This window comes from Actinomadura sp. 3N508 (assembly GCF_044326375.1).
Taxonomy (GTDB): Bacteria; Actinomycetota; Actinomycetes; order Streptosporangiales; family Streptosporangiaceae; genus Spirillospora.
This window is the reverse complement of sequence record NZ_JBIRAX010000004.1, coordinates 115,344-229,932: the sequence shown is the minus strand read 5'-3', so window position 1 is coordinate 229,932 and position 114,589 is coordinate 115,344. Positions and strand designations below refer to the sequence as shown.

Below are 114,589 nucleotides of genomic sequence, written 5' to 3'. Positions count from 1 at the left end.
GGCGCTGTCGGCGCGGTCGCGGGGCTGGACGCCGGGCGAGGTCTCGGTGATGCTGCTGCGCGCCGTCGGCCTCCCGGACGGCCACTGGTCCCCGTTCTCACTGGAGCTGGCCCTGACCGCCGCCGAGCGGCTCGGTCCCGATCAGCGGCGCGAGATCGCGCCCTGGCTGCGCCGCGCCGACCGCGAGTTCGGGCGCACGAGCGGTCCGATCGCGGACCGCAGGGGGATCGCGAGACGCCTGTCGGCAATGCTCACCGAGTTGGAGGAGACGCACGTGCCCAACAACCTGATCCCCGAGCGCGGCGCCTGGGCCGCGCCGCTGCGCGAGCGTGCGAGCGCGGAGCCGGAGCCCGAGCCGACGGCCGAGTTCGCGCGGTTCATCCGGCATCTGGCACGGCTCTCGTCACCGCGTCCCTCGCAGAAGTGGAGCCGCGATTGCGTCGCGTTCGCGGACGCGGTGTCCATGCGCGGCACCGTGGCCGCGTGCCTGCGCGCGCTGGTCGAGGGCGAGCCCCAGTGCAGCAGGACCGACGGCCCGCACACCGACTGGCTCTCCGGGTACGAGTACCACCACCACTACCTGGTCCATCAGAACCACGGGGACTTCGTGCGCGGGGTCGTCTGGGCGGCGGCCCTGACCGGCGGGCCGGAGATGATCCCGCTCCTCGGCGGGCTGGCGCTGCGCGCGGGGACGCGCACCGGCGACCTCTACGAGGACGTGAAGCTCGCGGGGGCGGCGATCAACGCGCTCGGCGCCGCCGACGACCCGGCCGCGCTGGAGTCGCTGTGGCGGCTCCAGGCGAAGATCAAGGACCGGGCGCTGCGGAAGCAGGTCGACGCCGCGCTCCGCACGGCCGCCGGACGGCAGGGCATCACGGCGGCGCAGCTCGTCGAGCGCAGCGTCCCGTCCCACGGGCTGTGGCCGGACGGCTCGCTCGAACGCGTGCTCGGCGAGCACACGGTGCGGGTGGCGATCGAGGACGCGGCGACCGTCCGGCTCACGTTCACCGGCCCGAACGGCAGGGCGGCCAAGACGGCCCCGGCCGCCGTCAAGGACGGCTTCGCCGACGAGCTGAAGGAGCTGAAGGCCCTGGCCAAGGAGGTGCGCGGCACGCTGTCGACCGAGCGGGCGCGCATCGAGGCGCTGATGTCGGACGACCGCGTCTGGCCCTACGGCGAATGGTGCGAGCACTACCGCGACCACCCGATCACCGGCGTCCTCGTCCGCGGCCTCATCTGGGAGTTCCAGGGCGAGGACGGCGCCTGGCACGCCGCCATGACCCCACCGGACGAGACCCCGGCGCAGGTGCGGCTCTGGCACCCCATCAGGGCGGCGGCAGACGGCGTCCTCGCCTGGCGGGAACGGATCGTCGAGGGGCAGGTCCGGCAGCCGTTCAAGCAGGCTTTCCGCGAGATCTACCTGCTCACCCCGGCCGAGGAGGAGACCGGGACGTACTCCAACCGGTTCGCCGCGCACATCGTCCGCTACCGGCGCCTGTACGCGCTGTTCAAGGAGCGCGGCTGGCGGGCCAACTTCCTCGGCCGCTACGACGGCGGCTACAACGGCGAGGCGTATCGCGAATTCGGCGGCGGCGAATGGCGCGCGTGCTTCTACCACGAACCGGTGGAGGACGACGGCGACTGGGCACCGGAGTACGCGTCCACCGACCAGGTCAGGTTCGAGCGCCGGCAGGGCCGCCGGTGGGCGCAGGTGCCGCTCGCCGACGTCCCGCCGCTGGTGTTCAGCGAGGCGATGCGCGACGTCGACCTGTTCGTCGGCGTGACCTCGATCGCCGCCGACGCCGAGTGGACCGACCGCGGCGAGGACCGGTTCGCCGAGTACTGGCGCGCGACGACGTTCGGGGAGCTGACCGCGAGCGCCGAGGTCCGCCGCGCGGCGCTGGAGCGCATCCTGCCCCGCACGAAGATCGCCGCCCGCTGCTCGCTCGACGGCCGCTACCTGGTCGTCAAGGGCGAGCTGCGCACGTACAAGATCCACCTAGGCTCATCGAACATCCTGATGGAGCCCGACGACTCCTACCTGTGCATCGTCCAAGCCAGAGGCAAGACGATTAGCACGCCATACCTCCCCTTCGAGGACGAGCGGCTCTCCCTCATCATCAGCAAGGCGTTCCTCCTCGCCGCCGACCACAAGATCACGGACGGGACGATCCTGCACCAGATCACGCGGGGAGCCTGATGAACCTCGCCGCCCGCCTCCTGCGCGCCCTCACCGATCCCGCGCCGGAGGACGCGGAGTTCTACCCGTCGCTCCACGACCTCGCCCGGCTCTCCGACGAGGACCTCGGCACCCTCGCGCCCGCCGCCTACGCCGCCTCGGACCCCCGCACGTACGGCCTCCGGTTCGCGGTCGAGGACGAGTGCAAGGAGCGGCAGCCGCGCTACACCCCGGACGCCTGCCGGCGCATGTTCGACGCGCTCGTCGCCGGGCTGGAAAAGCGCGAGTGGGCCGACCTGACCCTCGGCGCGAGCTCGCTGGTCCGCTGCCCGGGCTCATGGCCCGATGTCGCCGCCCAGGCCCGCACCCTGGTCACGTTCCTCCTGGCCGACGACCGCACCGACCACCCCTTCGCGCTGCTGGCCATCGCCGGTCTCGCGGGCGACGACCTTGCCGATGCCGTCGCGGAACGGCTCCGCCGCGACGAGTCCGGCCCGATAAGGCTGGAGGAGATCGGCACCCTGACCGGCCTCACCACCCTGGAACGGATGCTGTTCACCGAGCTGGACCACAGCCTCACGCAGCCGCCCCAGCTCCCGGACCTCTGGGACCGCATCTCCGAGCTGACCCCCTACGCCCGGTTGGCCCGCCGCGCCTTGGAGAGCGCCGCCGCCCGGGCCCGCGCGATCCAGGCCGGCGAGATCCCCTACCGGGCGGACGGCGCCTTCACCAGCGGCGAGGTCGAGGCGCTCGGCCGCGCCGCACGCCTCGCGCTGCACCGGGACGAACCCTGGCTGCCCGCGCTCTTCGAGACGCTCCTCCCCGACATCGCGGTCGCGCCGACGCAGGCGAAGACACTGCCGTCGCAGGCGCTGCTGTACGAGATCGCGCGGGCCGCGCAGGACTTCCCGACCCCCGAGCTGGTCACCACGCTAAGGACCGTCCGCCGTACGGTGCGGCACGCGGGCGTGCCGAAGCAGCTCGACAAGATGCTCAAGAAGATCGACATGGCCCTCGCCGAGCGGACCGACGTCGCGCTCCGCCTCCCCGGCCTGGGCTTCGGCCCCGACGGCACGCTCCGCCGCACCCTCGGCGACCACACCGCCGTCGTCACCGTCGCCGACAAGGCCGAGTTGACGTTCGAGAAGGACTGCAAGGCGTTGAAGAGCGTCCCGGCGGCCGTCCGCCGCGACCACAAGGATGAGCTCAAGGAGCTGCGCGAGCTCGTCAAACGCGTCGACGCACAGATCGCCACGCTCGCCCGCGCGCTGGAGGGCGGCTACACCGCCGACGCGGCGCACCCGTTCGGCCGGTGGCGGGACACGCTCGTGAACCACCCCATCGCGGGCCCGGCCGTCCGCCGCCTGATCTGGGAGGTCGAGGTGGCGCCCGGCGAATGGCGATCAGTCCTGCCCGAAGTCGGGCTCCCGGACGCCGTCGCCGACGACGCGCCCGTCCGCCTCTGGCACCCGCTCAGATCCGATCCCGACACGGTCCGCGCCTGGCGCGACCTGCTCGTCGACCGCCGGATCCGGCAGCCGTTCAAGCAGGCGTTCCGCGAGATCTACCTCCTCACCCCGGCCGAGCGGGAGACCGCGGCGTACTCCACCCGCTTCGCCGCGCACCTCGTCCACTACCGGCGGCTGTTCGCGCTGTTCCGCGCCCGCGGCTGGACGAGCCGCCTGCTCGGCCCCTGGGACGGCGGCGACACGGACGAGGCGACGCGGACGCTCGCCGCGGGCGAATGGCAGATCCGCTTCTTCCACGTCCTCGCAGACTGGGAGGGCGAGGAGCCGATCGCCGGGACCGACCGCGTCCGGTTCGCCCGCCGCGTCGGCGGCGCCTGGCGGGACGCGCCGCTCGCCGACGTCCCGCCGCTGGTGTTCAGCGAGGCGATGCGCGACGTCGACCTGTTCATCGCCGTCACCTCGATCGCCACCGACGACATGTGGGAGGACGGCGAGGCGCACGCCTACTGGGTCCGCGAATGGTACGCCGACCTCGGCGAATCGACCGAGACCCGCAAGGACGCCCTCGCCCGCGTCCTGCCCCGGACGAAGATCGCCGACCGTTGCACGATCGACGGCCGCTACCTGACCGTCAGGGGCCGGCTCCGCACCTACAAGATCCACCTGCGCTCGGCCAACGTCGTCATGGAGCCGGACGACGCGTTCCTCTGCATCGTCGCCGAGCGCCGCAAGGCCGCTCCCGGCCGGGTGTTCCTGCCGTTCGAGGAGGAGCTGCTGTCGCTGATCCTCAGCAAGGCGTTCCTGCTCGCCGCCGACGACGAGATCACCGACGAGTCCATCCTGCCGCAGATCAAGCGAGGTGCCTGATGCCCGCCGTGACGTTCCGGGACGAGACCGCGACGGGCAGGCCCGTCGCTGAGTTCCACCTGGCGGACCTACCGGAGAAGATGACCGTGCGGGAGCTGATCAGGCTCCGGGTCCGTGAGGAGGTCGCCCGGCACAACGCCCGCCCCTCCGACCGGTTCCACGGCCTCGTCCGCCCGGACGGCGCCGAGGCCGAGCTGAACGGCTACCGGCTCCGCGAGCCCCGCCGCATCGACTGGGAGCGCCAGGCGGACATCGCCGAACGCGCCTTCCAGGCCAACGGCTTCTTCGTCCTGGCAGGCGACCGCCAGGTCGAAGACCTCGACGAGGAGGTGGACCTCACCACCGACCCCGACCTCGTCTTCATCAAACTCGTGCCCCTCGCGGGCGGCTAGCCGATCAGGCCGAACTCGTGGGCGCGCAGACCTGCCTGGAAGCGGGAGTCGGCGTCCAGCAGGACGAGGATCTCCGCGACGCGGCGGCGGTAGGTGCGCAGGGACATCTCGAGACGGCGGGCGGCGGCCTCGTCCTTCAGGCCGTCGGCGAGGAGGCGCAGGATGCGGACGCTCTCCTGCGACAGCGCGGGCGGGCGGTCGCGGCGGTAGTCGTCCAGGTCGGTCGCCTTGGCCCAGGTCGCCTCGAACAGCGAGACGACGCCCCGGACAACGCTCGGCGACCGCACCACCGTGTACTCGCGCACGCCGCCCTCCGGCGGGCCCGCGAGGATCGCGACCCGCCGGTCCACGATGATCGTCTCGTGGGGGAGGGCCGTCGTGCAGATCCGGACCCGGGCGCCCGCGTTGCTGATCTGTACGAGGTGCCGTTCGGACTCCTCGTCCGCGAGCGCCGCCGGGTTGTGCAGCTTGTAGGTGACGGGCGCCGGCTTGGTCCTGTACCGCTCGGCGACCATCCGCTCCCGGTATCCGGGCATCGCCCAGGTCTTCAGGTCGGTCGCGGCGCAGGCGAACTCCGAGCACCCGAGGAACAGCCGCCCGGCGCGCTCTGCCAGTTCCGCCTCGCCGCGCAGCACGACGTTCCGGTCCACATCCACGCTCATCGCAGTTCAGTCTGCCACCCGGCTGGCAGCAACCTGCCAGCCGCTCGCCCCGGCCGGGGGCCCGCAGCACAGTGGGACGCATGACGACACATTTCGATCTCGGTGGTGAGCTGCGGGTCGCGCGGATGGGCTTCGGCGCGATGCGGCTGCCGCAGAGCCGCATCGACGGGCCCGCGAACGACCGCGAGGCCGGGCTGAAGATCCTCCGGAGGGCCGTCGAGCTCGGCGTGAACCACATCGACACCGCCGCCTTCTACTACGCCCGGGGCGGGCCCGCCGCGAACGAGATGATCCGCGCGGCGCTCTCCCCCTACCCGGAGGGGCTGGTCATCGCGACGAAGGTCGGGCCGTACCGGGGGCCGGACGACCGGCTGCCGACCGGGCAGATCCCCGCGTCCGGGCTGCGCGCCGAGGTGGAGCGGAACCTGCGCGAGCTGGGTCGCGACCACCTCGACCTCGTCTACCTGCGTCCCGGCGGGCTGGACACCCCCACGGACGAGCCGATCGGGGAGCGCTTCGCGGTCCTGGCCGCGCTCCGGGACGAGGGCCTCGTCCGGCACCTCGGGCTCAGCCATGTCGGCGCGGCGCAGCTCGCCGAGGCGCGGGAGATCGCGCCGGTCGCGGCGGTCCAGAACCGGTTCGACGTCACGAGGCCACAGGACGCCGACCTCCTCGCCGCCTGCGAGCGCGACGGGATCGCGTACGCGCCGTACTTCCCGCTCGGCGGGTTCGGGATCCCCGACGACGAGCGGGTCGCCGCGATCGCCGCGCGGCACGGCGCGACCGTCCCGCAGGTGCTGCTGGCGGGGCTGCTCGCGCTCTCGCCGGTGATGCTCGCGATCCCCGGCACGGGGTCCCCGGACCACCTGGAGGAGAACCTGGCCGCCGCCGGCGTCGTCCTCACGCCGGACGATCTCGCTCTGCTGCGCGGCTAGCCGCGTTCGTCGCCGATTGTCGTCTCCACCGCTTACGCTGAAACGCACTTACGGTCAGGGGGAGCGGGATGTCGGCGACGCGGCTGCTGGTGCTCGGCGGCGTGCGGCGGTTCGGGCGGGCGCACGGGTACGAGGTCCGCCGCGAGCTGATCTCGTGGGGCTCGGACGAGTGGGCACACGTGAACCCCGGTTCGATCTACCACGCGCTGCGGCAGCTCGCCAAGGAGGGCATGCTCCGCGCGCACGAGGTGGAGGAGAGCGACGCCGGGCCGCCGCACACCGACTACGAGATCACCGACGCGGGCCGCGCCGAGTTCCTGCGGATGCTGCGCCGCGCCCTCGCCACCGTCGACGTCCGGCATCCCGAGATGCTGACCGCCGGCCTCGGGTTTCTTACCGAGCTGCCGCGCGCCGAGGCCGTCCGGCTGCTGCGCGAGCGGCTGGACGGCCTGGCGGGCTGGCGGTCGTCCGTGGCCCCGCACCTGGACGTGCAGGACCCGGACGACCACCTCCGCGAACTCCTCGGCTGGTGGGTGCACTCCGCCGACTCCGCCGCCGACTGGACGCGGCGGCTGATCGGCCGGCTGGAGTCCGGCGCCTACGTCATGGCCGACGACCGCGGCTCCCCGGCGTCCGGGTCGTCCCCGGCGGGGCCGCCTCCGGCGGGGGCGTCACCGGCCGGGTCGACCGGGTCGTCGGGCGCGCCCGTCAGCCTCCAGCCGCCGCGGCGGCGCAGGACGAGCACGAAGTAGACGGCCGACACCACGATCACCGACACGGTCACGATCAGGCTCGGCCGCCCGATCTCCGGGTCCTTGGCGCTCTGGTAGATCACGTAGCAGAGCGCGGCGAGCGCGGCGACGGGCGCGACCGGGAACCACGGCATCTTGTATCCGGCGTGCGCGGTGGTCCCGTTCCGGCGGCCGACGATCACCGCCAGGCACAGCGCCCCGTACACCGCGACGAGGGACGTCCCGGTGACGACGAGGAGGAACTTCTCGTCCAGGAAGCACGCGGCGGCGCTGAGCACCCCGGCCACGATCGTCGCGATCCACGGGGTGCCGAAGCGCGGGTGGACGGCCGACAGCGCGCCGTCGATCTTCGGCGTCCAGGTGCGGTCCCGTCCCGAGCTGAAGATCAGCCGGGCCGTGAGTAGCATGATGGCGATCACCGCGTTGAAGATGGCGAGCGCGATGGCCAGGCTGATCACCGTGTTGACGGTGTCGCCGGCCCGCTCGGTGATGAAGTACTCCATCATGTTCTCCGAGCCCAGCAGGCGCTCGATGTCGGGCGAGCCGAGCAGGACGGCCGTCACGGGGATGATCTCGGCCGCCACCGTGATGCCGAGGGCCCACAGCACGGTCCGGGCCACCGCCCGGTGCGCGTCGTGGGTCTCCTCGCCGAAGTAGACCGCCGAGCCGTACCCGTTGTAAGCGAAGATCGCGACGGCGGTGGCCGCCGCGATCAGACCCGCGGACGCGGCGGTGAGGCCCCCGCCGTCTCCCGCCACGACCGGGTCCGCGAGCAGGTCGGTGAACGGCCGCTCGACGTTCAGGAAGCCCAGCCCGGCCAGCACGAGCAGCGCGATCATCTCGATCGCCAGGAAGATCCCGGTGACCACCGCGTTGACCTTGATGTCGAAGATCGCGATGACGGTCGCGATGGCGACCGTGATCGCCGCGATGATCGGGCCGTTGAGGCCGTCGATCAGGACCCCGAGGTAGGTGCCGACGCCGAGCGCGATCACCGCGAGGATCAGCAGCTGGGTGATCAGGATCAGGCCGAGCACGATGAACCCGGCCGGGCGGCCGAGGGTGCGGCCGACGATCGCGTACTCGCCGCCGGTCAGCGGGTACGCCGACGCCAGCTCGGCGTACACGAACGCCATGAAGATCCCGACGACGCCCGCGGCGGCGAAGCTCAGGAACGCACCGGTGCCCGCCTGCGAGAGCACGCCCGGCGCGATGATGAACACCGACGACGCGGGCGTGATCGCCGACAGGACGATGAGCAGGGCACCGATCGTCTTCAGCCCGCGGTGCAGGGCGGGCGGTCGGTCGGCGGACTGTGGTCTGACGTCTGGAGCGGCCATGACGGACACCTCCCGGACAGAAATTCGTTGAGTGAGTATCAAAGAACCCGCCCGTGTCAGGTCAAGGACCTGGCGTGTTACAACTTGGTTTCGGCTTCACCTGCGATGACTCTGACTTGCATTGTCTGAACGCTCTTCGGAGAATGTCGGCATGGCACGCCCCAGCAAGGCCCACGAGCGGCGCCTGGACCTCGTGGCCGCCGCCCGCCGCGCGGTCCTCGGCCGCGGCATGCTCGACCTCCGGCTGCGCGATGTGGCCGAGGAGGCGGAGATGTCGCCCGGTTCCGTCCTGTACTACTTCCCGACGCTCACCGACCTGCTGCGGGAGGTGCAGCGCGAGGCCGTCGAGCGGTTCTGCGCGGCCCGCGAGGAGGCCGTCCGGGACGAGCCGGACCCGCGCCGCCGGCTCATCGCGATGATCCGCAGCGGCCTGCCGTCCGGGCCGGGCGACGAGCTGTGCGTGCTCCTGTACGAGCTCGGCGCCGTCGCCCGCCGCGACGCCTCGTACGCCGCCGAGCACATCCGGCTGTACGAGCGGCAGGTCGGCATCTACGCCGGGATCCTGGAGGCGGGCGCCGCCACCGGCGCGTTCGCCCTGACCCGCGACGCCGGGACCATCGCGCGCAACCTCGTCGCGCTGGAGGACGGCTACGGGCTGCACATCACCATGGCCGTGCCCACCCTCGACGTCGCGCGGGCCGAGAGCCTCCTGCTCGCCGCCGCGTCCGACGCCACCGGCCGCGACCTCGGCGCCCCCGGGTCCGGCGATCAGGAAGGAGACCGATGACCCGAGCCCGCTCGTTCGGCCTGCCGCTGCCCGGCACCCCGGGACCGAACAATGCGATCACCGACGTCCCCGGGGTGGCGGTCGGCTACACCACGCTGATCTCCGGGGAAGGCCCGCTCCGGCGCGGCGAGGGCCCGGTCCGCACCGGCGTGACCGCGCTGCTGCCGCGCGGCCGGGACGGCTTCCTCGACCCGTGCGCCGCCGGGATCTACTCGCTGAACGGCAACGGCGAGATGACCGGGTCGCACTGGATCGCCGAGACCGGCGCGCTGACCCTGCCCGTCATGATCACCAACACGCACGCGGTCGGCGCCGCGCATCGCGGCGCGATCGACTGGGCGCTGCGCGAGCGGCCCGGGTTCCAGGAGTGGATGCTGCCCGTCGTCGCCGAGACCTGGGACGGCTACCTCAACGACATCGGCGGCGACCACGTCCGGCCCGAGCACGCCGTCGCCGCGATCGACGCGGCGTCCGGCGGCCCGATCGAGGAGGGCTCCGTCGGCGGCGGGACGGGCATGAACTGCTACGCGTTCAAGGGCGGCAGCGGCACGGCCTCACGGGTCGTGGCGCACGGCGCCGACTCCTACACGGTCGGCGCGTTCGTCCAGGCCAACTTCGGCGGGCGCCGCCAGCTCACCGTCTGCGGCGTGCCGGTCGGCGCCGACCTCGCCGGCGACAACCCGATCGAGGACGACGACTGGCTCGCGCCGCCCGGCTCCGGCTCCGTCATCGTCGTCATCGGGACGGACGCGCCGCTGCTCCCCGGCCAGTGCACCGCCCTCGCCCGCCGCGTGCCGCTGGGCCTCGCCCGGACGGGCGCGTACGGGGCGCACGGGTCCGGCGACATCTTCCTCGCCTTCTCCACCGCCAACGCGGGCGCGATGAGCATCGGCTTCCCGCACGGCGAGCCCGGCTACGAGACGCTGCGGTACGTCCCGTGGAACCTGATCGACCCGTTCTACGAGGCGGTCGTGGAGACGGTCGAGGAGGCCGTGCTGAACGTGCTGCTCGCCGGCCGCACCATGATCGGCCGGGACGGCCACCGTTCCCCGGCCCTCCCGCACGACCGGCTGAGGGAGCTGCTCACCGCCCGCGGCGTTCTCTAGGACGCGAGGCTCAGGTGTCGGTGAACGTCTGCGGGACGATCACGTGCAGGGCGTTGCCGCGCAGCCGGATCGACACCGGGGTGCGGCCGCGGATCTCGCCGTCGACGTCCACCGGCATCGGCGGGTCGGTCTCGATCTCCACCTGCGCGGTGGTGAGGAACGCGTCCTCGTCGAGGGTCCGCCACGGGCCGGTGAGGATGTGCCGGGCCGTCGCCGACGCCAGCCGCAGCCGCCGCTCGTCGCCGAGCCGGTAGACGGCGAGGAGCCGGTCGTCGGGGCTGGCGTCGCGGGCGATGCGCTGCCCGCTCTGGTGCGCGCCGTTCGCGACGTTCAGCTGGTGCGTGGCCAGCTCGTGGGTCTTCCCGTCGATGGTGATCCGGGCGGTGAACGCCTCGTGCCGCGGCAGCAGCCGGGCCGCCGTCAGCGCGTAGGCGGGCCGGCCCACGAACCGCTTCAGCGCGTGCGGGACGCTCTGCGCCACCTGGACCGACAGGCCGAGGCTCACCATGTTCGCGAAGATGTGCTCGCGGTCGCCCGCCGGGCCCTCGCCCTGCGGGTCACCCGTGCTCTCGAACCAGCCGACATCGACGTCCGCGACCTTCCCGCCGGCGGGCCGGCCGACGGCGAGGGTCCGGACCGCGCCGGGCAGGTCCATCGGCAGTTCCAGGCTGCGCGCGAAGTTGTTGGTGGTGCCGAGCGGCAGCACGCCGAGCGCGATGTCGCGGTGCGCCAGATGCCCGACCGCCTCGGCGATCGTGCCGTCCCCGCCGCCGACGATCACGAGATCGGGCTCCAGCGCCAGGACGTCGGCGAACAGCTCCCGCAGGCGGGACGGGTCGGTCACCGGGAACACGTGGACGATGTCGATGCCCGCCTCGCGCAGCATCCGGCGGGCCCGGCCGTAGAGCAGGCGGCCCCGCCGCGACCGGGAGTTGATCACCAGCGCGGCGCGCCCACCGCCCGCGATGGCCGCCTCAAGCTCCGCCTTGCTCCGCATCTCGACGCTCCGCACCCTTCTTCCGCGTCCCCCACCGGGGAGAATCCGGACCCGGTCTCCGGCCCGAAGCTTTATAAACCCATTATCCGCCGTTGAAACATGCCCCTGACTGGGAACCCTTACATGCAAGGCACATCTGAATGACCAGGGCGAAATCACATGGGACTGCGCGGCTTGGCGGGCACGGGATTCATCGTCGGCATCGCCGGGTTGACGGCGACCATCGCGGCGGGCGGCTCGCCGGGCAGGGCGGGCGGTCCGGCGGGCCGTACCGCGCGGCAGGCGGCGCCCGCCGACGACGGCGCCGCCGTGATCGGCGAGCGCCGACCGTGCGACCGGGTGCTCGACCTGGACATCCGCTCGCCCGTCCTCGACGGCGTCGGCCGCGCCCGGCTGCTGCTGCCGCGCCGCTGGTCGCGGGACGCGTCCCGGCGGTGGCCCGTCCTGTGGCTGCTGCACGGCGCCGGAGCAGGCGCGGAGGGCCATACCGCCTGGACCGACCACACCGATGTCGAGGAGCTCACCGAAGACGCCGACGTCATCGTCGTCATGCCCGACGGCGGCCCCTGCGGCAATTACACCGACTGGTGGAATCGCGGCGGCGGGGGAGCGCCGAAGTGGGAGACGTTCCATCTGGCGGAACTGCGGCAGATCCTCGAACGCGGATACCGCGCCGGGCCGGACCGCGCCGTCGCCGGGAACGCGATGGGCGGTCTCGGCGCGCTGTCGTACGCGGCCCGGCACCGCGGGCTGTTCCGCGCGGCGGCCTCGTTCAGCGGGCCACTGCACACCCTGTACCGCGATCCGGCCGGGCTGGACGTCGCCGACCTCGTCGAGCTGGGCGTCGCGATCGGCGCCCCGTCCCTCGCCTGGACCGACGTGTGGGGCGACCCGGACGAGCAGCGCGTCGTCTGGCGGCAGCACAACCCCTACGACCTGGCCGACCGGCTCGCCGGCGTCCGGCTGCACATCAGCGCCGGCGACGGCGCCCCCGGCCCCTACGACCACCGCCCCGGCGACCCCGGACCGGACGCGGCCGAGCCGCGCGACGCGGTCGAGACGCTCGCGCACACCGTCTCGCAGGAGTTCGCCGGGAAGCTCCGCAAGCTCGGCATCCCGGTCTCGGCGCACTTCTACCGCGGCACCCATACCTGGCCGTACTGGCGCCGCGAGCTCCGCGCGACCCTGCCCACGTTGCTGGCCGAGATCACCTGACGCCCGGCTAGGGTCGGGGACGTGACCGAACCTCGTTCCGACCAGGACGTCCCGGCGTTCTGGCGGGCCCTCGGGCTGCCCGGCATCATCGACGTCCACGTCCATTTCATGCCGCAGCGGCTGATGAGCGCCGTCTGGAGCTACTTCGACGAGGCCGGGCCGCTGATCGGTACCGAATGGCCCATCCGGTACCGCGACTCCGAGGAGGAGCGGCTGGCGTTCCTGCGCGGCCTCGGCGTCCGCGCGTTCACCTCGCTGGTGTACCCGCACCGTCCCGGGATGGCGGAGTCGCTGAACGGATGGGCCGCCGGGTTCGCGGCGCGCGTCCCCGAATGCGTCCAGACGGCCACGTTCTTCCCCGAGCCCGGCGTCGAAGACTACGTGCGCCGGGCCCTCGACGACGGCGCCCGCATCTTCAAGGTCCACCTCCAGGTCGGCGGGTTCGACCCGCGCGCCAAGGAGCTCGACCCGGTGTGGGGGATGCTCGCCGACGCGGGCGTGCCCGGGCTCGTCCACGCCGGTTCGGGGCCCGTCGCCAACGGCTACACCGGGCCCGGGCCGTTCGGCGAGGTCCTCGCCCGGCACCCGCGCCTCACCGCCGTCATCGCGCACCTCGGCGCGCCGGAATTCGAGGGCTTCGCGGCCCTCGCCGACCGGTACGACCGCGTCCACCTCGACACGACGATGATCTTCACGCGGTTCGCCGCGCTGGCCCCGTACCCGGACGCGCTGCTGCCCCGCCTGCGCGACCTCGGTCTCGCCGGACGCGTCCTGTTCGGCACCGACTTCCCCAACATCCCCTACGCGTACGCGCACCAGCTGGAGTCGCTCGCCGCGCTCGGTCTCGGCGACGACTGGCTGCGCGCCGTCTGCTGGCACGGCCCCGCCGCGTTCCTCGGCCGCGCCGACCGGTGATCAGTGCTCGCAGGGCGCGCCGCCGGCGTGCTCGTGCGGCTCGCCGGGGTCCACGACGTGGCGGGGGCCGTGCGGGTCGTCGCAGTGGCCGTGCCCGCCGCCGGACGGGTCGGCCACATGGTCGACCTCCAGCGTCGAATGCGTGATCCCGTAGGCGTCGCGGAGGAGTTCTTGCAGGTCGCGCCGGACGGCGTGGCAGTCGCCCTTGGTGTCGACGAGCACGTGCGCCGACAGCGCCGGGTAGCCGGAGCTGACCTCCCACACGTGCAGGTCGTGCACCTCCTCCACGCAGGGCCGCGCGGCGAGCCGGGTGCCGAGCTCGGACGGGTCGAGCCCGGCGGGCGCGGCCTCCATCAGCACGCGGCCCGCGTCCCGCAGCAGCCCGTACCCGGCCTTCAGCATCAGCGCCGCGACGACCAGCGAGGCGATCGCGTCCGCGCGGTCGAAGCCGGTCGTCCACACGACGAGCCCGGCGACCGCGGTGGAGATGAACGCGAACAGGTCGTTGAGGATGTGCTGGAACGCGCCCTCGACGTTCAGGCTGCGCCGGTCGGCGCGGCTGATCAGCAGGGTGGCGGCGACGTTGACGGCGATGCCGGCCAGGGCCGTCCAGAACACGAACTGGCCCGCGACGTCGTGCGGCTCGACGAGCCGCCGGATGCCCTCGTACAGGAAGTAGACGGTGAGCAGGATCAGCGTCAGCCCGTTCAGCTGCGCGGAGAGGATCTCGGCGCGGCGCAGCCCGTAGGTGAAGCCGCCCCGCGGCGGGCGCGCGGCGATCCGCATCGCGACCAGCGCCAGCGCGATCGCGAACGCGTCGGTCATCATGTGCGCGGCGTCGGTGATCAGCGCCAGCGAACTGGCGATCACGCCGATCGCGACCTCGCCCGCCATGTAGACGACGATCAGCGCCAGCGCGCCGCCGAGCAGCCGCCGGTCGGCGTTCGCGGAAACACCGTGCCCGTGCCCGTGGCCATGCCCATGACCATGGCCGTGTTTCTGCTTCGCCGGTCCGGCCGCCCTGCTGCCGATCATGATGGTTCGCTCTGCGCGCCGTGCCCGATGTGGGCGAGGGCGAGGTCGAGCAGCATCCGGACGTGCGAGTCGTCCAGCCGGTAGTAGGCCATCCGCCCGGACCGCCGGGCGCGGACGACGCGGTTGGCGCGCAGCAGCCGCAGCGCGTGCGAGACCGCCGACTCCGAATGCCCGCAGGACGCGGCGATGTCGCAGACGCACATCTCGCCGCCCTCCAGCAGCGCGATGATCACTCGCAGCCGTCCGGGGTCGGACAGCAGCCCGAAGACCTGCGCCAGCTCGTTGATCGTCTCCGTGCCCGGCAGGGCGGCGGTGACGTCGGCGACCTTCGCGGCGTCGACCACGCGGACGGCGCAGGACTCGGCCCCGGAGCCGGGGACGGCGATCGGCGGAGCGACCTCTGACGGGCTGCTCATATGAGCAGACTACACCCGATCATGAGACCGCCGGCTCCGGCTCCGGCCCCCGCGACGGCGGCAGCGAGATCGGGCCCTGCGGCCCGGCGGGCGGCGCCATCCCGCCCGTGCCGCCGCCCTCCGGCGGCGTGCCGGGACCGGGGTCGCCGCCGGTGCCCGGGTCACCAGGCGTGATCCCCGGCGAGGGGGTCTCGCCGGTGCCGGGCGACTCCGTCCCGGTCGGCTCGACGCCGGGCGATTCGGTGCCCGGCGACTCGATACCGGGCGAGTCCAGCCCGGAGTCGGACGGTGCCGGCGAATCGCTCGCCGGGACCTCGGTCTCCGTGGACGGCAGCGCGATCGGCGGCCCGTCCGCCTCGCCCTCGGTGGCGCGGGGCCGCTGGAAGCCCATCGTGCCCTCCGGGTCGACGAGGACGAAGGTGACGATCGTCCCCTTCCGGGAATCCCGCGGCCGGATGTCGGTCACATTCCGCTTCTCGAATCCCGGCCAGGACCGGCCAGTGTAGGACGCGTTCCGGGTGGAGATCTTTTCCTTCGGGCGGGTCAAGGGATTGCCACAATTGCACTTAACTGTGGGCACTCCGTAACCATTGATCAAAACGCCCATTCCGGCCTGGAGGACGGCGGGCCCGCTGACCGCCTTCCCGTCCTTGAAGCCGTGGTTCGTGACGAGCGTGTCGGTCCGCAGCAGCACCGGGGTCAGCCGCGACACATACCGCGGGATGTCGTCGGCCGGAATGCCCTGCACCTGCGCCCACGCCCGCGCCTTGTCCGGGTTGGCCTGCAAGAACGCGACGAGCTTCTGCTGGTCGCAGGTCGACGCCTGGCGCGTCCCGCCGTACAGGCCGGGGGAGTCGCCGTCCTTCGTCCCGCCCGCGCGCGGCCGCTCCTTCACGTCCGTCCGGTCGGTGTTGGACGCCAGCGTGTACGGATCGGGGCCGGGCGTCCCGACGGTCAGCCGGGTGATGGTCGCGCCCGCGTCCCCGCATCCGGACAGCGTGCCCGCCGCCAGCGCGAAGGCGGCCACCGCCCCCGCGACCGGCACGGCGGAAACCCGGTACCGGCCAATTAGCGAATGGATCACTAGCATGCTTCCTCTCCCGCTTCGGGCGTGCCGAACCTATACTCTTTGATGCCGGGCGGGGCGGTTTTGTGCCCGGCAAATGCTCAAATTTTCCCCCAGCCGCCCTGGCCGGTATCGGGGGGACGTGACGGGGGTTGTGAATGGCGAGCCCGATTCCCCTCAGCACCACCGATCCGACCCGGCTCGGCGGCTGGGAGCTGCTCGGCCGGATCGGCACCGGCGGCCAGGGCGTGGTCTACCTCGGCCGCCCCGCCGAAGGCGCTCCAGGGCCTGTTCCCGGCGGGGGGACGTCCCCCCACGCCCCCCGGGAGAGACCGGAACGCGTGGCGGTGAAACTGCTGCACGCGCAGCTGCTGAGCAACGCGGGCGCCCGGGAGCGGTTCGTCCGCGAGCTGGCCCTCCTGCAGCGCGTCGCCGGGTTCTGCACCGCGCAGATGCTCGACGCCGACACGGCGGGCGACCGCCCCTACATCGTCAGCGAGTACGTGCCCGGACGGTCGCTGCGGCTGCTCGTCCAGGAGGAGGGCCCGCGCGCCGGCGCCGACCTCGAACGCCTCGCGATCAGCTCGGTGACCGCGCTGACCGCGATCCACCGCGCGAACGTCGTGCACCGCGACCTCAAGCCGCAGAACGTCCTGATGGGCCCGGACGGCCCGCGCGTGATCGACTTCGGCATCGCCCGCGCGTTCGACACCAACGCCACCCAGGTCAGCCAGGTCGTCGGCACCCCCGCCTACATGGCGCCCGAGCAGTTCACCGGACGCGTCGTCCCGGCCACCGACCTGTTCGCCTGGGCGGGCACGCTGCTGTTCGCCGCCACCGGCCGCGATCCCTTCGCCGGCGGCCCGCTGCCCGCCGTCATGAACCGGATCATGAACGAGACGCCCGACCTGAGCGCCCTGCCCGGGCCGCTCGCCGAGGTCGCCGGCGCCTGCCTAGCCAAGGACCCGAAGGCCCGCCCGGCGTCCGAGGACGTCCTGATGTGGCTCCTCGGCGAGCACGAGCGGCATGGCCGCGCGAGCACCGCCCGCAGGGGCCTGCCCGGCCCCGCCGCCACCCGTCCCGCGCCCCCGCCCGAGCCTTCGCCCGCGCCGGGCGGGGAGACGTCGCGTGACACCGACCCGGCGACGATCCGTCAACCAACGCCCGACGCCGCCCGGTCCGGCCATGACCACGCCGCGCCGGAGCCGCGGGAACAGGCGTGGCCGCAGCCGGTTCCGTACGACCGGCCGCCCGAGCCGTACCGGCCGCTGCGGCGCGGTCCTGCGCTCGGCGCGGGGCTGGTCCTCGCCGCGCTGCTCGCCGCGCTGGACGTCGCCGCGCTCGCCATCCTGATCGCCCGGCCGTCCCTCACCGCGGGCGGCCGCGGCGCGCTGCTGCCGGTCGTCGCCTCGTCGTTCGCCGTGGTGGCCGTGGTCACGCTGATCGCGGTGATCCTCGCCTGGCGCGGCAGCCGCCCCGCCGCGTGGACGGTGATGGCCGCGCGCGTCGCCCGCGTCGCGATGTGGGGCGCGTGGGGCGCGCTCGTGCAGATCCAGCCGTCCGCGCTGGCCGGGCACGCCGTGCTGACCGCCGTCGTCGTGATCCTGCTGGCGCGCGGCCTGTCCCGGTCACCCCGCTGACGCGGGTCGCCGCTCCGACCACTCCTTCAGGTCGCGGCGCTCGATCGCGGCGGCCATCAGCTCGGGGAACGCGTCCGGCGTGCACGCGAACGCCGGGACGCCCAGCGCCGCCAGCGCCGCCGCGTTCTCGTGGTCGTAGGCGGGCGCGCCCTCGTCCGACAGCGCGAGCAGCACGACGACCTGCACGCCCGCCGCCGTCAGCGCCGCGACCCGCCGCAGCAGCTCGTCCCGGATCCCGCCCTCGTACAGGTCGCTGATCAGCACGAGGATCGTGTCGTTCGGGCGCGTCACGAGGCTCTGGCAGTACGCGACGGCCCGGTTGATGTCGGTGCCGCCGCCGAGCTGGGTGCCGAACAGCACCTCCACCGGGTCGTGCAGCTGGTGGGTCAGGTCGACGACGTTGGTGTCGAACACGACGAGGGACGTCCGCAGCGACCGCATCGACGCCAGCACCGCGCCGAACACGCTCGCGTACACCACCGACGCCGCCATCGACCCGCTCTGGTCGATCGCGAGGACGACGTCCCGCTTCACGGCCTGCTGCCGCCGCCCGTACCCGATCAGCCGCTCCGGGACGAGCGTCCCGTGCTCGGGCAGGTAGTTCCGCAGGTTGGCGCGGATCGTCCGGTCCCAGTCGACGTCGGCGAGCCGCCTCGGCCGCAGCACCCGCGCCGACCGGTCCAGCGCGCCGCCGATCGCCGACCGCGTCTTCTGCGCGAGCCGCCGCTCCAGATCGTGGACGACCTTCCGCACCACCGCGCGGGCGGACTCGCGGGCCCGGTCGGGCAGCACCTTGTTCAGCGACAGCAGCGTCCCGACCAGGTGGACGTCCGGTTCGACGGCGTCGAGCATCTCCGGCTCCAGCAGCAGCCGGGTCAGGTCGAGGCGCTCGATCGCGTCCTTCTGCATGACCTGCACGACGCTGGACGGGAAGTAGGTGCGGATGTCGCCGAGCCACCGCGCCACCGACGGCGCGGAATCGCCGAGCCCGGCGCTGCGCCGCCCCGGCCGGGGCCGGCCCTCGTCATCGCCCGCGCCGTAGAGCTTCTCCAGCGCGCCGTCGATCCGGACGTCGTCGCCGGCGAGCGAGACGCCCGTCCCGTCGGCCTTCTCGCCGCCGAGCACCAGCCGCCACCGCCGCAGCCGCTCGCCATCGTTCTCGCTCATCGGTCCCATCCAAGGATCTGCAGCGTCGTGGTGGTCGCGGGGGCGGCGCGGGTCTCGTCCACATCGTCCTCGGCGGGCTGGGACGAGGTCGCGGGCGCGTGGTCGAGGCGCCGCAGCTGCTCGCCGATGGTGCGGCGTTCGGCTGACGCGTAGGCGCCGAACGTGCGGCGCAGCAGCGGCAGCACGTCGGTGAAGGAGTCGTCGGGGAGCCCGGAGATCCAGCCGTCGACGAGGCGCAGGAGGGTCTCGTCGTGCATGAGCAGCAGCGCGCCGCCGGACAGGAACCCCTCGACCCAGGCGGCGGCGCGCGCGGGCGGGACGCCCGTGGACACGGCCCGCGCCATCCGGTGGGGGACGTCGTGCAGGCGGCCCGCGTCGAGGAGGAGGCGGGTGAGACGGCCCTCGATCAGGCCGTGCAGGGTGTCGGGACGGGCGACGAGCCCCTCCAGCGTGCGGCGCCAGCGTTCGATGTGGTCGTCGTCGGCGAGCAGCGACAGCGCGCTGTGCACGTCGTCGATATGGCCGAGGAACTCGCCGGCGGCGTCGTCGTCCAGGCCGGTGATCGCGGGCGGCAGGCCGACGCAGACGCGGACGACGAGCCCGTCCACGACCGTGCGCAGCGGCCCCGTGGACGTGCCGCGCACGTCGCCGTACCGCAGCGCGCGGACCAGCGCCGGCATCGCGGACATCAGGTGCGCGACGTCGGTGTCGACGGCGGCGCGGTCGGCGAGCGCCCGCATCACGGTGGGCAGCGCGTCGCCGAGGTCGGCGAGCAGGCACCGCTCGGCCACCGAGGTGAGGTCGGAGAGCGCGGTCGCGTGCGCGGCGAGGGCCTTGGCCCGCGCGGTCGTCGCGCCGCGGACGGTCGTGCCCCACGCGCTCGCCTCGATCAGCTCGACCTCGAACTCGGGGTGCCAGGCGAGCGTCCACGTCTCCTTGAACGTGCCCTTGGAGCGGCCGGTGTCGGACGGAACGCCCCAGTCGATGTCCAGGAGCCGGAGCCGGTGCAGCAGGCGGCTGCGTTCGAGATCGGTGGGCTTGCGCAGGTCGAGGTCCTGCTCCTTGCCGAGCGCGGACGGCTTGAGCCGCAGCCGCCGCTGCTCGGCCTGCAGATCGCGCTGGAGCGGCACCATCGGCGTCCGCTCCGGGACGCCGCCGAGCCGCTCCCCGACGACCATCCGCCGCTGGATCAGCTCGACGGGCAGGTCGGCGCCCTCGCACAGCACCGCCCGCGTCGCCTCGGTCACCTCGTCCAGCCCGGCGAGCGGACGGCCGCGCAGCGCGGCGAGCGCCTCGGCGAGCCGGACGGCCTCGATCACGTGCGCGGACGACACGTGCAGGTCTTCGTCGCGCAGGACCCGGGCGGCGGCGGTCAGCCACCGCTCGATCGGGCGGTCCCGCGCGGTGAACAGATGGTGGTACCAGCCGGGGGACCGGACACCGGCGCCGTAGCCGGAGCGGCCGGCGAGCCGCCCGTGCGTCCACGGCACCCACGTCATCGCGATCTTGGCTTTCGGCAGGCCGCGGAGCGTCCGGTCGTCGTGCGCCGCCGGGACCTTCGCCCGCAGCGCCGGGACGTGCCACGCGCCGCAGACCACCGCGACCCGCTCGTGCCCCTCCTTGAGCGTGCGGCGCAGCGTCCGCCGCATGTGGGCCTCGCGCTGCTCCTCGCGCCGCAGATGCCCCGGCGGCAGCCCGGCGGGCTTCTCCGGCAGCGCGGCGAGCTGCTCGCGCAGCTCCGTCATGGCCTCCGCGATCGCGGGGAACGGCGCCACCTCGGGCACGTCCCCGCCGCCGCGATGCTCGACGACGTCGTCCCACCAGCGCTCGGCGTCGTCGTATCCGGCGGCCTTCGCCAGCCAGCCGAGCGGGTCGAGCCGGATCCCCTCCGCCGCCTCCTCGCCCTCGTCGCTCTCCTCCTCCTTCTCGTCCTCGGCGGGGACGAGCTGGTGCGCCGCCGGAAGGTCGCAGAAGCGCACCGGGACGCCCGCGCCGAGCGCGTACCGGATCGCCTGCCATTCCGGGCTGAACTCGGCGAACGGCCAGAACGCCGCCTTCCGGTCGCCGTCGCCGTCGCCGGACGCGGACGCGGGGGCCGGGGAGTAGGCGAGCAGCGCGACCGGCGGGACCATGCCGGGATCGCCCGCCAGCTCCACGATCGGGTCGGCCTCCGGCGGGCCCTCGATCAGCACCGCGTCCGGCTTGAACTCCTCCAGGGCGCCGCGCAGCGCCCGCGCCGAGCCGGGCCCGTGGTGCCGGATCCCGTAGACCTCGACGTGGCTCAAGACACCTCCCGGCAGGCGCGGTAGAAGTCCCGCCATTCCGGACGGTCCCGCACGACGGCCTCCAGGTACTCCTGCCACACCACCCGGTCGGACACCGGGTCCTGCACGACGGCGCCGACGATCCCGCCCGCGACGTCGGCCGCGCGCAGCACGCCGTCGCCGAAGTGCGCGGCCAGCGCCAGCCCGCTGGTGATCACCGAGATGGCCTCGGCGGTGCTGAGCGTCGCGCTGGGCGACTTGAGCTTGGTCCGCCCGTCGCTGGTGATCCCGGAGCGCAGCTCGCGGAACACGGTCACGACGCGGCGGATCTCCTCCAGCCCCGCCGGGGACTCGGGCAGCTCCAGGCCCGCGCCGATCTGGTCGACGCGCCGCGCCACGATGCCGACCTCCTCCTCGGTGGACTCGGGCAGCGGCAGCACGACCGTGTTGAACCGGCGGCGCAGCGCGCTGGACAGCTCGTTCACGCCCCGGTCGCGGTCGTTCGCCGTCGCGATCACCGTGAAGCCCTTGCGGGCCTGCACCTCGGTGTTCAGCTCGGGGACGGGCAGCGTCTTCTCCGACAGGACGGTGATCAGGCTGTCCTGGACGTCGGAGGGCATCCGGGTCAGCTCCTCGACGCGGGCGACCGTCCCGGTGCGCATCGCCCGCATCACCGGGCTCTCCACCAGCGCCTTCTCCGAAGGGCCCTCGGCGAGGAGGCGCGCGTAGTTCCACCCGTACCGGACGGCCTCCTCCGCCGTGCCCGCCGTCCCCTGGACGAGCAGCGTCGAGTCGCCGCTGACGGCGGCCGCGAGATGCTCCGACACCCACGTCTTGGCCGTTCCGGGCACGCCGAGCAGCAGCAGCGCCCGGTCGGTGGCGAGCGTCGCGACCGCGACCTCCATCAGCCGGCGCGGCCCCACGTACTTCGGGCTGATCGCGGTGCCGTCGGGCAGCTCGCCGCCCAGCAGGTACGTGGTGACGGCCCACGGCGACAGCCGCCAGCCGGGCGGGCGGGCCCGGTCGTCGTGCTCGGCCAGCCGCGCCAGCTCCCCGGCGTACTCCTGCTCGGCATGAGGCCGCAGAACGGCGCCCGCCTCCCTGGGGGGACGACCCCCCAGACCCCCCGGTGAATTCTCTTCGGTCACTGGTTGAGCTCCTTCAGCATCTCGTCGCGGAAACGCAGCGTCGCGATCAGTTCGGTGACGGCCCGCGGGACCGCCGGTTCCAGAAGTTCCAGGCGCGACGCGGCGGCGGGGTCGAGCCGCTGGTCGGCGAGCCGGCACAGCTGCGTGATCAGATGCTCGTCGCGCCGGGTGTGCCGTTCCGTGGCGGCGGCGAGGGTCGCGACGACCGCCGACGCGAGCGCGCCCGTCCACGGCCCGGGGACGCGCTCCAGCACCCGCAGCATGTCGGGCTGCCCCTCCACCCACCGGATCAGGTCGGCCGCGGCCGCGTCGCGCTCCGCCTCCGGCAGGACGGACAGCAGGTCGGCGAGCGCCTCCGGCTCGTCGACCATGACGCCGCCCTTGAGCAGCGCCCGCGCCCATTCCGCGTCGTGCTGGCCGAGCGCGGCGCGGGCCCACCCGATGTGGACGTCCCGCCCGTCCGACTCCCGGTCATCCTGGGGGGACGACCCCCCAGACCCCCCGGCAACGCCTATGGGGAGGCACACGATCTCCATCGGCGGCAGCGCGAACAGCTCCGTCCAGGTGGACAGGGGCGTGCGGGCGAGGATCTCGCGCAGCCACGCCGCCCGCGTGCCCACCGGCGCGCCCCCGCCGCGCGGCGCGAACGACCCGCTCGGATGGAACGGGACGCCGTCGCGCGCCAGGTCATCGCCGTGGGCCTCCGGCGGCTCGACGCGGACCCAGGTCTGCCTGCGCCCGCGCGCGACCCGCTGTTCGGCGGTGAGGCAGGCGCGGGCCCGCGCCGCCATCCGCTCCCCGTACGCGGACCCGGGCATGCGGGCCAGCAGGTCGGACGCGTACTGCCGGACGTCCTTGCCACGATCTTCCAGCGCCGATTCGAGGAACTCCTCGTCGTCCAGGGACAGCCCGTGCGCGAACGTGGCGAGGAACGCCGCCCGATCGGGGGCGGGCTCGGTGGCCCACGTCTCGCGCAGCAGCTCGCGCGCCTTCCCGGGATCGGTGCCGCGGAGCATGGTCAGGTAGGCGACGCGGCGGTTGCGCGTTCCCGTCTCCCACACCTCGGGGCCGCCGCCGGGATCGTCACCGGAGCCGACCAGGTACGCCCAGTCGGTGTTCTGCAGGGCCAGCCACACCCCGCGCCGCCCGGCCGCCCGCGCGATCGACGGCCGCAGCACCCGGTCGCCGCGCCCGCGTTCCAGCAGGTCGGGCAGCGATTGCGCGGGCACCCGGAGGCCGCGCCCGGCCGCCGCGTCCAGCCATTCGGGCAGCACCCGGATCTGCTCGCCGCCCAGGATCCGCCGCAGCCGCGCCGCCGCCGGGCCCGGCACCACCGGGACGTCCTCCACCGGGGCGAGCGCCACCGGCACGGGCGCCTCCACCGCCGGGACCCGGCCCGCGCGGCGCCGGACGGCCAGCACCGCCGCCTGGTCGAGCAGCCGCCCCGGCCTGTCGCCCGTGGCGGGCGCGCCGGGCAGAGCGGGCGGGTCGCGGCGCTCCGTGCCGAGCAGTGCGGCCGTGACGTGCTCGTTCCACGCGGTCACAGGATCACCGTCCCCTCGTCGTCGTGCCATGCGGCCAGCGGGCGCAGGCCGCGCGGGCTCCACTCGCCTGCCATCGTGACCGGCCCGCCGCCCGACAGCGCCAGCAGGCGCCACGGGTCGCCCAGCCGGAGCGGCAGCGCGTCCCCGGCACCGTCGACCACGGCCAGGTCGCCCCCGGCCGTGCGGGCCAAACGGACGTCCTCCAGCGTCGCGGGCCAGCGGTCGAGCCACGGATCGCGCGCGACCGCGGCGGCGTAGCCGTCCAGGAAACCCTGCACGGACGTCCCGGCCGGCCTGCCCGGCGCCACCGACCCGTGCCGTTCGGCTACCAGGGCCCGCAGCGGCGGCGTGCCCGGGTAGAAGGCCAGCTCGGCGTCGATCTCCGTGCCCACGATGAGCGACGCGTCCAGAGACGTGCCCGGTGCGGCGAAGGACAACACGAGCGCCGGACGCCGCGTCCGCCGCCCCAGCAGCCACACCCGCCGCGTCGTCAGGAGCTCTTGCGCGGTGTCGCGCGAACCTGTCACGCACCACTCGTCCCGGACGCGCTCGCCGTCCGACAGCACTTCCTCCTGCGGGACGGTGAACCCCACCCGCGACCGGACGGTCGCCCGCAGCCCCTCCGGCAGCTCGTCCCGCCGCTCGTAGGCCCGCACCAGCAGCCGCAGCAGCGCGTACTCCTCCAGGAGACGGTCGGGCCAGCCGGGCTGCCGGGGGATCGCAGCGAGGCCTCTGACCTGCCCCGCGAGGGAGCCCGCCTGCGCGTCGACGAGGCGCCGGGCCGCGTCGTCCCACACCCGGTAGGACGCCTTCTCCGCCTGCGCGAGACCGTGCGCGACCTGGTCGCGCAGCCACTGGTCGAGCTCGGCGAGCCCGTCGTCGACGCGCCGCTCCCGCCGCTCCACCGTCTTCGGGTCGCGGGTCTTGGCGGCTGACGCCGTCCGCCGCTCCGCAGCCTTGCCCGCGCGCTCGCGCCGCTCCTCGATCCACTCGGCCGTCCAGCCCGGGCGGGGCCCGGTGCCGACCGCCCCCTCCGCCCAGAGGAGAAGCAGCCCCAGGGCGTGCTTGCACGGGAACTTCCGGCTCGGGCACGAGCAGCGGAACGCGGGCTCGGTCAGGTCGACGCACGCGCGGTAGGCGGACTTGCCGCTGCCCTGGCACTCGCCCCACACGGCCTCGGCGTCACAACCCGTCCCGGCCCACTTGCCGGGCTTGGCGACGCCGCCCGCCGCCTTCGCGGACGGCGCGTCGGGCGCGAGGCCGAGCACCTGCTCCCGGTCCCATCGATCGCTCACACCGTCGAAACTATCGGCGCCCAGAGACAGTCCACACCGGTAAACCGCGGCGCTTCCGGATCAGGGCGCGGACGGGAGGGAGACGTCGGGCAGGGACAGGCCGTCCGGGACGAGGAGGGCGCCTCCGGTCACCAGCGCGAGCAGCGCGGTCGCGCCGAACAGGCCCACCCACGCCAGGCCCGGGACGCCGGTCAGGTTCGCGAGCTGGTCGGCGTCCGAGCTCGGCGCCATCCGGTGGCTGCGCATCCGCTGCAGCTCGATCACCGGGCGGGTGGCCGCGAGCAGCAGGAACCAGGCCGCCAGATAGGCGAACCCGGCCTGCACCTCGGCGCTGCCCAGCCACGACACCGCGAAGATGATCGCCCCGGTCGCCACCACCGACAGCACGCCGTAGGCGTTGCGGATCATGATGAGCATCCCCGCGAGCAGCGCCAGCGAGAACCACAGCATCAGCGTGATGCGGCCGCCCGCGAGGAGCAGCGCGAAGAACAGGCCGAGCAGCGGCGGCGTGACGTACCCCGCCAGCGCCGTGAAGATCATCCCGGGGCCGTGCGGCTTGCCGCGCGAGACCGTCACGCCGGAGGTGTCGGAATGCAGCTTGATGCCGTCCAGCTTCCGGCCGGTGAGCAGGGCGACGAGCGCGTGCCCGCCCTCGTGCGCGATCGTCACCGTGTTCCGCGCGACCCGCCACGTGGGCCCGTGCACGACCGCCCCGAGCGCCACGAGCGCGACGAGGGCGACCAGCCACAACGGGGGGTCGGGCTGCGTGCCCGTCACGCGGTCCCACAGGTCGCCGATGCTGATGCCGTCGTCCACGTCCACCCCGGAAGTCGTCGTCGCGATGCCCAACCTTAGGACGTCACGGATAACGTTCGCGTTCGGATCACCGCGGTCCGGATGTGGCGGAGCCCGCCCATGGCGGGCGAATGTGATCAATATCATGCGGATCCGCCCGTAACCCGCGATGTCACGGGCGATCACCAGCCGGGATCTTCGGCGATCCCGCCCCGGCATGCCCCGCTTTACCGTTATGGTGCCCTTCGCGCCGTGGTCGGGGGTTCGAGCACGGCGCGATGAGAGGGTGACGGGGTTGAACGGGGACAGTTCCTCCGCGCCGGCCGCAGGCCGACGCGGATTCTTCCGGCATTTCCGGCGAGACCGCCTGACCGGCCAGATCACGGCCGGGCTCGTCGGAATCCTGTGCGTGAGCGCGCTCGTGTACGGGGTCGGCACGGCCAGCGCGCGGTACAAGCTCGCCGACGTCGGGGCGTGGCTCAGCGCGAGCGCCAAGGGCATGGTCGTGCACGCCAACGGGCTGGCGGGCAAGGTCGACGGCAAGGCGGCCGTGGTGCCGCAGATGCGCGGCCACAACATCAAGGTCGTCCAGGACGGCACGACGGTCCTGCTGGTGGACCTGGACACCGGTGTCGTCAGCCGGCTCGACCCGTCCCAGCTCAAGATCACGGGCAGCCGCCCGGTCGGCGGGCCCGGCCTCCAGGTCGTCGCCGGGGCCGGGGCCGCGTACACGGTCGACGCGGTCAGGGGCGCGGTCCAGCGGATCGACCCGCTGAACCTCACGCCGATCGGCCCGGCCACGACGCTCACCGCGCCGCTCGGGCAGGCGGGCATCGACGCCGACGGGGCGCTGTGGGTGCCCGTCCCGCAGACGGGCGAGGTCGTCCCGTTCCGGGACGGCGGCAAGGGCGCACCCGTCGCCGCGGGGAAGCCCGGCGACCGGCTCGCGCTGACGATCGCCGCCGGACGGCCCGTGATCGTCGACAGCACGTCCGCGACGGCGCTGATCGTCCGGCCCGAGGGTACGCAGCGGGTCAACCTGCCCGCGCCCGTCGCCAAGGCGCGGCACGGGGTGAAGGTCCCGGCCGTCGCCGACGGGCAGGTCGTGCCCATGCTCGGCGCGGGCGGCGCGCTGTACCTGCTGGACACCGGTGTCGGACGCGTCGAGTCGGTCGCGCTGCGCGTGCCCGACCACGCCTTCGAGCCGCCGCACGTGCTCGGCCCCCGCGTCTACCTGCCCGACCGGACGTCCGGGCGGCTGCTGGTCTTCAACACCGACCGCAACGCCTGGGAGCGGCCGCTCGTGGCGACCCGTCCCGGCGGGACGATCGAGATGCTCGTCCGCGACCACATGCTCTGGGTGAACGATCCCAACGGCGCGGTCGCGTTCGCGTTCGACTCCAACGGCGGCGTCAAGCGCATCAGGAAGTACGACGACAAGGTCCCGGGCGGGGCACGGCGGCCACTGCCCGTCCAGCAGAACCCGGGCAACGGGCAGGGCAACCGCAACGGCTCCGGCGGCGGCCGCGGCGGCTCCAACGCCGTGCCGCCGCAGGGCACCCCGCCGCCGAAGCGGGACCCGAGCGCGCCCGACCCGCCGACGCCCGCCGCGTCCGGCGACAACGGCTCGATCAACGTGCGCTTCACCCCGGCCGCGCAGCCGCAGGGCGTGTACCCGGTGACGAGGTTCGTCCTCCTGGACCGGTCGGGCAGTCCGGTCGCGGGTGCGAGCCCGGCCGAGTTCCCGGCGAACAGCCCCGGCGGGACGTTCAAGGTCGGCGGCCTGGCCTGCGACACCACCACCCACATCTACAAGGTCGCGGCCGAGTACAGGGGCAAGGACGGCAGGCCCGCCCACAGCGAGTCCGGCGAGGTCGGCGCCACCGCCTGCACCGCCCCGGGCCCGCCGAGGTCGCTGACGGCCGAGGCCGTCAACCACGGCGCCGACCTGACCTGGGCCAGGTCGTCCGGCTACGACGTCACCTACGACATCGCCTGGCCGGGCGGCTCCGGCAGCGGCAAGAACACCTCGTACCAGGTCAGGGGCCTCACCAACGGACGGACCTACACGATCACGGTGACCGCCCGCAACGGCGCCGGCTCGTCCACGGCGGTGAGCGGCACCGCGAACCTCGCCCCGGTCCCGAGGAACTACAACGGGCACCACAACAACAGCACCACGACCAATCTGCGCTCCGGACCGGGCACCGGTTACGCGCAGGACGGCGAGTTCCCGCAGGGCTTCACCGGCTCGGTGAAGGTGATCTGCCAGCAGCAGGGCGACCAGGTCACCGACACCGACGACAGCAGCCGGAAGAGCGCCATCTGGGACAAGATCGAATACGACGGCAAGGTGCGCTGGGTGAGCGACCTGTACGTGGCCACCCCCGGCTCGAACTCGGGGACCTTCTCCTCAACCCTCTGGGGGTGCGTCTGATGTCGGAGATCGCGGGGATGGACGCGGACGCCCTGGCCGGGCGGTTCGCGCAGATGTTCGCGGCGCTGGCGGGCAACGTCGAGCGGGTCGTGCGCGGCAAGCGGGAGAAGGTGGAGCTGGCGCTGGTCTGCCTGCTCTCCGAGGGGCACCTCCTCGTCGAGGACGTCCCGGGTGTCGGCAAGACGACGCTCGCGCGGGCGATCTCGGCGTCGGTGGAGGCGAAGTGGGCGCGGATCCAGTTCACGCCCGACCTGCTGCCCAGCGACATCACCGGCGTGTCGATCTTCAACCAGGGGACGAACGCGTTCGAGTTCCACGCCGGGCCGATCTTCGCGAACCTCGCCGTGGCGGACGAGATCAACCGCGGCTCGCCGAAGACGCAGTCGGCGCTGCTGGAGGTCATGGAGGAGCGCCGGGTGACGGTCGAAGGCACGCCGCATCCGGTGCCGCGCCCGTTCATGGTGATCGCCACGCAGAACCCGGTCGACATGGACGGCACCTACCCGCTCCCGGAGGCGCAGCTCGACCGGTTCCTGATGCGGATCTCCATGGGCTACCCCGACCACCAGGCCGAGGTTGCGCTGCTCGCGGGCACGCCGACCGGCCCGATGCTCGACCAGATGCCGCCGGTGATGGGCCGCGAGGACCTCGCCCGCATGATCGACTTCGCGCAGCGGCTGCACGTCGCGCCGCCGCTCTACGACTACGTGGTGCGGGTCGTCGCGGTGACCCGCGACCATCCCGACCTGCGGCTCGGTGCGAGCCCGCGGGCCAGCATCGCGCTGCTGCGCGCGGCGCGGGTGCGGGCGGCGGCGGCCGGGCGGTCCTACATCGTCCCGGAGGACGTGAAGGCGCTCGCCGTCCCGGTGATCGCGCACCGGCTGATCGTGACGCCGGAGGCGGAGCTGCGCGGGCGCGCCGGCGCGGACATCGTCGCCGAGGCCCTGCAGAACGTGCCGACACCGCAGGCCGCTGGGGTGTGAGGTGCTGACGCCGCTCGGATGGGGGACGGCGGCCGTGTCGGCGCCGCTGTACGCGGCGGGCTGGTGGCTCGGCTACCCCGAGCCCGCGATGCTCGCGGTGGCCGGGCTCGCCGCGGTGGGGGCCGCGGCGCTGTGGACGCTGCCGCAGCCTAAGCTCGACGTCCGCCGGGAGATCGCGCCGCTGAAGGTGGAGCGCGGTGAACCGGCCGTGGGCGTCCTGCACGTGACGAACAAGGGGCGCGGCACGCGGGGTCTCAGCGCGCACGACGCGGCCGGGTCGACGTCCGTCGCCGTGGACGTCCCGCGGCTGCGCGCCGGCGGCACGCGGTCGGTGACCTACCGGCTGCCCACGGAGCGGCGCGGCGAGATCCCGGTCGGGCCGCTGCGGCTGGTCCGGGCCGACCCGCTGCGGCTCGCCCGCCGGGTCCGCGAGTACGGGGCGCCGCAGATCCTGCTCGTCCGGCCGCGGACGGTGCGGCTGCCGCTGCTGCCGTCCGGCCGCGCGCACCACCTGGAGGGCCCGACGAGCGACAGGTCCCCGGCCGGGACGGCGACCTTCCACGCGCTGCGCGAGTACGTGATCGGCGACGAGATGCGCCACATCCACTGGAAGTCGTCGGCGCGGACGGGCACCCTCATGGTCCGCCAGCTCGTGGACGCGAGCCTGCCCACGACGACGGTCGTGCTGGAGGCGCGGCCGGAGTCGTGGCCCGAGCCGGACGACTTCGAGCTCGCCGTGGACGCCGCGGCCTCGGTCGCGGCGGGCGCCGCGGCGGCGAACTTCCCGGTCCGGATCCTCACCGGCAACGGGCCGCTCGCCGACACGCGGGGCGGGCCCGGCGACATGGAGGTCGTCCTCGACCGGCTCACCTCGGTCACGACGCGGGAAGGCCCGCAGTCGACCGTTGACGCGGTGCGCCGTGTGCGCGCGGGCGGGTCGCTCGTCGTCGTCACGTCCGGCGCGGCGGAGCTGGGGCGGATCGCCGCCGTGCGGAGCCGGTTCGACCGGGTCGTGGTGCTGCGGGTCCGGCCGCCGGAGCCGGCGTCCGCGCCGCCCGGCGTCCACCTGATCGACTTCGGCGACCTGGACGGGCTGGCGGAGTCGTGGCGGCGGCTGGGGAGCGTCCGGTGACGAGGTACGTGTCGCTCGCCGTCACGGCCTGCCTGGTCGCGGTGGCCGGGCTGTCGTTCCAGCGGGTCTTCGGCTTCGGTCCCGTGCTGCCGGTCGTGGCCGTCGCCGCGACCGTCCCGACCCTGCTGTGCGCCCTGCTCTCCGGCCCGCGCAAGAACGGGCCTTGGCCGCTGTGGATCTCGCTGGTGCTGACCGTGGTCGCGTGGGCGGGCACGGTCGCGGTCACCGTCCTGCGCCCGGCCCTCAGCGGCGGGACGCTCCCGCAGGCCCTCCGCGAAGGCGTGCTCAGCTCGTGGAAGTCGATCCTGACCACGCTGCTGCCCGCACCGGCCAAGCCCGAGCTGCTCGTCCTGGTGAACGTGGTCGTCTGGCTGGCCGCGTTCGCGTCCGCCGAGCTCGCGCTACGGACCTCGCTGCGCGCCGCCCCGTGCCTGCCCGCCCTCGCCGTGTGGGCGGTCGCGCTCCTGCTCGGCGTGGACGGCCCCGGCTCCAACGTGCCGCTCGCCGCCGCGACCGTCGTGCTCATCGCCGTGCTGGCCCTCGTCCGCGCGGACATGGCGGGGGCGCGGGTCGCGTGGCGGCCGCTCGCCATCGGCGTACCGGCCGCCGCCGCGCTCGGCGGGCTGGCGTTCGCGGCCGGGCCGGTCGTCCCGGTGAGCGCCGAACCGTACAACCCGCGCGAGCAGGTGCAGGCCCCGCCGCCGCAGCAGCGCGACGGCGTCAGCCCGCTCGACCGCGTCGGCGGCTGGCTGCTGAGCCCCGACCAGGTCATGTTCACCGTCCAGGCGCCGCGCAGCGAGATCGCGCGGCTGGCCGTCCTCGACAGGTTCGACGGCGTGACGTGGTCGTCCACGGCCCGGTTCGTCCCGACCGGGCGGCGCGTGCCGGAGGGGCCGCGGCCGGCGAAGAAGCACGAGGTCGCGCAGCGGATCACGATCCGCGACCTGCCCGGCGTGTGGGTGCCCGCCGCGGACCGTCCCCGCCAGGTCGACGGGCTCCCGGTCGTCGTCGACCCCGGGAGCGGCGCGCTCGCCGCCGCGGAGCCGCTGCGCCCCGGCCAGGCGTACCGGGTCGAGTCCGTCGTGCCCGAATGGACGGCCGACGACCTCGCCGGCGCCGCCATCGCCACCGATCCCGAGGCGAAGGCCGCGCTGGAGCTGCCGTGGGGGCCGGGCGCGAAGGAGCCGCCCGTCCAGGTCACCGAGTTCCGCACGTTCGCGGACGCGGCGACCCGGGGCGCGGTGTCGCCGATCCAGAAGGCCGCGATGCTCGCCGACTACCTCAAGCGATACGCCAGGTACGACGTGACCGCGCCGCCAGGCCACAGCTACCGGCAGCTCGACTATTTCCTGGGCGAAGGCAGGCGCGGCACGCCCGAGCATTTCGCGACGTCCTACGCGCTGCTCGCCCGGACGCTCGGCCTGCCGTCCCGTGTCGTGGTGGGCTTTGACGGCGGCAACCGTGTGGGCGACACCGTCCAGGTGCGTTCCGGGGACGTGATGGCGTGGCCCGAGGTCAAGTTCGACCGTCTCGGCTGGATCCGCTTCAACCCGCTCCCCGACAACGCGCGCCGCTCCAACAAGAACGACGCGGTCGCGGCCGGGGAGACGGAGCAGAAACTGGAGCAGGCCCAGAAGAACGCCGCCTCGCAGCAGCGCGGCCCGGGGCCGGGCAACACGACGCAGAAGGGCCCTGAGAAAACCGCTGTCGCTGACAGCGAGCCCACGCCGTGGTGGGTGTTCGCGTCGATCGCGCTGGCCGTCCTGCTCATCGGATACGTGTTCGCCGTCCTGCTCGCCCCCGCCCTGCGCAAGCGCCGCCGCCGGACGGGAACGCCCGCCGCCCGCATCACCGGCGCCTGGCACCAGGCGCTCGACCACCTCGCGGACGTCGGCCTGTCCACGGCCCGGACGCTGACGGCACACGAGGTCGCGCGGTTCGGCGCGTCCAGCGTCGGCGGCGACGCCCACGGGCACCTCGGCCCGCTCGCCGACCTCGTCAACCGCAGCCGCTTCGCCGGATCCCAGTCCGGACCGGACGCCGCCGACCGGGCCTGGCAACACACCGACGCGCTCGGCCGCCTCGTCACCGCCCGCGCCGGACGCCTCCGCCGCTTCCGCCGCCGCCTCCACCCGCGATCCCTGAAGGACCGCGGCGACGTCAGGTCGAGCGGCGTCAGGTCGAGCGGCGTCAGGTCGAGCGGCGTCAGGACAGGGGGAGGCTGACGGCGATCTCGCCGCCGAGGACGGCGCCCGTCTCCAGGCCCAGATCGTCACCGCTCCAGAACCGGCCCGGGTCGAACCAGTTCGGGCGGCGGCCCTTCGGCAGCAGCCCCATCGACTGGTACGTCACCGCGACGATCTCCGCGCAGAACGCCGTCTCCAGATCCGCCTCCCGCTCCGCCGGGCGGCGGATCGGCACCCGGCCGCGCAGCCACCGCGTCGCCAGCCGGGACGTCGACGGGAACGGGGTGCCGTCCAGCCGCGCCACCGCCCGCAGCGCCGCGTCCTCCATCGCCCTGGACGGCGGCGGTTCGAGCTGCCGCAGCCACGCCCGCTGCCCGTAGCGGTTCCCCCACGCCAGGACGGCCTCGCGCAGGTCGTGCAGCTGCGCGCCGCGGTGGTGCCCGCCCGTCCACATGTCCCGCAGCGACCGGCCCAGCTCGGCGTGCCACATCAGCGGCGGCAGGTCGTCGATGACCAGCGACATCCCGACATGGTTGACGGGGCTGTTCGTCGTCATCTGGATGGCGCGGTCCGCGACCGTCCGGCCGCGGAACAGCCACACGTCCCCGGTGCGGGTCAGCTCGGCGGCCTCGTCGAGGGAGATGCTCGTGCCAGGCATGATCGATACCGTAGCCGGATGCGATGGAGGAAAACGCCGAGGTTGTGGAAGGCGCTCGGGCTGGCCGGGGTTCTCGGGGTCGCCGCCGGCGGGGCCGTGATCGTCCGGGCCGAGCGGCGCCGCCGGGCCTACACGCCGGACGAGATCCGGCAGCGGCTGCACGAGCGGGCCGGCGGGACGCCGCCGGAGAGGCGCGGGTGACCGTGCGCGCCGTGCGGGTGCCCGGCACGGACGACCTCGACCGCGCCTGGCGTGTCGTGTCCGCGCGGCTCGCGCCGACGCCGCTGGTGCCGTCGCCCGGCCTCGGACCGGGCGCGATGCTGAAGCTGGAGACCTTCCAGCCGACCGGGGCGTTCAAGGTCCGCGGCGCGCTCGCGGCCGTGGCGGCGCTGCCGGAGGGCGTCGCGGCCGTCACGGCGAGCGCGGGCAACCACGGTCTCGGCATGGGCCACGCTGCGGCCGAGTCCGGCGCGGACGTCACCGTCGTCGTGTCGACGCGGGCGTCGCGGGCGAAGGTCGAGAAGATCGGCGCGTATCCGGTGCGGCTCGTCGAGCACGGGACGACCTACGACGAGGCCGAGGCGCACGCGCTCTCCCTTCCCGGCCACTACGTCTCGCCCTACAACGACCCCGCGGTCATCGCGGGGCAGGGCACGCTCGGGCGGGAGCTCGACCGGCAGGTGGAGGGGCCGCTGACGGTCGTCGTGCCGGTCGGCGGCGGCGGGTTCCTCGCCGGGCTCGTGCTGTGGGCGCGCGAGCGCGCGGACGTGCGGCTCGTGGGTGTGGAGTCGGCCGTGTCGCGCGGGGTGTCCGCCTCGGTGGCGGCCGGACGGGTCGTCGAGGTCGAGGTCGGCGACTCGATCGCCGACGCGCTGCCCGGCAACCTCGAACCCGGCTGCGTCACCCCCGCGGTCATCGGACGGCACGCCGAGCTGACGTCCGTCACCGATGACCAGATCCGGACGGCGATGCGCTGGCTCTTCCGCGAGCACGGCCTCGTCGCCGAGGGCGGGGGCGCGGCCGGAGCCGCCGCAGTCCTCGCCGGAAAGGTCCAGGTCACGGGGCGTCTCGTGGTGGTCCTCTCCGGGCGGAACAGCACCGCCGCGACCTTCGCCGCCGCACTGAACGAACCCTGACTTATGCCTTGACCTGCGGAAACCGGGCTGTTGGCCGGATCTCATCCGCTACCTTGTCCGGTTCAACGGGGAAGGTGATCACGGGTGGCGAGTGTGGGGGCACTGTTCCGGCGTGACCGGCTGACGGGACAGGTCGCTGTGGGCCTGGTCGGCGTGCTGGGGATCGCCGCCGCCGTGTACGGGGTCGGCGTCGCGAGCGCCACGTACCGCATCGCGGACGTCGGGGCCTGGCTGAGCGCGAAGAGCAAGGGCCTGGTCGTGCACGTCAACGGCCCGGCGGGCAAGGTGGACGGCAAGACCGGCGTGATCCCGCAGATGCGCGGCCACAACATCAAGATCGTCCAGGACGGCGCCACCGTGCTGCTCGTCGACCTGGACACGGGCGTGGTCAGCCGCCTCGACCCGTCCCAGCTGAACGTCTCCGGGAGCCGCCCGCTCGGCAGGGGCATCCAGGTCCTCGCCGGGTCGGGCAAGGCGTACACGGTCGACTCCGTCAAGGGCGTCGTGCAGCAGATCGACCCGGTCGGGCTGGCCCCGGTCGGCGCGTCCGCCGCGCTGCCGCCGATCCTCGGGCAGGCCGGGATCGACGCGCAGGGCTCGCTGTGGGTTCCGGTGTCGCAGAAGGGCGAGGTGTCGGCGTTCAAGGACGGGCGGCTCCAGCCGCCCGTGAAGGTCGGCGCGCCCGGCGACGGCCTGGCGCTGACCATCGCGGCCGGGGATCCCGTCGTCACCGACTCCACCGCCGCGACCGCCACGGTCGTCAAGCCGTCCGGGGCGCACCTCACGGTCAGCCTGCCGACGACCGTGCGGCAGGCCGGGCGCGGCGGCGTGCTCGCGCCCGCGCACACCGAGGGCAAGATCGTCCCGCTGCTGGTGCCCGGGACCGGGTCGCTGGTGACCGTCGACACCGGCACCGGGCGGTACTCCAGCACGCGGCTGGCGATGCCGAAGCACCGGTACCGGCCGCCGCAGATGCTCGGCGCGAAGGTCTACATCCCGGACGAGACGGCCGGGGCGCTGATCGTGTACGACTCCGCCGCCAACCGGTTCCAGCGCCCGATCCCGGTGACGGGACGGCCCGCCCCGCTGGACGTGTTCGTCCGCGACGGGCTGCTCTGGGCCAACGACCCGTCCGGGCCGCACGCCGTCGTCATCGACCGGCAGGGCGCGCACCGGGGCATCGACAAGTACAAGGACCGGGTCGCGGGCGGCCCCAGGCGCCATCCGATCCCGCTGCCGGGCGACGGGGACGCCCCGCCGCCCCAGCGGCCGCCGTCCGCGTCACCGCCGCCGCCGCGCCCCGGGGAGCCGCCGGCACCGCCGTCCAACGTGTCGGTCACGCCCGGATCGGGGACGATGCGCGTCGACTTCCAGCCCTCGCAGGGCGAGGGGATCATCGGCTACCTGCTGAAGGACCTCCCGGCCGGGCTGTCGGCCGCCCCGGCGGCGATCACGGCGGGCGCGGGCCCGTTCACGTTCACGGTGGCGGGCGGCGCCTGCGACCGCGAGTACCGGTTCCGCGTCGCCGTCCGCTACAAGGACTCCCGGGGCCGGACACGCGAAGGAGTCTCGGCGCCCAGCGATCCCGCCCGGCCGTGCGTGACGCCGGGCGCGCCGACCGGCCTGACGGCGCAGGCGACCGCGGGCGGCGCGAGGCTCTCGTGGACGCCCCCGCCCGGCACCGGGCCGGCCGCCTACAAGCTCACCTGGGACGGCCCCGTCCCCGGAAGCAAGACGGTCTCGGCCACGTCAGTGACCCTCAGCGAGATCTGGACGAACGGCTCCTACACCTTCGAGGTCGCCGCCGTGAACGGTGCAGGCACGGGACCCGGCGCGACCCGGGCGGCGAACCTGACCGGCCCGGCGACCCGGTATCCCGTCGAGCGCAACGGGAACTCCAACGGATACGTCAGGAGCGTCGCCGACGCCAACAGCAACTCGACCGTCGCCACGATGAACGACAACAACGGCGAGATGGTCACCGTGCACTGCCAGGAGAGGGGCGCGGGCTACACGCACCCCAGGGACTCCAACCTCACCGGCGACATGTACGCCAAGATCACCTACAGCGGGAAGATCGGGTACGTCATCGGCTACCTGGTGAACACGCCGGGCGACTGGACGGACTTCGCCGGGGTCCCCGTGTGGAAGTGCCGCTAGGCCCCCTGCTTCTTCGCCTTGTTGACGCACGCGGGTGCGGACCAGGACACGTCCGGTGCCCTGCCGTCGTTGAGCCGCAGCACCGCGCCGACCTTGAAGCAGTAGGCGGTCTTCGGCCGCAGGCCCGGCACGGTCGCCGACCGGGAGCCGGCCTTGACCGCCACGATCGGGGTGCTGCCCGCGGGCTGCTGCTGGATGAGCAGCGGCAGTTCCCGGGCCGCCGGGGGCAGCGTCCAGATGAGCGCGGCCGTCCGCCCGACCGGCCTGGCGACCAGCTTGCGGGGGCGGGCCGCCGCGAGCTGCGCGCGCGTGATCGGCTCCGCCGGGACGCCCGTCGCGTTCCCCTGCGGGGCCGGTGAGGACGGCCCCGGCGAACCGTCGGCCGGGTGCCGCTCCTCCGTGCCGCCGCCGCTCAGGGCGAGCGCCCCGATGCCGAGGGCCAGCCCGCCGACGAGCGCGACGCCCGCCGCGACGATGAGGCCGCGGCGGGGGCCGTCGCCGGGCTCGTCCCCGGTGAGCTGCTGCGGGTTCGCGTGCGGCGTGGTGTGCGGTGTCGTGTTGGCGCTGCTCGCCCACGGGTCGGCGGGCCGCTGCGGCGCCGGGACGCGCTGCGGGAGCACCGCGCCGGGTGGGTGCGGCGGGGTCGCGCCGGGATGCCAGGGCGACGGCGGCGCGGGCGCGGGCGGTTCCGGGCGCCGCGGCGCGACGGGCGGGGTGGACGGCCCGACCGCGGTCGGCGCCCACTCGGGGACGAGCGGCGGCCCGGACGCGTCCGGGAACGACAGCCGCGCCCCCGGCCCGGAGGCGGAGCCGGACGAGGAGAACCCCGAGGACGGTGACCCGGTGCCCGTACCGCCACCGCCGCCGTCCGGGCGCGGTGCCGGCAGCACCGATCCGCCGCTGTGCGCGACGTCGGTGACCGGCAGGCCCAGCTCCGCCTGCACCCCCTGGAGCGCCTGCGCGAACTCGACGGCGGTCGCGAACCGCTGCTCGGGCGTCTTCGCCATGGCGCGGGCGATGACGTCGGAGACCTGCGGCGGGACGTCCGGCCGCGGGATCGGCGGCGGCGGGTCGTTCAGGATCCGCAGCATCAGCAGCGCGATGCCCTCGCCGGGCGGGCCCTTGAACGCGGGCCGGTCGGCGAGGAGCTGGTACAGGGTCGAGCCGAGCGAGTAGATGTCGGCGCCGACGCCCGGCGGCCGCCCCTCCAGCACCTCCGGCGCGGCGTGGTGCGGCGTGAACGCCTGCGTGTGGGTGGCGTCGAAGGTGTCGACCAGCCGCGCGATGCCGAAGTCGGCGAGCGCCGGCTCCCCGTACCGCGACAGCAGCACGTTCTGCGGCTTGACGTCGCGGTGCAGGACGTCGGTCTCGTGGGTGGCGGCGAGCGCGCCCGCCATCTTCACCCCGATGCGCAGCACGTCCGCGACCGGCAGCGGGCCCTCGCGGGCGAGCCGGTCGGTGAGCGCGCCGTGCTCGAAGTACTCCATCGCGATGTAGGGGCGCCCGGCGCGGGTGGTGCCGGTGTCCAGCACGGTCACGATGTTCGGATGGCCGGACAGCCGTCCGGTGATCTTGCTCTCCCGCTGGAAGCGCCGCATCGCCGCGTCGTCGACGGACCCGATCGACAGGACCTTCAGCGCGACCATCCGGTCGAGGTGCTCCTGGTGCGCGCGGTACACGACGCTGAAGCCGCCCTCGCCGACCTGCTCCAGCACCCGGTAGCCCGGAACGTCCTCGTTCATGGGTGGGGGCTCATGGATCGGGAAGTCCTTGTCCGTTGCTCGTCCTGGGGCGCGGCGGGGGCGCGATCTTTCGATGTGCTGCGGCCCGGGGAGGTTCCCCCGGAGGTCAACAGCGTAGTACGGGGACGAAAGGGGCGAGGTGCCTCTCGCGTGAACGGCCGCGCGGCCCGTTCCGCCGCGTCGGGCTCGCGCGCCGCGCCCGCGAAGAAATCGAATGCCATTTCAATGGGCCGATTAATCGTTCTCCCAATTCCGCTTCATGCGCGTTCTCGTGCGGCTTAACCTCAAGCTCCGCTACGAAGGAACGGCTCAGAAGGAGTGGTCTGCCGTGACGGAAGACGTGCTTGCGGATCCGCGAACGGAAACACCGACCACGAAATCGGCATATGGGGACCTTGTCCGGATGGCGTATTTCGTTCTGCCGGGGACGGGAAAGCGCGTCTACCGGCTGGCGATCGCGCGCCGGATCGTGGACGGCACCGCGCGCGGCGCCCGGGACCGCTCGCCCGCCGGGCTGGCCCGCCGCCGCACCCGCGTGCTGCGCCGCGCGATGCGCCCGTCCCGGCGGCTGCGGATCGGCCTCGGGCCCTGGCTGCGCGCGCTGCCCGCGCAGCTGCCCGATCCCGCGCTCACCGCGATGCTGGCCAGGCTCGACCCGCACGTGCGGGTCGCCTACGTCCTGCGCCACATGCAGGGCCTGCCCCCGTACGCCGTCCGGGACCAGCTGGTCGAGCTGCGCGTCCGCGACCCGTGGCCGAAGATCCGGGCCGCGGAGGAGGTGCCGCCGCCGTCCGCCCGGCGCTCCGGCCGGTTCGAGTCCGCGCTGCGTCCCGTCCGGACCCGGTCCGCGGCGCCGCTCGCCGTCGCCGCCGTCCTCACGGCCGCGCTCGTCGCCGCCCTGGTGCTGACCGGCGGCGACGACGAGCCCGCGGCCCGGGAGCCGCGCCTGGTGTCCGCCGCGCCGGACGCCTGGACCCGCAGCCGCACCCTCGACGCCTGGCCGCCGCGCGGCGACCTCGCCGGCGACCGCGCGTTCACCCGGCGCGCCGCCGCCGCATGGGAGGCCGCGCCCGGCGAGCGCGCGGCCCGCCGCTCCGGCGGCGCCCCGCAGCTCCTCTACGCGGGCCGCGCCGGCGGCGGGCCCCTCGCGGTGCTGCGGCTCGGCGACCGGATCGCCCTCTACACGCCCGGCGGCGGCCTCGACGTCACGGCCGCCGGGACCGACCCGTCCGCCCCGATCGCGCTCGGCGGCGGCCGCTACCTCCTCGCGCCCTGGGACGCGGCGCCCGAGACCCTGGCGGGGGAGCGGCTCGCGACGTCGTCCGGCGTGACCGCCCCGGCCCGCGCGGACACCGGCTGCGGCCGCGGCCCGCTCTTCCACGTCGGCGAGAGGACGGTCGGCGACCTCGGCGGACCGCGCGCCACCGTCCTCACCTACCACTCGCCCGACTACCGCCCCGCCCGGACGGAGCGCCCGGCCCGGCTCGGCCCCGAAGGCAAGAAGATCTGGAACCGGCTCGCCTGCCAGACCGACCCTGCGCGGCCGGTCGCCGAGGCGATGGCGTGGAACTTCTGGTCGGGGACGATCCCGCACGGCGGCAAGCACGCCGACTGGGTCTGCACCCGCCTCACCCAGATCGGCGGCGGCACCACCGCGCGTGCCACGCTCCTCGGCACGAAGGACCGGGCCACGGGACCGTGCGACGCGCGCCGTCCGGTCAGCGGGACCTGGTGGAAGTCGCCGTCCGGCCGCTGGTACTACCTGGCCGCCGCCGGGCGCGGGCTCGTCCCGCACGCCGAAGGCGTCGACCGGTCCACCACGAAGCACCGCCTCCTCGTCGCGCCCGGCGCCCGTACCTCCCCGGTCACCGTCACCGCCCGCTGAAACCCGCCCTGGGTCAGGACGCACTTACCCGGATCGGGCACACTGGGAGGCCGAACGAGATTCAGGGAGTCGCTGATGGGCAACGGGCCCCTCTCCGGAGTGCGGGTGATCGAGCTGGCCGGGATCGGGCCCGGGCCGTTCGCCGCGATGCTGCTGGCCGACCTCGGCGCCGACGTCATCCGGGTGGACCGCGCGTCCGCGGTCCGGGACGGCGAGGCCACCGGCGGCACCGACTTCACCAACCGCGGCAAGCGCTCCATCGCGATCGACCTCAAGAGCGAGCGCGGCCGGGAGGTCGTGCTCCGCCTGGTCGAGAAGTCCGACGTCCTCCTCGAAGGGTTCCGGCCCGGCGTCACCGAGCGGCTCGGCATCGGCCCGGACGACTGCCTCGCCCGCAACCCCCGGCTCGTCTACGGGCGGATGACCGGCTGGGGCCAGGAGGGCCCCCTCGCGCCGACCGCCGGGCACGACGTCGGCTACATCGCCATCACCGGCGCGCTGCACGCCATCGGCCGCGCGGACGGCCCGCCGCAGGTCCCGATGAACCTGCTCGGCGACTTCGCGGGCGGCAGCATGTACCTCGTCGTCGGGATCCTGTCCGCGCTGCTGGAGTCGAGGACGAGCGGGCACGGCCAGGTCGTCGACGCCGCCATCGTGGACGGCACCGCTCACCTGTCCACGTTCATCCACGGCTTCCTCGCCGGGGGCCTCTGGGAGGACCGGCGCGGCGTCAACATGCTCGACACCGGCGCGCCCTGGTACGACGTGTACGAGACGTCCGACGGGCGCCACATGGCCGTCGGCGCCATCGAGCCCCAGTTCTACGCCGAGTTCCTGCGCCTCGCCGGCCTCGACGGCGAAGACCTGCCCGGCCAGCACGACCGGGCGGGCTGGCCCGTGCTGCGCGACCGGTTCGCCGCCCTGTTCCGGACGAGGACCCGCGACGAATGGGCGGAGATCTTCGTCCCGAGCGACGCCTGCGTGGCCCCGGTCCTCTCCATGACCGAGGCCACCGAGCACCCGTGGAACACCTCCCGCGAGGTGTTCCCAGAGCTGGGGGGCCGGTGCCAGCCCGCACCGGCCCCGCGCTTTTCCCGCACCCGGGCCGAGACCGACGGTGTTCCCGTCCTGCCCGGGGGCCAGACCCGTGCCGTCCTGGACGACCTCGGCTTCGACGACGCCGAGACCCTCCTCAAGGAGGGCGCCGTAGCCCAGGCCTGATTGGTCAGCTGACGGCGTCCGCCACGGCGGCCGACCAGAGGCGGAGTCCTTCGTCGATCTGCTCCTCATTGACGATCAGCGGCGGGATCATCCGGACGACGTTGCCGTACGCGCCGCAGGTCAGCAGCAGCAGCCCGCGCTCGGCGGCGGCCTTGTGCGCGCGCTGCGCCGTCTCGGCGTCGGGTTCGCCCTCCGGGGTGGTGAACTCGCTGGCCTGCATCAGCCCGAGTCCGCGGACGTCCCCGATCGCCGGATGGTCGGCGGCGACCTTGCGCAGCCCGTCGCTCAGCCGGGCGCCCTGCCGGGCCGAGTTGCCGACGAGGTCTTCGTCCTGGATGACCCGCAGCGTCGCGAGCGCGGCGGCGCAGGAGACCGCGTTGCCGCCGTAGGTGCCGCCCTGCGAGCCGGGACGCGCCTTCTCCATCAGCGCGGCGGGCGCGGCGATCGCCGACAGCGGGAACCCGCTGGCCAGGCCCTTGGCGGTGATCACGACGTCGGGGCGTGCCGCGGCGGCGTGCTCGTGGCCCCAGAAGCGGCCGGTCCGGCCGAAGCCGGTCTGCACCTCGTCCATGATCAGCAGGATGCCGTGCCGGTCGGCGCGCTCGCGCAGGCCGTCCAGGAACGCGGGCGGCGCGGGAATGTAGCCGCCCTCGCCGAGCACGGGTTCCACGACGAAAGCGGCGGTGTCGGAGGCGGGGGACGCGGTGACGAGCAGGTAGTCGAGCTCGCGCAGCGCGAACCGGGTCGCCTCCTCCTCGGACCAGCCGTACCGGAACGCCTGCGGGAACGGGGCGATCGCGGCGCCGGGCATCAGCGGGCCGATCCCGGCGCGGAACTTCGTGCCCGCCGTGGTCAGCGCGGCGGCGCCCATCGTCCGGCCGTGGAAGGAGCCGTGGAAGACGACGATGTTCTGCCGCCCGGTGGCGTGCCGGGCCAGCCGGATGGCCGCCTCGACGGCCTCGCTGCCGCTGTTGAGGTAGAAGAGCGAGTCGAGGCCCTCGGGCAGCACCTCGCCGAGCGCCTCGGTGAGCCGCAGCAGCGGCTCGTGCATGACCGTCGTGTACTGCCCGTGGATCAGCGTCCCGACCTGCTTCTGCGCCGCCTCGACCACGCGCGGGTGGCAGTGGCCGGTGTTGACGACTCCGATGCCCGCGGTGAAGTCCAGATGCCGGCGGCCGTCGGTGTCGTAAAGGTAGACGCCCTCGCCGCGCTCGGCCAGGACGGGGGTGGCCTGCTTGAGCAGGGGTGACAGCTGTGCCATGCGGCGCCTCCGGTCCGTCCGGTAGATTGTCGACAATCTGCAATGTAGGTGGCCGGTGGCCACGATGTAAAGCGCGGGCCCTGCTTATCCGGAAATGCGCGTGTCAGGGCACGCGGAGCCGGTCGATCGAGTCGGTCATGTGCTCCTCGATGAGGGTCAGCAGCCGCTCCTCCTCCCCGTCGCCGATCGCGTCGACCAGCCGCCGGTGCTCCTCGACCAGCTCGGACGGCTCCGGATAGGTGTCCTGCAGCGCGTTCAGGCACATCCGGGTCTCCACCAGCAGGGTGTGCGCCATCCGCTCCAGCCGGTGGCTGCCCGACGAGCTGACGAGCACCTCGTGGAAGGCCTGGTCGGCGTCGCTCATCGCGACCCGGTCGCGCTGGCTCGCGGCCTCGACCAGGGCGTCCAGCGCGTCGGTGAGCCGGGCCACCGCCTCCCCGCGGTTCCGCTCCATGATCAGCTGGCAGGCCTCGCGCTCGATCGCGAGCCGGGCGAGGTAGACGTCCTCGACGTCGCCCTCGTCCAGCGTGATCACGAACAGCCCGCGGTGCGGCTCGCTGACCAGCAGGCCCTCCTGGACGAGCCGCTGCATCGCCTCGCGCAGCGGGCCCCGGCTGATGCCGAGCCGGCCCGCCAGCTCGGCCTCGCCGAGCTGCGCGCCGGGTTCCAGCGACCCGTACATGATCGCCGAGCGCAGCTCGTCCGAGACGAGCTCCACGGTCGACTTGCGGGGGACAGGTTCCAGCTCACCCAAACGGCCCATGCCGCGGGCCCCTTTCGTCATCTGTCAGGTACGCCGTCCCCGCTCGGAGACCGGCCCGGCGGCGCCGGCGGGGACGCTGGGGTCGGGGGCGGGGACGGCGAACAGCCGGCCCAGCCCGGTGCGCGGCGGGATCCCCCCGGGCCCGGCGGCGAGCCGCAGCCCCTCCCACACGCTCACCTGGTTGGCGGTCAGGACCGGCTTGCCGATCCGCGCCTCGAGCTCGTCCAGCCAGGACACGGTGTGCAGCGCGGTGTCGGGCACCAGCACCGCCTCGGCGTCCGGATGGTCGTTGGCGGCCACGAACGCGAGCACCTCGGCGCGGCCGAGCGTGCCGACCTCGGCGGCGGTGATGATGCCGCGGCAGGACAGCGCCACGACCTCGATGCCCGCGTGGCCGAGGAACCCGACGAACCGCTCGGCGACGTCGGTCGGGTACGTCGCGGCGACCGCGACCCTGGTCACGCCGAGCGCGCGCGCCGCGTTCACGAACGCGAACGAGGTGCTGGACGCCGGCACGCCCGCCGCCTCGGCGACACCCCTGACCTGCTGCTCGGCGCCGTCCCAGCCGAACACGAAGCTCCCGCTGGTGCAGGCCCACACGGCCGCCCGGACGTTCATTTCGCGCAGCGCGCGGGCGCCGTCGCCCAGGACGTCGTCGCCGCCGATGTCCAGCAGCGCGTCGATACGGTGGGCGTCCTCGCGCATCAGCGTGTGGACGACCGGAAGGCGCACCTCGCCCAGGAGGCGCTCGATGGCCGGGTAGTCGTCCTCGGCGCTGTAGCCGGGGTACAGGAAACCCGCGCTCAACACGTTCTGGTGCATGGAATCAGCAATCCTAACGCTCGGGGCGGTCAGGCCGCCGTGGACGGCGCCAGCTGTACCAGCGACTGCCCGGGACCGGCCGCGGAGCGGCCCATCGCGCGCAGCGCCGTGCACATCGTGACCTGGTTGGCGGTGAGGACCGGCTTGCCGATCATCTGTTCCAGCGGCGCGATGATGTCGTAGGTCGGCACGTTCGTGCAGCTGATGTAGACGGCCTCCGCCTCCGGCCCGTCGACCGACGAGACGGCCGAGACGATCTCGCCGTAGCCGACCTTCCAGATGTGGCTGAGCAGCCCCATCCCGACCGACGACACGACCTCGATGCCGTACTCGTTCAGGAACGACACCAGCCGCTCGGTGACCGCGTCGATGTAGGGGGTGACGACCGCGATCCGGTTGACGTTGAGCAGCGCCAGCGACTCCACCAGCGCGCCGGACGTCGTCGTCGAGACCGGCGCCCCCGCCGACAGCATCGACTGGTTCAGCTGGATCTCGCCCGCCTTGCCGCGGATGAAGCTGCCCGAGGCGCAGGCGTAGGCGACGGCGAGCGGCTCGGGCGCCAGCACGTCCCGGGTGGCCTGCCGGACGATCGACTGGTCCGACAGCGCGGAGGCCATCTCGACCGTCACCGGCACCGGTACGTACGGCAGCCGGGTCATGTACAGCGACACGTCGTCGGGCGTCCACCGCCAGAGCTCGCGGTCGAGGGCGAAGTCGAACGGCGCGACCACGCCGATGCCGTGCTGGGCGAGCAGCTCGGGGCCGACGACCAGCGTGGGGTCGAATGTCATCTGCGCGGCCACCGCTCTAAGAGTCCGCACGGCTGTAGACCAGGCGTTCGCCGGCTCCGCCGGAGCGCCAGACGTCGTTGCACGCCTCGGCCATCCGGTCGAGGCCGTCGACGATCGTCGCGTACACGTTGCCGGGGACCCAGCCCACGTCCCCGTTCAGCAGCAGGTTGTTGCGCCCGTAGAAGATCGCGAGGTCGATGACGCCGGGCAGCGCGTGGATGCCCTTCTCCTCCTTGAACCGCCGGTCGAGCATGCCGCCGGCGAACGAGAAGTAGACGACGTCGCCCGGGATGGGGGTGACCGTGGGGTTCTCCAGGCCGACCTCCTCCTCGGCGAACCGCTCGATCATCGTGTAGACCTCGTTGCGGGCGTACTTGGCGTGGTAGGCGTCGCCACCGAGGGGCAGGGCTCGCCAGACGGCCTCACAGGTCCGCGGCGCGTCCTTCTCCAGCAGTTCCGCGACGCACGAGACGCCGCGGCGCTCCAGTGTGATGGTCATGAGCTTGGGCATGCTGGACCTCCCCGTGCACAGGGGTGGGCGAAGGCGTCGCCACCCGAAAGGACTCTCCGTGTTTGGCTCCCTGGGGAGCTGTTAGAGCGCTCTGGGATCCGTCCTGGCCTTGCATGGGCAGCGGTTGCGACGGTCTTGCAGCACACGTCTCAGTGCGGTGACCAGGGCCGAGGTGCACCGTGCTGATTGTTGACAATCCTACGAACGCTTCCTAGCGTGTCAATGCCTCCCCGAGATGCCTTCGTGTAAAACACCGCACAGAGCCTGGAAGTGGCGCCGATGGAGCATGTTCCGCCCGCACCCGGCGGGCCGCCCGACGTGGTGGTGCTGACGGGGGACGTGATGCCGCCCGGCATGGCCGAGGTGGAGCGGCTCGCGCGCGTCCGGTACGTGCGCGAGCCGGAGCTCGCCGAGGCCCTTCCCGGCGCGGACGTCTTCTTCATGTGGGACTTCCTCTCCGACGCCGTCGCCGGCGCCTGGCCTTCAAGCGGCGGTCCGGGCTGGGTGCACATCGCGAGCGCCGGGGTCGAGCGCCTGATGTTCCCCGGCCTGATCGAGGGCGACGCCGTGGTCACCAACTCGCGCGGGGTCTTCGACGAGCCGATCGCGGAGTACGTCCTCGGGCTGGTGCTCACGTTCGCCAAGGACCTGCACACGACCGTCCGGCTGCAGGGGGAGCGGCGCTGGCGGCACCGCGAGACCGAGGGGATCACCGGCGCCCGCGCGCTGGTCGCGGGCACCGGACCGATCGGCCGCGCGATCGGCCGCCGGCTGTCCGCCGCGGGCCTGGCGGTCTCCGGGCTCGGCCGCACCGCCCGCGACGCCGATCCCGACCTCGGCACCGTCCACCCGATGGAGCGGATGGACGAGGCGCTCGCCGCCGCCGACTACGTCGTGCTGGCCGCGCCGCTCACACCGCAGACCCGCGGCATGATCGACGCCGCGGCGCTGGACCGGATGCGGCCGTCCGCGCGGCTGATCAACGTGGGCCGCGGCGCGCTGGTGGCGGAGGCCGACCTGGTCAAGGCGCTGCGCGACGGCCGCATCGCGGGCGCGGCGCTCGACGTGTTCGAGGACGAGCCGCTCCCGGAGTCGTCGCCCCTGTGGGCCATGCCCAACGTGATCGTCTCGCCGCACATGTCGGGCGACGTCGTCGGCTGGCGCGACGAGCTGGTCCGGCTGTTCGCCGACAACCTCGGCCGCCACGTGGCGGGCCGCCCGCTGCGCAACGTCGTGGACAAGCGGCTCGGCTACGTCGGGTCCTGAACCGGGTCTGACCAGAGGGGGATGCCATGACCGACGCGGCCGACCTGACCGCGACCGAACTGATCGAGGCGTACGAGGCCGGGACGCTCTCGCCGGTCGAGGCCGCCGAGGCCGTCCTCGCCCGGATCGAGCGGGACGACCCGAAGATCAACGCGTTCTGCCTCGTCGACGCGGAGACCACCCTCGCCATGGCCCGCGACGCCGCCGACCGGCGCCGGCGCGGCGCCACGCTCGGCCCGCTGGACGGCGTGCCCGTCTCGATCAAGGACATCCTGCTCACCCGCGGCTGGCCGACGCTGCGCGGCTCCGCGACCGCCGACCCGTCCGGCCCCTGGGACGAGGATTCCCCGGCCGTCGCCCGGCTGCGCGAGCAGGGCGCGGTGTTCGTCGGGAAGACGACCACGCCCGAGTTCGCGTGGAAGGGCGTGACCGACAACCCCGTCGACGGCGTCACCCGCAACCCGTGGGACACCTCCCGCACGCCCGGGGGGTCGTCCGGCGGCGCGGCGGCGGCGGTCGCGGCGGGCATGGCGCCGCTCGCGCTCGGCACCGACGGCGGCGGCTCGGTCCGCATCCCCGCCGCGTTCACCGGCACCTTCACGATCAAGCCGACCTACGGCCGCATCCCGCACTACCCGGCGAGCGCGTTCGGGACGCTCGCGCACACCGGCCCGATGACCAACACGGTCGCGGACGCGGCGCTGCTGCTCGACGCGGTCTCCGCCGCCGACGGCCGCGACTGGTCGGCGCTGCCCCCGCCGGACGTCGTGTTCAGCGAGGCCGGTCCCGACGACCTGACCGGCCTGCGCGTCGCGTTCAGCCCCGACCTCGGGTTCGCGAAGGTCGATCCGGAGATCGCGGCGTCCGTCGCGGCCGCCGCCGAGGTGTTCACCGAGCTGGGCGCGAAGGTCGAGCAGGCAGATCCGGGCTTCACCGACCCGGTCGAGGAGTTCGAGGTGCTGTGGTTCGCGGGCGCCGCCAAGGTGGTCGAGAAGCTGTCGCCCGAGGCCCGCGCGAAGCTCGATCCGGGGCTGCGGGAGATCTGCGAGCAGGGCGCGCGGTACTCGGCCGTCGAATACCTCACCGCCACGGCCCGCCGCATGGACCTGGGCCAACGCATGGGCCTGTTCCACGAGCGGTACGACCTGCTGCTCACCCCGACGATGCCGATCGCCGCGTTCGAGGCGGGCGTCGAGGTCCCGGCGGGGTCGGCCTCGCGCCGCTGGACGAGCTGGACCCCGTTCACCTACCCGTTCAACATGACCCAGCAGCCCGCGGCGAGCCTGCCGTGCGGCTTCACCTCCGCGGGCCTGCCCATCGGGCTCCAGGTCGTCGGCGCGCGGCACGCCGACGCGCTGGTCATGGCCGCGTGCGCCGCCTACGAGCGGGCGCGCCCGTGGAAGCGGTTCAATCGAGCGGGGTGACCGCGCGCTCCTAGTCGTCCTCGGGGCGGTTCAGTTCCTTCTCGCGCCGCTTCTGCCTGCTGGACTTGCGGCGCTTCACGCCGACGCCGCCCCAGAACGCGAACCCCTTGACGACGACCGTCGGCGAGCCCGGCGCGCCGGGGCCGCTGGCCCGGTTGTCGAACCCGCCCATGATCCCGAGGCCCTTGACGTGGACGGTGATGTCGTCCGGCACGATGACCTCGCAGCCGCCCATGATCGCCAGGGCGCGGATCGTCGTGACCGGCTCATTGAACCGCGCCTCGCGCAGGTCGATCTTGCCGCCGCCCCAGAACGCGAACGCGCGGAACCTGCGGGGCACGTTCCACACGCCGGTCCGGTTGAACCCGCTCATGATGCCGATCCCGGTCTTCCAGGACGGCGCGCTCTCCAGCGGGCGCCAGTCCGCGGCCGTCCCCGTGGGCAGCGGGGCGGGCGCCGCCGCTCCGGGCGCGGGCAGGTCGCGGGTGATCGGCTCCAGATCCGCGTACGTCTTGGCCGCGTACACCGCGTCCAGGCGCTCGTCCAGCTCCGCCAGGGTCAGCCGCCCGTCACCGGCCGCGTCGCGCAGCACCTGCGCGACCCGCTCGCGGTCCGCATCACCGGCGCGCATCTCCGGCGGGCCGGGGGTTCCGGCGGGTTCGGGGAGGTTCGTCATGCCGGAAGCCTAGCCCGGAGCGCCGCGCCGCGCCGCAGAGCGCGCGCCGCGCCTCATCCGGGCCGCAGGCCGGGGCCGGGAAGGAAGCGCCCGGTGCGGGCGTCGGCGGGCTCCCCGTCCTCGGCGACGAGCTCGCCGCGCAGGTAGGTCTGGACCACCCGGCCGGTGAAGGCGCGACCGTCGTAGGGCGTCCAGCCGGCCTTGGAGTGGACGCCGGTGTCGCGGACCGTCCATGTCCGCGACGGGTCCACGAGCACGAGGTCGGCGTCCGAGCCCGGCGCCACGCGGCCCTTACGCGGCCACAGCCCGTACAGCCGGGCCGGGACCTCCGCGTAGAGGCGCGCCACGTCCTCGTAGGAGATGAGCTGGCGTGCGGCGGCGTCGAGGAGCGCGGGCATCGTCGTGTCCAGGCCCGGCAGCCCGAAGTGGACGTCCCAGATCCCGCCGGACGTCTTCTGCTCCCGCGTCGACGGCGCGTGGTCGGACGAGACGTGCGTGAGCGTCCCGTCGCGCAGCAGCCGCCACATCTCCTCCTCGTCGGCGTCGCAGTGGGCGCGGGCGGGCGGCGTGAACTTGCGGAACGGGCCGTGCTCCAGGACCTCGTCCTCGCGGAGCAGCAGGTACTGCGGGCAGGTCTCGGCGAACAGCCGGGCGCCGCCCGCGCGCTCCCGCGCGAGGTACGCGGCGACCTCCGGATGGCTGACGTGGGCGACGGCCGCGCGCGCCCCCGCCTTGCGGACGAGCACGCCCGCGACCAGCGCGGCGACGACCTCCGCCGCGCGCTCGCGCCACTGCGGGACGATCCCGCCGTCGTCGCGGCCCTCCGCGCGCAGCACCTCCCCGGCGGACTCGGTCAGCGACTCGTCCTCGCAGTGCAGCAGGCTGACCGCGCCCGTCTCGGCGGCCGTGCGCAGATGCCGCCGCAGCGCGGCGGCGTCGTGCCCCGGCACGCCGTGCGTGGTGCACGTGAAGACCTTGAAGAAGGCGGCGCCCGCCTCCCACAGTGGCCGGACCTCCCGCTCGGCGCCCGGCCAGGCGTGCGCCGCGAGCGCGAAGTCGACGTTGGCGCGGCCGGCCAGATGGGCGGTCTTCGCCGCGAGGTCACCGGCGGTCCGGACCGGCCCGCCGTGCGCGTGCTCGATGATCGTCGTCGTCCCGGCGGCGGCCGCGGCGCGGGTGCCGTGCGGGAAGTCCTCCCGGTCGGTGGCGCCGGGGTCCATGAGGTGGACGTGGGTGTCGACGCCGCCGGGCAGCACGAGGAGCCCGGAGGCGTCCACCCGCCGCCGCGCCGTCAGGCCGCCGCCGCTGAGGCCGGTGACGCGGCCGCCGCGGACGGCGACGTCGGCGCGGCGGCGTCCCGTGGCGGTGACGACGGTGCCGCCGGAGATCACGAGGTCGAGGTAGGCCACGGGGCGTCCCTCAGATCCGGTACTTCGCGACGGCGGGCTCCGACAGCCGGATCCCGAACCCCGGCTCGCCGGACAGCTCGATGTGCCCGTCGCGCACGGTGATCGGCTCCTCCATGATCGGCTGCCACCAGGGCTGGTACTCCTGCCACACCGCGTTCGGCGCGGCGCAGGCGAGGTGCGCCGAGTGCTCCATGAACAGGTGCGGCGTGACGGGCAGCCCGAACGCCTCGCAGACGTGCGCTGCCTTCATCCACTCGGTGACGCCGCCCATGCGCATCAGGTCGGGCATGACGTAGTCGGCCGCCCTGGCGCGGGCGAGCGTCAGCAGCTCGTCCTTGAAGTAGTTGGACTCGCCCGTGCACAGCGGCATGGGCGTCCCCGCGGCGGCGGCCGTGTAGTCGTCCACCCGGCCGTGGGGGATGGGCTCCTCCAGCCAGAAGACGTCGTGCTCGGCGAACAGCCGGGCCATGTGGAGCGTCCGCTTGAGGTCCCACGCCTGGTTGGCGTCCACCATCAGCTTCACGTCCGGGCCGACGGCCTCGCGCACGACCTGGACGCGCAGGACGTCCTCGTAGGGGTCGGGGAGCCCGGCCCGCATCTTGACCGCGCGGAAGCCCTGGTCGACCAGGTCGCGGGCCTCCGCCGCCAGCTCGTCGACCGTCCGGTCGAGCCACAGGCCCTGGCTGGCGTAGGTCTCGATCCTGGTGCGGAACCCGCCGAGGAGCCGGTGCACGGGCAGGCCGGCGGCCTGGCCCGCGACGTCCCAGCAGGCGGTGTCCAGCGCGGACATCGCGAGGGCGGCGACGCCGCTGCGGCCGATGAACCCGGACGCGCCCGCCATCCACCCCCAGTGCGCCTCGCGGGCGAGGGCGTCCTCGCCCACCAGCGTCTCGCCGAGGTCCTCGATGAACTGGACGAGGGACGCGACCCGTCCCTGCCCGAACGCGAAGCTCCACGCGACGCCCTCGTGCCCGTCCCGCGTCCGCACCCGCACCAGCGCCGTGTCGATCGCGGGGATCGGGAAGGCCGCGGTGACGAGCGGCCGGTCGAGCGGGATGGACAGGAAGTCCGTCCGCACTTCGGTGACGGTCGTTCCGGAGGTCATGGGGTGCTCCTCTCCTCGGCGGTGCGGCGGCGGAACGGGCGCGCGAGCGCCGCGAGGACGCGCCGCAGCAGCGACCCGCCCGCGAGCCCGAGCACGTCGATCGAGTCGCCGGCCCGCGCCCGCTCCACGGGCTCGGGGCGTTCGGGGGTCTCGGAGATCTCGGGCGTCTCGGCGGCGAGTTGTGCGGCCAGCGCGTCCGCGAACTGGCCGATGATCTTGTCGCCGACGTCGGCGATGACGCCGCGGCCGAGCTGCGCTGGCTTCCCGGTGATGTCGAGGTCGGTGAGCACCTCGACCCGGGTCGCCCCCTCCCCGGCGGCGAGACGCATGGTGACCGTGGCGGCGGCGGTGCCCGCGCCGCGCGCGTCCTTGCCCCTGGCGGTGAGCGTCGCCGTATGGGACGCGGGGTCGCGGGACGTGAACTCGGCGCGCCCCTTGTAGGTGAGGGTGACCGGCCCGACCTTGGCCTTGACGCGGCCGGTGAAGACGTCGCCGTCCACCGATTCGAGCGTCGCGCCGGGCATGCAGGGCGCGACCCGCTCGACGTCGAGCAGGACGGCCCACGCCTCCTCCACCGGGACGGGCACGGTGAAGGTGTTCTCGATCCGCATGTCAGTTCACCTGGCCTATGGCGGACGTCCCCGCGAGCCAGCGGTAGGTGAGCAGGACGTTCAGCCGGTGGTTGGACCGGACGAGCGCGGCGAACCGGTCCGCCTCCGCGGGGCCCGCGCCGGGGACGACGTCCGCCAGCGGCAGCGGGTCGTCCAGCGCGACCTCGTCGAGCGCCTTCTCCACGCTCGCGCCCGCGTCGCGCAGCCGCGCGACCGAGGACGCCACATGGTGCAGGTAGTGCAGGTGCCAGCTGATGCCGGGCTCGGCGGCGGCGAGCGGCCCGTGCCCGGGAACGAGCGTGTCCACCCGGATCGCGGCCTTCAGCGCCTGGATCGAGCGGGCGTAGCCGACCGGGTCGCCCGCCAGCAGCATCGGCGGGATGCCGTGGTGGCGCAGGAAGTTGCCGACCCACGCCACCTTCGCGTCCGGGACGTGCACGACGGTGTCGCCCGATCCGTTGCCGGGCCCGAAGTGCCACAGGTGGACGACGCGCCCGCCGAGGTCGATCTCGCAGAACCGGTCGAACACGATGTCCGGCTGCCGCCAGGTGACGACGTCGTCCAGGCCGTCGTCGCCGTACATGCTGCTGAGCCGCAGCTCCTTCTCGTGCTCCAGCGAGATCGACGCCATGGACGCCTTGTTCAGCCGCGAAGAGACCAGCGTGACGTCGTCGCCGAACGCGGAGTTCCCGAACGTGTGGTCGCCGTGGAAGGTGGTGTTGGCCAGGTACCGGACGGGCTTGCCGGTGAGCTCCGCGACGACCTCCTGGAGGTAGCGGCCGACGCCCGGGGTGATGCCGGAGTCGATCACCATCGCGGCGTCGTCGCCGACGATGAGCCCGTTGTTGTCCTTGGGGATCCGGTTGGCCATCAGCGCGTACACGCCGCCGGCCAGTTCCACCGGGTTCAGCCGGAGCCCGCGCGGGCTGAGGTTCGGCGGGACGAAGTCCTCCTGTCGTTCGCTCATCTCGTGGATCACGGGCAACGGCCAGCAGACCACCTTCGCCTCCCATTCATGTACGTCTTTATGTATCTTGATACCTAAAAGCTAACCAGGTGCCCCGGGGCCGTCAAGGGGCGGCCCGGACGCGGCCCGCAGGAGGTGCCCGCCATGACGCCCGTCAGGACGAGAAGCAGGGTCCATGTGCTCGCGCTGGGCGGCACGATCGCGATGACCGGGCGGGAGCCGGGGCGGGGCGTCCGGCCGGAGCTCGACGCCCGCGCGCTGGTGGCCGGGGTCCCCGCGCTCGCGTCCGTCGCCGACATCGGCTTCGACGCCGTGCGCCCCGTGCCGGGGGCGGAGTTGCGGCTCGGCGACATCACGGCGGTCGCCGCGCGGGCGGGGGAACTGCTCGACGGCCGGGACGGCGTGGACGGCGTGGTCGTCACCCAGGGCACCGACACGCTCGAAGAGACCGCGTTCGCCCTCGACCTGCTGTGCGGTTCGGACCGCCCCGTCGTGGTGACCGGCGCGATGCGCAACCCGGACATGCCGGGCGCGGACGGTCCGGCGAACCTGCTGGCCGCGGTGCGGGTCGCCGCGAGCGGGGCCGCCGCCGGCGCCGGGACCGTCGTGGTGCTGAACGACGAGATCCACGCGGCGCGGTTCGTGCGCAAGGGCCACACCTCGCGGCCGTCGGCGTTCGGCGGCGCGGGGGCCGGGCCGATCGGCTGGGTCGCCGAGGAACGTGTCCGGATGCCGCTGCGTCCCGCGCGGCGGGTGCGGGTCGTCGCGCCGCCGGTCGCGGAGCCGCCGCCGGTCGCGCTCGTCACGGCCGCGCTCGGGGACGACGGCCGCCTCCTGTCCCGCCTCCCCGAGCTCGGCTACGCGGGGGCCGTGATCGCCGCGTTCGGCGCGGGTCACCTGCCGCACCGGATGGCCGACGAGGCGGCCCGGCTCGCGGGGTCGATGCCGGTCGTCCTCGCGTCCCGGACGGGCGCCGGAGAGGGGTTCCGCGACACCTACGCCTTCCCCGGCTCCGAGAGCGACCTGCTGGGACGGGGTCTGATCGGCGCGGGCGCGCTCGACCCGGCCAAGGCGCGCGTGCTGCTGTCGCTCGCCCTCGCCGCCGGCTGGGACGCCCGCCGGATCTCGGACGCGATCGAGCGCCTGTCCGCCTGAGGGGATTGCGGCGGCCCCGGCACTTAGGTAATTTGATACATAAATCGAGACATAAAGGGGAGGCGGGCGACGTGGGGCGATGGACGGCCGAGGACGACACGGTGGCGTGCGCGCTGGACGTCAACGGCCGCGCGGAGGCGGTCCGCGTCCCGCCGCGGCGGACCCTGGCCGACGCGCTGCGCGACCACGGGCTCACCGGCACGCGCCTCGGCTGCGAGCACGGCGTCTGCGGGGCCTGCACGGTGCTGATGGACGGCCGTCCCGTCCGGTCGTGCCTGGCGCTGGCGGTCCAGGCGGAGGGCTCGCGCATCGAGACGATCGAGGGCGGCGCGCCCGAGCTGGCGGCGCTGCGGCGCGCGTTCGACGCGGGCGGCGCGCTCCAGTGCGGGTTCTGCACGCCCGGGTTCCTGATGCTCGCGGCCGGGCTGCTGCGCGACGAGCCGGACGCGTCCCCCGAGCGGGTCCGCGAGGTGATCAGCTCCAACCTGTGCCGCTGCACCGGCGGCGTGCCGATCCTGAACGCCGTCCTCGCCGCGCAGCGGGAGCTGGCCGGGAGCGCGCGGTGAAGCCGCCGCCGTTCGCCTACGCGCGGGCCGCGACCCTCGACGAGGCGCTCACGCTGGTCACCGAGGCCGGGGACGAGGCCAAGCTCCTCGCGGGCGGGCAGAGCCTGCTGCCGCTGCTGTCCTACCGGCTCGCCAGGCCGACCCACCTCGTCGACATCGGCCGCCTGCCCGGCCTGGACGGCATCGACCGGTCCGGCGGCGGCCTCGCGATCGGCGGCCTCGCCCGGCACACCGCCGTGGAACGCTCCGCCGAGCTGGCCGGGCCGTGGCGCGCGATCCGCGAGGCCGCCTCCCTGATCGGGCACCTGCCGATCAGGGAGCGCGGGACGTTCGGCGGCAGCCTCGCGCACGCCGACCCGTCCGCCGAGCTGCCCGTCGTCGCCGTCGCGCTCGACGCGGAGTTCGTGCTGCGGTCGGCGGCCGGGACACGGAACGTCCCGGCGGCGGAGTTCTTCACGGGCCCCTTCATGACGGTCATCGACCCGGCGGAGGTGCTCGTGCGGGCCGAGTTCCCCGTGCCGCCGCCGGGGCTGCGCAGCGCGTTCGAGGAGTTCACCGCCCGCTCCGGCGACTTCGCGCTCGTCTCCGCTGCGGTCGCGCTCGCGCCGGGGGAGGACGGCACCGCGCGGCACGTCCGGATCGCGCTCGGGTCCGTCGGGCCCGTCCCGGTCCGGGCGCGGGAGGCGGAGGCGGCGCTGGACGGCGCGGCGCTCACCCCGGACGCCGCCGCGGCGGCCGCGCGGATCGCGGCCACCGAGGCCGACCCGGGCGAGGACGCCTTCGCCGGGGCGGCGTTCCGCCGCGACCTCGTCGCGGTGCTGGTCGAACGGGCGCTGACCCGGCTCATCGACGCAACGGACGAGGGAGGCAGGCCATGACCGGCATCATCGGCGGCGACGTGCGGCGGGACGCCAACGCCGCGCTCCTCGCGGGCACCGCCCGCTACGTGGCCGACCTGCGCCGCGACGGCGAGGTCCACGCCCGCGTCGTGCGCAGCCCGGTCGCGCACGCGCGGATCGCCTCGATCGACGTGACCGAGGCCGCGGCGCATCCGGGGGTGGTGGCGGTGCTCACCGCCGCCGACCTGCCGGACGTCCGCATCCCGATCCGGCTGCCGATGTTCGAGACGCCGGAGGCGAACCGGTTCCTGCAGCCGCCGCTCGCGCGCGGCGTCGTCCGGTACGTGGGCGAGCCGATCGCCGTCGTCGTCGCGGCCGACCCCTACGTCGCCGAGGACGCGGCCGAGCTCGTCGACGTCGACCTGGACGAGCTGCCCCCGGTCACCGCCCTGGCGGACGCGGCGGACGCGGAGCCCGTCCACCCCGGGGTGGGCACGAACGTCGTCAACACCGTCCCGCTCCGCCACGGCGACGTGGACGCCGCGTTCGCCGCCGCAGACGTCGTCGTACGGGAGCGGTTCCGGATGCACCGGCACACCGCCGTCCCGATGGAGACCCGCGGGCTCCTCGCGGAGGTCGACGAGGTCACCGGGCGGCTCACGCTGTGGGGCGGCGCCAAGGTCAAGCACTCGGTGCGGCAGGCGCTCGCCGGGATGCTCGGCATGCCCGCCGACCGGATCCGGGTCGCGGAGGTGAACGTCGGCGGCGGCTTCGGCGTGCGCGGCGAGACCTACCCGGAGGACTTCCTGGTCGCGTTCCTCGCGCTGCGGCTGCGCCGCCCGGTGAAGTGGGTCGAGGACCGCGCCGAGCACTTCGTCGCCACCAACCACGCCCGCGAGCAGGAGCACGAGCTGGAGATCGCGGCCACCGCCGACGGGCGGCTGCTCGCCTTCCGGGACCGGGCCGTCGCCGACCACGGCGCCTACGTCCGCTCCCAGGGCATCCTGCCGGAGCTGCTGCCCGCACAGCAGATCGCGGGCCCGTACCGCTGGGCGGCGTTCTCCGTGGAGTCGACCGGCGTCATCACGAACCGGACACCGGTCGGTACCTACCGCGGGCCCGGCATGACCGAGGTGACGTTCGCCCGCGAGCGCTTGCTCGACATGCTGGCCGCGCGCCTCGGCGCCGACCCGGCCGAGCTGCGGCGGCGCAACCTGATCACGGCCGACGCGATGCCGTTCACGTTCGCGATGGCCGAGGGCTCGGCCGTGCCCGCCATCACCTACGAGAGCGGCGACTACCCGTCGGCCCTGGACGAGCTGCTCGACGCCGCCGGATACGACGACCTCAAGCGCGAGACCGCCCGGCGCCGCGCCGCGGGCGAATGCGTCGGCGTCGGCCTCGCCGCGTACATCGAGATCGGCGCGATCGGGCCGTTCGAGGAGGCGCGCGTCGTCCCGGACGCGGGCGGCGGGTTCACCGTCCACATCGGGTCCAGCTCGCTCGGGCAGGGCGTCGAGACGGTGATCGCGCAGATCGTCGCGGACGTCCTGCGCGTCCCCGTCCGGGACGTCACGGTCGACGTCTCCGGCACCGACGAGATCCCCATGGGCTTCGGCGCGTTCGCGAGCCGCTCCACCCCGGTCGCGGGGAACGCCGTCCTGCTCGCCGCGCGCGACCTGCGTGCCAGGGCCGCCGAGGCGCTCGGCGCGGACCCCGGCGACGTCGAGTTCGCGGCGGGCTCCGTCCGCGCGGCCGGGGCCTTGCTGCCGGTCGGGAAGCTGGGGGAGGGGCGCGGCCGGTTCGACAAGCCCCGCCCGACGTTCTCGTTCGGGGGCGCGCTGTCGCTCGTCGGCGTGGACCGTCCGACCGGCCGCGTCCGCGTGCTGCGCCACATCGTGATGCACGACGTGGGACGGGCCGTCAATCCGGCCCTGGTCCGCGGGCAGCTCGCGGGCGCCGCGTCGCAGGGGATAGGCGGCGCGCTGCTGGAGGAGCTCCTCTATGACGCGCAGGGGCAGCCGCTGTCCACGACCTTCGGCGACTACCGGATGCCGACCGCGGCGGAGCTGCCCGAGATCGAGACCGTGGTGGTCGAGCACCGGCCGCCCGCGTCCAACCCGCTGGGCGCGAAGGGCGCGGGGGAGGCGGGGATGGTCGCCACGCCCGCCGCGATCGCCAACGCGGTCGCCGACGCGCTCGGCCCGGACGCGCCGGTCACCCGGCTCCCGCTCACCCCCGACCGCGTCCGCGCGCTCCTGCGCTGACGCGACCGGCGTGCGGCGGCCCCGGGGGCGCTCAGCGCTCGCCGCGCAGCGGGACGCCCTTGCCCTCCAGCTCGTCCAGCAGGGCGAGGCCCTCCTCCGCCCACGCGATCTCGGCCCGCGCCTTGAGGACCTCGCCCCGGAAGGCGAGCATGCGGAACGCGACGATCGCCTCGTGCTCCTCCTCCGGCCGCTGCTCCAGCCGGCGGCGCAGCAGCGACACCCGGCGCGCGTCCAGGTCGGACAGCATCTGCTCCCGGTCCCGGAGCGCGCGGGTGAAGTGGCGCAGGTGCTCCTGGAGCTGGTGGCGTGCCGCCTCGTAGGTGGCCTGCTCGAAGTGCGCCGCCTTCAGCCGGTACGGGTCGCGCTCGGACTGGTACGGGATGGGCTCCCGCTCCCACCGCTGCAGCTCGGCGACGCCCGCCTCGTTGATCGAGTAGACGCGCTTCTCGGCGCGCTCGCCCCGCGGCACGACCTCGACGTCCACCAGGCCGTCGCGCTCCATCCGGCGCAGCTCCGGATAGATCTGGCTGTGCGGCGCGCTCCACACGTACGCGACGCTGCCGTCGAAGTACTTGACCAGCTCGTACCCCGTCATGGGCTGGGCGGTGAGCGTGGCGAGCAGCGCGTGGCGCAGTGACATCGACGTCCCCATTGGTCCACCGGGCAGTGATCCATAACAGTATCAAGAGACATACCCGTGGACCGGTGGCCGGCCGGGCGGTCAGCCCGCCGGTTCCAGCCGGACGACGACCGACTTGGACGTCGGGGTGTTGCTGATCTCGGCGGTGCTGTCGAGCGGGACGAGCACGTTCGTCTCCGGGAAGTACGCCGCCGCGCAGCCCCGCGCCGTCGGGTACGACACGACGCGGAACGACGGCGCCCGCCGCTCGACCGTGCCTGCGGAAGGGTCCGCCCACTCCGACACCAGATCGACCATCGCCCCGTCGTCCAGGCCCAGGGCGGCCAGGTCGGACGGGTTGACGAACACGACGCGGCGCCCGGCCTTGATGCCGCGGTAGCGGTCGTCCAGGCCGTAGATCGTGGTGTTGTACTGGTCGTGGCTCCGGACGGTCTGCAGCAGCAGCCGCCCCTCCGGGACCCGCAGCACCTCCAGCTCGTTGACCGTCAGGTTGGCCTTGCCCGTCGCGGTCGGGAACCTGCGCTCGTCGCGCGGCGCATGCGGGAGCGTGAACCCGCCGGACTCCCGGACGCGCGCGTTGTAGCGCTCGAAGCCGGGCACGACCCGCGAGACGTGGTCGCGGACGACGTCGTAGTCGCGCTCCATCGCGTCCCAGCCGATGCCCGAATCGGGCAGCACTGCGCTCGCGAGGCGGCACACGATCGACACCTCCGACAGCAGCTGCGGCGACGCCGGAGCCAGCCGTCCCCGGGACGCGTGCACCATGCCCATCGAGTCCTCGACGGAGACGAACTGCGGCCCGGACTGCTGGACGTCGCGCTCGGTGCGGCCCAGCGTCGGCAGGATCAGCGCGACCTCGCCCGCCACCGCGTGCGAGCGGTTGAGCTTGGTGGACACCTGCGCCGTCAGCCGGCAGCTCCGCAACGCCGCCTCGGTGACGGCGGAGTCGGGCGTCGCGCGGACGAAGTTGCCGCCCATCCCGAGGAACACCTTCGCGCGGCCGTCGTGCATGGCGCGGATCGCGTCCACGGTGTCGAGGCCGTGCTCGCGCGGCGGCTCGAACCCGAACTCGGCGGCGAGCGCGTCCAGGAACTCCGGCTTCGGCTTCTCCCAGATGCCCATCGTCCGGTCGCCCTGGACGTTGGAGTGGCCGCGCACCGGGCAGACGCCCGCGCCTGGACGGCCGATGTTGCCGCGCAGCAGCAGGAAGTTGACGATCTCGCGGATCGTCGGGACCGAGTTGCGATGCTGGGTGAGCCCCATCGCCCAGCAGACGATGATCTTCTTCGCGCCGAGCACGTCGTCGAACGCCGCCGCGATCTCCTCGCGCGTGAGACCGGTGGCCTCCAGGACGTCGTCCCAGTCCAGGCCGAGGACGTGCTTCTCGAACGCCTCGAACCCGTGGGCGTGCGCGTCGAGGAACTCGCGGTCGACGGCACCGGGCGCGTCCGATTCGAGGAGCATCCGGTTCAGGGCCTGGAACAGCGCCAGGTCGCCGTTCAGCCGGATCTGCAGGAACCGGTCGGCGAGCGCCGTGCCCTTCCCGGCGATCCCGGACGCGCGCTGCGGGTTCTTGAACCGCATCAGCCCCGCCTCGGGCAGCGGGTTCACCGCGACGATCCGCGCGCCCGCCTTCTTGGCCCGTTCCAAGGCGGACAGCATCCGCGGATGGTTCGTGCCCGGGTTCTGCCCGACGACGAAAATGAGATCCGCCTGGTAGAGGTCGTCCAGCAGCACCGAGCCCTTCCCGATGCCGATCGTCTCGCTCAGCGCCGACCCGGACGACTCGTGGCACATGTTGCTGCAGTCAGGGAGGTTGTTCGTTCCGAACGCGCGAACGAACAGCTGGTAGGCGAACGCGGCCTCGTTGCTCGTCCGGCCGGAGGTGTAGAAGACGGCCTCGTCGGGCGAGCCGAGCGCGGTCAGCTCGGTGGCCAGCAGCCGGAAAGCCTCGTCCCACGACACCGGCTCGTAGTGCTCGGACCCGGCGCGCTTCAGCATCGGCTCGGTCAGCCGCCCCTGCTGCCCGAGCCAGTGGTCGGACCGCTCCGCCAGCTCCGCCACGCTGTGCCGGGCGAAGAACTCCCGCGTGATCCGCCGCGTCGTCGCCTCCTCCGCGACGGCCTTCGCGCCGTTCTCGCAGAACTCGGCGACATGCCGGTGGTCGCCCTCGGGCCACGCGCAGCCCGGGCAGTCGAACCCCTGCTTCTGGTTGACGCGCAGCAGCGTCAGCGCGGTGCGCCGCACGCCCATCTGGTCGTAGGACTGGCGCAGCGCGGCCGTGACCCCCGGCACGCCCGCCGCCCACTCCTTCGGCGGCGAGACGCCGAGACCCGCGTCATCGAAATCGTCGGCGGGCGCCTTGCGGCTCATCGCACTCATCCTCCTGCTCGGCTGCAACACCCCACTTTCGCACGGACCCGAACGTTATTGGGGCGGGCCCTCCGCCAGGCGGATCGTCGCGGACGTCAGCGCGCCCTGCGGCGTCGTCCATTCCATGTGGACGACGTCGCCGGGACGGTGCGCGAGAACCAGCGCGGTCAGCGCGCCGGACGAGTCGACGGGCCGGCCGCCGAGGCTGACGATCGCGGCCCCGACCGGAACCCCGGCGGCCTCGGCGGGCGCGCCCGGCACGACCTCCGCGACGAGCGCGCCGCGAGTCCCGCCGTTGGAGCGGACCTTCACGCCGAGCATCGCCGTCGGCCCGATGTGCACGGTGCCCGACGCCTCGCCGCGCCGGATCTGCCCCGCGACCTCCAGGGCCCGGTCGGACGGGATGGCGTACCCGCGGTGGTCCTTCCTCGGCTGGGACCCGTCCATCGTGAGCTCGGCCGACGCGGCGGTGTTGATCCCGATGACCTTTCCGGCGGTGTTCAGCAGCGGCCCGCCCGAGTCGCCCGGCTTGATCGGGGCGCTGGTCTCGATCAGCCCGCTCAGCCGCTCGGACGTGCCGTTGGTGTCGTCCCGCGCGGTGACGGCCTGCTCCAGCGCGGTGACGTTGCCGGTGACGACCGTCGGCGCCCCGCCCTTGCCGCCCGCGTTCCCGACCGCGGTGACCGTGTCGCCGACCGCCACGTCGGCCGCGGACGCGAACACGGCGGCCTTGAGCCGGGACGCGCCGGTCAGCCGGATCACCGCGATGTCGCCCGCGCGGTCGTACCCGACGACCTGCGCCTTGTAGGCGCGGCGGTTGTCGGTGTCGGTGCCCTTGATCTCGGTGGCGCCCTGGATCACGTGGTTGTTGGTCAGGACGAACCCGGACGGGTCGAGCACGATGCCCGTCCCGGCGGCGCGGGTGCCGTTCAGCGACTGCTCGGTCTCGATGTTGACGACCCCGGGCCGCCGCCCGCTGGGCTTGGCCTGCTTGGTCGCCGCGGTCTCGGTGGCGGGCGGCGGGACGTCCCCGGCCCCCTCGCCCTCCAGCGCCCGGCACCCCGGGACCAGCAGGGACAGCAGCATGACCAGGAGCATCGGGATCGCGGTACGGGCGCCGCGCCGCACGGTGTCCTCGCTCACCTCGGCCCTGCCTTTCTGGGGGGCGACCCCCAGGCCCCCGGGTGGTCGGCCGAAGATCCTCGCTTCGCTGCGGTCTTCGGCCGCTACGGCTTTCCCCCAATAATCTCCCGATTCCTGGGGATTAGTCGGAGACGGCCGTGGCGGGAGCGGCCACGGGGTCGGGGGACGGGCGGGTGACGGTCGCGGTGACGGCCGCCGCCAGCAGCCCCAGCGCCGCGATCGACACGGCCATCGGGACGGCGGTGTCCGGCCCGGCGAGCCCGGCCAGCGGCGCGGCGGCCCCGCCCAGCGCGAACTGCGTGACGCCGAGCAGCGCGGACGCGCTCCCCGCCACCTGCGGCGCGCGTCCCGACAGGGCCAGCGCGGTCGCGTTCGGCCCGATGAGGCCCTCCCCGCACGCGAGCAGGAACAGCCCCGCCAGCACCCCGTACAGGCCCCCGCCGACGAGCACCGCCACGACCAGCACGATCCCGCCGGCGATGACGATGGCGAGCCCGGCGGCGAGCAGCCGCCGCAGCGCGACCCGCCCGGCGAGCATGCCGCTGATCTGCCCGGCGGCGACGATCCCGACCGAGTTCACGCCGAACACGAGGCTGAAGGCCTGCGGCGACAGGTCGTAGACGTCCTGCAGCACGAACGACGACCCGGAGATGTAGGTGAACAGGGCCGCGAACGCCAGGCCGCTCGCCAGCCCGTACCCGACGAACGACCGGTCGGCCGCGAGCGTGCGGAACGTCGCCGCCGTGGCCCGCAGCCCGCCCGTCTCGCGCCGCCCCGGCGGCAGCGTCTCCTTGAGCCCGAGCAGCGAGCCGAGGAACAGCGCAACGCCGATCCCCGCGAGGACGGCGAACACGCCCGGCCACGGCACGAGCCGCAGCAGCTGCCCGCCGAAAACGGGCGCGAGGATCGGCGCCGCGCCGTTCACCAGCATCAGCAGCGCGAAGAACTTGGCGGCGGCGACGCCGTCGTACAGGTCCTGGACGATCGCGCGCGCGATCACGATCCCGGCCGCCCCGGCGGCGCCCTGCACCAGCCGCAGCGCGATGAGCGTCTCCACGGTCGGCGCGGCGGCGCACAGCAGCGACGCGACCACGTACGCGGCGAGCCCGATCAGCAGCGGCCTGCGCCGGCCGAACGCGTCGCTCAGCGGCCCCGCGACGACCTGCCCCACGGCGAGCCCGACGATGCACGCCGTCAGCGTGAGCTGCGTCTGCATCGCCTCGGTCGACAGGTCATCGGCGAGCGTGGGCAGGGCGGGCAGGTACATGTCGATCGACAGCGGCGCCAGCGCCGTCAGCGCCCCGAGCACCATGATCAGCCCGAGCCGCCGCTCACTGGGACGAACCGGCAAGGCCTCGGACGCCGAAGCGGCGGTCTGCGTCATGGATGTACTCCGTACGTGGGGGGCACTCCATGCAATTACATGACGTTCCGTTATCTTCCACGTCAGGAAGTGGCCTTAATCACACCATCTTGGACCGACCCTGAGCCGGGGTCACGGGTCGTGCGGCCGTAGGCGCCCAGCGCCGGAGGCCGCACGACCCGGCGGCCGGTGGGCCGTTTCGCGAGACGCGCCAGCGGCTCGGGAAGCGGTCCGCCGGCCGTGACGGGGGTTCCAGGGGGTCGCCCCCCTGGGCTAGAAGGGCAGGCGCTCGGCGGCTGCTACCACCGCGCCGGTCACCGTGCCGATCGTTAGGACGGAGAGGCCCGACAGGACCGCCCAGCGGCCGACCGTGTAGCCGACCGGGACGCGGGTGGAGTCGCGTCCGCGGACCGGCCAGGGGGCGCGGAGCGGGGCCGTGCCGGGCAGCTCGGGGGAGGTCTCGGCGGGCGGGTGGTCGCCGTTGGACGAGGCGGCCAGGCCCGTCACCCAGCCGAGCAGGTCCGCGACGTCCGCGGGCTCGGCCGCGAGGCCGGAGGCGAAGTAGCGCACCTGGCCCGCGACCTGGTCGAGCGTCCGGACGGTGTTGCCGAGCCCGACGCGTCCGAGCCATTCGCGCAGGTCGCCGTCCTCGGCGAGGCAGCGGCCGATCTCCGTGCGGGCCAGCAGGTCGGTCTTGGTCACGACGACCGCGACGCGCTTCTGATGCCCCTGGTCGGGCCGGGAGCGCAGCTCGTTCAGCACCCGCTGCAGGGTGTCGGCCGGATCCTCCTCCGACGACACGGCGGCCTCGTCGATGAACCGCCTCTCGTCACCGGTCAGGGCCCTGCGCAGCTGGGGGAGGGCGAACGGGTCGACCACGAACAGCAGCGCCTCGCTGTGGTCGAGGTAGCGCAGCGATTCGACCTCGGTCGCGCCCGTGTAGTGCTCACCGGCCGGGTCGAACAGGTAGAGGATGCGGCGGGCGCGTCCGGGCAGCTCGATGTCCACCATGGTGGCGAGGGGCAGCTCCGGGCCGGTCTTGGCGAGGCGCCCGCCGCGCTGGAACTCGTGGATCGCGCCCGCGTACGCCTGCGCGTGCCGCTGCTCCACGAACGCGAGCCGCCCGTGGACGGCGCGGACTCGTGAGTGCAGGGCCCGGATGCCGAGGACCATGAACGTCGTCTTCCCGGCCGCCGGTCCGCCGACGAACGGGAGCGGCTCGACGCGGACCCGCCCAATGCGTTCCGGCAGCCGCCCGCCGCAGTGCGGGCAGTACGCGGCGAGGCGGAACCGTCCGAGCGGGACGGTCGTCGGCAGCCGCGCCCCGCACCGGCACACGTGCCGGAACGCGCCCCCCGAGCCGGGCGTGAGATGCCGGTGCCGCGCGCCGCAGCCCGGGCACTCGTACTCCGGCAGGCCGATCCGCTCGTAGCAGAACGGGTGCGGGCAGGTCTGCAGGATCCGCCCGTACGCCATGAAAACCCGCTCCACCGCGGCGAGGACGAGCACGCATCCCAGCCAGACCGCGAGCCCGGCCGCGGCGACGACCCCGTACAGGACGGTCAGCGCGAGCACGAACCCGCACGCCGGGACGGCCGCCGCGACTATCCCCGCGCACAGCGCCAGCCAGATCGGGAAGACGAAGAACCCCCAGAACCCGCCGAGCAGGACCCGGGTCAGCCTGACGATGATGCCCCTGGCCGTCCGGTACACCTGCGGGACGACGGTCCGGCTGATCGTCCACCAGTCGCGCCACACCTGGCCGAGCAGGTAGTGGCGGTAGGAGACCTTCGGCTCGGCGACCGGTGAGGGCCCGTCGAGGGTGGACGGCGCGAGCGTCCGGCACGCGTGCAGGTAGTACAGGCCGAGCGCGGCGACCCCGGCGACGACGAGCGTCCCGGCGAACAGCACCGGGAACACGTACATGAACCCGAGCCACATCGCGGCGCCCCACACGACGATCAGCAGCAGCACGAGGATGGGATGCACGGGTTCACCTCCCTCTGCGGGCGGAGTCGTCCTCGGCGAGGAGGTCGCGCAGCGCGGTCCGGAGCCGGGGGCTGCGCGCGAGGTGGGAGTCGAGCTGCTTCGCGGCGAGCCAGCGCCCGGCGGCGGCTCGCGCCCACGCCTCCAGGGCCGGGTCGGAGCGCCCGCCCGCCTTCAGCCGCAGGACGACCTCGACCAGCTCGTTGCGCTGCTCGATCTCGGCGCCGCGCAGCGGGGCGCGCCCGGCGCGGGCGCGGGAGGGCAGCTCGGCGGTCCACTGCGCGCCGACCCGGGCGCGGGCGGTGCCGGACAGCTCGGCCAGCAGCTCGGCCCGGAACGCGGGCGGGCGCTGGGCGAGCCGCCGCGCGGCGCCGGCGAACGCCTCCCCGGCGAGCTGCGATGTCGCGCCGTCCGCGGCCGTGATGTCCGCCAGCGCCCGCGCGGCGCGCGCCGGGCCCGCGGTGATCGCCTTCCCGTACGCCTGGACGAGCGCCGCGTCGCGCCCGGACCGCCCGTCCGGCATCAGCTCCCGGACCCGTTCCGCGAGCCGCAGCGCCGCCGGTTCGGCGAGGCGCTCGCCGCCGGGGAACGCGAGCCTGGTGAACGTCCGGGACGGCAGCCCCGCCAGCGCGGGACGGTCCGCCATCGCCTTCCCGTGCGCGTCCAGCAGGGCGGCGCATTCGCCGGTGGACGGGGGCGTCTCCCAGACCTCGCGCAGCGCCGCGTCGATCTCCGGGTCGTCGTCGCCGATCCGGAGCAGCTCGCCGGTGACCGCGATCCTGCGTTCGGGGGTTCGCCGTCCGATGGACGCCAGGACCGCGCAGGCCACGGCGGGCGCGGTGCGCAGCCGCTCGGCGTGCTCGTAGAGGAGATCGCAGTTCGCGGGTGTGAGGGCCGCGGCCCGTTGCGGCTCGCCGGCGTCCGCCAGACCGGAGATCACACCGTCGAGGAGGGCGTCGCGGAGTGCGGTGGGGCAGCCGGTGAGCGCCTTGCCCAGGTCGGCGGCTCCGGCTCGCGCGCAGCGTGCGGCAGACGCCGTGACCTCGGTGGGATCCAGTGGCACCCCGGCGCGTTCGGCCACTCCGGCCGTCGCCACGACGGCGCGCAGGGACGACGCCTTCGCCAGCGCGTCCAGGGCCCTGTCCGTGACGCGGAGCGAGCACTGCCGCGCGACCTCGGCCGCGCCCGCCGCCCGCGCCCGCTCGTGGACGGCGAGCGCCAGGTCCAGCCCCATGGACGGCACGCCGGGCACCAGGTCGCGCCACACCCATTCGGGGATCGCGGAGCCGTGCCGCGACATCAGCTCCGCCGCCGCGGCCTCCTCGCCCGGTGTGACGGTCGCGTCCCCCCGGCACAGGGCCAGCAGCGCGGCGGCGCCCTCCTGCGCCGGGTCGTTCAGCGGGGCCAGCTCGCCGAGCGCGTCCAGGCCCCCGAAGTCGGAGTCGCGCCAGCAGGCGGCGACCGTCCGGGCGAACCGGCTGGCTCGCTTGCGGGCATCGCCGGGGACGCCGTCGCGGAGGTCGAACGCGGACGCGTGCGAGGCGTGGTGCTGCGCCGCCGCCCAGATCGCCGGGGTGGTGCCGACGAGGCGCTGGGCCGCGCCGTCGGGGTCGGCGGTGTAGGTGACGAAGGAGAGCCGCGCCGCCGCGTCGACCGGCAGCGAGTACGACACGACCGCGATCCAGCGCGCGATCAGCTCGACGTCGTCGGAGACCAGCACGACGCGTCCGTGGCCCCGGCCCAGGACGTCCGCGACGGCGTCGATCAGATGACCCAGCAGGGCGTACGGGTCGCCGGGGCCGGACGACGACGCCGCGAGCCATGCCGCGAGCGCTTCGGGGTCGAGCGCCGCGCCGGGAGTCAGGTCGTCCAGCCGGTCGAGGACGGTCTCCGGCGCGGGATCGTGCGTCCAGTGCGGGGCGTGCCACAGCTCGGCGGGACGCAGGCCCTCCAGCTCGTCCGGCTCCGCGACGACGGCATGCGCGAAGAAGTTGCCGTAGCGGCCCGAGTAGTCGCGGCCGAGATAGCGGCAGCGCAGCAGCAGCGGGCGCCCGTCCACCCGGTCGTACAGCAGCGACACGGGGAACCCGCCCAGCTCCGAGTCATCGGGCGACAGGGGCGCGTCGGGCGGCGGGCGGTACGACAGGTACGGCGTCACGCCCGCCCGCACCCCGTCCGGCAGGCCGGGCGTCTCCGCCACGAACTGGAACCCGGCGCGGCCGGTGGGCCCGCGCCGCGCGGAGGTGTAGTGCAACTGCCAGGCCACGCCTAACCACCTCCGGGGCGGACGCCCTCGAGCATCCCGAACCGGTACAGCAGCCACAGCAGCGGATCCTCGGCCCGGTACGGCCGGACGCCGCCCGCCCCGACCCGGTCCGCGTCGGGGACGCCGCCGAGCGCCGACAGCCCGAACAGCGCGTGGTCGGCGTACTGCTGCCCGAGATAGGTGTCGAGCTGCCCGGCCTGCCAGTCGTGCAGCAGCGCCCTGACCTGCTCGTTCACCGCGTCCCTGTCGTCCAGGTCGAGGACGCCGGAGCCCGATCTGGAGCGGTGCAGCGCCGACTGCCTGAGCAGCCCCGGCCGCAGCACGTCGATCTTGGTGAGCGCGACCGCGACCGGGACGGGCAGCGGCTCGCCCGGCCGCGTCCCGTGCCGCTGCCGCAGCGTGTCGGTGACGCGGGCGATGATGTTCAGCGGCTCGCTGTCGGGGTCGTCCCCGGCGCCGCGCGGCGCGGTCACGGCGTCGCGGACTCCCGTCCGCGCGCCGGGCAGCTCCAGCGGGTCGACCAGGAACACGACCGCGTCCGCCGCCTCCAGGTACCGCAGGTGCAGGTCGGTGACCTCGCGGCTGCGCAGGTCCTCGCCCGCGGTGTCGAACAGCACGAGCGCGAGCGAGTCGTTGCGCGGGCGCGCGAAACGCCCCCGCCGCCCCCGCCGCGTCCGGGTGAGCAGGTACACGAGCGGTTCGCGCGGGCCGGTCGCCGCGCTGGCCGTCGTCGGCAGCAGCCGCCGCTCCTCCAGCAGGGGGCGCGCGAAGTCGCGCTTGTACCGCTCGATCGTGCGGTCGTCGCAGGCCACGAGTGACGCGTCCAGCTCGGTCCCGACCCGGTTCATCAGCTCGTGCAGCAGGACGGCGATGTAGGTGCTCTTGCCCGCGTTCTTCGCCCCGACCAGCGCGACGATCCGGCCGGGGGAGTCGCAGTACGCGGACGGCAGCGGGTTGTGGCACTCCGGGCAGGCCCGGTTGCCGGTCGCGACGCCGCATTCGGGGCATTCGGCTTGCCCCTTGCGTCCCGACGCGGCGAAGACCGGCGGCAGCGACGCGCCCGCCGTCGAGCCCGTGTACGCGGCGAGCGCCTCGTCCAGGACGGGCGCGCAGCCCTGCCGCCGCCCCGCCTGCCCGCGGCACCGGAACAGGATCCGCTGCGGCGCGACCGACTCGAAGCAGTACGGGCACGTGATGCCGTTCTTGGGAGCGCGCGGCCTGGACGGCACCCCGGGGAGGCCCACGCGGGCGAGCGGCCTGGTCATCGGGTGACCTGGAGCCGGCGGACGGGGGGATCGGTCAGCTCGACCACGTCGTCGTCGGCGAAACAGCGCAGCCAGTACGGCCCGGACGCGTCCGGCACGGCAAGCGACAGCTCCCCGGGCACCGGCACCTGCTCCCACGCGCCGAGCGTCTCGCCGTCGGCGGCGCGGTGCGGCATGACCCGGCCGGTGCGCAGCACCAGCGACAGCCGCGCCACCCGCAGCGGGCGCGACGAGGTCAGCCGGATCGTCAGGTACCGCCGCCACGGCGGGCCCGACCGCTCCACGTCGTAGCGGACGATCGCGCGGGCCGCGACCCGGGCGGTCACCGGCGTCCCCGTCACCCGGGAGCCGCCGACCGTCCCGGCCGCCGCGACCGACAGCTCGACGGGCTCGTCCTCCGGGACGGGCAGCCGGATCCCGCCCTGCGTGTCGTAGGCGGCGCGGGTCACGGTCTCCGCCGACGGCGGGTCGGCGATCTGCAGGGCGTCCCGGCCGATCCGGTAGCCGAGCTCGACCTCGGCGACGTCCGGCGGCCAGTCGAACCCGACGTGCACGTGGTCGCCGCGCCGCTCGGCGATCAGGCGGCGCGGCGGCGGCAGGTTCACGTGCCGGTGGTACGCGCCGATCGCGGCGCCGCCCTCCGCCACCGACACCGCGAGCAGCCATCCGCTCGCGCCCGGCCGCACCGCGAGCCCGCCCGGCACCGGGGTGCACGCCAGCCGCCGCGTCTCGCGCCGGACCTCCTCCAGCGGGACGAGCGCGCTGCGCGGCCACGGCGGCGGCCCCTCCGACAGGACCAGCTCGACCGTCCCGTTCCCCGGCGGGTCGAACCGCACCGTGAGCAGTCCCGGATCGGCCGGATCGGTCTCGGTGGCCAGCTCGAACACCGGCTCGGGCGCCGCGCTCGGCGTGACCGACGCGCGCACCCCGTCCGTCACGACCTCCCGCCCGGACGGGTCGAGGTAGACGGCGGCGATCCGGTAGTGGTGCGTCCGGCCGTTGGGCACGCGCTCGCGGAACCCGTCGCGCCCCGCCGGGACGGCCGTCCCGTCCCGGACGACGACGACCCGCGCCGCCTCCGCCGGGCACCGCCACCGCCCGGTGACCTGGCCGTCCCCGGCGAGCAGCGCGACCTCGCCCGGCTCGGGCCGCACGACCACCGGGCCCGCGACCGCGGGCGCGGCGACGGCGTCCCCGCGCGTCGCGAACACCGCGTAGAACACCTGCTCGTTGACGGGCGGGCTCTCGTCCAGGACCCCGGTGATCACGGTGCCGTCCCGCACGTCGCGCGGCGCCCGGCCCACCTGCCGGACGACCTGGTAGCCGATCTCGCCCGCCGTCGAGGGCGACGGCTCCCAGGAGAGCCGGACGGCGCCCGCGTCCACGTCCGCGCGCACCGACGGGACGGGACGCGGCGGCAGCCGGTGCCGGTGCGCGGCCGCGCCGGGCAGGTCGCGGACGAGGCGGAGCGCGTCGTCGAGGAGGCGGTGCGCGCGGTCGGGGTCGGGCTCGGCGGCGGCGGTCTCGCGGAGGCGCAGCGCGGTGTCGAGCCGGTGCCGGGCCTCGGCGGCGAGGACCTCCTCCTCCGGCGGGTCGGTCCCGGCGGAGGTGGCCGTCGCGGTGGGCACGTTCGAGGCGTCCGCCAGCTCCGCCGCCGCGAACACCTCCCCGGCGTCGAGCAGCGCGCGCAGGCGTCCGGCGAGGCCGCCGCCGGGGCCGGTCTCGCGGACGACGGCGAACACCATGCGGCGGGCGTCGCGCCGGTCGATGCCGAGGTCGTCGGTCGCGTACCGGAGGAGGGCCTGCTCGGAGGCCCGCTGCCGCAGCCGCTCGCGGAGCCGGTCGACCACGTCGAACAGCACCAGCTCGGGGAGCGGGGCGTCCGAGCGGAGCGCGGCGAGGATCGTGTCGGCGTGCGTGGTGCTGGTGTCGCGGCTGCGGCGCGCCCACTCGGCGGCGACCGCCGCGACCGCGTCGTCGTCGAGGCGGAAGGCGCCGCCGGGGGCGGCGAAGCCGTCCAGCAGCCGGATCGCGCCGGTGAGCCGCCCGCCGAACACGAAGTCGGCGAGGTGCCGGGAGCCGAGGACGTCCAGCGACTCCTGCACCTTCCGGTAGGCCGGGTAGGGCGCGGCGGCCGGCAGCGCGTCGGGCTCGCGGATCTCGATCCCGTCGGCGGCGGCGACCCGCTCCAGCTCGGCGCGCGTCACGCCGCCGGTGCGGGCGATGCCCTCGACCTCCGCGGGCGTCGCCATCCTCAGCGCCCCGGCCGCGTCGGCGAGCCGCGCGCGGGCCTCGGTGCGGCGCCGCTCGGTGCGCTCCCGCCCGCCGCGCAGCCGCGCCTCCAGCGGGCGCAGGTCACCGCGCTCGGCGGCGGCGAACAGCGGCGTCAGCTCGCGGTGCTCGGCCTCCAGCCGGTCGATCAGCTTGCGGTACTTCAGCTGCCCGCGGGCCCGCCGCCAGCACTGCCGGACCTCCTTGACCCGCGCCACCACCACCGGCCCGGTAAGGGGATCGGGCAGGGCGTAGCGGGCGCGCAGATCTTCGGGAGGCTGGTCGCCCGCCGCCCGGGCGGGTTCCAGGACCTCCCGCCGGTAGTCGTCGTCGAACGCCACGGGCGCCTCCCGGCTCAGCTCACCTGGACCCGGGAGAGGGCCTTCCGGGAGCGCTCGACCTCCTCCTCGGACATGCCGCCGACGTCCACCTTCAGCTCCAGCCGCTCCCCGGTCTCCTTCTCCACGGCCGTGACGTTCAGCAGCCCGGACGCGTCGAGCGCGAACGTCACGCCGATCGGCCAGCCCGCCTTTTTGCCCGGCGGGACGCGGATCTCCCCGGTCGCGATCTCGGTGTTGTCGATCAGGTCGCCGGACTCGACCACGCCCGCCTGCTCCATCACCCGGATGTCGGCGGACGCCTGGTCGTCGTACACGGTGAAGAAATCCTCGGTCTTCGCGGCGGGCAGCTCGTCGTTGGCGTGCACGAGGTGCGCGACGCTCTCCGCGCCGGTCTCCCGGTCGACGACCACGATCCCGAACGCGTGCGACGCGACCGTCTTGATCTGCCGCCCGGCGATCTGCTTCTGCTGTTCGGCGGACAGGCCCGCGCGGTTCGCCATCTCCTCGGCCTGCTCGGCGGCGCCCTCCCGGACGAACCGCCGGTACGTCTCCTCGAACGCGTACAGCGCGGCGCCCTTCGCGACGGCGAGGTCGGGGTCCTGGAGGCGGGGTGGCAGGCCCAGCTCGGTCGCCAGCCGCGCCGCGACGACCGGCATCTTCGTGGACCCGCCGACGAGGACGAGGTCGTCGTAGTCGTCCACGCCCTTCTCGGCGGCGGTGGACAGCGTCCGGCCGGTGATCTCGACGGTGCGGTCGAGGAGGTCCTTGGTCAGCTCCTCCAGCTTCTCCCGCGTCACCTCGACCGACGCGACCCGCCCGCCGTGCATGACCCGGACGGTGTGCGCGGTGCGCGTCGTGAGCGCCTTCTTGGCGTCCTCGGCGTCGCGGCGGAGCTGCTGCTCGGTCTGCTTGTCGTCGAGCGGGTCGCCCGCGTCGGGGTGCTCGGCGCGGAACCGCTCGGCGAGGTGCTCGACCAGCCGCGCGTCCCAGTCGGCGCCGCCGAGCTCGTGGTCGCCGTCGGTGCACACCACCTCGATGTGCCCGCCGCGCAGCGCGATGACGGTGGTGTCGAACGTCCCGCCGCCGAGGTCGTAGACCAGGATCGTGCGGTCCTGCTCGGGGTTGAGGACGCCGTAGGTGATCGCGGCGGCGATCGGCTCGGACACGATGTCGATGACGTTCAGCCCGGCGATCCGGCCCGCCTTGCGGGTCGCGTCGCGCTCGGCGACGCCGAAGTAGGCCGGGACGGTGATGACGACGTCGCGGGTCTCCTCGCCGGTCGTGGTGCGCGCGTCGGTCGCCAGCTTCAGCAGGATGAACGCCGACAGCTCCTCGGGCGTGAAGTCGATCCCGTGGATGGGCCGGGTCACGTCGCGGCCCATGTCCCGCTTGATGAGGCTGACGACGTTGTCGGGCTCCAGGACGGCGGTGTCCTTCGCGGTGGCGCCGACGACGACGTTCTCGCCGCTCTCGAAGTACACGACGGACGGGGTGGTGTCGGTGCCCTCCAGGTTCCGCAGGACCGCCGGCCGCCCCACGTCGTCGATGGAGGCTATGCAGGAGTACGTGGTTCCCAGGTCGATCCCGTAGACGGCCATGTCCCTCTCACCCATCGGTCTTCTGCGTGTCCGCCTTCAGCGTCTCGCCGTTCCCGGCGCTCCGGCGGTGGTTCGCTCCGGCTTTGACGGTGCGTCCGGTCCCGTTCGGCCGGGCGTCCGCCTTCGTTTCCGGTTTGTCGTCCGTTTCGGGTTTTTCGTGCTTCGTTCCGAGTTTCCCGACACGGACCGCCGCCTTGCGCAGCACCTTCCCGCTCTGCTCGAACCCGTCGGACTCGACGCCCGTCACGGTGCCGTCCCGCAGCGGGTCGTCGACGGGCGTGACCGCGACCGGACGGTGCCGCGCCGCGTCGTAGGGCGCGCCCGGCTCGACCGTGAAGCGCTCCACGCCGAGCCGCGCCAGCGCGTCGGCGACGTCGTCGGCGACGGCCTCCAGCAGCAGCGCCATGGCGCGCGGGTCGGGCGGGTCGGCGAGGTCGGGCGCGGCGAGCCGGCCGGACTCGCGGCGCGCCTGGTCGTGCAGCCGGTACAGCGCGGCGCGGACCGGCTCCAGCATCGCCTGCAGCTCGCCGCGCCGGAGCCGCTGGTTCTCCTCGTGCAGCCGGTCGATGACGGCCTCGCGGTGCGCGGCGCGCTCGTGCTCGCGGTCGAGGCGGGCGGCGAGCCCGGTGAGCGCGTCCCTGACGTCGGCGCGGAGCGCCGCACCGTCCGCCCCGCCGCCTGCCGGCGTGCCCGGCTCCGCTTCCGGCCCGGTTCCGGATCCCGCGCTGACTGGGGGTTCCCCGTCACTCGACACGTGCAGTTACCTTAATGGTGGGCGACATGAGGCGATAGGCCCGCTGGTGACCTTCACTGGACTCTAGTTTGACCCGTGCCCGCCATTCCAGCACCGCCCCCGGCGCCGTTTTCCCGCGTCGTCACCCCTGGGTAACACGAACGAAACGGGTTTCGCGGACGATGGGGGCCACGGAGGGGGAACTGGAGGTGGCGATGTTGCTGCGGATACGCGTCCGCCTGCCCGACCGTCCCGGATCGCTGGGGCAGGTGGCGCGCACGCTGGGGGCCGCCGGCGCGGACGTCGTGCAGATGGCGGTGCTGGAGCGGGACAACGGCCGGGCGATGGACGACTTCACGGTCGCGTGGCCCGCGGGCGTGGACACCGGCCGGCTGAGCGACGGGCTCGGCGCGGTGCCGGGAGTGGAGGTCGTCGGGGTCTGGCCGACGGCGGAGCCGCAGGGCGCGTTCCCGGACGCCGCCGTGATCGGGCAGGTCGCGGCCGTCCCGGAGCGCGGCGCGGAGATCCTCGCCGACGCCGTCCCGGCCATCCTGAGCGCCGATTGGGCGGGCCTCGCGGAGCTGACGGCCGCAGGCGGCGCGGTGCTGACCCACGCCAGCGTGGGCGGCAAATCCGGAGCCGATCTGCCGGAGCTGCTGCCGCTGCGCCCGCGCGCCTTCACGGCGGCGGACGGCACGCACTTCGCGGTGTGCCCGCTCGCCAAGGGCACCCTCGCGCTCGTCGTCGCGCGGACGGACGCGCCGCCGTTCCACCGGACGGAGGTCTTCCGCCTGGAGCAGCTCGCGGGCGCGGCGGACGCGGTCCTGACCGGCGACCGCTCCGGGCGCTCGCCCGTCTGACCGGCCGCCGCCGGCCTACGCCAGCAGGCGGAGGACGTCGTCCAGGCTCGTGAGGCCGGCGCCGGAGCCGAGGCCCTGCGCGACGGTCGCGGCGGCGGCCGTGCCCCAGCGCGCCGATTCCAGGACGTCCCGCCCGTGCGCGAGCCCGGTGATGAACCCGGCGCAGTAGGCGTCGCCGCAGCCGGTCGTGTCGGCGACCTCGACGGGCAGCGCGGGCAGCCGGTGCACGGCGGGCGCGTCGGCGGGGCCGGTCGCGACGAGGCTGCCGTCGCCGCCGAGCGTGACGATCACGGTCCGCGGGCCCTGGGCGAGGAGCGCCCTGGCGGCCTTCTCGGGGTCGTCCTCACCGGTCATCGCGGCGGCCTGCGCGTCGTCGGGCAGGAAGTGGTCGACGTGGGGGAGGAACGCGGCGGCGCCCGTGAGGAGATCGGGCATGGCCGACAGGACGTCCATGGTGACGATGGTGCCGGTCTCGCGGGCGGCGTCGAGCATCGCGAAGAACACGGGGTCGTTGAGGCCGGCGGTGATGTCCGGGCCGCCGAGGTGCACCAGCCTCGCCGCGCCGAGCAGCCCCGGACCGACCGCACCGGCGGTGAGGGTCAGGTTGGCCCCGGGGGCGTGCAGGATCGGGTGGCCATGCCCTTCGGGCGGGCCGCCCTCCTGCCCTCCTGGTGGGATCGGGAGGATCGAGGCGGCGGTCTGCGCGGCCGTCCGGCGGACGAGCCCGCGCACGTCCACCCCGTTCCGAGACATGAGCGTGACCAGCAGGTCGCCGAGGTCGTCGTCGCCGATCGCGCCGACGGAGACGACGTCGTTGCCGAGCCTGGCGAGCGCCACCGCGGTGCCCGCCGCGGCCCCGGCGGCGGTCACCCTGATCTCGTCGACCACGACGACGGCGTCCGGCCCGCCGGGGCCGTGGGGCACGGGCCTGGCGTGCACGTCCAGGATGTGCGCGCCGACTGTCACAACCGCCATGACCGGTCCCCTCAAAGATCGTCAGGGCCGTAGCGTAGCCGTGCAAGATCGGGAACGTGAAAGGTGTTCGCATGTTGTTGTCGGACGAAAGGGACGAACTAGGTGCGATCGGTCGGCGGCTGGCCGATACCGGCCTGGTCATCGGTTCGTCCGGCAACATCAGCGTCCGGTCGGGCGATCTCGTCGCGGTCACGCCGGGCGGGATGCGGCTCGACCGGATGGCGCCCGCCGACTGCCCGGTGATCACCCTGTCGGGCCGGGTCGTCGAGGGGGAGCGGGCGCCGTCGTCGGAGACCCCGATGCACCTCGCGCTCTACGAGGCCACCCAGGCGGCGGCGATCGTGCACACCCACTCCACCTACGGCGTCGTCGTCGCGACGACGATGTCCGAGCTGCCGCCGATCCACTACAACACCCTGCTGCTCGGCGGGGTGGTGAAGGTCGCCGAGTACGCCACCTACGGGACGCCGGAGCTCGCCGCCGGCGTCCGCGCGGCCATGGCCGGAGGCATGCGCGCCGCGCTGCTGGCCAACCACGGCGGCGTCGCGATCGGCCGCGACCTGGACGAGGCGTTCGAGAACGCGCGGCTCCTCGAATGGCTCTGCGGCGTGTACGTCCGGGCCAGGGCGATCGGCGAACCGCGCGTCCTGACGGAGGAGGAGCTGGCGAAGGTGGCCGAGCGGGGCCTGACGCCTCCCGGGTTCCCGCCGTCGTAGGCGGCGGGGCGTGGCAGGCTGAGGGGGTGCCGAAGCTTTCGCCGGACGAGGCGCGCCGGCTGCTCGCGACGGTCCCGGTCGTGCGGCTGGCGACCGTCGGGGAGGACGCGCGGCCGCATCTCGTCCCGGTGACGTTCGCCGTCCACCGGGGCGCGGTCTACACGGCCGTCGACCACAAGCCGAAGAGCACCAGGGACCTGCGGCGCCTCGCCAACATCCGCGCCAACCCGCGTGTCGCGCTCCTGGCCGACCACTACGAGGACGACTGGGACCGCCTGTGGTGGGTCCGCGTCGACGGCCACGCGTACATCGTCGAGGATCCCGCGCGCATGGCCGAGCCCGTCCGGCTGCTGGCCGAGCGCTACGCCCAGTACCGCGAACGTCCGCCCGAGGGGCCGGTCATCGTCGTCACCATCCAGGCCTGGACGGGCTGGGCGGCGGCGACCGCGTCCTGACCGGGCGCTCTCACGACTCCTTGAGCGAGCGGTCGAAGCCCAGAACGGCTTCGGCGACCTTCTCGGGGAAGTCCACATGCGGCTGGTGCCCGGCGCCGTCCACCAGGACGAGCTCGCCGTTCAGCCGGTCCCTGACCCACTCGGCCTCCGCGACCGGGTCTGGCCAGTCGATGTCGGCCGTCCCCATGACGACCAGCGCGGGCGCGGCGACCCGGTCGAGCCGCGCCTCGGCCTCGGCGTGCGACATGTCCAGGTACTCGGCGATGACCTTGGCGCGGCCCGGCCGCTTGAAGCTCGCCTTCAGCTTCGCCTTGTGCTCCGCGAAGTCCGCGGGCGGCGTCGGCACCCACTTCGGGTAGTACGACATGTAGAGCGGCACCGCCAGCCCCGGGACCCGCATCAGCGCGACGGTCAGCTTCTGCGAGAACCCGGCCTTGCCGTCCCGGACGAACGGCCCCGCCAGCACCAGGCCCCTGATCAGCTCGGGCGCCTCCGCGGCGACCCACACCCCGGCCGCGGCGCCGTTCGAGCAGCCGTAGACGAGGGCGGGCCCGGCGTCCAGGTGCCGCAGCAGCGCCAGCAGGTCATGGGCCAGCGGCGTGCTCCCGTACTCGGGCCAGCCGGCGCTGGTGTCGCCCATCCCGCGCTGGTCGACGGTCACGACGCGGTAGCCGGCGTCGAGCAGCGGCGGCTTGAGGAACCGGAACTGCGACCGCAGGTCGAGCATGGACGGCAGGCACACGATGAGCGGCCCGTCGCCGTCGTCGTCATAGGCGAGCCGTCCGCCGGGAAGGTCGAGGTACCGGGTCTGCTCGCTCATCGTGCGCTCCTTGCGTTTATATAGCTCTATGGCTAAGAAGATTAGCTTTCGCGCTACGTGAGGTCAAGCGATCAGTCCCAGGCGGCACCGATCCTGGTCAGCTGGTCGGCGTACTCGATGCGCGCCGCCCACTCGCCGGGCCAGGCGTCCATCCCGAGGTGCGCGCCCGCGAACGCGCCCGCCAGGCAGGCGATCGAGTCGGAGTCACCGGAGCTGGCGGCGCCGCGCCAGATCGCCTCGACGGGCTCGTCCGGGAAGAGCAGGAAGCACAGCAGGCCGGTCGCCAGGGCCTCCTCGGCCGTCCAGCCCGCCCCGGTGATCTCGCAGGGGTCGGCCGCGCGGTCGCCGCGCCTGAGGGCCTCGTCCAGCGCGTCGAGACGTTCGAGGCACTCGTCCCAGCCGCGGGCGATGAACGTCTCCGGGGCGTCGACGCCGGGCCGCTGCCACAGGGTGTCGAGCCACCGCTCGTGGTACACGCCGCGCTGGTCGTGGCACCGGTCGCGAAGCGCGCCGGGCAGGTCGGACGGGTCCATGCCGTCCGCCAGCCACCGGACGGCGAACGCGGTCAGCTCGCTGGCGGCCAGCCCGGTCGGATGACCGTGCGTCAGCGCGGCCTGGAGCTGGGACGCGCCCGCCCGCGTCTCGTCCGTCAGCCCGGGCGCCAGCCCCACCGGCGCGACCCGCATGTTCGCGCCGCAGCCCTTCGAGCCCGCGACGGTGGCCTCCACCCACGGCTCCCCGGCGGCCAGGCCCCGGCACGCCCGCAGGCACGTGTTCCCCGGCGCCCGGTTGTTGTCGGGACTGTTGAGCCAGTCGACGAAACGCCGCCGCCACATAGGCGTAATCAGGTCCGGTGTGAATGGCGGGTTCGCCAGGGCGTCCAGCATGGCGACGCCGACCGCGATCGCCATCTGCGTGTCGTCGGTGACCAGCGCGGGATCGCCGTTGAGCTGCGTAGGCCCGTGGTCGCCGAAACGGCGGTGTATCTGCTTCATGGTGAGGAATTCCGTAGGCGCGCCCAGTGAATCGCCGTACGCCAACCCGAACATCGCCCCGCTCGCCCGCTTCATGCGCGGCATTCTTCCTCAATTCGTGCGAGCCTCGCGGAAACCGCCGGGCGTCATCCCGTAGCAGCGGACGAACCAGCGCGTCAGATGGCTCTGGTCCGCGAAACCCGTCACCGCCGCCACGTCCCCGATCGCGTCGCCCCGGGCCAGCAGGCGGCGCGCGGCACGCAGGCGGAGCTGCCGCTGGTAGTCGCTCGGCGCCATCCCGTACGCCCGCCGGAACCCCCGGTAGAGCGCGAACCTGCTGCACCCCGCCGCCGCGGCCAGCTCGTCGGCGCCGATGTCGTCGAGGTAGGCGTCCTCCAGCCGCCGCCGTGCCCGCTCCACCGCACCCGGTACGTCCGCCGCGCGGGGCCGCCGCGTGGCCGCCCGGTGGACCATCGCGCCGACCGCCGCGGTCAGCAGCTCGTCCCGGCGCAGGGCGGGCGCCCCGCCGAGCAGCGCCGCGTGCAGGCCCCGCAGGTTCCGCGCCAGGACGGGATCGGCCACCACGGGGGAGCCGAACAGCGGGAGCCCCGCCGGACGGTCCGCGATGTCGGCGAGCACACCGGACACCAGCTCCGGCCCGATGTGCACGATCCGGTAGGTGAAGCCCAGCTCGTCGGCGGCGTGGCCGTCGTGCGGATCGTCCGGGTTGAACGCGATGACCATCCCGGCCGCACTCGTGTGGGCGCCGCCCCGGCACCGGAACGCCTGGTACCCGTCCTCGGTGACGCCGAACGAGTACGACTCGTGGCTGTGCCGGTGGTAGACGTGCCGCTCGAAATGCGCGTGCATCGCCTCCAGCGGCCGATCGGCCGACCGCCAGTACCTACTCCAGTCCACTTGATCCAGTGTGGCGCACGAGCGTTCAATACAGCCCGCCCCCACTCCTGGAACCTGGACGGCATGCGTTTCGACACCAAGATCGGGATCGTGGTCCGCGACGACCTGGCCGCGTGGCAGCGGCTCAACGTGACCGCTTTCCTGGCCAGCGCCGTGGCCGGCGGCGTCCCCGGCGTCATCGGCGAGCCCTACGAGGACGCGTCCGGCAACGAGTACCTGGCGATGTTCCGGCAGCCCGTCCTCGTCTACGAGGCCGACGCCGCCGCGATCCGCACGGCTCACGGCCGCGCCCTCGCCCGCGAGATGCGGATCGCCGTCTACATCGAGGACATGTTCAAGACCGGCCACGACGAGGCCAACCGCGAGACCGTCCGCGCGGTCACGGCCGATGAGATGCCGCTCGTCGGGTTCGCCGTCCACGGGCCGAGGAACGGCGTCGACAAGGTCCTCAAGGGGCTGCGCTTGCACCCGTGATGGCCAGCGCGGCAAGGCGCTCCCGATGCCTTTCGGGGGCGCCGAACAGCTGCCGCGACCCCTGGGCCCGCTTGAAGTACAGGTGCGCGTCGTGCTCCCAGGTGAACCCGATGCCGCCGTGCAACTGGATCGCCTCGCCCGCCGTGTGGAAGAACGCGTCCGAGCAGTACGCCTTGGCGAGCGCGGCGGCGGCGGGCAGCTCCTCTGGGCGCTCGTCCGCGGCGGCCGCCGCGTTCAGCACCGCCGACCGCGCCGACTCCACCAGCACGAACATGTCCGCGCACCGGTGCTTGATCGCCTGGAACGACCCGATCGGACGCCCGAACTGATGGCGCACTTTCGCGTACTCGACCGTCATGTCCAGCGTCTTCTGCGCCCCGCCGAGCTGCTCCGCCGCCAGCGCCACCGCCCCCACGTCGAGCGCCCTTGCCACGGCCTCCGCACCGCCCACCCGCCGCGCGAGAGCCCCGTCGAACGCGACCCGCGCCAGCTTCCGCGTCTGATCGACGGTCGGCAGCGGTTCCCGGACGACCCCACCCTCATCACCCGCCACCGCGTACAGCCCGACCCCGTCCCCATCCCTGGCCGCGACGAGCAGCAAATCGGCGACATGCCCGTCCACGACGAAACTCTTGGTCCCGCGCAGCACCCCACCCTCGAACACGGTCTGCACCGACCCGAGATCCCAGCGCCCGTCCTCCTCGGCGACCGCGAGCGTCGCGATCACCGACCCGTCCGCGATGCCTGCCAGCAGGTCATGGCCGCCGTCCCCGGCCTCCAGCGCCGCCGCGGCCGTGACCACCGCGAGGAACGGCGCGCACGCCACGGCCCGCCCCATCTCCTCGAAGACAACCGCCAGTTCCCGCATCCCGTACCCCGCGCCGCCGTGCTCCTCCGGGACCGCGAGGCTTTGCAGCCCGAGCTGCTCCGCCATCAGCGCCCACATCCCGGGGTCGTAGCCCTGGGCCGTCCTCATCAGCCGCCGCACCTCGCCGGACGGCGACCGGTCGGCGAAGAAGCGCCGCAGCGCGTCCCGCAGCTCCCGCTGTTCCTCGGTGACGACGAGCTCCATCCCGGCGGCCTCCCATGCTGGTACCGGCCGCCATCCTGCCGCACGCCCGCCGCCCGCCTCACCGGCGTCTCCCGCCCAGCGGGACCAGGTCAGGGCGCCCAGTCGTGCGGCCCCAGCACGTACCCCTTTCTGGTCGAGTGCACGTGGTTGATCGACACCAGGTGGCCGAGCGCGGCCCACAGATCCTCCTCGGGCCCGCCCACCAGCCGCCCGATCGTGTCGAAGTCCGCAGCCCCGCCGTCCTTGTCGATCTCCGCGACGGTCTCGTACACGATCAGCTCGAAGTCCGTAAGCTCCTGAACATCCCCACGCCGCGCATCTCGCTCATCCATACCCGACCCGTGCCCGTTCCCGGACGTTCTATCTGTCTCGGTTCAAGCGCGGACACACTAGTACCAACTGCGATACGTGTCCGGTCTGTCACAGGCTGCTTGTAAGTTCCTCCCTTGACGAAAGGAGCCCGCATGAGCGCGGCAGGGGATCTGGCGCAGATGGACCTGGACTTCATCCAGAAGAGCTTCCTAGAGGATTTCAGGTATCCGAAGGGCCTCCACGGTGAGCTGATCGATGGAGAGATCTTCATCACGGGCGTCCCGGCGCGATGCCATGAGCATTGCCTTTCCGAGATCGTCACGCAGATCGTCCGAGGGTCTGCCGGCACGTTCCAGCCTGTCTTCCGGGCGGGCCTCCGGGTGCCGGGCATCGAGGGTTTTCCGGAGAACCACGTGACTCCCGATGCCATGCTCGCCGCGGCTGAAAGGCGCGCCTTTCACGGCGACGACCCGTGGATGTCCCCGGACGGTCTCTCCATGGTCGTGGAGGTGACCGACGCACAACCGGAGCGCGATCGGGAGGCCAAACGGTACGGGTACGCGCGGGCGGGCATACCGCTCTACCTGCTCGTGGATCGTCAGGAGAAGAAGGTGACGCTCTTCAGCGGACCGGAGGAGGACGACTATCGCCGCGCCGAGCGGGTCCGATTCGGGAAGACGATCCTGCTGCCTGCACCGTTCGAGGTCGAAGTGGACACGTCCAGTCTCCTTTGAGCTGTCACAGGTCCATGTGGTGCGTCGTCTCACTGGGGAGACGGAACAGAGCGATGAGGCGGGGGAACCTGTGAGAGCAGTGCGGATTCATGAGCGTGGGGGTAGTGGCGGGCTTGTTCTGGAGGACGTGCCGTTGCCGCAGATGGCCACCGGGGACGTGCTGGTGCGGGTGCGGGCGGCCGGGTTCGTGCCGGACGAGCTCGACTGGCCCGGTACGTGGGTCGACCGGGCGGGGCGGGATCGGACGCCGTCCGTCCCGGCGCATGACGTCGCCGGGGAAGTGGCCGAGGTCAGGTACGGGACCACCGGGTTCGCGGTGGGTGACCGGGTTTTCGGCCTGACCGACTGGCATCGTGACGGGGCGGCGGCCGAGTACGTGGCGGTGGAGGCACGGAACCTCGCGGGGATGCCGCCCTCCCTCTCGTTCACCGATGCGGCGGCGCTGCCGCTGTCGGGGTTGACGGCCTGGCAGGGGCTCTTCGTGCACGGGCGGCTGGAGGCCGGGCAGACGGTCGTCGTCCATGGTGCGGGCGGGGGTACCGGTGTTCTGGCCGTTCAGCTGGCTCGGCAGGCCGGCGCGCACGTCATCGGTACGGGACGGGGGCGGGTCGTCGACCTCGTGATGAAGATGGGGGCGCATGAGTTCGTCGACCTGGAGACGCAGAGGTTCGCGGACGCCGTCGGGCCGGTGGACCTGGTGTTCGACACCATCGGTGGTGAGCTGCTCGAACAGTCCGCGGGCAAGGTGAAGGCGGGGGGTGCGCTCGTGTCGATCACGGCGCCGCCGCCCGTGCGGCCCGAAAACGGGCGTGCCGCCTTCTTCATCGTCGAACCGGATCGTGGTCAGCTCGCCGAGCTGGCGCGACGGGCCGGGACGGGCGAGCTGCGGGCCCATGTCGGGGCCGTCCATCCGCTGGACGAGACGCGTGAAGCGTTCCAAGGCAAGAAAAGAAGCATTCCCGGCAAGGTCGTTCTTGAAATCTGATGCGGGTGTGAGGTATGCCACGCCTGCGCGATCAAGATCGGGGATATGGTCGTCCTGTAATCCGGGACGGAACTCCCCGCAGGTGATCCTTCCAAGGATTTCTCATCCGGTTCTGCGCCCACTCACATGACCTCTGTCATCGAACAGAAGGGAACTACGGTGAGGCGCTGGAGAACAGCCCTGATCAGTGTCGCCGCCATCGCGGCGTTACTCGTCCCCGTGCAGACGGCCATGGCCGATGGGCCAAAGGAGTCCAAGGCTCGCGGTCTTCTGTCCGGGCAGCCCTACTTCAAGCTGGGACACAGCAAGATCAAGCCCCCCGCGCGGGCCAGCGCGGCGGCCGACCACGCGATCACGCTTCGCGGGATCGACTTCACCGGCCAGGCGGTGGCGCCCCTGGCCAGCCTGATCGACCTGGCGAGCGGCGCGGAGTACCCGCTCACCGAGTCCGGTGCCACGCTCACCGGCGTCGTCCCGGCCGGCGACTACAGCCTGACCGGGATCGTCGTCACGGGCGACCCGTTCGCGCCGACCGACCTCGCCCTCTACGGCAACCCCACCCTGACCGTGGCCGGTGACGTCGACCTCACCATGGACGCCCGGACGGCCACCGAGATCAAGTCCGTCAGCCCCTCGGCGACCGCGACCGAGTTCCACAGCCACGCCCAGATCATCCAGACGATCGCCGGGCAGGAGATCTCCGCGTCCGTGAGCGGCCGGCCGGAGACCACCCTGCGCAGCTGGCCGTCGGCCACCACGACCCGGCCGTACCACTTCACCTACGCCGAGGCCAAGACCGAGCCGACGAACACGCGCGCGTACAAGCTCGCGTTCCCGACGACCGGCCGCATCCCCGCGAACCTGACGTTCACCGCGACGACGAGCAACCTGGGACTGGTGAACACGACCTTCGCGTCCCAGGGGATCGCGTCCGAGGGCGTCGGGCCGCACGTCTCGCTCATCGACTTCACCGGTATCGGCGGAGAGACGCTTGGGCTCACGATCCCCGCGAGCGCGCCGAGCAGCCAGCAGATCTACTACTCGGCGAACAGCGTGAATTGGAAGAGCAACTACTTCTACAACCTCGACACCGTCCAGGTGCCGGAGAACCAGCTCGAGTGGCGCTCGTACACGGCGGGCGGCACCCATTCCGAGACGTTCAACAAGGCCGCGTTCGGGCCGACCGTGAACGTCGGGCACGGGGAAGGGACGATCTTCGTCCGCCCGCTGGTGACCGACACGGGCCAGCAGGGCAACCTGAACCTCAGCGGCAACACCAGCAGGGGGACGACCGGCACGGTCACCCTCTACCGCAACGGGTCGCTGGTCGGCGTGAGCAGCAACCCGCTGGCCGGTGACTTCGCGGTGCCGCCCGAGTCCGCCACCTACGAGGCGGTCATGTCGACGCAGCGCAACACCGGCTGGTCGAAGTACGTCACGAAGATCGACGCTCGGTGGACGTTCACCTCCGCCGAACGTCCCGGTGACCCGTTCGAGGGGCAGCACCGCCTGCTCCAGCCGCGGATCACCGGCGCCTTCGACAGCAGCGGGCGCGGGCCGTCCGGCACGACGTTCCCGCTGACGGTCGCCGTGGAGCGCGCCACGGGCGGGAGCGCGGTGTCCTCGATCTCGCTGCAGGCGTCCTTCAACGACGGTGCCACCTGGGTCAACGTGCCGCTGACCGGCAGCGGCACCGACCGCTGGACCGGCAACGTCACCCATCCCTGGTCGCACAACAATTTCGTGGCGTTGCGCTTCAACGCCTCCGACGGCTCCGGGAACTCGGTGCAACAGACCGTGACCCGCGCCTACGGCCTGCGGTGGTGACGCAGAGCTGACGCGGTCCCGGGCGTTCTCGCGGACGTCCGGGGCCGCACCCGCGTTCGGGCCGGACGCGCGGAGGCCTTAAGGCGGAGGCTTTAAGGTGGCGGCGGAGACCGGCGCGTCCGCCGCCGCGAGGAGGAGTGATCACGTGACCTGGTTCCACTGCGCGGAGAGCCGCCCCTGGGCGTCGGTGCGGCTGTTCTGCCTGCCGCACGCGGGCGGGTCCGCGGTGTTCTTCCGGCCGTGGGCCAAGGAGATCGACCCGGCCGTCGAGGTGCACGCCGTCCGGTACCCGGGACGCGCCGACCGGATGGCCGACCCGCTCGTCGCCGACGCGCACCAGCTCGCCCGCCTCATCGCCGGGGCGATGGCGCCGCTGATCGACCGTCCGGTCGCGCTGTTCGGGCACAGCATGGGCGCCCTGCTGGCGTACGAGGTGGCGCGGCTGCTGCAGGAGCGGGGCACCGCCCCGGTGCACCTGTTCGCGTCCGGCACGTGCCCGCCGCACGACCGCCACGACAGCGGCATCTCCAAGCGGGACGACGACGGAGTGATCGAGGAGCTGGTGAAGCTCGGCGGCACCGACGCCGAGGCGCTGCGCGAGCCGGAGCTGCGCGAGCTCGTGCTGCCGTACGTCCGGAACGACTTCGCGCTGGTCGAGAACTACGTGCACCGGGAGGGCGTCCGGCTGACCGTCCCGGTCACCGCCATCATCGGGGACGACGACACGGAGGTCACCGAGCGGCAGGCCGCCGGATGGGCGGACGTCACCGACGGGCGGTTCGCGCTCACCGTCCTGCCCGGCGACCACTTCTACCTGGTCGAACGGCAGCAGGACGTCATCGCGGAGATCCTCCGCGCGCTCGAGGTGCCCGCGCCCCCCTGAACGCGGAGATAGAGCGGCGGGCCGGTCGATCAGCGGCTCAGTAGATCTCGAAGCCGGGAAGGTCGTCCTCGAAATCTGAGGAATGGTGTGATCATCACCACGGCCGCCGGGCCGGGATCGAGGATATGGTCGTCCTGTAATCCGGGACGGGACTCCCCGCAGGTGATCCTCCCAAGGATTTCTCATCCGGTTCTGCGCCCACTCACACGACCTCTGTCAACGCACAGAAGGGAATCACGGTGAGGCGCTGGAGAACAGCCCTGATCAGTGTCGCCGCCATCGCGGCGTTACTCGTCCCCGTACAGACGGCCGCGGCCGACGGCCCCAAGGAGTGGCAGCCCCGCGGATTACCGTCCGGAGCGCACTTCAAGCTGGGCCACAGCAAGATCAAGCCACCCGCGCGGGCCGCCGCGGCGGCCGACCACACCATCACGATCCGCGGCATCGACCTGGACGGTCAGCCGCTGGCGCCGCTGGCGAGCCTGGTCGATCTGGCGAGCGGCGCGGAGTACCCGCTCACCGAGTCCGGTGCCACGCTCACCGGCGTCGTCCCGGCCGGCGACTACAGCCTGACCGGGCTCGTCGTCACGGGCGACGTGTTCTCGCCGACCGACCTGGCCCTGTACGGCGACCCCACGCTGACCGTGGCCGGTGACGTCGACCTCACCTTGGACGCCCGGACGGCCACGGAGATCAAGTCGGTCAGCCCGTCGGCGACCGCGACCGAGTACCAGAGCCGCGCGCAACTCGTCCAGGAGGTCGCCGGGCAGCTGCTCTACACGATCGTGACCGGCGGACCCGACAGGACCCTGCGCGCGTGGCCGTCAGACGCCACCACGAACCGGCCGTACGACTTCGTCTACGTGGAGGCCAAGACCGATCCGGCGAACTCGCGGGCGTACAAGCTGGCGTTCCCGTCGGCCGGGCGCATCCCCGCGAACCTGACCTTCACCGCGGCACAGAGCAGCCTGGCGCTGGTCAACACGACCTACTCCTCCCAGCGGGTGCCGTCCGACCGCCCCGGCGCCCACACCACGCTCGTCGACTTCGACGGCATCGACGAGTCGAGGCTGGGGCTGGAGATCCCCGCCGGCGCGCCGAGCACCCTGCAGGTCTACTACACCGCCAACGGCGTGAGATGGAACGGGAACTACTTCTACGAGGCGGGCGGCGGCGGCTGGGTCCCCGAGCAGCAGACCGCGTTCCACGCCTACACCGCGGGGGCCACCCACAACGAGACGTGGAACAAGGCCGCGTTCGGCCCCACCACAAGCGTCGGGCATGGGGAAGGGAAGATCCTCTTCGGCTCGAAGCCGACCGACACGGGGCAGCAGGGCTACGAGAACCTCAGCGGCAACACCACCACGGGGACGACCGGCACGGTCACCCTCTACCGCAACGGGCAGCAGGTCGGCGTGAGCACCAACCCGCTGGCCGGCGACTGGACCGTGCCGCCCGAGTCGGCCGGCTACCAGGTGCACATGTCCACGCAGCGCAACATCGGCTGGTCGAAGTACGCCACGAAGATCGACGCCCGGTGGACGTTCACCTCCGCCGAACGGCCCGGTAACCCGCTCGACAACGAGTTCCGGCTGCTCCAGCCGCGGATCACCGGCGCCTTCGACAGCACCGGGAGCGCGCCGTTCGGCAGCAGGTTCCCGCTGGCCGTCGCCGTCGAGCGCGGCCCGGGCGGGAGCGCGGTGACGTCGATCTCGCTGCAGGCGTCCTTCAACGACGGCGCCTCCTGGGTGAACGTGCCGCTGACCGGCAGCGGCACCGACCGGTGGGGCGGCACTGTCACCCATCCCTGGTGGAACAACGGCTTCGTGTCCCTTCGCTTCAACGCCTCCGACGGCTCCGGGAACTCGGTGCAGCAGACCGTGACCCGCGCCTACGGCCTGCGCTGACGCCGGGCTGACGCGGTCCCGGGCGCTCTCGCGGGCGTTCCGGGGCCGCATACCGCGTCCGGGGCCGGGTGCGCGGAGGCCGCCCCCTGAACGCGGAGAACGAGCGGCGGGCCGCCTCCACGGGAGTCCGTGTGGAGGCGGCCCGCCTTCTCAGGAGCCGTTCGACCGGCCGATCGGGGGATCAGCCGATCAGCCGATCAGTAGATCTCGACGCCGTACACCTGCATCGGCTCGCTGACGGGCTGGAAGAACGTCGTCCCGCCCGACGAGCAGTTGCCGCTGCCGCCGGAGGTCAGGCCGATCGCGGTCGACCCGGCGATCAGCGAGCCGCCGCTGTCGCCCGGCTCGGCGCACACGTTGGTGCGGATCAGGCCGCTGACGCTGCCCTCCTGGTAGTTCACGGTCTGGTTGAGCGCGTTGACGGAGCCGCTGTGCACCTGGGTGGTGCTGCCGCTGCGCGTCACCTGCTGCCCGACCGCGGCGTTGCCGGCGGCGGTGATGTCGCGGGTGCCCTGGCCGTAGAGGCTGACGGCGCCCTGGGTGTCCGCGGGCGTGGACGAGTACTTCACGATGCCGTAGTCGTTGCCGGGGAAGCTGCTGCCGGTGACGTTGCCGAGCGTCTGCCCGGAGCTGTCGGTCCACGTCGTGCCGATGTTGGTGCAGTGCCCGGCGGTGATGAAGAAGTACTCGCTTCCCTTCTTGACGTTGAAGCCCAGCGAGCAGCGGGATCCGCTGGTGCGGATGGCCTCGCCGCCGAGCGTGAACTTCTGGAACTTCCCGGCGACCCGCTCGGTCCGGACGGCCGCGCCGTGCTTGGCCGCGGCGGCCTGGACCTTCTTCAGCTTCGCGCCGGTGACGGTGCTGTCCAGCGTGAGCAGGACCTGGTTGGCGGCCGGGTCGACGGCCCAGGCGGTGCCCGGGATCGTCGCGTCCTGCTTGAGCGCCGACATGATCTTCTTGAGGTAGGAGCCGTTGCGCGCGACGGTCTGCGGGACGGCGCCCGCGTCGCGCACGGTCTGGGCGGCCTCGGCGTCGGTCACCGTGACCACGAGCTTGCCGCCCTTCAGGTAGGAGCCCGCCGAGCGGGCGCCGAGCCGCTTGGCGAGCGTCGCGGACGTCTCGCCGGGTCCTGCGGGAGCGGCGGCGGCCACGGGAGCTGCGGCCGACGTCGTGGTCATGGTGGGAGCGACGGCGAGCGCGCCCGCCACGAGAGCGGCCGTCGACGCCGGCACGGCGACGGTGAGCACACGCCTCTTGGTGATCTTCAACATGCCTCCACGGGGGGTTGGGCGCACCCTGCTGGCGCGCCGGAGGTCCTGATCATCGTGCTGGAAGTGTCAGGGCGGCCGAAAGACGCAGAAAGTGACCAATTCGCGACAGAGCGCTTGTCACCCTGGCGGTGGCTCCGTGGTCAGTGCGGGAAATCGTGGCCTGCAACGGACCAAGGGAACCGATTCGGCGGCCGTCAGTAGACCTCCAATCCGTAGACGTCGAGCGGCTCGCCGATGGGCTGGACGAACGACGTCCCGCCCGGGCAGCGCCCTTCGGCGCCGACCACGATCCCGATGGCGAGGTGGTCGGCGAAGACCGGTGCGCCGCTGTCGCCCGGCTGGCTGCACACCGCGATGTGGATCAGCCCGCCGACGCTGCCCTCCGGGTGGTTCACCGTCCGGTTCAGGCCCCTGACCAGCCCGGTCCGGGTGCCGGACGGGGCGGTGAGGGTCACGGGCCGGCCCACCTGGGGAATGGTGACGCCGGTGATGTCGTAGAACTCGCCGTGCGCCCTGACGCCGCCCTGCGTGTCCTGCGGAGGGGAGGCGTAGCGGACGATGCCGTAGTCGTTGCCGGGGAAACTGCTGCCGCCGGTGACGCCGAGGGTGCGTCCGGAGGCGTCCGTCCAGGTGCCGCCGGCCCGGGCGCAGTGCCCTGCCGTCAGGAAGAAGTAGGCGTCGCCCTTCCTGAGGTTGAAGCCGAGCGTGCAGCGGGTTCCGGCGGTGTGGATGGCGTCGCCGCCCAGGCCGGTGATGGCGGCCGGGCGGGACGGCGCGGCGGGCGCGCCCGCGGATGCGGGAGCGGCGGGTGAGTGTGCGGTGGATGCGTGCGCGGCCGGTGCGGTGGCGGTGGCGATCGGGGTGGCGGTGGCGAGGGAGGCCGCCAGCAGCCCGGCCGCTACCGCCGCGGCGGCGGTGTGCGCACGCGCGGGTAGGGACTTCACGGTGCCTCCAGGGGAGCGGGCGCACCCGGCCGGGTGCGTCGGAGGTCACGGGTCATGCTGAAAGAATGACGAAGACCACGTAAGGCAAGAAAGTGACAAATCACTGGCGACAGGATTGTCACAATGGGTGGTCGGGCGTCCACCTGATCGTCACGATGGCCGCTGTGCGGGGGACGGCCGCGCCGCTCGATCCGCTGTCCGGGGTGGGCCGGAGGTGCGCGAGAGGTGCGCGAAGTGATGTCGCCGCCGGGCCCGCACGCTGACGATGAAGGGCGTCGCGAGCCGGTCGATTGGGGCTCAAGAAATGCCGGAAGATTGGCTCCTTTAATAGACCAATCGTCCTGCGGGGCCGTCGCCCCGCGGGGGCCGGGGGTGTCCGGGTAGTGGCGGCGCGATGGGCGGGACGGGAGAATGGTCCGGTGACGCTCCTTTTGACCCGTTCCGACCTCGAAGCGCTGCTCGACCCCGCCGGCTGCCTGGACGCGCTGCGCCGCGGCTTCACCGCCGGGGAGGGCGAGGCGGTGGCGCGCCGGGTGGTGGGCAAGCTGCCGGGCCAGGGCACCGCGACGGCGCTGCTGCCCGGCCTGGTCGAGGAGATCCCCGCCTACACGGTGAAGGTCAACGCCAAGTTCCCGGGCAGCAGGCCCGCGCTGCGCGGCGTCGTCTGCCTGCACGATCTCGGCACCGGCGAGCTGCTGGCACAGCTCGACTCGGCCACCGTGACCGCGTGGCGGACGGGCCTCGCCGCCGCGCTCGGCACGCACGCGCTGGCCCGCCCCGACGCGGACGCGGTCGCCGTGATCGGCGCGGGGGCGCAGGCGGAGCTGGTCATGCGGGGGCTCTCCGAGCTGCGCGAGGTGCGCCGCCTCACCGTCTGCGACCTGGACGCCGCCCGGGCCGCCGGCTTCGCGGAGCGGCACGGCGAGCGGCTCGGCCTGACCGGCGACGGCGCGGTCGCCGTCGCGGCTGACCCGCGCGCCGCCGTCGCGGACGCCGGGATCGTCGTCATGGCGACCTGGGCGCGGCGCCCGATCCTGCACGCCGCGGACGTGACCCGCGGTACGCACCTCACCTCGCTCGGCGCGGACGAGCCCGGCAAGGCGGAGCTGTCGGCCGACCTGCTGGAAGGCGCCCGCGTCGTCGTCGACGACGTGCCGCTCGCGGTGGAGATGGGCGTGCTGGCCGGAGCCGGACTTGACGTTAAGCACGCGGCCGGAACGCTCCGTGATCTGCTATGTGGCCAGGTGCCCGGACGGGTGAAGGGGAGCGAGATCACGGTCTACGCCCCGGTCGGGCTTCCCTGGCAGGACCTCGCGGTGAGCTGGGCCGCCTACCGCGCGGCCCGCGCGGCGGGCGCGGGAACGGAGTTCGACTTTCTTTCCTGATCATGTGTAGAGCGCACTTTTTGCGGTATAAGTACGTCCGGAATGGCCCTTTGTGACGCTCTTTACAATGACGCCATGAATAGTGTTGACTCCGGGCGGTAGGTCATCCCCCTGACTATAACTCCGTCAAGGTGGCGCCCTATGGAAGATCGTTTTTGTCCGGCACAGCCCGGTCTTCCCGTCCGATCTCCGCCTCCAGACCCCGGCCGGAATGCGATTCGGGAAAAGCATTCGCATAAGCCGTGGCGGTTTTGCCGCGTATCGCCGCCGGTCAAGGCTAGGAGACGAAAATGATTCGGATTCTGCTCGCCGAGGAGGCGCCCCTCCTCCGCGGCGGGCTGGTCGCCTTGCTCGACGACGTGAAGGATCTCGATGTCATCGCGGCTTTAGGAACCGGTGAGCAGGTGCTTGCGACGGCGCGCAGACAGCGGCCCGACGTCGCGCTGATCGACGTCGGGCTTCCCGGCCTGGACGGCTTCGCCGCGGTCTGCGCGCTCCGCGAGGCCGTGCCCGAGTGCCGCACCGTCCTGTTGTCGGGCCGCCGCCGCACCGGCGACCTGCGCCGCGCGGTGGCGGCGCGGGCGGCCGGACTCGTCCTGAAGGACACCTCGCCCGGTGACCTGGTGGACGCGATCCGGCGCGCCGCGAACGGATCGCGCGTCATCGACCCCGACATGGCCTTCACCGAGCTCGGCTCGATGGACAGCCCGCTCACCGAGCGGGAGGTCGAGGTGCTCGCGCTCGCCTCACGTGGCGCGTCCGCGGCGCAGATCGCCGAGGACCTCGTCCTGACGATCGGCACCGTCCGCAACCATCTGTCCCGAATCAACCGCAAGGTCGGCGCGCAGAACCGGATCCACGCCATCCGGATCGCCGAGGAGGCCGGCTGGCTCTGAACCGCCGGGTGACCGCGCCTCCCACCGGCCGATGAGGTCCCGGTAGAGAGGGGACACCGCGGGCAGCTCGGCGTGCCGTCCGAGCTGCGCGCGGGTCCCGTCCAGGACCAGCACGCGACGCGCCCGCGCCGCGGAGCTGATCCGGTGCGCGATGACGATCAGCGTGCCGGGGCGCCGCGCGAACGCCTCCTCCGCCCGCGCCTCCGCGGACGCGTCGAGCCGGTAGGCGGCCTCGTCCAGGATCACGATCGGCTGCGGTGCCAGGAAGGCGCGGCACAGCGCGACGAGCTGCCGGTCGGCCTCCGACAGGTCGGCCGGGACGAGCTGCGCGCCGTACCCGCCGAGCCGCTCGGCGAGCCGCGCCAGGCCGATCTCGTCGGCGGCGCGTTCCACCTGCTCGGGCGCGGCGTCCGGCGCGTAGTAGGCGAGGTTGTCGCGCAGGGTGCCGCTGAACACGTACGCCTCCTGCGGGATGAGCACCCGCCGGTCCGGGTCGCCGGGCGGGTGGCCCTCCACCAGCACCTCCCCGGCGGTGGGGGAGACGAGGCCCGCGACGAGGGCGGCGAGTGTCGACTTCCCGATCCCGCTCGGGCCGACCACGGCGAGGTGGTCACCGGATGGGATGACGAGGTCGAGGTCCTCGATCACCGGCCGCGCGCCCTCCCCGTAGGCGAACGACACCCCGCGCAGCTCCACGGCCGGGGCGCCCGCGACGGGGGACGCCGCGTCCGGGCGGGCGGGCGGCGCGGGCGCGCTCGTCTCCAGGATGCGGGCGAGCGTCACCGCCAGCCGCAGCCCGCTGCCGCCCATGCCGTGCACGAGCGTCCGCAGCGCGGGCTGCAACCCGTGCAGTACATAGGTCAGCGCGCCGATCAGCACCCCCGGCGTGGCGCCGCGCCGCATCAGCCATGGCGCCGCCGCCAGGAGGAGCAGCAGCGGAAGCCAGCCGCTCACCGCGAGCGAGACGGCGCGGAGCGCCGCGAACCGCGCCACCGCGCGCCCGGCCGCGGCCTGCGCCTCCACCGCGGCGCCCAGCTCCGCGCGGATCGCGTCCTCGCCGCCGCAGGCGACGGCGTCCCGCAGCCCCTCGGCCAGCGCGGTGGTGCGCTCGGCGATCTCCTCCTCGCCGACGACCAGCGCCCGCTGCCGGACGGCCGCCGCCCCGAACACCGCCCCGAACAGCACCAGCCCGAGCACCAGCGGCGGCACCACCAGCAGCGCCACCTCGGGCATCAGGGTGACCAGGCCGATCAGCGCCGCGCCGGTCGCGAACAGGAACCCGCGCACGATGACGAGCAGCCCGCCGAAGGTGTCCCGGACGATCTCCACCTGGTGCGTGAGCCGCGCGACCGCGCCGGTGTCGGGGCGCCCGTTCAGGGAGCGGCGCAGTGCCCCGTCGGCGACGCGGCGGACGAGGTCGTCGCGGAACGGCTCCACGATCTCGGCGAGCGCGGGATAGAGGCGGCGGCTGCCGAATGCCCCGGCAGCCGCCGCCAGGGAGAGGACGGCGAGCCAGATCGCCGCTTGCGCGGTACGTCCCGTGCGGAACGCGTCGACCGTCTCGCCGACCGCGCGGCCGAACACCGCCGTCGGCACCGCCTCGACCGCCGACCACGCGGCGGCCCGCGCCACCGCGCGCGGCTGGGCCTTGACGGCGTCGCCGACCGTCTGCCGCAGGACCCGTGCCGCGTCCCGCCTGCTCCTCACCTGGCACCTCCGAAGAGCACGCGGTAGTCGGGGTCGTCCCAGAGCTTCGCGTGCGGGGCCAGGGCGCGGACGCGGCCGTCCTCCAGCCACGCGACCAGGTCGGCGCGCGCCGCGGTGGACGCCCGGTGCGTGATGATCAGCCGGGTGCGGTCCGCGAGCCGGTCCAGCAGCGCGTCGGTGATCTGCAGCTCGGTGACGGTGTCGAGGCTGGACGTCGCGTCGTCCAGCACGAGGACGCGCCCGGCGTGCGCGAACGCCCGCGCGAGGCCCATCCGCTGCAGCTCGCCGCCCGACATCGGCGCGTCGGCGAGGGGGGTCGCGTAGCCGCGCGGGAGGCGGCGGATGAAGTCGTCGGCGCGGGCGGCCCGCGCGGACTCGCGCAGCCACGCGGCCGGCGGCCGCGACGGCCCGAACGCGAGCGCGTCCTGGACGGTGCCGCCGAACAGCGCGGGCCGGGCGAACGCGTAGCCGATCTCGCGGCGCAGTTCCGCCCGGGCGAGGTGGGGGAGCGGCGTGCCGTCCAGCAGGACCTCGCCCTGGTCGGGGTCGGCGAGGCGGCCGGCGAGCGCGGCGAGCTCCGAGGTGCCGGCGCGTCCGGTGACGGCGACGGCGAGGCCGCCGGGGACGGTCAGGTCGAGGCCGTCCAGCACGCCGCTCGCGGCGGTGACGCCGCGGAAGTCGAGGCGGCCGGGCCCGGAGGGCAGGGACTCGCCGCCATGGGTGGGCGCGGGGAGCGCGAGGACCTCGGCGGCGCGGGCGGCTCCCGCGCGGGCCCGGCCGAGGCGCAGCAGCTGCGTCAGGACGGGCCCGAACCCGGCCGCGAGCGCCGTGTACTGGACGATCGCGACCAGCTCGCCGGGCGAGACCCGTCCGGCCGCGAGCTCCGCGCCCGCGACGCCGACCGCCGCGATCTGCAGGAGCAGCAGCGCCAGCAGCCCGCGCGCCGCGATGCCGCCCTGAACCCGCCACATCGTCTCGCCCTCGGCGCGCAGCCCGGGCAGCGGCTCTAGGACGCGGCCGGTCTCGCGGTCGACCGTTCCGGCCGCGGCGATCGTCCGGCATCCGGCGAGGGCCTCGGCGAGCCGGCCCGCGATCGTGCCCTGGACGGTGAGGTAGCGGTGCGCGGTCGCGCTGATGTCGCGGACGAACGCGCGCAGCAGCAGGAAGATCGCCGGCAGCGCCACCGCGATCGCCAGCGCGACCCGCCAGTCGATCAGGAACAGCGCGACCAGCGCCCCGGCGGCGGGCAGCAGGCCCACGGCGGCCTCCGGCGCGGCGGCGGGCGCCACCCCGGCCTCGGCCGCGCCGCCGACCACCCGCCCGGCGACGTCGCCCGGCGGGACGCGCAGCGCGGGACCGACCGCGAGGACGTGCCTGACCAGCGTGTGCCGCAGCCAGGCCGTCGACCGCGCCGCCGCGCAGCCGGTCGAGAGCTCCGACAGCACCTCCGCCACGGCCGACACCACGACGAGCGCGACGCACGGCCACACCGCCGCGGCGGCCGGGGCCCCGCCCGGCGGCACCGCGTCGATCGCGCGGGCCAGCGCGTACGGGAGCAGCACGGCCGCGACGGCGTCCGCCAGCGCGGCGGCGGCCACGAGCGCGGTCCAGCCGCGGGCGCGCCCGGCGGCGCGCAGCAGCAGCCGGTTCGCACCGGCCGTGGCGGGGGCCGCGCCGCCCGTGGCGGGGAGGGTGGTCATGGGGTCTCCAGAACGAAAGGCGGCCATGGCCCGGCGAGGGGCCATGGCCGCCGACCGCCGTTACAGGCAGATCGTGACACTGTGCGAGCTGTGGCAGAGGATGCTCAGGCTGGAGTTGTGCCCGCCGCCGCCGTTCTCGCTCGTCATCCCCTGAAGGTCGAGAAGCGCCATGTTCTTCACCTCCTTTCGGGCTGGATAGAGGTGGCCGCCGTAGGTTTTCCTACGGGGAGTTCGTGGGCCGTCCCGAAGAACGGGAGGCCGGGGGCCGGGTCGTGAAGGGCCGCGCCCAGGGCCAGCAGGACACCTGCCGTGCCGGTCGCGAGGTCCATGGACAGGCGGTACATATGCTCGCCCGGGAACGCCAGGCCGCCCGAGTACGGCAGCGCGTGCCAGGCCAGGTCGCGGACGTGCCCCGCCACCCGCGCGTCGTCGCGGCCGTGGCGGGCCAGGTAGAGGAGCATCCCGGCGCGCCCGCCGAACAGGCTCGGCTGCGCGTAGTACCGCGACATCGCGGCGACGCGGATCGCGCGCCGCGCCTCCTCGAATTCCTCGTCGGGGCGTTGCGCGAGGTACTCGTCTAGGACGAGCCCGATCCCGACGCTGCCGCGTCCCAGGTACGGGAACACCCGGTTGCCCTGGTCGACGTGCAGCGCGCCGTTGTGGTCGGTGACGCAGGCGGCGAGGTCGCGGCGCAGCGCGGCGGCGGCGAGGTCGAGCAGGACCGCGTTGCCGGTCCGCTCGTAGAAGCGGATGAACATCAGCGCCACGCCGGCACCGCCGTGCATCAGGCCGGGGCGTGCGCTGGGGCCGTCCGCCGCGCGTCCGGCGACGATCTCGGCGGCGCGGCCCGCGGCGCCGCGCAGGGACGTCTCGCCGGTCGTGTCGGAGAGGTCGGCCAGGGCGAGCGCGACGCCGGGCAGCCCGCCGTACAGGTCGTCGCCGAGCCGTTCCCACCGCTCGTTCAGGCAGTGCCCGACGGCGGTGAGCGCGTCGTCGCCGCGCCCGAGGCGGGCCAGCGTGTACGCGGCTCCCAGGAGGCCGTCGTACAGGCCGATTCCGGTGCCGCGCCTCGGGTCGGCGACGCGCGCCGCCAGCCAGTCCTCGTGCGCGGGGAGGCGGCCCGCGCCGGTCGCGTCCAGCGCGTACAGGACGCCGGCGGCGCCGTGCGCGAGCCCGAGCGACGCGCCGTCGAACTGCTCGGGGTCGCCGGGGAACAGCCGGTCGGCGCGGTCCGGGGTCGCGCTCGCGCGGATCGCCAGCGACAGGGACTCCCTGGCGCGGGCCCAGCCGGGCGCGTCCGGGACGAACTCCGGCGCCGGCACCGGCTCGGCGCCCCGGGTGATCTCCGCGACCGCCTCGTCCAGGAACGTCCGCGGTACCGGGAAGTTCGCGGCGATCAGCTCGGCGAGCTGCGGCGCCTTGCCCCGGTCGATGACGAACAGCGTGGTCAGCGGGACGAACAGCGCCAGCCGCAGGCACGCGAGGCTGTAGAGGTCGACGTCGGTGCCGCGCCGGTCGGGCGGCGCGAGGAACGCCGGGTTGGCGAGGGTCTGCCGGCCGCGGTCGGCCGCGGGCGCCGCCGTCTCGAAGTCGATCAGCGAGACCGAGTCGTCCGGGCCGACCATCACGTTGAACATGTGCAGGTCGTTGAAGGCCACGCCGCGCTCGTGGATCGCGGCGACCACCCGCTCGACGCCCGCGTGGACGCGCAGCGCCCATTCGGCATAATCGGCGGTCTTTTGCGGGTCCGGCTCCGGGTCGAGCATCGGATGCCGTTCCGCGAAGAACGTGTTGAGCGTCCGTCCCTCGATGAACTCCTGGACGAGGAAATGGTGCTCGCCGAGCGTGAACCAGTCGAGCGCCTCGGGCACGCCCTCGATTCCGGCGAGCTTGCGGAGAACGTCGCGTTCCCGTTCGATGCGCGTTACCGCGTCCGCTCCGTCGGCGGCGAGCCCGGCATGCGGGCGTCCCTCTTTCAGGACGACCTTCCGCCCGGAACGGGTATCGGTCGCCTCATAGACCCCGCCGCCGTTGGAGAAATGCAGCGCCTTGGTGATCTGGTACGGCAGATCGGTCGTCGTGGTGGCGCTGCGGGCTTTGAGATGCGGCTCCAGGCACTGCGGAAGGGTCACCCAGCCGGGAACGGAGAAAACCGGCTCGCGGCGGTCGGGCACCAGTTCCCCGTCGCCGTTCTCCAGCGCGGGGACGAGCTTGCCCTGCTCGTCCAGGCAACGCCGTTCGGCGAAGCCGCCGTACCGCACGTGCAGCGGACCGGAGCCTATCCGCAGGTCACTGAGGATGTAGGGGCCGGGGAGGCCGTCCAGCCGGGCGCCGAGCTCGGCCAGCACGCGCTCCAGCTCGCGCTCGCCGTCGGGGTAGATCGTGACGAGCTTCCCGCTGGCGCCGCGCGGCGCGTATTTGGCGTTCCGCATCCGGAGCGTGCCGGGGCCGCGCAGATGCTTGAACTCGATGTCGTTGTCGACGCAGTATTCCCACACGCCGGACAGGATCTCCGTGGCGCTTTCCGCGCATCCCGAGACGTGCACTTTCCAGCCCTGTAGCGGGGCGCGGCGCTGCGGCGGATCGTAGACGATCCACTCGTCGCCGAAAATCTGTTCCCAGCCCGCCGGAAGTTCGCGTCCGGTGATTTCGAAGTCGGTGCGGCGGGTGACGGGTGGCGCGTCGTAGAACAGCTTGTCCGCGAGGCAGTAAAGCTCATACCCCTTGTCCACTGCGGCATTCCCTCCTGCGCTCGCCAACCCGTTTGGCGCTCACAAGGGAAGAGCGTTCCAGTTCAGACCGGTATAGGCCAGTACCGGAAATAACGAATGGCATGTGAAGAACTACCGTCCGCTGCGTGTGCCCGTAACCGTACCGGTGCGTGATCGGCCGCTGACAGGGGGAGATCACGGAGAGAGACGGGAGGGGGAGGCGGAAGGGGGAAAGAAGCGCGGCGGTCAGCCGAGACCTTCGCGGTGCGCGACCGCGGCGGCCTGGGTGCGGCTGGCGACGTTCAGCTTCGCGAGGATGTTGGAGACGTGGACGCTCGCCGTCTTCGGGGAGATGAACAGCCGCGCCGCGATCTCCCGGTTGCCGAGCCCGTCCGCGACCAGCTTCAGGACCTCGCGCTCCCGCCCGGTCAGCGCGCCGAGCGGCCCGGACGGGCCCGGCGCGGGCGCCCCGGCGGCGGAGCCGAGCCGGGCGCGGGCCCCGAGGTCGCGCAGCGCGGCCAGCAGCGGCTCCGCGCCGAGCCGTTCGGCGGTCGCGACCGCCGCCCGCCACTCCGCCGCGGCCGCGTCCCGGTCGCCGTGCTCGGCGAGCGCCTCGGCCAGCCGCCACCGCGACCGCGCCACCTCGTAGACGAACCCGCCGTGCGGGTCGCCGTAGGTGAACAGATCGGTTGCCTTGCGCCACAGGTCCACGTCGTGGACGCCGTCCACGCGGCGCCGCTCGGCCTCCGCGCGGGCGAGCCAGGCGTGCATTTCGAGCCCGAGCCAGGCGCGGGGGAGCCCGTCGGTGGTGACCGCGGAGACCGTCCTCGCGCGGTCCAGCAGCGCGTCGGCCGCCTCGGCCGCCGCCCGAACCGCCTCCTCGTCACCGGCGGCGCGGGCACGGGAGGCGATCTCGGCCTGTGCCCACAGGCCCGTCGCCGCGAGCCGGATCGCGCCGTCCCCTTCGGCGTAGACGGTGCCGAGGACGTTCGCGACGTGCCCGGCCCCCGCGTGCGGATCGCCGCGCCACAGCGCGTGCTCGGCCGCGAGGCCCCGGGCGAGGAAGTTGAGGAACAGGTCCTCGCCCCACAGCGGCTCGATCCACCGCAGCCGCTCGTCCGCACGCGGCGCGGCCTGCGCGACCTCGACGAACAGCGCGTACGCGGAGATCTGCGCCTCCGCGGGCCGGACGACCTGGACGGCGAACTCGTCGGCGATCCGCTGCGCCCCCGCCCAGTCCCCGGTCGTGTAACGGATCAGGTACCGCAGGGACCGCATGATGATGCCCGCCCCGCTCCACCGCAGGCCCTCGTCCAGGACGAACCGCGCGCCCTCGTCCGCGGCGCGCGCCGCGCCCGCGAGATCGCCGCGGTCGAACATCGTCCGGGTGTAGTGGAACCTCGCGCGCACCGCCACCGGCGCCGCCTGCGGGGTGTCGGCCGCGTCGGCCAGGTCGCGGGCCCGCGCGAACACCTCCGCCACCCCCGAGTCGGCCTCCCGCGACTCCCGCCACAGCCCGAGCGTGACCAGCAGCGCCGCCTCCGCGCCTGGAACCCCGGCGGCGCGGGCCTCCGCGACGGCCTTCTCCGCGAACTCCGGCATCTCGCCGTCGGGGTCCCGGAAGAGCAGCGTGCGGGCGTAGGTGGCGAGCGCCCAGGCGCGCTCGGGCGCCGCCGGGTCGCCCGCGAGCATCGTCACGGCGTCCCGCGCGGTCGCCTGCGCCTCGTCGTCCTCGTCGATCTCGCCCAGGCAGGCCGCGAGGTGCTCGCGGATCTCGGAGCCGAGCCGCAGGTCAGCGGGGTCGGCCTCGGCCAGCAGCCGGCGCAGCCGGTGCGCGGCGCGGCGCGGCTCCCCGGCCCGCACCGACTCCTTCGCCGCAAGCAGCGACAGCCGGACCCGGGGCATCCCGGCCGCGGCCTCCGGGTCGGGGACCGCGTCCCACAGCTCCAGCGCCCGCTCGTAGTGCCCGAACGCCTCGTCGGGCGCGCCGAGCCGCCCCGCCTCCCGGCCCGCCCGGACGGACGCCGCGAACGCGGCGGGCAGGTCGTGCGCGGCGAGGCTGTGGTGCGCCAGCTCCGCCGCCGAACCGCGCGTCCCGTCCGGGAGATCGGCGAGGAGCCGCGCGAAGTCGGCGTGCAGCCGGGTGCGCTCGCCCGGCAGCAGGTCGGCGTAGACGGCCTCGCGCAGCAGCGCGTGCCGGAAGGTGTACCCCGTCCCGGACGGGACGAGCAGCTGGTGCGACACGACCTCGCGGAGCGCCTCGCCGACCGCCGCCTCGTCCAGCCCGGACACGCGGCGGGCCAGCTCGTCGTCGATGCGGCGCCCGGCGACCGCCGCGACCCGCACGACGCGCTGCCCGGCGTCCGACAGCCGCTCCATCCGCGACAGCAGCAGGTCGGCGAGCCCGGCCGGCAGCCCCGCGGGCTCGCCGCCGGGGACGTCGACACCGGCCGAGTACAGCTCGGCGGCGTAGAACGCGTTCCCCTCCGACCGGCGGTGCACCCGCTCGACGACGTCCGCCGTCACCGGCACGCCCCCGCGCGACAGTTCGGCGAGGTACTCGGCGGTCTCGCGCGGCCCGAACGGGGCGACCGCGACGCCGGTCACGTTCGGCAGCCGCAGCAGCTCCGCCACCACCGGACGCAGCGGATGCCGCCGGTGCAGGTCGTCCGACCGGTACGTCCCGACGAGGCACACCCGCTCGCGCTGCAGGACGCGGCAGAGGAACGTCAGCAGATGCCGGGTCGACCGGTCGGCCCAGTGCAGGTCCTCCAGGACGAGCAGGACGGGCCGCTCCCGGCCCAGCTCCTCGAGCAACCCGAGCACCGCCCCGAACAGCTGCTGCTGCCCGAGCTCGGTGACCGAGCCCGGCTCGGCGCCGCTGTCGGGCAGCAACCGGCCGAGCACCGGGCGCGCGTCGAGCGCGGCCCGGACCGCGTCCGATCCGGGGGCGCCGGCGTGCGCGGCCGTCCACAGGGCGTCCGCGAGCGGCAGGTACGGCACGCTCTCGCCCAGCTCGGCGCACTGCCCGACGAGCACCGCGTAGCCGTCGTCGCGGGCGGCGCGGACCAGCGCGGACACCAGGTGCGTCTTCCCGACGCCCGCGTCCCCGCTGACCAGCACGGCCCCGGCGCCGTGCCCGGCGGCACGCGCCAGCGCGGCCTTCAGCTCCGCGAACTCGGCCGCCCTGCCGATCAGCACGAATAGCCCCTTCCGGTCACCAGCCAGTATCCCAGCCGGCGGGGGATGACCGGGCGGCCCCGGACGTGAACGGGCCCCGGATCGGGGGTGTAGATCCGGGGCCCGCGGGTTGGTCGGCCGAGCGCGGCTCGTCCTTTGGTTGGTGGCCGGGTGGGGGCTGGAGGACGGTTGCTCAGCCGGTGAGGGCGGGGGTCCGGTCGGTGTCGTGCTCCGCCTCGTCCTCTTCGGCGGCCGAGTCCGCCTCGGGCTCCGGCTCGGCGGGCAGGACGCGCTGGTACGCGCGGAGCGTCTCGGCGGCGATCCGCTCCAGCGAGTACCGGGAGCGGGCGCGGTCGGCGGCGGCGATCGAGTAGCCGTGGAGCGTGGTCTCCTCGGTGAGGAGGTGCCGGATGGCGCGCCCGATCACGACGGGCCGTCCCGCCGGGACGTGCACGCCGGTGATGTGGTCGAGGACCTCGTCGGCGTTCCCGCCCGCCGGGGTCGCGACGACCGGGACGCCGCAGGCCATCGCCTCCAGCGGCACCGACGGGCACGGCTGGTGCGGGGTCAGGCAGAGCGCGAGGCTCGCCGTCCGCAGCAGCTTCGGCAGCGCCTTGCGCGGCAGCCGGCCGAGGAAGATCACCCGGTCGTTGACGTGCAGCTCCTTGGCGAGCAGCACCAGCCGGTGCACGACGGGGTCGTTCTCCAGCTCCTCGCGGACCGGGCCGCCCGCGATGGCCAGCTCGGCGTTCGGGACGTGCACCAGCGCGCGCAGCGCGGTCGCGACGTCCCCGGCCTCCAGATCGCCGCAGATCATCACCAGCCGGCGCCGGTCGCCGCGCGGCATCGCCGGGCCGGCCTGCGCGAACTGGTCGCCGTCCACCCCGTAGGGGACGACGGCGACGCTCGGCCGCGGCACGCCCATCCGGACGAGCGCGCTCGCCTCCTCGGCATGCCCGGCCAGCACGACGTCGGCGTCGCGCGCGATGGCCTTCTCCAGCCGGTCGCGGTGCGGGTGCACCCGGTTCCCGGCGCGGCGCTCGGCGGCGGCGACGCCGTGGTAGCTCTGCGCGAACGGGATGCCGAGCTCGCGGGCGACGGCGCAGGCGGCGAGCCCGCCGACCCAGCCGTGCGCGTGCACGATGTCGGGGCGCCCGGCCCCGGACCAGCGGCGGCGCAGCCCGTCGGCGAAGTCGCGGACGTGCTTCAGCAGCTCGTCGTCGGGGAGCGGGCGGGCGGGCCCGGCGTCCAGATGGACGAGCGCGGCGCCCGGCGCGAGCTTGACCCGGGCGCGGGCGGTCTTGTCCTGCCGCCGGGCGTACACGGTAACCTGGTTCGGCTTCCCGTCGGCGGACAGCGGACGGGTCAGTGAACGGGCGAGATCCCGGACATGGACGGACTCGAGGTGTTCGCCGTCAAGGTCGGAGGCGGACACGAGAGCGATGTTCAACGCGCGGTGCATACGGATCCTCCGGGACAACACAGGGGAAGCACGGAGGTATCTGCGTCGTAGACACCTGCTTGGTCAGTCTCCTATCCGGCCGCAGCTCCCGTCAAACCTCGCGAATCGGATCTCCCGCCCCGTTCGGCCCACCGCACCGCCGCTCACCAGGGGAGACAATGGATCAGATGGACGACGAACCGCTCTGGTACGTGGCGTACGGATCGAACCTCTTCCGGGAGAGGTTCCGCTGCTACCTGTCCGGCGGCCGTCCGGCGGGCGGGAACCGGCACTACACCGGCTGCCGCGACCCGCGCCCCGCCCGCGCCGACGCGCCGGTCACGGTGCCCGGCGGGATCTACTTCGGCTACACGTCGCTGGTCTGGGGCGGCGGGATGGCGTTCTACGACCCCGCCCTGCCCGGCCGCGCCGCCGCCCGCGCGTACCTGCTCACCCGGCGCCAGTTCTGCGACGTCCTGTCCCAGGAGATGCGCCGCGGCGTCGGCGCCGACCACGACCTGTCGGAGGCCGTCGCCCGCGGCCGGCAGCGCCTCGGCCCGGGGCGGTACGAGACCGTCCTGAAGGTGGGGGAGCGCGACGGGCATCCCATGCTCACGTTCACCTCCGCCGACCCGCACCCGCCGAACGCGCCGACGGCCGCCTACCTCACGATGCTCGGCAACGGCCTGCGGGAGGCGCACGGCTGGTCCGCCGAACGCGCGGGCGCCTACCTGGCCGGCCGTCCCGGCGCCCGCGGAACCTGGACGTCCGCCGACATCTCCGCCCTTCTCGGCTAGGTTCGGGCCTATGAACGCCGGTGACTATGTCGACGACTTCCAGCTGCCCGACGAGACGGGCGAGTTCCGCACGCTGACCGGCCTGCTGGAGCGGGGCCCGGTCGTGCTGTTCTTCTACCCGGCCGCGATGACGCCCGGCTGCACCGCCGAGGCCTGCCATTTCCGCGACCTGGTCGCCGAGCTCGCCGCCGTCGGCGCCCACCCGGTCGGCATCAGCGCCGACCCGGTCGCCAAGCAGAAGGAGTTCGCCGACAAGCACTCCTTCGGCTACCCGCTGCTGTCCGACCCGTCCGGCGACGTCCGCGCCCGCTTCGGCGTCAGGCGCGGCCTCGCCCTCATGCCGACCAGGCGGCAGACCTTCGTGATCGACACCGACCGCCGCGTCCTCGCCGTGATCAAGAGCGAGATCCGGATGAACGCCCACGCCGACAAGGCCCTGGAGGCCCTGCGAAAGCGGGCGTCCTAGAGAACCGGCGGCCTCCGCTCGCTGGCGCTCGCTGCGTCCGCCGTCGAGAGGGAGGGCGCCGCCTCTTGGTGGCGTCCTAGCCGTCGACGACCGGGAGGTTGACGGTGGACGGGTGCGCGGGGGAGTGGAAGATCTCCTGGTCGGCGGTGAGCATCTCGGTGGCGGTGCCGATGGGGGCGCCCGTGCCGGGGTTGCGGGCGACGCGCGGATAGGCGCCGGACGCGACCTGCACCCGGATCCGGTGCCCGCGGTGGAACCGGTGACCGGCGGGCCACAGCTCGATGGCGACGTGCCGGACGCCGTCCTCGCCGGGCTCCGGGGTGCCGGGGACGAGCCGCCGCATCCCCTCGCACAGGTTCAGCGACTCCCCGTCCGGGGTGACGTCGCACAGCCGGACGACGAAGTCGGTGTGCTCCCGGTTCGACCGGATGTACAGGTCGGCGGTGACCGGCCCGATGATCTCCAGATCGTCGTCGAGGACCTCGGAGGTGTAGGTCAGGACGTCCCGGCGCCGCTCCAGCCGCTTCTGGTCGGTCGAGGGGTGGGTCTCGCCGAGCATCGTCGGGCCGCCGAGGAACGGGGTCGGGTGGTGCGGGTCGTAGCGGTAGGTGTCGGGGTCGGACTCGGGCGGCTCGCCGGGGGACAGGGCGCCGTCCGGCTGCAGGCGCCACCGCTCCTCCCGCATCCCGGGGACGGGCCAGTCGGGGAACTCGCGCCACTCGTCCGCGCCCGTGATGTACAGCCGGACGGGCTGGTCCCGCAGCTGCGACGGGTCGTCCAGCAGGTGGGCGCGGAACCAGGCGACCGACTCGCCGATCGAGCCGCGCATCATCCGCTGGTCGGCGTGGAACCACGGGCCGATCGTCAGGTAGGGGCGGCGCCCGGCGGCGCGGAGCGCGGCGTAGTCCTTGATCTGCCAGGGCAGGAAGATGTCGTACCAGCCGCCCGTCATGTTCACCGGGGCCGTGACCTTCGACACGGTGGGGGAGAAGTCGCGCCGGTCCCAGAACGGGGTGTCGGGGCCGTTGACGAGGAGGTCCTGGAAGAAGCGCTGCTGCTCGCCGGTCGCGAGCTTGTCGAGCTCGGCGATGGGGCGTCCGGACAGCGTGGCCCGGCGGGCGCGGCGCGGCGACAGCACGGCCGCGGAGACGCTGGACAGGGAGTTCTTCATCCGCGCGGTCATGTCCACCCAGATGAGCGCGGACTCCAGCGCGAACGTCCCGCCGACGTGCACGGCGTCCCGGAACGTGGACGCCGTGACCTGCATCGACAGCGCCTTCAGCGCCGGCCCGGCGTCGGCGGCGACGGCCCACTGGACGTAGCCGAGGTAGCTCGGGCCGTGCATGGCGAACGTCCCGCCGAACCAGGGCTGTGACGTCAGCCACTCGACGGTGGCGAGGCCGTCCTCGCGCTCGTCCAGCGCCTCGAACACGCCGCCGGACCCGAACCCGCCGCGGACGCTCTGCACCACGACCTGGAACCCGTGCGATGCGAACCCCTGCCCGCACATCAGCCCGAACGGCCCGCGCCGCCCGTACGGGGACCGGACGAGCACCGTCGGCGCCCGCTCCACGTCGGCGGGGGCGTAGTGATCGGCCAGCAGCGTGACACCGTCGCCGGCCGGGACCTCCAGGTCGCGCTCGACCGTGACGCGGTGGGGGCCGTTCCGCAGTCCCAGCGCCGTGACCCCGAGCCGGCGCATCATTCCCACGCCTACCACCTGCTCGATCGTAATGGCCCCATGGAACGCTTCCCGTCCCGGGAGCCCGTGATGTGCCTCGCACGCTGCGCGCCTTCACTACCATCGGGGACGCACAAGCATGGCAAATCGGACGTCAAGGGCAGCCCAGGGGGCGGCCGGGGCGTCCGGGCGGAGGGAGAGATGCACGCGTCATGGACGACCTGAGCTGGGAGCGGATCATCGTCGCCGCGATCGTGCTGGCGGGCGCCCTGGCGATCGCGGTCATCCTGCGGTTGCTGACCGGACGCCTGTTCAAGCGGGCGGGCGACACCCGGTGGGCCTGGGACGACCTCGCCGCCCGGCTGATCAGGGACCTGGCCGTCCCCGTCTCGGTGATCCTCGGCCTGTGGTTCGCGGCGAAGACGCTGCACCTGCCGCGCGGCACGCTGGACGTGACCGCCAAGGTGCTCGTCGCCGTGACGATCTTCATGGTGTCGCTGGCGCTGGCCCGGCTGATCGCGAACTCGGTCAGCTCGTTCGCGCTGACCGGGCAGGGCGGCGCCGCCGCCAATGTGACGATCTTCGCCAACATCGCCCGGGTGGTGGTGATCGGCGTCGGCGTCCTGGTGATGCTGCAGAGCCTCGGCGTGTCGATCTCGCCGCTGCTCGGCGCCCTGGGCGTCGGCGGCCTCGCGGTGGCGCTCGCGCTGCAGGACACCCTGGCGAACCTGTTCGCGGGCGTGCACGTGCTGGCGTCCAAGACGATCGAGCCCGGCGACTACATCAAGCTGGCCACCGGCCAGGAGGGGTACGTCGTCGACATCAACTGGCGCAACACCTCCATCCGGACGCTGTCGGACAACATCGAGGTCATCCCGAACCAGCGCTTCTCCGACACGATCCTGACCAACTACCACCGTCCCGCCCAGGACATGTCGATCATGGTCTACGCGAAGGTGGCCTACGAGGTCGACCTGGACCGGGTGGAGGAGCTCATCACCGGGGTCGGCGAGGACGTGATGAAGGACGTGCAGGGCGGCGTCGAGGAGTCGAGCGTCCTGGTCCGGTTCGACGACTTCAACGACGCGACCGTCGGCTTCCACGTCATCCTGCGCTCGACGGAGTTCGGCGACCAGTTCCTCATCAAGCACGAGTTCCTGAAGCGGCTGCACCGGACGCTCCGCGAGGAGGGCGTCGCACCGCCGTACTGGCACCACCGCGTCGTCCTCAGCGAGACGGCCGCCGGCACGACGCCCGGCCCCGAACTGTCGCAGAAGGACGGGCTGCCCCTCTGAGGGCCGCCCGGCCGGTCAGCCGCCGGGTGGGGGAGGCATCTCGCCGAACCAGGCGAGGAACTCGGCGGCGCCGAACATCCGCGCCGTCTCGACCGCGGACGGCGACCCGGTCCGCGGGTCGGCGCCCGCGTCGAGCAGGGCCCGCACCACGTCCGGCTCCTTCTTGAACACCGCGCCGGCGAGCGGCCGCTGGCCCCGGTCGTTGGCACGTTCCGGGTCGGCGCCGCGCGCCGCGAGCGCCCGGACGGTCCCGGCGTGCCCGTGGTAGGCGGCAAGCATCAGCAGCGTGTCGCCCTTGTCGTTGGCCAGGTTCGCCGGGACCCCGGCGTCGACGTACTCGGCCAGCTCCGCGGTCCGGCCGCCGCGCGCCATCTCGAACAGCCGGGTCGCGAGCTCTTCCATCTCCGGGTCGGCCTCGCTCATGTGCGGAACCTTACTGTTCGCGGTGAGCAGCACGCCGAAGCTGTCCTCCCGGTACCGCAGGTGCTTCTCCAGCGCGACGAGCGCGCCGTTCTGGGGCAGCGTGCGGAAGCGGACGTCGTCCGCCAGCGCCCTCATGATCAGCAGCCCGCGGCCCCGCTCCGCGCCCGGAACGGGGTCCGGGACGTTCCCGGGCTCGAACCCGCGCCCCGCGTCGATCACCTTGATCACGCAGCGGCGGTCCTGGATCGTGGCACGCACCGTGTACCCGGCGCCGTCCTCGGCGTGCTGGATCACGTTCGTGCAGGCCTCGGTGAGCATCACCTCGATATCGCCGCGGATGTCGGCATCCACCCCGAGGGCGGTCAGCGCCGCGTCCAGCAGCCTCCGTGTCGCCGGGACGCTCGCCGCGTCCCGGGGGAGCAGGAGGTCGAGGCTGATCTCCACGTCCTCTCCGTCCGTTTCCGTCCCTGTTGTTCGTGCCCTTCCGGGCACCCTCAAACATCGGACGGGCCCCCGCGGCCGGACGGGCCGGGCGCTCTCGGCGCGTAGTCGTCGACGTACTCCTGGCCGGACAGCCGCTGGATCGCCGCCATGATCTCGTCGGTGACCTGCCGCGCCGCCTTCCCGCGCGGGACGCCGTCGTCGCGCCCGGCGAAGTCCATCGGCGCGCCGATCCGCAGCCCGATCCGCCCCGGTTTCGGGACGGCCCGCCCCACCGGCTGCAGCCGGTCGGTGCCCTCGATCGCCACCGGCACGACGGGCGCGCCGGTCCGCATCGCCAGCCGCGCGACGCCCGTCCGGCCCCGGTACAGCCGGCCGTCCGGCGACCGGGTGCCCTCCGGGTGGATCGCGAACACGCCGCCGCGCTCCAGGACCGCCGCCGAGGTGTCCAGCGCGGCGACCGCCGACCGCCCGCCGGACCGGTCGACCGCGATCATGCCGAGTCCGCGGAAGAGCGCCGCGACGGTACGGCCCTTCACGCCCGTCCCGATGAAGTACTCGTGCTTGCCGAGGAAGTGGACGCGCCGCGGCACCATCAGCGGCAGGACGAACGAGTCGAGGAACGCCAGGTGGTTCGCCGCCAGGATCACCGGCCCGATCCGCGGGACGTGCGCGAGGCCGCTCACCCGCGGCAGGAAGGCGACGCGCATCGCGGGCCCCATCAGGACGTGCTTCAGCAGGGGATAGATCACGCGATCGGGCTCCATGTACGAGAAGGCTATGGTTCGCGCGATCCCGGCCGCCGCTCGCGCCCGGTACAAGTTCGCCCATCCGGCCTTGTAGGACCCCGCACTTGCGGCTTCGCGCGCCGCGTGCGGCCGGTGGTCAGCCCGCGGCCTCGGCGGCGTTCTGCGCGCGGATCACCCGGCGGACCGCCGGCGCGGCGGGCCCCGACCGGGCGGTCAGCTCCTCGATCCGGCGCCGGTGGCGCCGCCGGTCCCGGCCCGGCAGGACGGTCTTCAGCTCGCCCGCCGCCGCCAGCGCGACCGCCGCCGCGTCGTAGCTGTTCACGTGGGCGGCCGGACGTCCCCGCAGCGCGGAGGACGCCCCGCCCCACAGCGCCTTCACCACCCGCGGGTCCTTGACCGTGATCTCCCGGTACGGGAACAGGCCGAGGGCTTTGCGCGTCCGCACCCGGATCCAGCCGCCGCGGACGAGCTCGTCCCGCACCGCCGTCACGATCGCCTTGCTGTCCTTGCGCACCCAGTGCTGCCAGGACCGCGGCCGCGACGCCGCGATCTGCGCCAGCACCCCGTACGGGTCGTCGCCCGGCGTTCCCGGGACGGGCCTGCGCCGCTCCTCGCCGAGCCTGCCGTCGAGGTAGAGCTCGGTGAGCGCTGCGGCGCGCAGCACGTAGCCGAGCCGCGCGCCGTGCTTGGTCATCTTGTGTGTGGTGGTGTCGTAGGCCAGCAGGAACATCCGCGCCGGCAGCGATTCCGGAACATCGACCATGGCTAGTCCTCGCTCCCGCCGCCGCGCGCGGGGCCCGGCGGGTCTTGCTCTGTGTGCTCTTCGTGCTCTTCGCGTTCTTCCTCGGGTTCGGTCTCCTTGCGGGGACGGCCCCGGCCGCGCATCCGGCCCGCCGACCCGGGCATCCGGCCCGCGTCGGCGAGCGCCCGTCGCAGCAGGAACTCGATCTGCGCGTTGGTGCTGCGCAGCTCGTCCCCGGCCCAGCGCGCGAGGGCGTCGTGCACCGCCGGGTCGAGCCGCAGCAGGATCTTCTTCCGCTCAGCCACTGGGCAGGGGGTCACTGGTAGAGGCTGCCGGTGTTGACCACCGGCTGCGCGTCGCGGTCGGCGCAGAGCACGACCAGCAGGTTGCTGACCATCGCGGCCTTGCGCTCCTCGTCCAGCTCGACGACGTTCTCCTCGTCGAGCCGCTCCAGCGCGAGCTGCACCATGCCGACCGCGCCCTCGACGATCCGCTGCCGCGCCGCGACGACCGCGCCCGCCTGCTGGCGGCGCAGCATCGCCTGCGCGATCTCCGGCGCGTAGGCCAGCCGGGTGATCCGCGACTCGATGATGTCGACGCCCGCGGACGCGACGCGCTGCGCGAGCTCCTCCGACAGCTGCGCGGTGATCTCGTCGGCGTTGTCGCGCAGCGAGGTCCGGTCGTGGGCGTCGTAGGGGAAGCTGCCCGCGATGTGCCGGACGGCCGCCTCCGTCTGGAACGCCACGAACTCGACGAAGTCGTCGACCTCGAACACGGCGCGCGCGGTGTCGGCGACCTGCCACACGACCACGGCGGAGATCTCGATCGGGTTCCCGTCCAGGTCGTTGACCTTGGCGTGGCCGGTCTCGTGGTTGCGGATCCGGGTCGAGACCCGGCGCCGCTCGGTCAGCGGGTTGACCCAGCGGAGCCCGTCGGTGCGGACCGTCCCGTGGTACCGGCCGAGCAGCTGCAGGACCCGCGCCTCGTTCGGCGCCACCGGCGTCAGCCCGGCCGCGACGACCAGCCCGGCCAGCGCGAGCAGCGACCCCACGACGATGCCCGCCGCGAGGGCGGCGGCCCCGCCGGCCGCCAGGCCCGCCAGCACCGCCACGGCGGCCAGCAGGATCAGCGCCAGGGCGAGGCCGAGCATGGCCCATCCGCCGCGGTCGGCCGCCGCCTTCTCCTCGATCTTCGGGCGCGGCATCTCGACCTTGGTCGTCACGTCTGCCATCCCCGTCCCCCTTCACGTCCATCGGTTATCACCAATCTATCAAAGTGATATCACTTTTTCCATGTCGGGTTCCTCGGTGGTGTCCGGGATCACCTTCGGGACGTTGCGGAGCGTGACGAGCGCGAAGACCGCGACCAGGGCGGCGCACCCGGCGCTGCCCACGAGGGCGGCGTGCATGCCGTCCACGAACGCGCCGCGTGCGGCGTCGCCGACCTGGGCGGCGAGCGCGCCGGGGAGCTGCGCGGCGGCCTGCAGCGCCGCGCCGAGGGAGTCGCGGGCCGCGGCCGCGGCGGGCGCGGGAACGCCCGCGGGGAGGTCAAGCGCGTTCCGGTACACCGCGTTCAGGACGCTGCCGAGGACCGCCATGCCGAGCGCCCCGCCCAGCTCGGTCGCGGTCTCCGAGATCGCCGAGGCCGCACCCGACCGCTTCTTCGGCACGGACGCCAGGACGGTGTCACCGGTGACCGTCATGGCCATCCCGATCCCGATCCCGGACAGCACCATCCCGGGGACCATCGCCCAGTACGAGGTCTCCAGCCCGAACGTCAGGTACACCGTGAAACCGCAGGCGGAGACCAGCATCCCGGCCGCGACCACGCGGGCCCGCCCGAGCACGCCGATCAGCGGCGGGGCGAGCAGCGCGCCGCCGAGCATCGCCCCGGCCGCGCCGGGCAGCCCGGCGAGGCCCGCCTCCAGCGGCGACCAGCCGAGCGCGAGCTGGAAGAACAGCGAGAAGATCAGCGACTGCGCGACCAGGGCGAACATCGCGAACATGGTGGTGACGACCGAGCCGGTGAACGCGGCGTTGCGGAACAGCCGGACGTCGATCAGCGGCTCGTCCAGCCGGGTCTGCCGGACCAGGAACGCCGCCAGCGCCAGCACGCCCGCCGCCGCCGACACGTAGATCCGCGGCTGGTCCAGGCCGTGCGCCGCCGCCTCCTTGATCGCGTACACGACGCCGAGGACGCCGGCGCCCGACAGCGGGACGCTGAGCAGGTCGAGCCGCCCGGGCACCGGGTTGCGGGACTCGGTCAGCACGAGCGCGCCCGCGACCAGCGCCACCGCCATGATCGGAACGTTGATCAGGAAGACCGCGCCCCACCAGAAGTGGTCGAGCAGCGCGCCGCTGACGACGGGCCCGAGCCCGACCGCGAGCCCGGCGACGCCCATGAACGCGCCGACCGCCACCGTCCGCTCCTTCGGCTCGGTGAACGCGCGGCGGATCAGCGACAGGCACGACGGCATCAGCGTCGCGCCCGCGACGCCCAGCACGGCGCGGGCCACGATCAGCAGCTCCGCGGTCGGCGCGTAGGCGGTCACGGCGGACGCGGCGGCGAACAGCACGATTCCGGTCAGGAGCAGCTTCTTGTGGCCGATGCGGTCGCCGATGCCGCCCATGGTGATCAGCAGGCCGGCGAGCGCGAACCCGTAGGCGTCCGCGATCCACAGGATCTGGGTGGACGAGGGGTCCAGGTCGGCGCTCAGATGCGGGATGGCCTGGTTGAGCGCGGTGAGGTCGATGTTCGGCACGAGCGCGACCATGAGGCAGATCGTGAACGTGCCCCATTTACGGGCCGTGGTGTTCATGCCCGCAACGGTCGCGGAGGGCGCTGACCGTCCCCGCACCGTCCGCTGACCGCGCCGCCCCGGCGCCGTCCCGCGCCGTCAGCGGGCGGCCGGCCGGACCGTCAGCGGGCGGTGAGCAGGGCGCGGGCCTTCTCCCGCGACAGCGCCGCGCCCTCGGCGAACGCCGCCTCGTACGCGGCGTCGCCGATCAGCTCGCGGGCCCCGGCCGAGACCCGCCCCGCGTCCGGGTCGCCCGCGACCTGGACGCCCTGGAGCACCGCCGCCGCGCCGAGCAGCGCCGCCGCCCGGCCGCCGTCGCCCTCCGCGACCGCCACGCCCGCCAGCCCGGCGCCCGCGAGCGACCGGTACATGAAGATCGGATGGTCGATCGACATGTCGAGCGCATCGGAGAACAGCTCCCGCCCCCGCTCGGGGTCGCCCTCGGCCAGCGCCAGCCAGCCCAGCCCGACCAGCGCCGAGCCCCGGACGGCGGCGGCGATGAACCGCTCGGAGGTGTAGGTGGTCAGCGCGGTCTCGTACAGCCGCCGCGCCCCGGCGACGTCCCCGCGCAGCCGCGCCACCTCGCCGAGCCCGTGGTAGCCGCCGGCGATCTTGTCGGGGGTGCCGGCCCGGTGGGCCATGCCGATGCCGCGCTCGAACTCGGCCCGCGCCGCGTCCAGGTCGCCGTCGAGGATGTGCACGAAGCCGCGCTGGTAGAGCAGGTCGGCCGTGTCCTCCAGCGCGCCGAGCTGCGCCATGAGCTCCAGCGCCTCGTCCAGCAGCGCGAGCGCGCGCCGCCGGTCGCCGCGCCGCCCGGCGGCCTGGGCGAGCGGGTCCAGCGAGTTGGCCGTGCCCCAGCGGTCGCCGCACTCCCGGAACCCGCGCAGGGCCTCCGCGCCCGCCCGCTCCATCTCCGCGACGTCGCCCTGGGCCTGGGCGAGGAACACGTCGCTCATCCGCAGCAGCGCCCGCGACCACGGGTCGTGCCCGACCTGCATTGCGAAGACCTCGTAGTCGGTGCGGTCGGGGCCCGCCGTCAGGGCCCACAGGACGATCGCCACCGGATAGGCCAGCGGGCGCTGGATGCGGCGCAGGAGCGCGTCGGCCCGGTCGAGCCACGCCACCGCGTGCTCGCCGGTGCTGCCGCCCGCCACCGCCGTGGTGACGCACAGGACGTACTCCTCGTCGAGGCCGTCCGGGACGTCGTCGCCGATCGCCTCCAGGAGTTCCGACGCCAGCGGCGAGCCCTCGACGCGGCCGCGCAGCCACCAGTACCACGACAGCGACGCCGTCAGCCTCAGCGCGACCGCCCGGTCCAGCCGGACGGACCGCCGCAGCGCCGCGTGCAGGTTCCCGTGGTCGGCGGCGAGGAGCGCGAGCCATTCCAGCTGCTCGAAGCCCCGCAGATGGGGGTCGGCGCGCTGCGCGAGCGCGAGGAAGTACGCCGCGTGCGCCCGCTCGAACCGCTCCGTCTCGCCCGCCTCGGCGAGCCGCTCCGCGCAGAACGCGCGGACGGTGTCGAGCATCCGGTACCGGGAGCCGTCGCTCTGCAGCAGCGACTTGTCGGCCAGCTCGGCGACCAGCTCGTCCGCCTCGGGGAGGTCGCCGTCCAGATCGCAGACGCCGACGGCCGCCGCCAGCGTGAAGCCGCCCGCGAACACCGTGAGCCGCCGGGCGAGGGTCTGCTCCGCCTCGCCCAGCAGGTCCCAGCTCCACTCGACGACGGCGCGCAGCGTCCGGTGCCGCGGCGGGGCGCTCCGGTCGCCGCGCGACAACAGCCGGAACCGGTCGTCCAGCCGCGTCGCGACCTCGCCGACCGGCAGGGACCGCAGCCGCGCCGCCGCCAGCTCGATCGCGAGCGGCAGCCCGTCGAGGGCCCGGCAGATCCCCACGACGGACGCGACGTTGCCGTCGTCGACCGCGAAATCGGGCCGCACCGCCCCGGCCCGGTCGAGGAACAGCCGCACCGCCGGGTACGCCGCCACGGCGCCGGCCTCCGCCCCCTCGGGCGGCAGCTCCAGCGGCGGCAGCGGGCGCAGCGCCTCGCCCGTGATGCCCAGCGCCTCCCGGCTGGTCGCGAGGATCCGCAGGCCGGGGCAGGCCGTCAGCAGCC

General features: G+C 73.9%; 93 protein-coding genes and 3 pseudogenes (2 of these 96 only partly in view). 39 read left to right on the top strand and 57 right to left on the bottom strand.

Features of this window, described 5'->3' with window-relative positions; all coding sequences use genetic code 11:
* The 3 genes in view from ACH34S_RS16505 to ACH34S_RS16495 are tightly spaced (each overlapping or abutting the next) and all read left to right on the top strand, a layout consistent with a single transcriptional unit that may run on beyond the window.
* A protein-coding gene (locus ACH34S_RS16505; protein ID WP_395953523.1) for a DUF4132 domain-containing protein crosses the window boundary here: on the top strand, positions 1–2,200 show its 3' portion. 302 nt of this gene lie to the left of the window's left edge; the window shows 2,200 of its 2,502 coding nt (coding positions 303–2,502); its start codon lies beyond the left edge, outside the window; its stop codon occupies positions 2,198–2,200.
* Positions 2,200–4,515: a DUF4132 domain-containing protein gene (locus ACH34S_RS16500; protein ID WP_395953522.1), complete on the top strand. Its 2,316-nt coding sequence runs from the start codon at positions 2,200–2,202 to the stop codon at positions 4,513–4,515. Before ACH34S_RS16505 ends, ACH34S_RS16500 begins: the two co-directional genes overlap by 1 nt.
* Positions 4,515–4,907 (top strand): hypothetical protein, encoded by a 393-nt coding sequence (locus ACH34S_RS16495; RefSeq protein ID WP_395953521.1) that lies wholly within the window; start codon positions 4,515–4,517, stop codon positions 4,905–4,907. The genes ACH34S_RS16500 and ACH34S_RS16495 overlap by 1 nt, the downstream gene beginning before the upstream one ends.
* On the opposite strand, the gene ACH34S_RS16490 is transcribed toward ACH34S_RS16495, so the two are convergent.
* Complete coding sequence (locus ACH34S_RS16490; protein ID WP_395953520.1) at positions 4,904–5,569, bottom strand: DNA-binding response regulator; 666 nt, start codon at positions 5,567–5,569, stop codon at positions 4,904–4,906. The genes ACH34S_RS16495 and ACH34S_RS16490 overlap by 4 nt on opposite strands.
* 80 nt (positions 5,570–5,649) lie before the next feature.
* Here ACH34S_RS16490 and ACH34S_RS16485 point away from each other — a divergent pair, with 80 nt between their 5' ends.
* Together ACH34S_RS16485 and ACH34S_RS16480 are read left to right on the top strand one after the other, a co-directional pair.
* Positions 5,650–6,504 (top strand): aldo/keto reductase, encoded by an 855-nt coding sequence (locus ACH34S_RS16485; RefSeq protein ID WP_395953519.1) that lies wholly within the window; start codon positions 5,650–5,652, stop codon positions 6,502–6,504.
* A gap of 68 nt (positions 6,505–6,572) precedes the next feature.
* Positions 6,573–7,256, top strand: coding sequence for a PadR family transcriptional regulator (locus ACH34S_RS16480; protein ID WP_395953518.1), 684 nt, complete (start codon positions 6,573–6,575; stop codon positions 7,254–7,256).
* 86 nt (positions 7,257–7,342) lie between these two features.
* Here the strand turns inward: ACH34S_RS16480 and ACH34S_RS16475 are convergent.
* Positions 7,343–8,596, bottom strand: a pseudogene (locus ACH34S_RS16475) (APC family permease); the annotation flags it as partial.
* A 151-nt stretch (positions 8,597–8,747) separates the two neighbouring features.
* Here ACH34S_RS16475 and ACH34S_RS16470 point away from each other — a divergent pair.
* Complete coding sequence (locus ACH34S_RS16470) at positions 8,748–9,383, top strand: TetR/AcrR family transcriptional regulator (protein WP_395953517.1); 636 nt, start codon at positions 8,748–8,750, stop codon at positions 9,381–9,383.
* Positions 9,380–10,489: a P1 family peptidase gene (locus tag ACH34S_RS16465; protein WP_395953516.1), complete on the top strand. Its 1,110-nt coding sequence runs from the start codon at positions 9,380–9,382 to the stop codon at positions 10,487–10,489. Before ACH34S_RS16470 ends, ACH34S_RS16465 begins: the two co-directional genes overlap by 4 nt.
* Before the next feature lie 10 nt (positions 10,490–10,499).
* On the opposite strand, the gene ACH34S_RS16460 is transcribed toward ACH34S_RS16465, so the two are convergent.
* Positions 10,500–11,486 carry a diacylglycerol/lipid kinase family protein gene (locus tag ACH34S_RS16460; RefSeq protein ID WP_395953515.1) on the bottom strand — a complete coding sequence of 329 codons (987 nt, stop codon included), beginning with the start codon at positions 11,484–11,486 and terminating at the stop codon, positions 10,500–10,502.
* Between the two features lie 159 nt (positions 11,487–11,645).
* Between ACH34S_RS16460 and ACH34S_RS16455 the strand changes: the two genes are divergently transcribed.
* A complete protein-coding gene (locus ACH34S_RS16455; protein WP_395953514.1) occupies positions 11,646–12,701 on the top strand; it encodes an alpha/beta hydrolase in 1,056 nt (351 codons plus the stop codon).
* A 21-nt stretch (positions 12,702–12,722) separates the two neighbouring features.
* Positions 12,723–13,616: an amidohydrolase family protein gene (locus tag ACH34S_RS16450; RefSeq protein ID WP_395953513.1), complete on the top strand. Its 894-nt coding sequence runs from the start codon at positions 12,723–12,725 to the stop codon at positions 13,614–13,616.
* On the opposite strand, the gene ACH34S_RS16445 is transcribed toward ACH34S_RS16450, so the two are convergent.
* The 3 genes from ACH34S_RS16445 to ACH34S_RS16435 are packed head-to-tail and all read right to left on the bottom strand — an operon-like array spanning position 13,617 to position 16,112.
* Positions 13,617–14,651, bottom strand: a complete 1,035-nt coding sequence (locus ACH34S_RS16445; RefSeq protein WP_395953512.1) for a cation diffusion facilitator family transporter — start codon at positions 14,649–14,651, stop codon at positions 13,617–13,619.
* The gene (locus ACH34S_RS16440) at positions 14,648–15,067 is read right to left on the bottom strand and encodes an ArsR/SmtB family transcription factor (RefSeq protein WP_395953511.1); all 420 of its coding nucleotides are present in this window, start codon (positions 15,065–15,067) and stop codon (positions 14,648–14,650) included. The genes ACH34S_RS16445 and ACH34S_RS16440 overlap by 4 nt, the downstream gene beginning before the upstream one ends.
* Positions 15,068–15,086: 19 nt before the next feature.
* Positions 15,087–16,112, bottom strand: coding sequence for a DUF6777 domain-containing protein (locus ACH34S_RS16435; protein ID WP_395953510.1), 1,026 nt, complete (start codon positions 16,110–16,112; stop codon positions 15,087–15,089).
* Positions 16,113–16,291: 179 nt separating this feature from the next.
* Between ACH34S_RS16435 and ACH34S_RS16430 the strand changes: the two genes are divergently transcribed.
* On the top strand, positions 16,292–17,773 hold the full coding sequence (locus ACH34S_RS16430) for a serine/threonine-protein kinase (RefSeq protein WP_395953509.1): 1,482 nt from the start codon (positions 16,292–16,294) through the stop codon (positions 17,771–17,773).
* Here the strand turns inward: ACH34S_RS16430 and ACH34S_RS16425 are convergent.
* The 6 genes from ACH34S_RS16425 to ACH34S_RS16400 are packed head-to-tail and all read right to left on the bottom strand — an operon-like array spanning position 17,762 to position 26,040.
* The gene (locus tag ACH34S_RS16425; RefSeq protein ID WP_395953508.1) at positions 17,762–18,940 is read right to left on the bottom strand and encodes a VWA domain-containing protein; all 1,179 of its coding nucleotides are present in this window, start codon (positions 18,938–18,940) and stop codon (positions 17,762–17,764) included. The two genes, ACH34S_RS16430 and ACH34S_RS16425, sit on opposite strands and share 12 nt — an antisense overlap.
* The gene (locus tag ACH34S_RS16420; protein ID WP_395953507.1) at positions 18,937–21,261 is read right to left on the bottom strand and encodes a DUF5682 family protein; all 2,325 of its coding nucleotides are present in this window, start codon (positions 21,259–21,261) and stop codon (positions 18,937–18,939) included. Before ACH34S_RS16420 ends, ACH34S_RS16425 begins: the two co-directional genes overlap by 4 nt.
* Positions 21,222–22,352 carry an AAA family ATPase gene (locus ACH34S_RS16415; protein ID WP_395953506.1) on the bottom strand — a complete coding sequence of 377 codons (1,131 nt, stop codon included), beginning with the start codon at positions 22,350–22,352 and terminating at the stop codon, positions 21,222–21,224. Before ACH34S_RS16415 ends, ACH34S_RS16420 begins: the two co-directional genes overlap by 40 nt.
* Complete coding sequence (locus ACH34S_RS16410) at positions 22,349–23,896, bottom strand: DUF5691 domain-containing protein (protein WP_395953505.1); 1,548 nt, start codon at positions 23,894–23,896, stop codon at positions 22,349–22,351. The genes ACH34S_RS16415 and ACH34S_RS16410 overlap by 4 nt, the downstream gene beginning before the upstream one ends.
* Positions 23,893–25,191 carry an SWIM zinc finger family protein gene (locus ACH34S_RS16405; protein ID WP_395953504.1) on the bottom strand — a complete coding sequence of 433 codons (1,299 nt, stop codon included), beginning with the start codon at positions 25,189–25,191 and terminating at the stop codon, positions 23,893–23,895. Before ACH34S_RS16405 ends, ACH34S_RS16410 begins: the two co-directional genes overlap by 4 nt.
* A gap of 60 nt (positions 25,192–25,251) precedes the next feature.
* The gene (locus ACH34S_RS16400; protein ID WP_395953503.1) at positions 25,252–26,040 is read right to left on the bottom strand and encodes a M50 family metallopeptidase; all 789 of its coding nucleotides are present in this window, start codon (positions 26,038–26,040) and stop codon (positions 25,252–25,254) included.
* 355 nt (positions 26,041–26,395) lie between these two features.
* Between ACH34S_RS16400 and ACH34S_RS16395 the strand changes: the two genes are divergently transcribed.
* From ACH34S_RS16395 to ACH34S_RS16380, 4 genes are read left to right on the top strand one after another with little or no spacing between them, the layout of a single operon-like run.
* Complete coding sequence (locus tag ACH34S_RS16395; RefSeq protein ID WP_395953502.1) at positions 26,396–28,423, top strand: fibronectin type III domain-containing protein; 2,028 nt, start codon at positions 26,396–26,398, stop codon at positions 28,421–28,423.
* Positions 28,423–29,406 (top strand): AAA family ATPase, encoded by a 984-nt coding sequence (locus ACH34S_RS16390; RefSeq protein WP_395953501.1) that lies wholly within the window; start codon positions 28,423–28,425, stop codon positions 29,404–29,406. Before ACH34S_RS16395 ends, ACH34S_RS16390 begins: the two co-directional genes overlap by 1 nt.
* Position 29,407: 1 nt before the next feature.
* Positions 29,408–30,538, top strand: coding sequence for a DUF58 domain-containing protein (locus tag ACH34S_RS16385; RefSeq protein ID WP_395953500.1), 1,131 nt, complete (start codon positions 29,408–29,410; stop codon positions 30,536–30,538).
* Positions 30,535–32,763: a DUF3488 and transglutaminase-like domain-containing protein gene (locus tag ACH34S_RS16380; RefSeq protein WP_395953499.1), complete on the top strand. Its 2,229-nt coding sequence runs from the start codon at positions 30,535–30,537 to the stop codon at positions 32,761–32,763. The genes ACH34S_RS16385 and ACH34S_RS16380 overlap by 4 nt, the downstream gene beginning before the upstream one ends.
* Here ACH34S_RS16380 and ACH34S_RS16375 read toward each other — a convergent pair.
* Positions 32,744–33,382, bottom strand: a complete 639-nt coding sequence (locus tag ACH34S_RS16375; RefSeq protein WP_395953498.1) for a hypothetical protein — start codon at positions 33,380–33,382, stop codon at positions 32,744–32,746. The two genes, ACH34S_RS16380 and ACH34S_RS16375, sit on opposite strands and share 20 nt — an antisense overlap.
* Before the next feature lie 18 nt (positions 33,383–33,400).
* On the opposite strand from ACH34S_RS16375, the gene ACH34S_RS16370 reads away from it, so the two are divergent.
* The 3 genes from ACH34S_RS16370 (at position 33,401) to ACH34S_RS16360 (ending at position 36,678) form a co-directional block, all read left to right on the top strand.
* The gene (locus ACH34S_RS16370; RefSeq protein WP_395953497.1) at positions 33,401–33,583 is read left to right on the top strand and encodes a hypothetical protein; all 183 of its coding nucleotides are present in this window, start codon (positions 33,401–33,403) and stop codon (positions 33,581–33,583) included.
* Complete coding sequence (locus ACH34S_RS16365) at positions 33,580–34,518, top strand: threonine/serine dehydratase (protein ID WP_395953496.1); 939 nt, start codon at positions 33,580–33,582, stop codon at positions 34,516–34,518. Before ACH34S_RS16370 ends, ACH34S_RS16365 begins: the two co-directional genes overlap by 4 nt.
* Positions 34,519–34,602: 84 nt before the next feature.
* Positions 34,603–36,678, top strand: coding sequence for a fibronectin type III domain-containing protein (locus ACH34S_RS16360; protein ID WP_395953495.1), 2,076 nt, complete (start codon positions 34,603–34,605; stop codon positions 36,676–36,678).
* On the opposite strand, the gene ACH34S_RS16355 is transcribed toward ACH34S_RS16360, so the two are convergent.
* Positions 36,675–38,420 (bottom strand): protein kinase, encoded by a 1,746-nt coding sequence (locus tag ACH34S_RS16355; RefSeq protein ID WP_395953494.1) that lies wholly within the window; start codon positions 38,418–38,420, stop codon positions 36,675–36,677. The genes ACH34S_RS16360 and ACH34S_RS16355 overlap by 4 nt on opposite strands.
* A gap of 403 nt (positions 38,421–38,823) precedes the next feature.
* Between ACH34S_RS16355 and ACH34S_RS16350 the strand changes: the two genes are divergently transcribed.
* Together ACH34S_RS16350 and ACH34S_RS16345 are read left to right on the top strand one after the other, a co-directional pair.
* Entirely contained in the window at positions 38,824–40,305 is a 1,482-nt protein-coding gene (locus tag ACH34S_RS16350; RefSeq protein ID WP_395953493.1) for a hypothetical protein, read from the top strand.
* Between the two features lie 75 nt (positions 40,306–40,380).
* Positions 40,381–41,526, top strand: a complete 1,146-nt coding sequence (locus tag ACH34S_RS16345) for a CaiB/BaiF CoA transferase family protein (RefSeq protein WP_395953492.1) — start codon at positions 40,381–40,383, stop codon at positions 41,524–41,526.
* 4 nt (positions 41,527–41,530) lie between these two features.
* On the opposite strand, the gene ACH34S_RS16340 is transcribed toward ACH34S_RS16345, so the two are convergent.
* The 5 genes from ACH34S_RS16340 to ACH34S_RS16320 form a co-directional block, all read right to left on the bottom strand.
* Positions 41,531–42,787: an aspartate aminotransferase family protein gene (locus ACH34S_RS16340; RefSeq protein ID WP_395953491.1), complete on the bottom strand. Its 1,257-nt coding sequence runs from the start codon at positions 42,785–42,787 to the stop codon at positions 41,531–41,533.
* Between the two features lie 103 nt (positions 42,788–42,890).
* Positions 42,891–43,550 carry a GntR family transcriptional regulator gene (locus ACH34S_RS16335; protein WP_395953490.1) on the bottom strand — a complete coding sequence of 220 codons (660 nt, stop codon included), beginning with the start codon at positions 43,548–43,550 and terminating at the stop codon, positions 42,891–42,893.
* 24 nt (positions 43,551–43,574) lie between these two features.
* On the bottom strand, positions 43,575–44,360 hold the full coding sequence (locus ACH34S_RS16330) for a maleate cis-trans isomerase (RefSeq protein ID WP_395953970.1): 786 nt from the start codon (positions 44,358–44,360) through the stop codon (positions 43,575–43,577).
* 41 nt (positions 44,361–44,401) lie between these two features.
* Positions 44,402–45,163, bottom strand: a complete 762-nt coding sequence (locus tag ACH34S_RS16325) for an Asp/Glu racemase (protein WP_395953489.1) — start codon at positions 45,161–45,163, stop codon at positions 44,402–44,404.
* A gap of 16 nt (positions 45,164–45,179) precedes the next feature.
* Positions 45,180–45,662 carry a DUF3830 family protein gene (locus tag ACH34S_RS16320; protein ID WP_395953969.1) on the bottom strand — a complete coding sequence of 161 codons (483 nt, stop codon included), beginning with the start codon at positions 45,660–45,662 and terminating at the stop codon, positions 45,180–45,182.
* A 291-nt stretch (positions 45,663–45,953) separates the two neighbouring features.
* Between ACH34S_RS16320 and ACH34S_RS16315 the strand changes: the two genes are divergently transcribed.
* Positions 45,954–46,940, top strand: a complete 987-nt coding sequence (locus tag ACH34S_RS16315) for a D-2-hydroxyacid dehydrogenase (protein ID WP_395953488.1) — start codon at positions 45,954–45,956, stop codon at positions 46,938–46,940.
* Between the two features lie 26 nt (positions 46,941–46,966).
* Positions 46,967–48,364, top strand: a complete 1,398-nt coding sequence (locus ACH34S_RS16310) for an amidase (RefSeq protein WP_395953487.1) — start codon at positions 46,967–46,969, stop codon at positions 48,362–48,364.
* 10 nt (positions 48,365–48,374) lie between these two features.
* On the opposite strand, the gene ACH34S_RS16305 is transcribed toward ACH34S_RS16310, so the two are convergent.
* The 5 genes from ACH34S_RS16305 to ACH34S_RS16285 are packed head-to-tail and all read right to left on the bottom strand — an operon-like array spanning position 48,375 to position 53,132.
* Positions 48,375–49,040: a DUF1707 domain-containing protein gene (locus ACH34S_RS16305; protein WP_395953486.1), complete on the bottom strand. Its 666-nt coding sequence runs from the start codon at positions 49,038–49,040 to the stop codon at positions 48,375–48,377.
* 53 nt (positions 49,041–49,093) lie between these two features.
* Positions 49,094–50,449 (bottom strand): dihydroorotase family protein, encoded by a 1,356-nt coding sequence (locus tag ACH34S_RS16300; protein ID WP_395953485.1) that lies wholly within the window; start codon positions 50,447–50,449, stop codon positions 49,094–49,096.
* A gap of 10 nt (positions 50,450–50,459) precedes the next feature.
* Positions 50,460–51,554, bottom strand: a complete 1,095-nt coding sequence (locus ACH34S_RS16295) for a mandelate racemase/muconate lactonizing enzyme family protein (protein ID WP_395953484.1) — start codon at positions 51,552–51,554, stop codon at positions 50,460–50,462.
* The gene (locus ACH34S_RS16290; RefSeq protein ID WP_395953483.1) at positions 51,551–52,165 is read right to left on the bottom strand and encodes an SRPBCC family protein; all 615 of its coding nucleotides are present in this window, start codon (positions 52,163–52,165) and stop codon (positions 51,551–51,553) included. Before ACH34S_RS16290 ends, ACH34S_RS16295 begins: the two co-directional genes overlap by 4 nt.
* A gap of 1 nt (position 52,166) precedes the next feature.
* Positions 52,167–53,132, bottom strand: coding sequence for an MBL fold metallo-hydrolase (locus tag ACH34S_RS16285; protein WP_395953482.1), 966 nt, complete (start codon positions 53,130–53,132; stop codon positions 52,167–52,169).
* Positions 53,133–53,276: 144 nt separating this feature from the next.
* Here ACH34S_RS16285 and ACH34S_RS16280 point away from each other — a divergent pair, with 144 nt between their 5' ends.
* The 4 genes from ACH34S_RS16280 (at position 53,277) to ACH34S_RS16265 (ending at position 57,959) form a co-directional block, all read left to right on the top strand.
* Complete coding sequence (locus ACH34S_RS16280) at positions 53,277–54,287, top strand: asparaginase (RefSeq protein ID WP_395953481.1); 1,011 nt, start codon at positions 53,277–53,279, stop codon at positions 54,285–54,287.
* A 71-nt stretch (positions 54,288–54,358) separates the two neighbouring features.
* On the top strand, positions 54,359–54,853 hold the full coding sequence (locus ACH34S_RS16275; protein WP_395953480.1) for a (2Fe-2S)-binding protein: 495 nt from the start codon (positions 54,359–54,361) through the stop codon (positions 54,851–54,853).
* Entirely contained in the window at positions 54,850–55,731 is an 882-nt protein-coding gene (locus ACH34S_RS16270; RefSeq protein ID WP_395953479.1) for an FAD binding domain-containing protein, read from the top strand. Before ACH34S_RS16275 ends, ACH34S_RS16270 begins: the two co-directional genes overlap by 4 nt.
* Positions 55,728–57,959 (top strand): xanthine dehydrogenase family protein molybdopterin-binding subunit, encoded by a 2,232-nt coding sequence (locus ACH34S_RS16265; protein WP_395953478.1) that lies wholly within the window; start codon positions 55,728–55,730, stop codon positions 57,957–57,959. The genes ACH34S_RS16270 and ACH34S_RS16265 overlap by 4 nt, the downstream gene beginning before the upstream one ends.
* A gap of 31 nt (positions 57,960–57,990) precedes the next feature.
* Here ACH34S_RS16265 and ACH34S_RS16260 read toward each other — a convergent pair whose 3' ends face one another.
* The 10 genes from ACH34S_RS16260 to ACH34S_RS16215 form a co-directional block, all read right to left on the bottom strand.
* Entirely contained in the window at positions 57,991–58,599 is a 609-nt protein-coding gene (locus ACH34S_RS16260) for a PadR family transcriptional regulator (protein WP_395953477.1), read from the bottom strand.
* Between the two features lie 81 nt (positions 58,600–58,680).
* On the bottom strand, positions 58,681–60,972 hold the full coding sequence (locus tag ACH34S_RS16255; protein WP_395953476.1) for an FdhF/YdeP family oxidoreductase: 2,292 nt from the start codon (positions 60,970–60,972) through the stop codon (positions 58,681–58,683).
* 54 nt (positions 60,973–61,026) lie between these two features.
* Positions 61,027–62,115 (bottom strand): S1C family serine protease, encoded by a 1,089-nt coding sequence (locus tag ACH34S_RS16250; protein ID WP_395953475.1) that lies wholly within the window; start codon positions 62,113–62,115, stop codon positions 61,027–61,029.
* Positions 62,116–62,236: 121 nt separating this feature from the next.
* A complete protein-coding gene (locus ACH34S_RS16245; RefSeq protein WP_395953474.1) occupies positions 62,237–63,499 on the bottom strand; it encodes a multidrug effflux MFS transporter in 1,263 nt (420 codons plus the stop codon).
* Positions 63,500–63,751: 252 nt separating this feature from the next.
* Positions 63,752–65,467, bottom strand: coding sequence for a hypothetical protein (locus ACH34S_RS16240; protein WP_395953473.1), 1,716 nt, complete (start codon positions 65,465–65,467; stop codon positions 63,752–63,754).
* 4 nt (positions 65,468–65,471) lie between these two features.
* Positions 65,472–67,730 carry a hypothetical protein gene (locus ACH34S_RS16235; protein WP_395953472.1) on the bottom strand — a complete coding sequence of 753 codons (2,259 nt, stop codon included), beginning with the start codon at positions 67,728–67,730 and terminating at the stop codon, positions 65,472–65,474.
* Positions 67,731–67,732: 2 nt separating this feature from the next.
* Complete coding sequence (locus tag ACH34S_RS16230; RefSeq protein WP_395953471.1) at positions 67,733–68,995, bottom strand: hypothetical protein; 1,263 nt, start codon at positions 68,993–68,995, stop codon at positions 67,733–67,735.
* Positions 68,992–71,607 carry a hypothetical protein gene (locus tag ACH34S_RS16225; protein WP_395953470.1) on the bottom strand — a complete coding sequence of 872 codons (2,616 nt, stop codon included), beginning with the start codon at positions 71,605–71,607 and terminating at the stop codon, positions 68,992–68,994. Before ACH34S_RS16225 ends, ACH34S_RS16230 begins: the two co-directional genes overlap by 4 nt.
* A gap of 14 nt (positions 71,608–71,621) precedes the next feature.
* The gene (locus ACH34S_RS16220; RefSeq protein ID WP_395953469.1) at positions 71,622–73,220 is read right to left on the bottom strand and encodes an Hsp70 family protein; all 1,599 of its coding nucleotides are present in this window, start codon (positions 73,218–73,220) and stop codon (positions 71,622–71,624) included.
* Positions 73,213–73,959 (bottom strand): nucleotide exchange factor GrpE, encoded by a 747-nt coding sequence (locus ACH34S_RS16215; protein WP_395953468.1) that lies wholly within the window; start codon positions 73,957–73,959, stop codon positions 73,213–73,215. Before ACH34S_RS16215 ends, ACH34S_RS16220 begins: the two co-directional genes overlap by 8 nt.
* A 161-nt stretch (positions 73,960–74,120) precedes the next feature.
* On the opposite strand from ACH34S_RS16215, the gene ACH34S_RS16210 reads away from it, so the two are divergent.
* Positions 74,121–74,798 (top strand): ACT domain-containing protein, encoded by a 678-nt coding sequence (locus ACH34S_RS16210; RefSeq protein WP_395953467.1) that lies wholly within the window; start codon positions 74,121–74,123, stop codon positions 74,796–74,798.
* Between the two features lie 15 nt (positions 74,799–74,813).
* Here the strand turns inward: ACH34S_RS16210 and ACH34S_RS16205 are convergent, their stop codons facing one another.
* Entirely contained in the window at positions 74,814–75,773 is a 960-nt protein-coding gene (locus ACH34S_RS16205; RefSeq protein ID WP_395953466.1) for a carbohydrate kinase family protein, read from the bottom strand.
* Between the two features lie 71 nt (positions 75,774–75,844).
* Between ACH34S_RS16205 and ACH34S_RS16200 the strand changes: the two genes are divergently transcribed.
* Positions 75,845–76,489, top strand: a complete 645-nt coding sequence (locus ACH34S_RS16200) for a class II aldolase/adducin family protein (protein ID WP_395953465.1) — start codon at positions 75,845–75,847, stop codon at positions 76,487–76,489.
* A gap of 26 nt (positions 76,490–76,515) precedes the next feature.
* Positions 76,516–76,944 carry a TIGR03668 family PPOX class F420-dependent oxidoreductase gene (locus ACH34S_RS16195; protein ID WP_395953464.1) on the top strand — a complete coding sequence of 143 codons (429 nt, stop codon included), beginning with the start codon at positions 76,516–76,518 and terminating at the stop codon, positions 76,942–76,944.
* Positions 76,945–76,954: 10 nt separating this feature from the next.
* On the opposite strand, the gene ACH34S_RS16190 is transcribed toward ACH34S_RS16195, so the two are convergent.
* The 3 genes from ACH34S_RS16190 to ACH34S_RS16180 all read right to left on the bottom strand — a co-directional run bounded on the left by ACH34S_RS16190 (position 76,955) and on the right by ACH34S_RS16180 (position 79,656).
* Positions 76,955–77,764, bottom strand: a complete 810-nt coding sequence (locus ACH34S_RS16190; RefSeq protein WP_395953463.1) for an alpha/beta fold hydrolase — start codon at positions 77,762–77,764, stop codon at positions 76,955–76,957.
* 71 nt (positions 77,765–77,835) lie between these two features.
* The gene (locus tag ACH34S_RS16185) at positions 77,836–78,834 is read right to left on the bottom strand and encodes an ADP-ribosylglycohydrolase family protein (RefSeq protein WP_395953462.1); all 999 of its coding nucleotides are present in this window, start codon (positions 78,832–78,834) and stop codon (positions 77,836–77,838) included.
* Between the two features lie 15 nt (positions 78,835–78,849).
* Positions 78,850–79,656: an AraC family transcriptional regulator gene (locus ACH34S_RS16180; RefSeq protein WP_395953461.1), complete on the bottom strand. Its 807-nt coding sequence runs from the start codon at positions 79,654–79,656 to the stop codon at positions 78,850–78,852.
* A gap of 63 nt (positions 79,657–79,719) precedes the next feature.
* Here ACH34S_RS16180 and ACH34S_RS16175 point away from each other — a divergent pair, with 63 nt between their 5' ends.
* Positions 79,720–80,130, top strand: coding sequence for a DUF2000 family protein (locus tag ACH34S_RS16175; protein WP_395953460.1), 411 nt, complete (start codon positions 79,720–79,722; stop codon positions 80,128–80,130).
* Here ACH34S_RS16175 and ACH34S_RS16170 read toward each other — a convergent pair.
* Both ACH34S_RS16170 and ACH34S_RS16165 read right to left on the bottom strand, forming a co-directional pair.
* On the bottom strand, positions 80,105–81,202 hold the full coding sequence (locus tag ACH34S_RS16170) for an acyl-CoA dehydrogenase family protein (protein WP_395953459.1): 1,098 nt from the start codon (positions 81,200–81,202) through the stop codon (positions 80,105–80,107). The two genes, ACH34S_RS16175 and ACH34S_RS16170, sit on opposite strands and share 26 nt — an antisense overlap.
* Before the next feature lie 89 nt (positions 81,203–81,291).
* A complete protein-coding gene (locus ACH34S_RS16165; RefSeq protein ID WP_395953458.1) occupies positions 81,292–81,534 on the bottom strand; it encodes a hypothetical protein in 243 nt (80 codons plus the stop codon).
* Between the two features lie 132 nt (positions 81,535–81,666).
* On the opposite strand from ACH34S_RS16165, the gene ACH34S_RS16160 reads away from it, so the two are divergent.
* The 5 genes from ACH34S_RS16160 (at position 81,667) to ACH34S_RS16140 (ending at position 87,850) form a co-directional block, all read left to right on the top strand.
* Positions 81,667–82,248 (top strand): Uma2 family endonuclease, encoded by a 582-nt coding sequence (locus tag ACH34S_RS16160; protein WP_395953457.1) that lies wholly within the window; start codon positions 81,667–81,669, stop codon positions 82,246–82,248.
* Between the two features lie 127 nt (positions 82,249–82,375).
* The gene (locus tag ACH34S_RS16155) at positions 82,376–83,233 is read left to right on the top strand and encodes an NADP-dependent oxidoreductase (RefSeq protein WP_395953456.1); all 858 of its coding nucleotides are present in this window, start codon (positions 82,376–82,378) and stop codon (positions 83,231–83,233) included.
* Between the two features lie 231 nt (positions 83,234–83,464).
* Positions 83,465–85,060: a hypothetical protein gene (locus ACH34S_RS16150; RefSeq protein WP_395953455.1), complete on the top strand. Its 1,596-nt coding sequence runs from the start codon at positions 83,465–83,467 to the stop codon at positions 85,058–85,060.
* A gap of 145 nt (positions 85,061–85,205) precedes the next feature.
* Positions 85,206–85,943 (top strand): thioesterase II family protein, encoded by a 738-nt coding sequence (locus ACH34S_RS16145; protein WP_395953454.1) that lies wholly within the window; start codon positions 85,206–85,208, stop codon positions 85,941–85,943.
* 239 nt (positions 85,944–86,182) lie between these two features.
* The gene (locus tag ACH34S_RS16140) at positions 86,183–87,850 is read left to right on the top strand and encodes a hypothetical protein (RefSeq protein ID WP_395953453.1); all 1,668 of its coding nucleotides are present in this window, start codon (positions 86,183–86,185) and stop codon (positions 87,848–87,850) included.
* Positions 87,851–88,047: 197 nt separating this feature from the next.
* Here ACH34S_RS16140 and ACH34S_RS16135 read toward each other — a convergent pair whose 3' ends face one another.
* Both ACH34S_RS16135 and ACH34S_RS16130 read right to left on the bottom strand, forming a co-directional pair.
* Positions 88,048–89,121: a S1 family peptidase gene (locus tag ACH34S_RS16135; RefSeq protein ID WP_395953452.1), complete on the bottom strand. Its 1,074-nt coding sequence runs from the start codon at positions 89,119–89,121 to the stop codon at positions 88,048–88,050.
* Positions 89,122–89,315: 194 nt separating this feature from the next.
* Positions 89,316–90,065 carry a S1 family peptidase gene (locus ACH34S_RS16130; RefSeq protein WP_395953451.1) on the bottom strand — a complete coding sequence of 250 codons (750 nt, stop codon included), beginning with the start codon at positions 90,063–90,065 and terminating at the stop codon, positions 89,316–89,318.
* Between the two features lie 419 nt (positions 90,066–90,484).
* Between ACH34S_RS16130 and ACH34S_RS16125 the strand changes: the two genes are divergently transcribed.
* Entirely contained in the window at positions 90,485–91,450 is a 966-nt protein-coding gene (locus ACH34S_RS16125; protein WP_395953450.1) for an ornithine cyclodeaminase family protein, read from the top strand.
* 290 nt (positions 91,451–91,740) lie between these two features.
* Positions 91,741–92,265 (top strand): annotated as a pseudogene (locus ACH34S_RS16120) (response regulator); the annotation flags it as partial.
* Here ACH34S_RS16120 and ACH34S_RS16115 read toward each other — a convergent pair.
* The 6 genes from ACH34S_RS16115 to ACH34S_RS16090 form a co-directional block, all read right to left on the bottom strand.
* Complete coding sequence (locus ACH34S_RS16115) at positions 92,197–94,053, bottom strand: ATP-binding cassette domain-containing protein (protein WP_395953449.1); 1,857 nt, start codon at positions 94,051–94,053, stop codon at positions 92,197–92,199. The pseudogene ACH34S_RS16120 and the gene ACH34S_RS16115 sit on opposite strands and share 69 nt — an antisense overlap.
* Entirely contained in the window at positions 94,050–95,753 is a 1,704-nt protein-coding gene (locus tag ACH34S_RS16110; RefSeq protein ID WP_395953448.1) for an ATP-binding cassette domain-containing protein, read from the bottom strand. The genes ACH34S_RS16115 and ACH34S_RS16110 overlap by 4 nt, the downstream gene beginning before the upstream one ends.
* Positions 95,754–95,813: 60 nt before the next feature.
* Entirely contained in the window at positions 95,814–95,924 is a 111-nt protein-coding gene (locus ACH34S_RS16105; RefSeq protein ID WP_395953447.1) for a SapB/AmfS family lanthipeptide, read from the bottom strand.
* 5 nt (positions 95,925–95,929) lie between these two features.
* Positions 95,930–98,485 carry a class III lanthionine synthetase LanKC gene (lanKC, locus tag ACH34S_RS16100; protein WP_395953446.1) on the bottom strand — a complete coding sequence of 852 codons (2,556 nt, stop codon included), beginning with the start codon at positions 98,483–98,485 and terminating at the stop codon, positions 95,930–95,932.
* A gap of 225 nt (positions 98,486–98,710) precedes the next feature.
* Complete coding sequence (locus ACH34S_RS16095; protein WP_395953445.1) at positions 98,711–101,665, bottom strand: AAA family ATPase; 2,955 nt, start codon at positions 101,663–101,665, stop codon at positions 98,711–98,713.
* Between the two features lie 172 nt (positions 101,666–101,837).
* Positions 101,838–103,094, bottom strand: a complete 1,257-nt coding sequence (locus tag ACH34S_RS16090) for a glycosyltransferase (RefSeq protein WP_395953444.1) — start codon at positions 103,092–103,094, stop codon at positions 101,838–101,840.
* Between the two features lie 179 nt (positions 103,095–103,273).
* On the opposite strand from ACH34S_RS16090, the gene ACH34S_RS16085 reads away from it, so the two are divergent.
* Together ACH34S_RS16085 and ACH34S_RS16080 are read left to right on the top strand one after the other, a co-directional pair.
* Positions 103,274–103,882, top strand: a complete 609-nt coding sequence (locus ACH34S_RS16085) for a histone deacetylase (protein WP_395953443.1) — start codon at positions 103,274–103,276, stop codon at positions 103,880–103,882.
* A 10-nt stretch (positions 103,883–103,892) separates the two neighbouring features.
* Positions 103,893–104,348 carry a peroxiredoxin gene (locus ACH34S_RS16080; protein WP_395953442.1) on the top strand — a complete coding sequence of 152 codons (456 nt, stop codon included), beginning with the start codon at positions 103,893–103,895 and terminating at the stop codon, positions 104,346–104,348.
* Positions 104,349–104,424: 76 nt separating this feature from the next.
* Here the strand turns inward: ACH34S_RS16080 and ACH34S_RS16075 are convergent, their stop codons facing one another.
* The gene (locus ACH34S_RS16075; RefSeq protein WP_395953968.1) at positions 104,425–106,053 is read right to left on the bottom strand and encodes a CocE/NonD family hydrolase; all 1,629 of its coding nucleotides are present in this window, start codon (positions 106,051–106,053) and stop codon (positions 104,425–104,427) included.
* A gap of 188 nt (positions 106,054–106,241) precedes the next feature.
* Between ACH34S_RS16075 and ACH34S_RS16070 the strand changes: the two genes are divergently transcribed.
* Complete coding sequence (locus ACH34S_RS16070; RefSeq protein ID WP_395953441.1) at positions 106,242–107,324, top strand: mechanosensitive ion channel family protein; 1,083 nt, start codon at positions 106,242–106,244, stop codon at positions 107,322–107,324.
* 15 nt (positions 107,325–107,339) lie between these two features.
* Here ACH34S_RS16070 and ACH34S_RS16065 read toward each other — a convergent pair whose 3' ends face one another.
* The 8 genes and pseudogenes from ACH34S_RS16065 to ACH34S_RS16030 all read right to left on the bottom strand — a co-directional run.
* A complete protein-coding gene (locus tag ACH34S_RS16065) occupies positions 107,340–107,747 on the bottom strand; it encodes an ankyrin repeat domain-containing protein (RefSeq protein ID WP_395953967.1) in 408 nt (135 codons plus the stop codon).
* Between the two features lie 84 nt (positions 107,748–107,831).
* Positions 107,832–108,191, bottom strand: a pseudogene (locus ACH34S_RS16060) (ATP-binding protein); the annotation flags it as partial.
* A gap of 50 nt (positions 108,192–108,241) precedes the next feature.
* Positions 108,242–108,955, bottom strand: a complete 714-nt coding sequence (locus tag ACH34S_RS16055; protein ID WP_395953440.1) for a lysophospholipid acyltransferase family protein — start codon at positions 108,953–108,955, stop codon at positions 108,242–108,244.
* A 118-nt stretch (positions 108,956–109,073) separates the two neighbouring features.
* Positions 109,074–109,700 (bottom strand): GPP34 family phosphoprotein, encoded by a 627-nt coding sequence (locus ACH34S_RS16050; protein WP_395953439.1) that lies wholly within the window; start codon positions 109,698–109,700, stop codon positions 109,074–109,076.
* A gap of 2 nt (positions 109,701–109,702) precedes the next feature.
* Entirely contained in the window at positions 109,703–109,984 is a 282-nt protein-coding gene (locus ACH34S_RS16045) for a hypothetical protein (RefSeq protein WP_395953438.1), read from the bottom strand.
* 11 nt (positions 109,985–109,995) lie between these two features.
* Positions 109,996–110,910: an SPFH domain-containing protein gene (locus tag ACH34S_RS16040; protein WP_395953437.1), complete on the bottom strand. Its 915-nt coding sequence runs from the start codon at positions 110,908–110,910 to the stop codon at positions 109,996–109,998.
* A 39-nt stretch (positions 110,911–110,949) separates the two neighbouring features.
* On the bottom strand, positions 110,950–112,497 hold the full coding sequence (locus tag ACH34S_RS16035; protein ID WP_395953436.1) for an MFS transporter: 1,548 nt from the start codon (positions 112,495–112,497) through the stop codon (positions 110,950–110,952).
* Positions 112,498–112,598: 101 nt separating this feature from the next.
* Positions 112,599–114,589, bottom strand: partial view of a BTAD domain-containing putative transcriptional regulator gene (locus tag ACH34S_RS16030; RefSeq protein ID WP_395953435.1) — the 3' portion only. 1,135 nt of this gene lie beyond the right edge of the window; the window shows 1,991 of its 3,126 coding nt (coding positions 1,136–3,126); the start codon falls outside the window, past its right edge; the stop codon is at positions 112,599–112,601.

What these genes read in the sequence shown, in the direction of transcription:
- ACH34S_RS16500 (WP_395953522.1), top strand. Translation starts at nt 2,200, where the DNA reads ATGAACCTCGCCGCCCGCCTCCTGCGCGCCCTCACCGATCCCGCGCCG.
- ACH34S_RS16495 (WP_395953521.1), top strand. Translation starts at nt 4,515, where the DNA reads ATGCCCGCCGTGACGTTCCGGGACGAGACCGCGACGGGCAGGCCCGTC.
- ACH34S_RS16490 (WP_395953520.1), bottom strand. Translation starts at nt 5,569, where the DNA reads ATGAGCGTGGATGTGGACCGGAACGTCGTGCTGCGCGGCGAGGCGGAA.
- ACH34S_RS16485 (WP_395953519.1), top strand. Translation starts at nt 5,650, where the DNA reads ATGACGACACATTTCGATCTCGGTGGTGAGCTGCGGGTCGCGCGGATG.
- ACH34S_RS16480 (WP_395953518.1), top strand. Translation starts at nt 6,573, where the DNA reads ATGTCGGCGACGCGGCTGCTGGTGCTCGGCGGCGTGCGGCGGTTCGGG.
- ACH34S_RS16470 (WP_395953517.1), top strand. Translation starts at nt 8,748, where the DNA reads ATGGCACGCCCCAGCAAGGCCCACGAGCGGCGCCTGGACCTCGTGGCC.
- ACH34S_RS16465 (WP_395953516.1), top strand. Translation starts at nt 9,380, where the DNA reads ATGACCCGAGCCCGCTCGTTCGGCCTGCCGCTGCCCGGCACCCCGGGA.
- ACH34S_RS16460 (WP_395953515.1), bottom strand. Translation starts at nt 11,486, where the DNA reads ATGCGGAGCAAGGCGGAGCTTGAGGCGGCCATCGCGGGCGGTGGGCGC.
- ACH34S_RS16455 (WP_395953514.1), top strand. Translation starts at nt 11,646, where the DNA reads ATGGGACTGCGCGGCTTGGCGGGCACGGGATTCATCGTCGGCATCGCC.
- ACH34S_RS16445 (WP_395953512.1), bottom strand. Translation starts at nt 14,651, where the DNA reads ATGATCGGCAGCAGGGCGGCCGGACCGGCGAAGCAGAAACACGGCCAT.
- ACH34S_RS16440 (WP_395953511.1), bottom strand. Translation starts at nt 15,067, where the DNA reads ATGAGCAGCCCGTCAGAGGTCGCTCCGCCGATCGCCGTCCCCGGCTCC.
- ACH34S_RS16430 (WP_395953509.1), top strand. Translation starts at nt 16,292, where the DNA reads ATGGCGAGCCCGATTCCCCTCAGCACCACCGATCCGACCCGGCTCGGC.
- ACH34S_RS16425 (WP_395953508.1), bottom strand. Translation starts at nt 18,940, where the DNA reads ATGAGCGAGAACGATGGCGAGCGGCTGCGGCGGTGGCGGCTGGTGCTC.
- ACH34S_RS16420 (WP_395953507.1), bottom strand. Translation starts at nt 21,261, where the DNA reads ATGGCGGGACTTCTACCGCGCCTGCCGGGAGGTGTCTTGAGCCACGTC.
- ACH34S_RS16390 (WP_395953501.1), top strand. Translation starts at nt 28,423, where the DNA reads ATGTCGGAGATCGCGGGGATGGACGCGGACGCCCTGGCCGGGCGGTTC.
- ACH34S_RS16375 (WP_395953498.1), bottom strand. Translation starts at nt 33,382, where the DNA reads ATGCCTGGCACGAGCATCTCCCTCGACGAGGCCGCCGAGCTGACCCGC.
- ACH34S_RS16370 (WP_395953497.1), top strand. Translation starts at nt 33,401, where the DNA reads ATGCGATGGAGGAAAACGCCGAGGTTGTGGAAGGCGCTCGGGCTGGCC.
- ACH34S_RS16355 (WP_395953494.1), bottom strand. Translation starts at nt 38,420, where the DNA reads ATGAACGAGGACGTTCCGGGCTACCGGGTGCTGGAGCAGGTCGGCGAG.
- ACH34S_RS16350 (WP_395953493.1), top strand. Translation starts at nt 38,824, where the DNA reads ATGGCGTATTTCGTTCTGCCGGGGACGGGAAAGCGCGTCTACCGGCTG.
- ACH34S_RS16345 (WP_395953492.1), top strand. Translation starts at nt 40,381, where the DNA reads ATGGGCAACGGGCCCCTCTCCGGAGTGCGGGTGATCGAGCTGGCCGGG.
- ACH34S_RS16340 (WP_395953491.1), bottom strand. Translation starts at nt 42,787, where the DNA reads ATGGCACAGCTGTCACCCCTGCTCAAGCAGGCCACCCCCGTCCTGGCC.
- ACH34S_RS16335 (WP_395953490.1), bottom strand. Translation starts at nt 43,550, where the DNA reads ATGGGCCGTTTGGGTGAGCTGGAACCTGTCCCCCGCAAGTCGACCGTG.
- ACH34S_RS16325 (WP_395953489.1), bottom strand. Translation starts at nt 45,163, where the DNA reads ATGACATTCGACCCCACGCTGGTCGTCGGCCCCGAGCTGCTCGCCCAG.
- ACH34S_RS16320 (WP_395953969.1), bottom strand. Translation starts at nt 45,662, where the DNA reads ATGACCATCACACTGGAGCGCCGCGGCGTCTCGTGCGTCGCGGAACTG.
- ACH34S_RS16315 (WP_395953488.1), top strand. Translation starts at nt 45,954, where the DNA reads ATGGAGCATGTTCCGCCCGCACCCGGCGGGCCGCCCGACGTGGTGGTG.
- ACH34S_RS16310 (WP_395953487.1), top strand. Translation starts at nt 46,967, where the DNA reads ATGACCGACGCGGCCGACCTGACCGCGACCGAACTGATCGAGGCGTAC.
- ACH34S_RS16305 (WP_395953486.1), bottom strand. Translation starts at nt 49,040, where the DNA reads ATGACGAACCTCCCCGAACCCGCCGGAACCCCCGGCCCGCCGGAGATG.
- ACH34S_RS16295 (WP_395953484.1), bottom strand. Translation starts at nt 51,554, where the DNA reads ATGACCTCCGGAACGACCGTCACCGAAGTGCGGACGGACTTCCTGTCC.
- ACH34S_RS16290 (WP_395953483.1), bottom strand. Translation starts at nt 52,165, where the DNA reads ATGCGGATCGAGAACACCTTCACCGTGCCCGTCCCGGTGGAGGAGGCG.
- ACH34S_RS16285 (WP_395953482.1), bottom strand. Translation starts at nt 53,132, where the DNA reads ATGAGCGAACGACAGGAGGACTTCGTCCCGCCGAACCTCAGCCCGCGC.
- ACH34S_RS16280 (WP_395953481.1), top strand. Translation starts at nt 53,277, where the DNA reads ATGACGCCCGTCAGGACGAGAAGCAGGGTCCATGTGCTCGCGCTGGGC.
- ACH34S_RS16265 (WP_395953478.1), top strand. Translation starts at nt 55,728, where the DNA reads ATGACCGGCATCATCGGCGGCGACGTGCGGCGGGACGCCAACGCCGCG.
- ACH34S_RS16260 (WP_395953477.1), bottom strand. Translation starts at nt 58,599, where the DNA reads ATGTCACTGCGCCACGCGCTGCTCGCCACGCTCACCGCCCAGCCCATG.
- ACH34S_RS16255 (WP_395953476.1), bottom strand. Translation starts at nt 60,972, where the DNA reads ATGAGCCGCAAGGCGCCCGCCGACGATTTCGATGACGCGGGTCTCGGC.
- ACH34S_RS16245 (WP_395953474.1), bottom strand. Translation starts at nt 63,499, where the DNA reads ATGACGCAGACCGCCGCTTCGGCGTCCGAGGCCTTGCCGGTTCGTCCC.
- ACH34S_RS16230 (WP_395953471.1), bottom strand. Translation starts at nt 68,995, where the DNA reads ATGACCAGGCCGCTCGCCCGCGTGGGCCTCCCCGGGGTGCCGTCCAGG.
- ACH34S_RS16220 (WP_395953469.1), bottom strand. Translation starts at nt 73,220, where the DNA reads ATGGGTGAGAGGGACATGGCCGTCTACGGGATCGACCTGGGAACCACG.
- ACH34S_RS16210 (WP_395953467.1), top strand. Translation starts at nt 74,121, where the DNA reads ATGGGGGCCACGGAGGGGGAACTGGAGGTGGCGATGTTGCTGCGGATA.
- ACH34S_RS16205 (WP_395953466.1), bottom strand. Translation starts at nt 75,773, where the DNA reads ATGGCGGTTGTGACAGTCGGCGCGCACATCCTGGACGTGCACGCCAGG.
- ACH34S_RS16200 (WP_395953465.1), top strand. Translation starts at nt 75,845, where the DNA reads ATGTTGTTGTCGGACGAAAGGGACGAACTAGGTGCGATCGGTCGGCGG.
- ACH34S_RS16190 (WP_395953463.1), bottom strand. Translation starts at nt 77,764, where the DNA reads ATGAGCGAGCAGACCCGGTACCTCGACCTTCCCGGCGGACGGCTCGCC.
- ACH34S_RS16185 (WP_395953462.1), bottom strand. Translation starts at nt 78,834, where the DNA reads ATGAAGCGGGCGAGCGGGGCGATGTTCGGGTTGGCGTACGGCGATTCA.
- ACH34S_RS16175 (WP_395953460.1), top strand. Translation starts at nt 79,720, where the DNA reads ATGCGTTTCGACACCAAGATCGGGATCGTGGTCCGCGACGACCTGGCC.
- ACH34S_RS16170 (WP_395953459.1), bottom strand. Translation starts at nt 81,202, where the DNA reads ATGGAGCTCGTCGTCACCGAGGAACAGCGGGAGCTGCGGGACGCGCTG.
- ACH34S_RS16165 (WP_395953458.1), bottom strand. Translation starts at nt 81,534, where the DNA reads ATGGATGAGCGAGATGCGCGGCGTGGGGATGTTCAGGAGCTTACGGAC.
- ACH34S_RS16160 (WP_395953457.1), top strand. Translation starts at nt 81,667, where the DNA reads ATGAGCGCGGCAGGGGATCTGGCGCAGATGGACCTGGACTTCATCCAG.
- ACH34S_RS16150 (WP_395953455.1), top strand. Translation starts at nt 83,465, where the DNA reads ATGGCCGATGGGCCAAAGGAGTCCAAGGCTCGCGGTCTTCTGTCCGGG.
- ACH34S_RS16135 (WP_395953452.1), bottom strand. Translation starts at nt 89,121, where the DNA reads ATGTTGAAGATCACCAAGAGGCGTGTGCTCACCGTCGCCGTGCCGGCG.
- ACH34S_RS16110 (WP_395953448.1), bottom strand. Translation starts at nt 95,753, where the DNA reads ATGACCACCCTCCCCGCCACGGGCGGCGCGGCCCCCGCCACGGCCGGT.
- ACH34S_RS16105 (WP_395953447.1), bottom strand. Translation starts at nt 95,924, where the DNA reads ATGGCGCTTCTCGACCTTCAGGGGATGACGAGCGAGAACGGCGGCGGC.
- ACH34S_RS16085 (WP_395953443.1), top strand. Translation starts at nt 103,274, where the DNA reads ATGGACGACGAACCGCTCTGGTACGTGGCGTACGGATCGAACCTCTTC.
- ACH34S_RS16080 (WP_395953442.1), top strand. Translation starts at nt 103,893, where the DNA reads ATGAACGCCGGTGACTATGTCGACGACTTCCAGCTGCCCGACGAGACG.
- ACH34S_RS16075 (WP_395953968.1), bottom strand. Translation starts at nt 106,053, where the DNA reads ATGATGCGCCGGCTCGGGGTCACGGCGCTGGGACTGCGGAACGGCCCC.
- ACH34S_RS16070 (WP_395953441.1), top strand. Translation starts at nt 106,242, where the DNA reads ATGGACGACCTGAGCTGGGAGCGGATCATCGTCGCCGCGATCGTGCTG.
- ACH34S_RS16065 (WP_395953967.1), bottom strand. Translation starts at nt 107,747, where the DNA reads ATGAGCGAGGCCGACCCGGAGATGGAAGAGCTCGCGACCCGGCTGTTC.
- ACH34S_RS16055 (WP_395953440.1), bottom strand. Translation starts at nt 108,955, where the DNA reads ATGGAGCCCGATCGCGTGATCTATCCCCTGCTGAAGCACGTCCTGATG.
- ACH34S_RS16050 (WP_395953439.1), bottom strand. Translation starts at nt 109,700, where the DNA reads ATGGTCGATGTTCCGGAATCGCTGCCGGCGCGGATGTTCCTGCTGGCC.
- ACH34S_RS16040 (WP_395953437.1), bottom strand. Translation starts at nt 110,910, where the DNA reads ATGGCAGACGTGACGACCAAGGTCGAGATGCCGCGCCCGAAGATCGAG.
- ACH34S_RS16035 (WP_395953436.1), bottom strand. Translation starts at nt 112,497, where the DNA reads ATGAACACCACGGCCCGTAAATGGGGCACGTTCACGATCTGCCTCATG.